The following is an 86,948-nucleotide window of genomic DNA, read 5'->3' on the forward strand; positions in this document are numbered from 1 at the left end:
CATGAGCTATGCCATCTTGGCCTTAATAATATTTTGGCGTCGAAGGAAGGCAAAGGGTTCGAATGGATGGAAGAGGGCATTTGCATGCTGCTGTCAAAGGAGCCGCTCGATGATGGTAAGGTCTCAAGGTCTATCATGAAAAACGGGTTCCTGACATATCGCGAGATAGCGAAATCGGTCGACAGTGATGAATATAGCGTGACAAAGAATGGATACATACAGTCTTACAGCCTGTGCAAATATATCGCGACAAAATTCGGGGTTAAAACGCTTATCGATATCTTTAAGCATCCGGGTCCTGACTTTGAGGATGCGTTTAAAGATAGTACAGGTGTCGATTTTTCGCGAACCTATAAAGAGTGGCAATACAATGTCATGGCGAGTTCTGCCAGGGATAGCAGAAGCGGCGTTAATTTCCAGCGTTCAATCGACCTGAATCTTTTAGGTGAATGGGATGAGATAATGGCCCGGTAAATTTTAAGTCCTAATAAGTCCTTGCATTAACTTGAAACCGGACGGATATGATGATAAAGATAGAATTCCCCCATAAGACCTACTCGGAAAATAAGATCAAGATAAAGCAGATCATAAAAAAATACGGTATGTCATGGGACGATAAAAAGAGCGGATGGGTCAATGAAGCCACCGGTGATGGCGTATACATAGATAAAAGCGTTATTGAGATGATACTGAACGACTCATTCTCGGATAAAATGCCTATGACCCTGTTTATCAGGTCGGATAACTCTGATTTTATTAAGGAAATGGAAGCAAAATGTAATGCGATCGGCGGAATATTCGTTCCGGATCAGTCCTCTTATGAAGCTCCTGAAAAACCAGTAGAGCAAGAAAGACATGTTGAAAGCTTGAATGATGACCTTAAAACATGTGATGTTTTTGTAAAGCTAAATATGCGGGATCATCGAGACTGTAACCATCCGGCATTTCTTGAAAAGGCATATACCGACCTTCAGGACATAAGCGGAAGGTGGGACCGGCGCAAAGAACAACTGGTGTGGGAATGTTCGCGTCTGGGCATGGATAGGTCTGTGATGAATGAACATTTACAGAGAGAAGAGATCATTTTTAGAAAGAATAACGCGTGCTGGATAACAGGAGAGTTCCCTTCCGATAAAAAATCCGCGAACATTGACGTGATAGTGACAGATGAGCAGGCTGAATAATCATCATCCGAAAATCGTTGTACATCACTTTTTTAGCTAAAAAAACGGCATATAGAAATATCTTCGTATTTTTAGAAACAAAACATTATTATACAGAATAATTTATATTTTAAACAAAAAAGTGCATCGGCACTATTTTTTAAGAAAACAAGCATGGAAAATAAATTAAAGAAAATGGTTATATATAAGTCAGTTTTATAGTAATAAAAAGGGGAGAAAGATATGAAAAGAAAAGCAACTAAGAAGACACAGACTAGAGAGAAGAAGAACTTCGGCCTTATAAGCGATAAGGGCGATGAGATAGGGACGTTCAGCGGTGCACAACCCAGGGATGCCGCTTTAAAGGCGGCAAACAGGGGATACACTAACATCGTTCTCAGAGAGAAGGGCACTAAAAAGCTTCACTATTTCACCGGCAAAAAAGAGCTGGTGCCGGTGCCCAAGAGCGCGCCTTCGTGGATAAAGGAATCCGCTAAAAAGAAAGGCGGTAAGATCAGCAAAGCCAATGTCTCTAAGGTCGGTATAGCGAACCTGGAGTACAGCGAACTGGCAAGGAACCCAAAGGAGCTTTTTAAGGTACCTAAGGTCAAGGCATCCAAGAAATGAACTAAAAATCACACAATTCTCAGATACTTTTTTCTTTTTCTCTAGTTTTTTTTGGCATACAGTTATAAACTACTGGGTAGATTTTGTTTCATTGAAGTATGTGACATAAAACAGGGCGCTCTATGCTTTATATATTGTCATGTCACTTTTTTGATAATTGATAGATCTATTGTTTTCAAAAGCCATTACATGATTTTCGTTTGTTCGGTTATAACTATGCTATTTCGTGATTAATTCGGCATAGATTGATTAATAAGTAATATATATGGCTTTATTAGTGATGTTTATGGCAAAAAAGGAATCGAAAGGAGAAATCAGTGTAAGAGAAGCGGGAAGACGTGGTGGCACAACTACCAAGGAAAGGCATGGACCAGAATTCTATAAGCAGATCGGCCACAAAGGCGGCCAAAAAGTCAAGGAGCTTATAGAAAGAGGCAAAGCTGCCGAGAAGTAAGTGCCATAACACAGGCTTGACCTATCAGCGCATATTACGCTGAATAAATGTAGGGGATGATTTTTTTCTTTTATTAAAATTTTTGTAAGTAGGGTCTTATAACTACAAATGACTAATTATTAAACGTAATATTTAATATAAAGAATAGATTTGGATAATTTCTTTGTATCGAATCACAAAGGTTAAGTACTAATACGAATATTATTGGTTTGTTCCATAGCATACTAAAAGCCTATTGAAAAATGGCTTAAACACGATGCGGCGGGAAATATCCAGCATGCCCGCCGCATAAGTGGTTTGAAAGGAACAAGACATGTTTTTATTATCATACGATCAAGCACATTGACCGGTCATTGAAAAGTGCAGGGAGGGTGAGTTGAACACCCACAAAACAGATCTGCAGTCTGCCGCATTAGCCGCTCTGCCATCCCTGCATGTGTAATATAAAGAATAAAGTACTGATATACTGCATTTTATTTATATTTGTCGATTGATATAAATTTTATTATTCGTTTAATAATACTACCTATTATCTCTGACAATATAATAGCTTACCATAATAACTTATTATATTTTATAAAATTCATCGCTATTTTAATGATAGCTGAGTGGAACGAAATATAATTACACATACATTTGGATTATAATTCATTAAATAGACAAATATAAAAACATTTATTATATATATAACCCTTTATTTTTATGGGGTGGTTTATTGAGCCTGAAGGATTTATTATTTTCATCCGATGAGAGACATAAGCTGGCTTTTCCGGCGATCATTCTCTTTAGCATAGTAATACTGATCGCACTGGCATTGATAGCTTTTAACGGTTTTAGTCAGTCGGATACGTTAAAAGATGCTATAAAGAGCAGTAAGATAATGGGTAAAATTGGGCTTGTAAAACAAAACAAGATAGCGGTCATATATATTGATGGCACTATGGTCTCTGATAAGTCATCCAGCGGCGGTGCAGCGTGTTACTCAAGCGATGTGGTGCGCAATCTGATTAAAGCTTCCGAGGACCCGGAAGTAAAGGCGATCGTTTTAAGGGTCAACTCACCCGGAGGGACACCTGTGGCTGCTGAAGAGATCATATTCCAGATGCAGAAAACAAAAAAGAAAAAGCCAATCGTAGTTTCGATGGGGGACATAGCCACTTCAGCGGCGTACTATGTATCATCGCAGGCTGACAAAATAGTGGCAAACCCGGACACTTTCACAGGAAGCATTGGCGTTATCTGGGTGTTCAAGAATAAAACAAAATACTATGATGAGGAAGGCATCAATTTCTACATAGCAAAATCCGGGGACTATAAAGATGTAGGCTCCGACTGGAGAGGATTGTCCGAAGAGGAAAAAAATTATGTCCAGGACATCATCGACGAAAGCTATGAACGGTTCGTATGTAATGTGGCCTACGGCAGGAATCTGTCAGTGGATGATATAAAAGCGATAGCGGACGGCAGGGTCATTACCGGATCCAAGGCCAAAAAAGTCGGACTTGTGGATGAGATCGGCGGCCTGTATGACGCTGTGTACCTTGCAAAAGAACTGGCTAAAGTGGACGGTAAGATAACAGTCCTTTTTATGAATGAGCCGGACTAAAACAGGCATATGGGAGAATTAACGCCGGTATCCCGGGATATCGGCTATATTCCCATATACGATTAATTTTTTATAATGTTGTCAAAAATCTTTATGTGCTGTTAAATAGCTTAAGATTAAATACTCTATATCCTATTTATGGTTGAGATAACATGACGATAGTTCCTGATTCAAGACTTATCATCGCCCTGGACGTCACAGACAGAGAAGAAGCGCTTCAGATCTCCAGGAAAATAGGCGGTCTCGTCGATGCGATAAAAGTAAATTACCCATTGATATTATCCTGCGGCCTCGGCATCGTGCCGGAGATCAAAAAATATGCGAATGTCATAGCAGACTTTAAAGTGGCTGATATCCCTAACACGAACCGGCTCATATGCGAGGAGACTTTCAAGGCCGGCGCCGATGCCATCATATGCCAGGGCTTTGTAGGGAACGATAGTGTTAAAGCGTGTGTCGATGTTGCGGCACAATTCGGCAAGGAAGTATATGTTGTGACCGAGATGAGCCATCCCGGCGCTATTGATTTTATACAAAAGCATGCTATGGATCTTGTGGACGTCGCGATAAAAAACGGGGCGTCAGGCATAATTGCGCCCGCGACCAGGCCTGAGAGGTTATCCGAGATAAAAAGGAGATCAAAGGACTTAAAGATACTTTCTCCGGGAGTCGGTGCACAGGGGGGCGATGCCCGTACCACTTTAGACGCAGGGGCCGATTTTATCATAGTGGGAAGAAGTATATATAATGCAAAAGACCCATATCAAGCAGCGATAGACCTGATAGGACAACTGCGCCGATGATGACAAAAATATCCTGATCAATGATGATCCCTATGAGTACTGAGGCTATGCAGTTTCATTAATACTGTCAGTACTTTGATCGTTATCGGCCGGATCAAATATTTTTTTTATTTTTCCATACCGTCGGATAGTCATCACGCATTAAGGTTAATAAAATACTTAAGATACAGATAACCCAGGAATATGATAATGCTGATAATCAACAAAAAAGCGTCCAGATATCCTCTATCCTTTTTGGACATCCGGTATTTAGGCTTATATAATTCCCCGCGGATAGTGAGACCGCTGTATGTTATCAATACAAGGGCAGTGGGCACATCGATCCACGAGTGAATGGCCTGGACCAATACCTGTTCAATAATACCGCTAGAGCCCAGATTGCTGACCATTAATTCAACGGTCACATAGATGACCAGTAACACGCCGGATATCTTTCTTACATAGTCAAGGCTGCGCCTGGCCATATTTATATTATCACCTATATACAATTAGTACCTTAAGGCTTTAAAACTTATTGGCTTAGATAATATGGGATAATATCAGTTTAATCAATTATTTGAAAAAACTTTTTTAAAAAGTCAAAGATTGCGTTTAATATTTTGATTAAATATATCGGCATTCTACGCCTATTATTACCGGGATGGATAACTTGAAAAAAAGCGTGAATTTCCTCATTATCTTATTATTGACGGGCTCGTTCATGCTAAGTTCATGCGCTCTTTCAGTTAATATGCAGATCATACAGGAAGAGAGATATCAAGGCATCATCGAACCGGCACCGGTTTATGCCGTAGAGACCCTGGACAATTCCAAAATAATATTTTTGGAGCATAATTTACTTGCCAATGGTACGGTGGTTAAAGGAGATGCATATTTCAGGACCGTCGATTTCCCGAATTACTGGTTCAACGAAAACACGAGACAGCTAAATGGAAACATAGACTTTCCGATCAACGATTCATTAACGCTTGTATTCGGGGATATACTGACACTGACTGGCAATTTTGGCGCCGGCACCGGAAACAAATTATACGGGATCTATTCATTGCCCGTTAAAGCAAATGAAGCGACAGTTTATTCGGTCGACCTGTTCGGAAGGATAACCCTCAGCATAAATAACAGGATGATAATTTTAGCTCCAGGGCAATCATATTCCTATACCCGGAACGAGACTTTAAAAGACAGGAACGCCACAATAGATATTTCCTATACGCACACTTATATAAACAAAGGCATACTGGATAAAAATAACATCAGGACGAGCATGGTCGCGATATGACCATATAAGATAATATTATGCTGCCTGCTGCGATTCAATTTTACCCGAGAAAGCGTTCCTGACTATCAGTATGGGCACATCAATGTTCTTGCGTATCTCGTCAACGGTCGGGGAAGGTTTACCTTCGAGCTTACCAAGGATCACGACCTTGACATTATGAGTCTCTATATAGCGTATTATGCCCGATGCAGCTTCTCTTGCGGCCTTAAACTCTACATGGACGTCTATGCCGCTTCCTTTGAACCATTCTTCGAACGTCTCGATCTCCTTTTTCTTTTGAAGGACCATCTCCTCCGGCAGGTCTTCCCAGAGAGGTACCAGAGTAGGTGTCTCGACGATGTTTAATATAGTGACGCTGCACTTGTATTCTTTTGCAAGGTTGGTGGCGATGTCGATAATATGTCTTTCATGCGGCATTAGTTTGAATGACATCAATATTGTCGGCTCACGCTCGTCTATCTTTGAAACCGCAAGCACTTCTTTTTCAGGTATCCTGTGAATTTCCTTATTCGCGAACCGCGTATTTATCACATATATCAGCATGCCGATCGCTATCCATGATACTCCGACGATCAGGGTGATCCTCTGTGGTAAAATAACGGCGCATAAAGAGAAAGCGCAGGCTACGAACCCTATCAAGCCGGTCAATGGCACCTTGTAATGTTTCTTACGGAAATTAATATCGAATACGAAAGGCACCCTGAACATGGAGTCAAAATCCGCGTTCTTTAAGGCGATAAATGACAGGTTGATCAAAATATATGCGATCAGGGCACCAAATGCATATATGCCCGATAATATTTCCACCTTGACGAATATCAGGGGTATGGCAAGTGCCGGGAAAATTATCACGGTGAACCAGGGGGTCTTATATTTCGGGTGAGTCCAGCTTAAGATCTTCGGAAGCAGGTTATGTTTGGATAAGGAATACATAACCCTTGACGCGCCTATGATACCGGTGTTTGCAGATACGACGCAGACCAGGAATCCGGTGATACCGGTGATGAGCACAAGTGTCTCGCCATATACAGGTATTTCTTTTGCGAACGCTACCAGAGCATTTTCTTTATTTTCCGAAAGTGTTTCCCATCCGACCGAGCCGACGGACAGTACTGAAAGCAATAAACAGAAAGTGACGACCAGTATTATAACGACCTTGATCGCTTTTGGAATGGTGTGGCTGGGACGCTTGGTCTCCTCCGCCGCCTGTGTGATGGATTCTATGCCTATGAAGGCGATAGAGCTAAGGCCGATGGCATATGCGAAATTTGTCCATGTGCTCTGCTGCTGGAACTCAAGGGCCTGGCTTATCAACCTGTCCGTATTGAACAATAGCATGTAAGCAAGGATGCTGATTACGATAATAAGAAATGTCGCGAACACCGTAAGGATATTATTCAAAAAAGCGCTTTCGGCGATGCCCAGCAGGTTTAGTATGATCAATAATACGATGACGCCGGCAGCGATGAAATATACGTACTGGATATCCAGATGCAATACCTGATTAAGATAGAATGAGCCTACGATAGTGAATAACGCTATATCCAGGATATAAGCCAGTATCAAACCCCATCCTGATACAAAACTCCAGAACTTGCCGAAGGCTTTTCTGGTAAAAGTCGACGCGCCGCCAGCCACAGGGAAAGCCGAGCCCAGTTCCGCGTATGCAAGTGCGGTGCATACATAAAGTATAGCCCCGATGAAGAACGCGACAGGAGTAAGGCCTGCTGCAAAAGCGGCTATTATACCGATCGCGATAAAGATATCCGCACCTACGTCTGCAAATCCCATCGCCAGAACGGAAAAAAAGGTCAGGTTCCTGCTCAATTTCATGATATTATTCACCTAATCGGATACGAACTCGCCCCTTACGATATTTAGCGCCTTATGCAGGTTTGATGTATCGTTCGATATGGATGCCGCGTCTTCGAGATTGATCGTCACTGCGAATCTCATGCCCTCCGGAGTCTGGCTATGCAGTATCTTCGCCCGCCTGTACCCGAAAATGTCCAGCTCTTCTGTGATACGGGAATATACTTTAGTAATATCCTGTTCCTCGACATTAACGGTAAAAGACTCCTGAAGTTTGATATAATCAGCTTTAGTATAATTGATCACCATAGATCTGACAATGATCTCATTCGGTATGCAGATTATAGAATTATCGTCGCGCCTTAGCATCGTGTAGAGGCTGCCGATCTTGAGGACCCTGCCTTTCTGGCCGATCACATCTATATAATCCCCTATCCCGAAGGCTTTGACGGTTAAAAGGCTTATTCTCGTAAAGAAATCTTTAATGAAATCCTTAGCGGTATAAAGTACGGTAATGGTTAATAGCGCCAGCATTACCAGTAGGAACATTGAATTGGTGATAATTATATAGACCAGTAGCGTAATGCCGACATATATTATAAGAACGGTGAATATCAACCGCATTGATTCTTTTGTGTCATCCGGGTATTCTACAAAAATATGTTTCACTACCCAGTCAGAGATCAATTTTGCAATTATCGATACTAAGATTATACCGATGATCAATACGATCTTATCGGTCTGGAAAGCCATGTCCCCGATCTCAAGCACGATAGTCACCAAGACATTATAAGTACATAACTTTTATGTTTTTGTCATTATAAGATATACGTATTGATTATTATTAAAAACATTTTTCTATAATCACGTCTGCATTTACCATGATGAAAAAACCTCGACGCTGTAAATTTTTACCGGTATCAAGGGAAGAGATGAACGCTCTGGGATGGGACGAGTGTGACATAGTGCTGATTAGCGGAGATGCATACGTAGACCATCCATCCTTCGGTGTCGCAATGATAGGCAGAGTGCTCGAGGATGCAGGATATAAGGTCGGCATTATCCCTCAGCCAGATATCAAAGATAAAAGCTCTTTTACCATACTCGGAGAGCCGCGATTTTGCTTTGGAGTATCATCGGGTAACGTCGATTCAATGGTCAGTAATTATACCGCAAACAGGCGTATCAGGTCGGAAGATGACTATAGCCCGGGAGGCAGAGGAGGAAAAAGGCCGGACCGCGCGGTAACAGTTTATTGTAACAAGATAAGGGAGACCTATAAGGAAAAGCCGATTATCATCGGCGGTATAGAGGCCAGCCTGAGACGTTTCGCCCATTATGATTACTGGGACGACCGGGTAAGGCAATCAATACTCGCTGACGCTCCGGCTAGCATGATAGCTTACGGGATGGCAGAAAAACCCATGATAGAGATCATGAAAGGGCTGGAAAAAGGCGATGACATAAGCGAGCTTACAAATATCCGGGGAACGGTCTATAAGACCAGGGAGATATCCAGACTTGAGGACTATGTGGAATTACCGGATTATAACGAAGTCTCAAAGAATAAGATATCCTTTGCTAACTCATTCAAAACTTACTCGGACGAACAGGACCCCATCCATGGAAAAACATTAGTACAGCGCCATCCGAAGACGATAATTGTCCAGAATACCCCTTCCTACCCCTTGACAACTGAGGAGATGGACAATATCTATGAACTGCCATATGCAAGAAAACAACACCCGTCATATAAAGAAGAGATCCCGGCTTTAAGGACAACCCTATTTTCTATAACCAGCCACAGGGGATGTTTCGGAGGCTGCTCTTTTTGCGCCATCGCAAATCACCAGGGGAGAATTATACAGAGCAGAAGTAAGGGTTCCATAATAAATGAAGCAAAACTGCTTACTAAAATGCCCGAATTCAAGGGAGTTATCACTGATGTCGGCGGACCTACGGCTGACATGTATATGATGGGATGCGCAAAACAGGCAACTCAGGGTACATGTAAAGACCGTATGTGCCTTTATCCGGAACCTTGCCCGAACCTGAAAAGAGATCATGAACATATAGTACAGCTCTTAAAAGCTGTAAAAAGCGTACCGGGAGTGAAAAAAGTCTTCATAGGCTCAGGGATAAGATACGACCTGGCTATGCTTGATGAAAGCTACCTATACGAGATATGCAAGAATAACATAAGCGGCCAGCTTAAGGTCGCGCCGGAACACGTCTCTAAAGAAGTCACGGATCTTATGTGCAAGCCTTCCATCGAGAGGTACAGGCAATTTGTGGAGAAGTATAGAGAGCTAAATAAAAAACTTGGAAAGGAGCAATATATAATACCATATTTCATATCGGGACACCCGGGAGCGACACTTGAGTGTGCCATTGAGCTGGCAGAGTATGTTCGCGATATGGGATATTATATAGAACAGGTACAGGATTTTACACCGACTCCGTCAACCCTTTCCGGATGTATGTATCATACCGAATATAATCCTTACACGGGGAAGAAAGTATACGTGCCAAAAAGCAAAGAAGAAAGAAGGATGCAGAGAGCGCTTTTACAATATAAGAACCCTGATAATTATGATCTGGTGAAAGAGGCGCTTATGAAGGCCGGCAGAAAAGACCTCATAGGCAATAGTGAAAAATGCCTTATCCCGAGGTCAAGGCCTCTCGGGTACAGGAGAAAATAGTTTAATTCTTTACCTTTGAATAATTATCCATCATCTTAAATATGCTGCTGCGGTTTTTCTTTATCAATAATATCCTGTATATGTATGGTTTTGCATTCTCGTAAGAAAAGGTATGGTAATTGCTATAGTATGCGGTCGTCAGTATCATAGAGACCATATAACTTTCTCTCGTTTGGTCATCCTCGTTTATCTTTTCTCCGGGCCTGATGCGCTGTATGGAACATGTCTGCGGCATCTTCGACTTCAGGTATTGTATGCTACCGAACATAGTGGATGGTGAGTTCTTACATATTCCGGGCTTTACAAAATTGATCGAGCATAGATTATCCTCGAGGAAACAGCACCCATCTTCACCCCTTTTAAGATATGGCATCGGAATATTGGTGTCTCCGCAGGGTACCTCTATACAATAATTACTGAAAAAGTCATCAGTGTCCATATTCAGGTAATCGCTTATCCGGTAAATATCATCAAGCGTCAAAGGTATCTGCTTGTTCGTCCTGCAGCAGTTACCGCATTGTCTGCATTCGAACTTTTCAGTGATATCCTGTTTTTTGATAATTTCCTGATACATAAGACGACCTTTTTAGATGCATAAGATGTATCGAATAACTAATCTTTGTTAAGATAGTTATGATAAATCGCTTGATTTTCTGCATTTATCACGAAACTAATACAATTTAAATAATTAAATTACTAAAATATTAGAGCAGTTATCTTAAGCAAGCAGTTATTGAAATATGCTGTCGATAATTTACACATTATGCTATTTACTCATAGGATGGGTGCGGCCGTACATCTCTTTGAGGTCATCCACACTATAATGAGTGTATATCTGAGTCGTGTTAAGGGATGTGTGGCCGAGCAGTTTTTGTATGGCGACGACATTGCCGCCGTTTTGTAGCATATGGGTTGCAAAGCTATGCCTGAGTTTATGAGGAGTTATCTTTTTATTGATGCCTGCTCGCGCAGCAAGCGATTTAATATCTCTCTGTATCGTCCTGGGAGTCAGGTCAAATAATTTTTCTTCCCCTTCCATTTTTGTACAATATTCCTGTAGATCCCCTACAAGGCTTTCAGGTATCAGGACTATACGTTCTTTTGCACCCTTGCCAAACACTTTTATTGTATATCTTTCAAAATCGATATCTTTCTTTTTTATGTTGACTAGCTCAGACACCCTCACACCCGTGGCATATAACATTTTTATTATTATTCTGTCCCTTGTTTCAATGGCTGTCGAGATAAGATCGTTTAGTTCGGATATAGTAAGATATACAGGAGCTTTTTTATCTATCTTTATATTATTGATGCCTTTTGTCGGATTAGCGTCGACATACTCGTTTTCCAGCAAAAAAGAGTAAAATGATTTTATGACGCTCAAAATATTGGAAACAGTAGTCCTTGAAAGGTTTTTCTCGAACATCAGGTAGTTCAAATACCTGATTATTTCCGGACGTTTAACTGTATTAAGAGGCCTTCCGATAAATTTCTTAAAATTGTTCAGGATCAGGTTATACTGCTTGATCGTACCAGGACTTGAAGATAATCTTTTTTCATCGATGAATAACTCTACCTGGTTCATATATCTTCCCTGCCTTATACCCATATTAATTAAAGTGATAACATATTTTAAAACTTGCCGGTTAACCAGTTGATATATTAAAGGATATGGTTATAGGCTAATAATATCCCATGTGAATTAACCAAATAATGCTTAATTCATAATGCTCCTGTTTAAGAGCTTATTTATGTCGTAAAATACCTATTTTGCGACATCATTATTTTTAACAGGTAAAACAGTAGGCATATCATTTTCAAGGATAATAATATTACATAATTATGAAAATAATTATCGAAAATTTACTTATTGAATAAAAAAATATATACAATATATTATACTAATTACCATAGTAAACGTAAGCCAATATACCTAGGGTAAACAGGCAATAAAAATATTAATAAAAATAATGATATTCTAAAAATATTATATGTAAATATTTAGATATGTATAATACATTATATACATATTATGTATTACTGTAATTTGTATATTAAGTATTATACATATTATATTAGACATTAATAAGCTTTTAATTACAATATAATAAAATAAATTATATCCTTGAAAAGTAGATGAGAGCTTTATCCTTTACCAGACAATATATTAGCCCAAGTTCAAGTTTATATACCAGAAAGTAAGATACTATTTGTATCATGGGGCTTTCAAAATGTTGACCGACGCGGAAATAAAACGAATGCAATTCTTATTACAATTAAGAGAGACTCATTTTACAGACGGCATCAGGAACATGGATTTCTCCGGCGCCGACCTGAATAAAGCGGATCTTCACGGCATGCAGCTCGTCAACGTTAACTTTGAAGGCGCCATACTTGACGGCGTAAACCTCTATGATTCCCAGCTCGTCAATTGTAATTTTAATAACACAAGCCTAAAACGTGCGATACTGAGGAAGTCAAGCATACTGGACTGTAGTTTTAAAAATTCTAAATTATCCCAATCAGATTTAAGTGATTCGGGGATATACAACTCCAGATTTATTGATACAGATATGCATTTTACGAAGCTCATAAATTCAAAGGTCGTTAATACTACATTTGAGAACTGCCTGTTCTCAAATTCCAATATATCAGGCATATGCATGACAGGCATAATAATGGACCGATGCGACCTTCAATATTCTATCATCGACAAATCATTCATCTGCGGATGCACATTAATGAACTCTAAATTTAATTATGCGTCACTGAACAGTGCCATAATATATGACAATAAGATCGAAAATTCTGATACAGAGAATGTTTTAATGCTTGATGCGAAAATTGACCAGAACTTCGCAAAATTAAATAATATAAGACAGATAGACGTTAAGATCATCACATAGACTAAGTTTTTTTAATGCGCCTGAAATTTTCTTATTATACCAATTAATTTTTAAAAAAAAATAAATCCTATCACAAAAAAAATATACGGCTACAAGATAACCGCATATATTATTTTACGATAGGGGAAGCAGACTGATCGAAAGGATTAGTCCTCATAGCCAGCGAGAACAGATAGGGGTAATTATTCTTCATATGCATCATATAATTAAGCCATTCTTTTACCAGTAATGTATATGCCCTTTTAATATCCCCTGCAAGATGTATATAGTCAGTATCCGGCAACCCTTTAAGGCTGGTTCTCGACTGCAGTTCCTCTGATAAATGGAAAACCGACCTTAAAAGCTCTGTAAATGTCTCATGCTCCAGCAATACAGGGTTTTCAAGCAGCCTTAACAGAAAATCCCTGTTTTGCAATAAAGTCTCATTTACCCTTTCTATGTCAATGTTTTTAATGTCGACATTATAGTCATATTTATTCAGTTTCTTCTTTACCCGGTTGAATTCCTCTTCTGTCCACTCATTTTTAATAATAAGTTCATTCTTGATCTTATCCAGGTTCGGGTCGTAATCGGAGAAATATACAAGCAGGTTAGTTCCAACTACACTATAGAACGCTCCAATGACCATGTTCAATTTTTCGAGCTTTTCACGCTTTTCACGTATTTCCAGTAACTGGTCGATTATCAATGTTACCAGAACAACTTCGAGCGGTATTAGTCCCAGATAGAACAAAACGTATTTAGAAAGGAAGTAGCTATCATGGAATATATATAAATGCAGGCCAAAGACTATTATGGTGAATATCAATAGTGCGGCTGCGATCCCTATTATCCAGTGGATTCGCTTCATTGTACAAAACCTCGGATCATTCAAATCATCTAATATATTATGGCTTAATTTAAAACCGTATCGATTAAGAGGTCTACGCTTTGAGAATAAAAGTATGCGGTATCCGGGACATTAATGATGCAATGACATCCATAAACGCGGGTGTCGACGCCATCGGATTCCTTGTGGGCATAACACATGAAGCAGAAGACCGGATTGAGATAATATCCGCAAAAAAGATCATTTCATCGTTGCCACCGTTCATAACATCTGTTGCCGTAACACATCTTCAGGACCCTTACGAGATCATAGACATCATGGAAGATACCGGCGCAAATGCAATACAGATACAGAATGATGTCACTCCGGAAACTATAGAGACCATAAAAGAACGGTCAACCGGTCAAAAGATAATTAAATGCATACATGTAACTGGGCCGGATTGTATTGAGAATGCGATGATATTTGACACTGTAGCCGATGCGTTGATACTTGATTCCAGGACGCCGGGAAGACTTGGCGGCACAGGTAATGTACATGACTGGAACATAAGCAAGGAGATAGTAAAGAAAGTAAAAAGCCCGGTAATACTTGCCGGCGGCTTAAATCCCGAAAATGTCAAAGAAGCGATAGAGAAAGTACATCCTTATGCAGTGGACGCAAATTCGGGACTTGAGAATAAAAACGGTTATAAGGACATCATTAAAGTGCGGGATTTTGTTAAAACCGCTAAATCTTTTTTATAAATGCAATAAACCAATATTATTCTTAATAACTACTAGAAAAATATATTTATCATGAATAATATTTATATATATTATTAGTATTTAGAAATTTGAAAACTAATATAAATAAAAAAATGAGTGTTAAAAAGGTGTATAAAACGTGATGGATCTTGAATATACATACGTTGAATGGTGTGATGAATTCGCAGGACATGTGATCGAAAGGATATATAATTGTATGGATTGCAATTATGTATTAAGACCTAGCGAACAGCGCCGCAATATAGTATCAAGGTCTATATTGTGTCCCAGATGCGGTAGCCCGAACCTGATGGTGACATTATGGGACCGCACGGAGAGTTGTGACTTTACGGCCTGGGAAAATGGCTGTTAGATCGCTATCATAGATTCAGAAAAATAAATTTTATGTTTTTCTTTTTTCCAACATTTTCAATTTTTCTTTTACCTCTAAGAAATCAGGATTAATCCTTTCTGCTTCTTTAAGCTCCTTTATCGCCTCATTTATCGATCCTTTCTCAGCAAGATGATTACCAAGGTTATAATGGGCTTCGTCAAAATCAGGTTCAAGTCTAATCGATTCCATAAATTCTTTGATCGCTTTATCTATCATGCCATTCTGCGAAAGAGCCAATCCGAGCTTGTTATGGTATTCTGCATTTTCAGGTTCAAGCGATATTGCTTTATTATATTCCATTATAGCATCTTCGAATTTTCTGCGCATATGAAATACAGTAGCTTTATTGTAATATGCTTCAGCATAATCCTGCCTTAGATTTATAGCGATATCAAACTCCTTAATTGCTTCTCGATAAAGACCTTTTTTACCCAGGGCGATACCGAGGCTATTATGCAATTCCGGCACATCAGGGTCTTTTTTTATAAGTTCAATATATTCTCTGATCGTCTCATCTATCTGGCTTATCATAAATTACTATACCCCAATAATATTATATTTTATTAATATATAAAAATTGCATTTAAATAAAGACATCTATTTTAGTGTAAAGCGGATCATATATTTATCAGGGCACTTGTTACCAAAAATCCTTTATAATATTTCCCTGCAATATTACAATTTTGTATATAGGTGTATTGAGAGATATTGATCATTATGGCGGGAAGTATAGATCACGATCATGAACATGGTCAAAGGGAACATTTTTTTAAAGATAAGGATAAAACTATTTTATTTTTAAACAATACAGAAAAAGAAGACATCAATAAGATCGGAGGTAAAGCGCTAAACCTTTCCATTTTGATAAAAGGAAAGTTTCCTGTGCCTGAAGGTTTTGCCATCACTGTTGACATTTATGAAAAATTTCTTTTCGAAAACGGATTAAAAGAAAAAATAATTAAACGCCTGGATAATTGTGATATAAGTAATGAGACAGAACTACAATCCTGTTCTGAAGAAATAATACAGTGGATAAACAATGGCCGCATACAGGAAGAAATTTTAAATGAAATCGAGAATACGATAAAGATCATCGACGACGATACCTTATGGGCGGTGCGCTCTTCTGCCGTGGCCGAGGATCTGCCTGAAGCATCATTTGCCGGCCAGCAGGACACATTTTTGAACGTGAGGAGAGAAGATGTGCCGGAATATGTTAAACGATGCTGGGCTTCGTTCTGGAACTTCAGGGCTATCGCATATCGGCATCAGGCGAATATACCACAGGTAGATTCCGGGATCGCTGTGGTTGTACAAAAGATGGTAGATGCAAAGATATCCGGCGTTATGTTCACCGCAGATCCCGTAAATCCCGTGAATGATAATATTATTATAGAATCTAGCTGGGGACTCGGTGAATCTATAGTTTCCGGCATAGTAAGCCCTGACAAATTTACCTGCGATAAAAAAACAGGCAATATCACAGGTAAAAAAGTCAACAAAAAAACTAAAGGCATATTTTTATCCATGGACGGCAAAGTCGTTGACATTGAAACGACAAGACAGATGTTACCGTCCCTGACAGAAAACGAGGCTAATAAGCTTGCGACGATAGGAATGGAAATAGAACGTTATTTCGGGTCCCCGCAAGACATCGAGTGGGCGATATCCGGGGAAGATATCCATATTTTACAATCAAGGCCTATCACGACTCTTGAAAAGAAAAATGAGACGTTATGGACAAGGGCATACGGTGATGAATACTGGGCGGATGTGACATCGCCTTTATTTTTCTCTCTGCTGGGCGAATATCTATCCAAATACGTTCTTGGCGAAGGAAATCAGATCATGGGATATCATGAGCTCAGAGATAAGCAGCTATTGAAACTTCACAAAGGGCATATCTACTTTAATTCCGAAGTGCTCGAGATAGTGTTCACATTTAATCCGAAGTTTTCAAGGACGAAAGAGCTGCTGAACTATTTCCCGGAAAAAGACCAGCCAAGGATACAAAATGCCCCTACGAAAATCTTCAGGAGGCTGCTGGCAGAGCTAAGGATCGCTATCCTTGACAGGGACGGTATGATAACAAAGACAAACGATGCCTACAACAAATGGGCTGAAAATTATATTTATGTGATGAAGAGATATGACGCCCTCGACCTGAAAGAGTTATCCGACGCAGAGCTTTATGACGAATATAAAAATATGGAAAACGCGTTCATAAAACATTTCCGGCTGATACGTTACGGGATGGTCACACACAGCATCGGCACCAACTTAATGATAAAAAGATGGCTTACGGACTGGCTCGATGATAAGTCCGGCCAGCTGTATTCCGGGCTTATATCAGGGCTCAAGGAGAACAAGACCATACAAACCAATATCGCGATCTGGAAGGTCTCAAGAGCGATAAGGGAATGCTGCGATGATATCGATCAACTGTTGAAAGAAGATCACAATAGCTTCATTGACAGGATTCATACCGATCCCACGATGAAAGAAGCGTCTTTAAAATATGACGAGTTCATCAGGGAATACGGCCACAGGTCCCATACAAGGGAAATCTATTTCCCGAGATGGGCGGATGACCAGTCCCTAATCGTCGACGTGCTTAAAGCATTATTATCATCTCAGGATCTTGACCTGGTAAAAATCGAAAAGGAAAAGATCCAGGAAAGGCTAAGTACGGAGAAAGACGTTCTTGATAAAGTTTCTAAGCTTAAGTTCGGCTTCTTTAAAAGGGCTATCTTTAAGATAGTGTTAAAATATGCCCAAACTTACCTCATATTCCGTGAAAACCAGAGATTCTACCTGGACCATATCCTGTTCAGAGAAAGAAGGCTGTTCATGGAATATGGGAGAAGGTACGCTGAAAAAGGGATCATCGACGATATTGAAGACATATTTTTCCTGTCGAAAGAGGAAATTTTCTCTATAGGGCGCGGAGAAAAATCCCCTGAAAAAGAAGTCATAAGATACAGAAGATCGGAATTTGAGAAATATAAGGATATATTGCCGCAAAAATTCCTGAAGGGTAAAACGGAATTTGACGATACCGTGATACATGATGAAAATATAATGAGGATCACAGGAACATCCGCAAGCCCGGGTATAGCAACAGGCATCGTGAGAGTCGTTGAATCGATTAAAGAATTGTCAGTTGTAAAAGAGAATGAGATCCTTGTTACGTCAAACACCGACCCGGGATGGACGCCGGTATTCTCAAAACTCGCAGGGCTTATCACTGAAACGGGCGGCATACTCTCACACGGCGCGGTCGTGTCGCGCGAATATGGCATACCTGCAGTGACAGCTGTAAAAAATGCTAGAAAGCTACTGAAAACCGGACAAAAGGTCACCATAGACGGAAACGACGGCATAATATACATAATGGAGAAATGATCATGCACACTGACATTATACACGAATACGGTGAACACACAGAATGGAACGAGAGCTTCTATTTCAGCTTTTACGATAAACAAAAAGACATATGCGGGTTCATGAGGATAGGGCTGAAACCCAACAAGAATGAAAAAAGTGTTTTCTGCTTTTTTATGATGCCCGATAATAACCTGGTAGGCATAAAAGACAATGGCACCTATGATACTAATGAACTATCGGTTAAAGGTTTAAGTTTTAAGATGGTCAAACCGGAAAGATCATGGAATATTACATATTCGGGGATGATGGGGAAGATCATAGGAAAAACCGCAGAGCCGGTAAAAGTATCGTTTTCATTTGATTATGAAACTTTAAATGACGTTTTCAATTATAGAGAGTGCGTAAGCGGCATTAAAGAGGAAATATCGCAATGCGTGGCATCCGAGCACCTGGAACAATTCGGAAGCATGAAGGGCAAGCTTGTCATAGGCAATAACGAATACATGATAAACGGGCTTGGAGAGAGGGACCATTCCTGGGGTATCCGTGACTGGAACGCGCCGAAGATGTGGATATGGCTGACTGCGCAATTTTCGGAGAACTGTGCTCTCAATGTTACAAAACTCGTTGTGGAGCAGGGAGAAGTTGATGCCGGTTTCATACACATTGACGGGACGAACATACCGCTGGACGCCGCAAAGATCGATACTATCTATAACGAAGACGGAAGCCCTAGGTCTTTTGCGATGGTGCTTACGGATAAAGAAGGCAAAACATATGATGTTAATGCGAATATCATTAAAAATGCCATGCTGCCATTTGTAAGCCAGGACGGTAAGAACATTTCAGTCATGCACGAGACCCTGGCAAAATATGAATTCAACGGCCTGGAAGGGTACGGCATAGCAGAGTACCTTGTCAGAAAATCCTGAGCTTTTTCCCCATATTTTTTTATTTTTCAGTTCGGATGATCTGACCAGAAAAATAAAATGACCGTATCATAGCCTTATAGGAGGCTTCACGGTCACTTTTTCTTTTTCATTGACGATACCGCCATTCTTTGCCAGGTAAGATATCACGAACGCTCCTACGATAGATAAGAAAGCTGTACCGATATATGGCAATCCGGTATATATGTTAAATGCAAATCCGCCTACAGGGGGACCGAGTATTCTCCCGAGGCTGCTAAAAGAGCCTAAAATGCCCATCACAGCACCCTGGTTTTCGCTATCGGTGCCCTTTGAGACCAGCGAGTTCAGGCAAGGGTTCGCCAGACCGCTTCCCACGACGATAAGGCAAGTGTACAGCACAAGCGTCTCAAGACCTGATGCGAAGATCAAGAAACCGAGTCCAACGGCAACAATGATCAGTCCTGCGATAATAGTCTTTTCCTCGCCGAATCTCAGGATCAATTTACCCACAAGCACACCCTGTACTATGATACCCATGATGCCTATGAACGTGAATACAATGGCCATGACGCCCGGACCTGTCATCGTTATGCTGCCGTTAAAGAAAGGAATATCCGATGATTCCTCTGAAAGCCCGAACTTATCCATCACAAAGAACGCGAACGTGCCGTCTATGCATGCCCCTGCGAAACTTATGAGCAGCATCAGCAGGAACAATGCGCCTAAAGGTGTTTTTAAAGCCGCGATCATTGATATTTTATCAACGCTTTTATTCCCGGGGTTAAATGAGCGTGATTCGGGAAGAAGGATAAACGTAAGTACCATCGTGAATATGGCCACGCCTGCCGCCCCGAAGAATGGCGCCGACAGGCCCCATATTGTCAATACGCCGGATATGGCCGGTCCGAAAATTATGCCGAATCCAGAAGCCGCCCCCATAAGACCCATCAAACCTCCCCTCTCGGAAGGTTTTGTGATGTCGGCGATAAATGCTAGCACCGAGGGCCATATGCCGGCAGACAGGGCCCCTCCTATCAGCTCGGATACGAATAACATCCATAACGCTGTAGATAACCCGGTTATAGTAAATGAAAAGCCAAACCCGAATAGACCTATCATCATCACGGGTTTTCTGCCGATCTTATCGGATACTCTTCCCCAGAACGGGGCGCATACGAATTGCATGACCGAGAATGTGGCCATAAGAAGGCCTAACTCAAATGCGGTAGCGCCGAGATTCCCGGCATAATAAGGCATTACCGGTATGATAATACCGAATCCTAATGTAAATATGAACATTGATAATGCAAGGATAATCACTTGCTGTGATCTTACTTCCATAATAAATCACTTGCTTTAAATAAAATTCCCCGATAAATACCTTTCGTAGTATAACGGATTATACTTGTTTTTTAATCCTTAAAACCGGATATAAGGCGGGACAGAGTATAGAAAAGATCATTGATAGGATTCTTTTTGTACGTTTGATATTGCATTCTGTGCCTTGATATATCCAGGGTATATCATCAATGCTTTTTTATATTCCTTGATGGCTTCTTCTATCCTGACCATGCGCTGATAGATATTACCCTTATAGTAATGCGCGCAGGGGTCGTCATCGTTCAGCTTTATCACTTTTTCGAAATGACCCGCGGCTTTATTCGACTTTTTGTCTTCAAGATAAATGATGCCTAACTCCCTGTGAGCTATTATAAGGTCAGGGTTAAGTGTAAGGGCTTTCTTAAATAGCCTTACTTTTTCTTTTGTATTATCCTTGAAAGTTCCGCAGATATAATAAGAGAAAGCATTGGAGGGATTTATCCTTATGGCGTTATTGATCTCTGTTTCCGCCCCGGAACGGTCACCTTTATGGTAAAGGTTGATCGCATAGGCTCTGCATACCTCGCAATAGCTTTTATCGATCTCGTATGCTTTTTGGCTGAAATGAGCTGACTTTTCTATGAACTCATGCCCATCGTCCTCGTTTTCTTTTTTCCACTGCCCGATCATAGCATAAGCTTCGCTTAATCCTGCAAGGACCAGCGGATTTTCAGGAGACCTCTCCAGTATCTTTTCATATATGCTTATAGCGCTCAAATATCCTTTTTCCGTGAAAAGCAAAAAGTGTTTTCTACCCTCGAGATAATCGACGATGTATTGCTGTTCGTTCAGATCCCTCATCCTCAGCCTGTAAGTGTCAGTATCGATCTCGTTATTGGTCAGCTTTGACTCCAGATGCCTTTTATTCATGTCAATATCTTCGCGCAGCAGCTGGATATCGCCTTCGAATCCCAGGTCGTATTGTATGTTCTCCACTTTTCCAATGACATTGCCTTCGATTATAATGCCTATGAAATACATTATGACGAACTGTAAAGTGATAGGGATCAGGTATGGTAATTTCCATATGCCGATAAATCTTAAAGCATAGTAGATCGAAACTCCGATCAGCATCATTGATCCGAAGTAGATAGCATTTCTGATCAGGAACTCCTTATCCTTTAACAGAAGGTCAAAAAACCTTACCTGCTGCAGAGCTATGGGATTAGATAATATCTTTATAGGCGACCTCATCCTTATGATGCTGAATATCCTGTTCCCTGAGAGGAAATGTATGAACGTGATGTTAAAGCGGGAGTTAATGTGCGCGTTATAGTAATCGTTTCTCCGTATGTTAAACATCGATATCAGCCTATTGATGGGCTTAAGGACGTACTTCGATATTGGCTGCCGGAACGGGGCGGCCATACCTCCGAATATGTTAGAGATTATGAATCTCTGGAGATCTATCATAAAAAATATTTTGTCGATAAATGCAAAAAATATGGAAATAAATGAGATCTCCAGGAAAGAAAGGCTCTTTTCAGGAATGAAATAGTCATCCTTTCCGTTCCCGCTTGCAATGTTCCCGGTCTTATCGGCGATAACGGTATCGCAGTTCTCATCTATATAGAACCCGTAGCCACCGTTAAAGCTCGCGTTGTTTTGAAAAAGTACGCTATTGTTCGAGCTATTTATGTATATTCCATTATCTCGGTTATTTATTGCCGTATTATAGAGGATCTGATTATCATGGCTAAATGATGTGACATAAATACCGTCTTTCAAGTTGAAAGTGACCGTGTTATTTTTAAGGATGTTCGTCTTTGAAAATTCCACTGCGATACCGATCGAATTATGATCGAACCGGTTATTCTCCAGGTAGTTCTTATCGCTTGAACCCGCTACCCAGATACCTTTGTTCTTATTATTGCTAGCCTCATTATTTAACAGGTAATTCTTATCCGAGGAATATAGATAAATTCCGTTGCCGTCGTTGTAATTGATAATGTTCCCGGATATCAGGTTATTATTTGAAGAATCGATAAACAAGCCTTCATCATTAAATATTACCTGGTTTTTTTCAACGATACAATGCTCACAGCCATCCAGAATAATGCCGAAATAACAATCGGTTATCTTATTGTTTTTTATTATGGAATCATCCGAATTGATCCATAGACCGTAGTATTTCTTATTTTTATATACCGGATCTCCGCAGTCATATAGCTCGGAATTGATCAATTGAAAACTGCTGCCTTCATCCACTAAAAAGATGTACGGGTATTCCGCATTGGATGAGGATATCATGGAATCATTGATATATAATCTCCCGCCATCCATGACCTCTATCCTGTACAGCCTGTCATGAGACGCATTTATTTCCAGCGTTACGTTATCTAACACCAGCCATTCTCCGCGTTCTATGATGAGGTCTTCATCGAGCTTTATGGTGATATCCTTGTAAGAGTCGTATTTCGTAATGTTCGCTGCCGATGCATTACATACCGGTGAGAAAAAGATGATGAGAGTTAGAAGAGATAATACACTGAAAAATGAGAATAAATATCTCTTCATTTTGATACCCCTATGATAGTATAATACTTCGATAACAATAATTATTCATTTGATTAAAACTTTTCTTATTCATAGATAAATGGTCTGTACTATAAACTTATTTTCAAAATACATATTAACATAAAAAAGTACTTTGTGTCCCTTTATCGCCGTTGTACGCTACCGTTAAAAACTGCATGTAACATCTATTATGGGATCGATGTTCTGCCGTTGTGCCTGTCGGATGGCAGGTAGGCACGTAACCTCACAGAAACACAGAACCACAAATTTTTTTTAGAATTTAAGGTCACGAAAACCCAAAGGTTCACTCACCAAACCACAAATGGCTCCAGTATCACCGTCAACGCACTAAAGTCTCTAATGCACGGCTTAATGCTCGAAGTGCTCTAATTCACCAACGCTAAAACAAGACCCGAACATTCTCCAAAAACACTAAAGTTTAACTGCACGGTTGACGCTTACACGACAAATATATCACTGCTATAGGTCAAGGAGAACACAAACCGGGATATTAGACTTTCGTGCTTTGGGGAATGTTCGTGTCTTGTTTTAGCGTTGGTGACTTAGAGCAGGTTGGTGCGTTGAGCCGAGCGTTAGAGGTGTTAGTGCGTTGACGGTGATACTTGAGCCCTTTGTGGTTTGGTGAGTAAATTCTTAGTGCTTTTTGTGCCCTTAAAAAATCATATAAAAAAATTTTGTGTTTCCGTGTTTCTGTGAGGTTACGTGCCTGCCTGCCATCCGACAGGCACAACCATAAAAACTTCATCTCAAAGACCAGTAAGTACGACACGTACTTTCATTCTTAAAACCTGAGCAAGACCCCGTTCATCAAAGATTTTGCGGTTAATAGTTCGTGTTCCTTAGTCGCATTTGTGCCTTAGTCGTGAAAAAAGAAATAATATTTTCAGGAATTAAGAAGACATAGCACTTTAGGCAAACGATTATTATTGGCATTGTGTTTAAACAAATAAGCTCAGAAAGCTTTTTCTACCTCCTCTATAACGGTCTTCAAAGTCTTGATCCTTGCATAATACTTATCGTTTGATTCGATTATGGTCCAGGGGGCGTAAGTTGTGCTGGTCCTTAACAGCATTTCATCGATAGCCACAGCATAATCATCCCACTTTGATCTGTTCCTCCAATCCTCGTCCGTTATCTTCCACTTTTTATGCACGTCCTGTTCCCGGAATTTAAACCTTTCGAACTGGACGTCCCTGTCTATATGAAGCCAGAATTTGATCAGGACAGATCCGAAATCCACAAGTGTCTCTTCCATCTCGTTTATCTCGCCGTATGCCCGCTTCCACTCTTCCTGGCTGCATAGCCCTTCCACCCTCTCGACAAGAACCCTTCCATACCAGCTTCTATCGAATATGGTGATATGGCCTGCCTTCGGGAATTCCTTCCAGAACCTCCAAAGATAGTGGTGAGACCGTTCGTAGTCGTCAGGCGAAGATATCGGTACTACTTCATAGCCTCTCGGGTCAAGGTTTTCTGTCAGTCTCTTAATATTCCCGCCTTTTCCCGATGCGTCCCATCCCTCGTATACTATGATGATAGGTATTTTCTTTATGAATGCCTCATATTGTATCTCTTTAATCCTGTCCTGATAGATCTTCAGCTTTTTCTTATACTCGTCAGCCGTCAGGGATCTTGACATGTCAACTTTTTCCAGTATCGAAGTGCTCATGTTTTTTATCCCGGGGATCTCAGACCGGATATCCTGCTTATCGTTCGTTCTTTCCGAGTCCAATTGTTCCAGCTTATTTTCTATGGCTTTGATCACTGTATCGAAGATCTTCACTCTCGCGAACCTTTTATCGTTCGCCTTGATTATCGTCCAGGGAGCATATTCCGTATCCGTGCTTTCGATAATCTTCTCGATCACTGGAACGTATTTATTGTAATTTTTATGAAGGTTCCAGTCCTCTTTCGATATTATCCATGATGTAAGGGAATTTTTCTCCAATTTATCGAATCTCTTTTTTTGCTCCTTTTTACTGATATGAAGGAACAGTTTTATGATGACATAGCCTTCGTTAGCCAGTTGTTTTTCAAAATAGTTCACCTTATCAAAACATTCGAAATTCTTGACAGATCTTAAAGGGTCTTTCTTTTTTAAGTCGATGTCGAGTTTTTCTGCAAGTGTGCGCCTGTACCAGCTTTTTTCAAAGACAGCTATCCTGCCCCCGGCAGGGGTCCTGGTCCAGAACCTCCAGAAAAAAGGCCTTAATGATTCCTCTTTATCAGGCTTTGATATTTGATAGACGTTAAATCCCCTGGGGTCCAGAGGCAATATGAGATCGTTGATCAGCTCACCTTTTCCGGAAGCGTCCCAGCCTTCAAAAACTATCATTATGGGCACTTTTTTATCCCTTGCCTGCCTTTGAAGCTCACCCAGCCTTATCTCCAGATCAGGGAATATACGATCATATTCTTTTTTATCCATTTTTTTAGTGAGGTCGATCTTTTCAAACATCGGAATACCTGTGTATCATGGTTTTGACTTAAATGCTGTTTTCGTTCGCCCGAGTATAAAATGTATATTTTATCGGGAAATGATATAATTATTGTATCCGTTTATTATTTTACTTATACTATGTAGTAACAATAGCTCTGAAAACAATAAAAAGCCTAAAAATATGCAAGGCAGGCATTTAGATGAAGATCGCGGTAATGAACGGAAGCCCTAAAGGGGATAATAGTATAACTCTGCAATATATCGGCTACATTAAAAACATGGTCAAGGGCCATGAATTTGAAGTCATTAACGTAGGCCACGATATAAAAAAGATAGAAAATGATACTACGCTGTTTTTATCCATCATGGAAAAAATACAAAATTCAGATGCGGTGATCTGGGCTTTTCCTGTATACCATCTTTCGGTTCCGTCACAGCTTAAAAGATTCATCGAGCTTATGTTTGAGCATTACAGAAACGGAGACCTAAAAGATAAATACACGACTTCAATAACGACTTCGGCTCATTTTTTTGATAATCTCGCCCATGAATATATGCATTCGATATGCGAAGATCTCGATATGAGATATGTGGCGGGATTCTCTGCGGACATGATGGACCTGTTGAAAAAAGAAGAAAGGGACAACATGATCAAGTTCGCAAAAAACTTTTTAGAGCATGCGGAGAACAGGCTGCCTGTAGAAAAAAGATATCAGCCGATATCATATGATACTAAAGAGTTCATGCCGGCAGAGACCTCAAAGATACCAGCGGCTAAAGATCATAAGATAGTTCTTGTGACCGATGCGGGGGAAAATGATACTAACCTGAACAGGATGATCGAAATTTTCTTAAAAAGCATTCCGTGTAACGTTGAAGTAGTCAATATCAATGACGCTGATATTAGGGGAGGATGCCTTGGCTGTATGAAATGTGCGTATGACGGCACATGTGTCTATAAAGACGATGTGACAGGCATCTATAAAAATATCATTTTTCCGGCTGACGCCATGATCTATGCGACCAAGACCCGTGACAGGTACTTTTCGTCAAGGCTTAAGATGTTCTTTGACAGGTCTTTTTTTAACGGGCACCGGCCAATGGCTCAAAATAAACAGATGGGCTATATCATATCAGGCCCGCTCAGGCAGCTGAATACATTAAGGCAAGATCTTGAGTCAAGGGCTATGGTAGGTAACACTAATCTGGCAGGTATAGTAACGGATGAATATGATGACTCCGTTTACCTGACCTCGTTGATCCAAAACTTTTCAGGACAGCTTATAAAGAGCCTTGATGAGCAGATGAATAAGCCGCCTATGTTCCCCGGAGTCGGCGGGCACAAGATATTCAGGGACCTTGTCTATTCTTTAAGCGGCATATTCAGAGAAGACGATAGATTCTATAAAACCAACGGGCTATATGATTTCCCACAAAAGGACATCCGCGGAAGGGCTTTTAATCTCGCATTGAGATGGTCGTTAAAAATACCATTCATAAAGAAAGAGTTATACAATAACATGAGCAGGTACATGATCGAGCGGCTTAAAAAAATAAGTTAACAAAAGATCTAAATTTTTATTGCTGAACCAGATAGCTATCAGTAAAACTCATTTTTTTAAAACAAAATTTATCCAATAAATATTTAACATTATTAATGAAAATCAATAGTGATACAATGATACCTTTAAACCGGATCTCATCGCTGGATATCGACATATCGAAAGAAATAGACAGGATAATCGGATCATGTGGAAAGCATTCGATACCTAAAGACCGTGCAGCTATTCAAAAAGTATCTCAAACATATGAAAACCTAAAAACACTGGGATTTTTCGACCTTGTTGCCAGGAAATTTAATAATAATGAACATCTGACAAGAAGATTATTCCGGTATTATGACATGTTCGAGGGTGACGCAGTATCCGGAAAAATATTTTTTATCGTCGAATTCACAAAAGAGGCAATGGAAGCCTTTTTAGACGACGGCCAGGTAGCGTTAAAATTAAGAGAATGGCTTGTATCCTCATATAAAGAGCTATTTGATCTGAAAAATAATGAAAAGGACCTAAATAATCTGGAGCTGTGGAATAAAACATTTAGCGGGAAAAATTCTCGCTTACCTTCGGGCGTTAAGGCGATACCGTTCTATAAAGAGGATCTTTGCGACGGGATACCTGCATTGATCATCGTGCTCGTAAAGGAAACTGAACATAGTAATGCTTGACATAACGAATATTTAATAAATAAATATAGTAAACTCTTGTGTTAGATCTTATCGGTGGTATTATCATGGAGTGGGAAAAGGTATCGGACGAAAAAAGCGAATTACTGGGATCAAGCATTAAGGATCTTGTCACCGAAAAAAAGAAAATGTTCGGATGTCCGGTATATTTTGTCAATAATAATATGTTCACGGGCGTGCATGGAAGTAACATATTCTTAAGGCTATCAGAGGAAGATAGGGAAAAGATACTATCAGAATTCGAAAGCGTCAGTATATTCGAGCCCGTGAAAGGGCGAAAGATGAAAGAATATGTCGTACTGTCGCCAGCAATATTTAATGATAATGATCTTTTTAAACAATGGCTTTCACGTTCGCATGAATATGTTTCAGGTATGCCGGAAAGATCGCCTAAGAAGAGTAAAAGTAAAAAACCTTAGATCGGCTATAATTACATTTTTTGTCCGGCGGCACAATTATGAACATAGGCCGGATAAAAAATGTTAAAATATTCTTTTATTCTTCCCTGTCCAGCTTCATTATTTTATATGCTATTGCACCTATCACGGCAAGGATCATTCCCGGCAGTAACGTGACAGGGAAACAACAGATCACATGCCCGATCATCGTCGATAGTATCGCATCAACTGAGACTATGTTAAACGACGAAAATAAGCTTAATGCCATATCCACGATTATCGCTACAGGCCTGTGAATGATCTCGGCCACGACAGCAGAAAATGCCCCTATGCCGGCCGCATCGCTTTTTGTATTGATATACTCTGCAGCAAATTTTACCGATAACATCCCGGAAATGAGAAATACTATCAGTGTGAGGCTCATGAACAACAGGTAAACTACACTGAGCAAAGCAGTGTTCCCCGCGGAAGGTTCGGGCATGCTCATAGTAATATTTTCATTGCTGGTGTAATTGTCCGCCCAGGAAATAGCATCATCATTAAAGTCAGTGCCGCCGACGACATTGACTATCAGGGAGTTTATAATGGTAAGGAAAATAAGCGCGGCCCCGCATATGATACCTGCTTTTATTGCCTTTACATATTTTTCTTCCGTGAGCATACCTCCGCGATGATAAAAATGAAACGATTAACTGGTTATTAATTATTAAATAATGTTCACTGTTTATAACATTTATCGATATGACCGATACAAAGGTAACCAGTGGTATATAAAAAGGCAGGGATTTATTAAATGAAAATTATCCGGAGATGATCAAATGTCGTCTTCTTCATCGATGCTCACGATGTCCAGCGATTCGTCATGAAAGGGCTTAATATCCGAATCTATCTCGTCAAGACTGACATCTTCCGCGGAGTGAACATCTACGTCCGTATTTAATATGTTCGCCTTTTGCTTTCTGGCAAAGCAGAAATAGTTGGCGAAGTCATTCATATCCCCTATGATGACTAATTCATTCTTATGTGCGGCAAGCGAAATGTAAGTGATTGCTATTCCTCCTATATCTAATATAATATATATTTTTTAATAGGACAAATAGTTTTAGTGTAATAAAAAAAATGATATAAAGAAAATAATTATAATTAATAATAATGTAGATAATGCCATAAAAACAAAATTGGTCATTGTGCGTCCCGGATAATATTGTATTAGCATTACAGGATGTCGTAGATGATAATCACACAAGAACTTGGGATCATAAATAATGATTAAAAATAAAATGCCCTAAAGATCACGAAGGGCAAAAAATGATACTGCCCATATCAGTATCATTCAGTATACTGGATCGGCTTTTCGTTTATCATGTCCCATCTGGAATCCATAATGGCAGAAATGACCTTACCTTTAGATACGATTATCCTTGCATTATGGTGTGTCAATGCCTGTGTCACAGGAACCCCTGTGCGGTCACCATATCCGCCATGCGCGGACGTGAATTCTGCTGCAATGGCATATGTATACGGCATACGCAACGTATCCCAATAATAAACGTTCAGCGTATCAGGTATCCCGTCGAATTTATATGTCTCGTCGTTCATGACGAAATTTTTTGCCACCAGCACAGCATGATCAGGCGTATATATCTCATGCGGCTTTTTATCGGTCATGATGATCCCTGCAAGCCCTGCGACCAGGATCATCGATATTATGCTCAGCGATACTACGAACTTATCCATTTTATATCTCTATAAAGCATCAGACATGATGAATAATAAGCATTACTTTAGGTACGAAAAAAATGGTAGCTAAAAAAGATCAAACACCGGTATCCAGCTGCCTTAATTTATTCGCGATATCCGTGGCCGGAATGACATCGCCCGTATCACTTAAGGTCTGCTTGTACCTTATTATACCCGTCTTATCGATGACGAATACTGTGATCGCCAGTTCATCCTTATCGGCATTATATACACGATATTCGTCTATTATCCTGTGCCGGGGATCGCTTATCATCTTGAATTTTATTCCAAGCCGGTCGGATATTTCTTTCAGAGATCTTTCATCATTCATGCTGATAGCGACTACCTCGCCATCCTGATAACTGATACGGTTATAATCCCGGTTAAGTTCTTCAAGTTCCTTCAGGCTTATCTCCGAGCCCTTGCCCTTATGAAATAACAGGACAAGGTTACCTCTTCCCGTATACCCCCGGGAGTTAAAGGCCATCCCGTTGATATCAGTAGCTTCGAACATCGGTGCTATGATACCTTCATGGACTTTTACCTTACTTATACCGACCATAAATATTCACCAGAACGGAATCTGATATGCCGGTTTAAAAGCATAATTCAGGAAAAAAACAAAAGTTGTCATATTCTCTGGCTTTCACTCGAGATCATTTAGTTTTTAAATATATCAAGCACCAGAGCATACACTCCGATAAGCGAATATGCGCAGGATACCGGCGGCATTATGATCTTCAAGGCATGGCCTGGCTTTTATCGCCGAGCCTTAAACCTTTGTCGACATTATCCATAGCTTCCGTGTCTTTGATCCCGAATAATGATATCACTCTGTTGCGGGCTTTTTGTTTCGCCTCCTCATCGACATATTTGGAGACCAGCATTAAAGTGCCCATAAGCACTGTGATATCATCCGTATATCCCATACCGATCAGTATATCGGGAACAGCGTCCATGGCAAATATGAAATATCCCAGTGCAGCTATTATAGCCAGCCGGGACTTTATCGGCATTTTTTCATTCTGAAGGGAATAATACAGCACAAGCCCGCTATAGACTGCTTTCATACCGGCTTTTTTACCGTATTTTTTTATCTTACCCTGGAATGAGCTGTCAGAATAATGCTTTTCATACTCGACCATTATTTTATTATCCTCCGAGACCCTTTTTAACGTTCAATATCTACCATAACCCATACTTTATCTTCATTATCGTTGCGATGCATACAGTACTTTTTAATGATCAATTAATTAGATTCGCTAATAGTATAAAAACTAATTATTTAACTTAAATATAAACGATGACACATATAATATTTTACTTATGATAGCAGGTATACTGAAAAGATTTTATCCGAATACTACCATCAATGTACCCGGATAACTTATGAACAATGTTGATGATTTCGACGAAGAACAGGCTGCTGTATCGGTTTTTTCCTACCTGATAAGGGGGCTTGCCGGTGAAAGCCGGAATATTAACGAAGAGAAGAGAAAAGTCATCAAAGCAGAGCTTATAGAAAAAATGGCGCCCATGAAAAGATTATACGCCATGTCTGATGAATTATTCCCGATATACGTCGATTTTTGCATTGCCAATAAAAAATTCCTGAAGATACCTGAAACAATAAAAGTGTTCGGGGATGCGATATCGGCTAATAAAGTATCCGCAGGGGAAGAGAAGGTAATGATGGAATGGGTAAAGTACATTATGAACAATACAAAGACGACAGGGAATATTAAAACAAAAAGACGATAAGAATAATTTCCAGCCTATTACATAAAATATATAAAACGGTACATGTTGATTCGGATCAACACTAATTAATCAGGTCTGTATTCTAAAAATAGATAAAAAGCATTTATTAAATATTAATGAACAAATTATATCCATATATAAAAATATTAATTTTATAAATATTTGTATAAAAAAATTACCCATTTATTCTAATTAAACCATATAAAAAGTTTTAATACAGCGGGATAGCATAATAGCTAAATCTGGGATAAACGGGAAATGTGAAAAAGTTGTCGCCGGTTTTTAATGAGGATATAAAAGATGAAGATAAAACAAAAGAGCAACTTATAGCGGAGCTTGTCGAATTACGAAGACTGACAGCGAAACAAAACGGATCCTGGAAGAAAAGCCGTCCGGCAGAAGAGATGTTGAACTGGGAAAACATTCTCCTCCATAACATGTCCGATGGCTTACCTGTTGCAATATATTTTGCAGATCATGTCAATGATAAAATATTATATTTTAATAATAATTTCCTAAAATTATGGAATATCGAGCATCTGGAAAAAAAATTAAGATCAGGCGAGCTTAAACATTCTGACATAGTATCAAATTTATTATTACGGGTAAAAGATAAAGTATCATTTGCAAGAACAATGGAATTGCTTCAAAACGAAAATTGTAGCCATATAGCAGAGGAAGAGACCCTGCTGACTGACGGCAGGGTTATAAGGCTATACTCATTTATGATGAGAGACGCAGGTAACAGGTATCTGGGAAGATCATATAGTTATAATGATGTGACCGCGCGAAAGATCGTACAAGATGCGGAGAAGAAAAACCTGAACTTCCTGCAAGTGCTCATGAACACTATCCCGTTACCGATCTTTTATAAAAACCGGGAAGGCATATATATTGGCTGTAATGAAGCCTTTGAAAAATACCTGGGATTTGACAGAGACAGTATTATTGGAAAAACAGTATTTGACCTCGCCCCGGAAAATTTAGCGAAGATATATAAAAATGCCGATGATTCGCTCTTTAATTCCGGAGGTATACAGGTATATGAATCCCGGGTGAAAAATGCAGACGGTTCGGAACATGATGTCATATTCAATAAAGCTACCTATTTAAATCCCGACGGTAGTATAGGCGGCATGGTAGGCACAATACTGGACATAACCGAACGCAAACGATCCGAAAATGATATACTTAAGATGCACAGGGAGCTTGAAACGAGAGTAGCAGAAAGAACGTCAGAGCTAAAGAGGATCAACGAAGCGTTGCAGACGGAAATAAAAGAACGTAATAAGGCAGAAGAGGAACTGGAAAAAAGCATTAAAAAATATAAAGAGCTGGCAGATCTCCTGCCGCAGATAGTGTTTGAAATAGACATTAACGGCAACATTACGTTTGTAAATAAAAGTGCTTTTGGACTAACGAAATATAATGAAGAAGATTTCAAAAAAGGCCTGAATGCTTTCCAGATAATATCCCTGGAAGACAGAGACAGGCTTAAAGAGAATATGTCAAATGCATTAAAAGGTAATAGCGAAGGCGGAGAATACAGGATAAGAAGGAAAGATGGCAGCACATATCCGGGTATGATACACGCAAGCGTCATTTATCAGGATGACAGGCCGGCCGGGCTGAGAGGTTTCATAATCGACATTACGGAACTTAAACAGGCTGAAAAGCGCATACAAGCATCACTGGCTGAAAAAGAAGTGCTTATAAAAGAGATACATCATAGAGTAAAGAATAATCTACAGATAATATCCAGCCTTCTGAGCCTTCAGTTCGATTATATCCGGGATGAAAAAGACCTGGAGATATTCAAGGAAAGCCAGGACAGAGTAAGGACGATGGCATTGATACATGAAAAAATGTATCAGTCGAAGGACCTGGCAAACGTCGATATTTCAGAATATATGGATAATCTGACATCATATTTATTCAGGTCTTATGGAGTTGACAGGAATATCATAGGCCTTGAAATCGAATCGGGCGAAGTATATATGAACGTTAACACTGCCGTTCCCTGCGGGCTGATCATCAATGAACTTGTGTCGAACAGCTTAAAGTATGCTTTCCCTAATGGCAGAAAAGGTAAGATATCAATAAAGTTAAAACCAAAAAACATTGACAGGATGGTATTGACAATAATGGACGACGGCATAGGCCTGCCGGAAGAGAAAAATATCGATAACAATAAATCACTGGGTTTACAGCTTGTTCATGCGCTGACTGAACAGATAAACGGGTCCATCAGGCTTTACAGAAATGACGGCACAAGGTTCGAGATAGAGTTCCCGCATTCAAAAATATGATTGGTGTAGATGTTAAATTTTTTTTATTCATGGACCTTTTGTTCGTTAATTATCTCACCATTCATTATTTCATAAATATAGGTGCATCCGGTATTTACACAATGTACCATTGAGATGCTAACATCGTTCCTGACATCGTTGAGACTACTTTTTTTTGCTGTCATGTATATCACCAGTTTTACTATATTCTTATTAAATAATGATGATAATTCTTGCTGATAATATATATTATTTTTCTTAGCGTATTGAAAGTTATTAAATTCAATTACATCGGTTTACTAAAAAAGAAATATTTACAGATGGCAATAAAAATATTCGATGCAAATAGTATAGAATTGGACGGTATTTGTAAAAAAAACGGGATATAATATAGTTATATTGTGTATGTAAAAAGATTTTAATATATTTATAATAAAAGGACGCTTAGACCGTTAGATATATAACGGGAGCATAATTGAGAAAACAATAATATAATTAATTATTTTTGAAGGTATAATGACTCTAAAAATATAATAATTTTTTAGTTCTTCGGCTTTTTTTAGGTGATGTTCTTTGTGTTGTCCCTTTCGGATGGCAGGTAAACACTAACCTCACGAAAACACGGAACCACATAAATTTTTTTTATATGATTTTTAAGTGCACGAAATCACTAACGCTAAAACAACCTCCGAACCTCCCCCAAAGCACGAAATTATAATGGCACAGTTTGTGTTGCGCCTTATTGATCAACATTATTTAAAGTATGCTCGAACGTGTTGAACGTCAACCGTGCTATTAAACTTTGGTGGTTCGGGGAGTTTCGGGATTTGTTTTAGCGTTAGTGAATTATAGAATTTAGTGTGTTGAGTTGAGCGTTTTGGCCGTTAGTGCGTTAACGGTGATACCAGGGCCTTAGTGACTTGGTGAGTGATTTTTGGTGATTTTGAGGTCTTAAAATCTGAAAAATTTTTGTGTTTCTGTGTTTTCGTGAGGTTAGTGTTTACCTGCCATCCGAAAGGAACAACATAAAAACATCACTCCAAAGATCTGAGATGAACCAAATTTTTAAATAAGCGCAAAATAAAACGTATTCGATCATTATTTTATTAAATTATATAAATAAGAAAAATATACTAAATAGAGTTAACTTTATGGGGGAACTGTATGCCATATCAAAGTCTTGAAGAATTACCTGACCGAGTAAAAGAGAATTTGCCCGTGCACGCGCAGGAGATCTATCAAAATGCATTTAACAGCGCATGGGATCAATACGCAGACCCTGAAAAACGCAGAGGAAAAGAATCTCGAGAGGAGGCTGCTCACAGGGTAGCATGGGCTGCAGTAGAAAAGAAGTATAAAAAGGATGAAAAAACAGGCGAATGGAGAATGAAATCGTAAATAATCATATTTTGAATGTTCATATACATAACAAATTAAAAATAGTATAATATATACAATATTATGCATATATTACAAAAAAACCAATAGATTTATTTATCATTAAATAATCACAAAATCTAAATGTCAAATCCAAAAATGGCCATTTATTCAAAGCTTTTAGACACTGCTTTAATATTTATCTTAATTCTTATAGGTATTAATATATATCTATATATCAGGTCATCACTGGACACTAAACTATTATATGGAACTATAAGTGTCCTGGGATTGTTTTTCTGTACGCTGCTTTCATTAAAATTGTATAGCCTTTTTGAGAATAGATACTCAAAACAAATAACAGTGGGGCTTACATGCTCACTTTTCCTGTGGACGATATATTATTTTTTTAATACCATTATCCTGTATTATTATGATTTAGACTGGTTATATTATTTTACAAAGATATTTTCAATACTCAGGTATATACCGCTAACATTTGTGATAACCTTACAACTGATGGAGCAAAAAAAGCACGTTGACAGGCATGTTTCAAAAATATTCTCCTCCATAGTAGTGATCTACTCCATCATACTGATCTTCTTTATTTCCAGGGCGGTGTTAGAGAATAACCCCCAGGTTTTTAATATCCTGATATTATCGGCCTATTTGTTTTTTGAGAATATCATCAATAACATTTTGTTAGTTCTTATCACGGTAAAAAGAAACGACAATATAAAACACCTTTATACGACGCTGATAATCAGCATAATCTTACTTTTCATAGGCGATAACGCGGAGATAATCGAAAAGATGATATCGCCAAACCTGCCGCAGATATTTACGGACTTTGGCGTCCTTCTCTACAGTTTTGGTTTCTTATTCCTTACAGTGGGGCTGATCCTGGCCGCCATAATCCATGTAAAAAGACGCGCAGACGATATGAATAAAAACTTAAACGACACGCTCCAGTTCATGGATGACCTGATAATGCAATCCCCGGACGGTGTATGTATTTTCGATGTCAGGGGCAATATTATCAAGACAAATGATAATTTTATTCAAATAATGAATATAAAAACTACCGAAGAGCTAAAAGACATTAATTTATTTAAAAGTCCCAAAGAATTTGACATGATACCACAGACATATATTGATAAGGTCAAAAACGGAGAGGCCGTATCCATACCCATGTCATATCTATCCGGCGCGGAAAATAACGGAAAGGACATTTATCTTTACATCAAGATCTTCCCGGCGAATAACTCCGAAGGCAGGATATCCGGATATATTCTAATAGCGGATGACGTCAGTGATATAAAAAGATGGGAGGATGAGAAAAAAGAGAGTGAAGAGAAATACCGCCGTATAATAGATACTTCTGAAGAAGGTATTTGTGTCATAGATGAAAATCTTAACACATTATTCGTAAATCAAAAGCTATCCGAGATCACAGGCTATACCGACACTGAGCTGATAGAGGGGAACCCATTGGACCTGGTAGATGGGCAGTACATGGATATTTTATTGACGAACCGGGACTTGAACAAAAAAGGTATAAAAAAGCAATTCGACCTCAAATGCGTTAAAAAAGACGGATCAATTTTCTGGGTGATAGTGTCATCAAGCCCCATACTGGACGATAATTCCGCATATAAGGGCTCGCTGTACATGATAACTGACATCACGGAGCGTAAAAAAGCAGAAGATGAGATCAAAAGGGCCCTGGATGAAAAAGATATTTTACTAAAAGAAGTCCACCATAGAGTGAAAAATAATCTTCAGATAATCTCGAGCCTCCTGAACTTACAGTCAGCCCAGATTAAAGATAAGCATGACCTGCAATTATTCAAGGACAGCCAGAACCGAATCAGGTCAATGGCATTGATTCATGAGAAGCTATACGGGAACGATACGTTTTCAACCCTGAATTTTCAAGATTATGTACGATCACTTACTACTTTTCTGTTTAACTCATACTCAAACAATAAAAACTTACGATTAAATTTCAATATAAACGAGATCAACCTAAATATCGATACGGCCATACCATGCGGTTTAATAATAAACGAGCTCGTCTCTAACTCGTTAAAATATGCTTTTCCCGATAACAGGGAGGGAGAGATAAGGATAGATGCCTACATTGAAAACGATATGTTCAATTTATGTGTTTCGGATAATGGTATAGGTCTTCCGGTGGATTTTGATCCGAATGGCTCGGAGACGCTCGGAATCCAGCTAGTTAATGCACTGGCAACGCAGTTAAATGGTAAAATGGAGATCAATGGCAATAACGGCACTGATTTCAGGTTAGTTTTTAATTATTCAAAGACATCGATGATCGAACCTAAAAAATAAATAACTTAGTACATTGTGTCATTCGTCGTTTATTTTTAATTATCGGGCAAAATATGGAATGATAGTTAACAGGAATACCCGATCCTGGCACGATGCATCTTAAAATCAAATGCTCAAAATACTTCCCAAAGAACTAAACGTTTCATTTAATAAAAGAAGCTTTGAGTTCTTTGAGATGACCTTTGAGCCTATGAGATGAAAATGCATCACATCCATGTATAACACAATATCGTAGCCATATACGGCAATTACCATTTAAATCAACGGATTAAAGTGATGCATCTCTAAGTGGTAATTAACATCATAAGTATATACATTGATTTAGAATATTACAAACAACTTTGCATCACAAAGTAATAAATACCTGAACCATCATAACATATTTTGAGGATAGCAATGTCAAATGATATTGACCTAAAACAATTAGAGAAAAAAGCTTACCTGTCTTATCACCAGGACGGCCTTATTGATATTTGCGCGGGACTTATACTGATAGGATTTGGCATAGCGATGGCCTATGATCTTGCCTGGATGATAGGCATATGGATTGTCACAGGTTTACCTGTTTATGCATCAATGAAAAAAGCGATAACTATCCCTCGTCTTGGATTTGTAAAATTTAAGCTGAAAAAAGAAGAGGAAGAAAAAAAGAAAAAAATGATATTGTTTAGCATCATGACCATCGTGGGTTCGTTGTTTTTTATATTCACCTTGATAATAATGAACGATATGCTGCCATCCTGGATAAATGATATGATCAAAGAATATTACCTGGTCATACTTGGAGCAACAGGAGCGTCTTTCTTCGCCATGGCAGCGTACATGTTTGAATTAAAACGTTTCTATCTTTACTCCTTGACAGTACTGGCAATATTCATAATACAACACATTATCGATATCGAGCCATACTGGGCGATGATAATATCGGGCTTTATCATTACGTTGACCGGATTATTTATAATGGTCAGGTTCATACAAAAATATCCAATCCAAAAAGATATAGAATTTAAAAGGGAGTCTTAGGTGGCCGCAGATAAAACCGATGAAATCGACGCGCAGCCAATAGAGAATATAGACAGGCTGATACATGAACCGGCGAGGCTTTTGATCATGTCATATCTTTATGTTGTGGAAAGTGCGGACTTCACATTCCTCATGCGACAGACAGGTTTGACATGGGGAAACCTTTCCTCGCATATGAGCAAACTGGAGGATGCCGGATATATAAAAGTGATAAAAGAGTTCGTGGATAAAAAACCTCACACGATGCTAACTCTCACAGATGCAGGAAGGGAAGCTTTTCGTGCGTACAGAAAAAGTATAAAGCAGGTACTCGACGAGCTTCCGGATTGATGCCTTAGTATTATTTGTTTTTTATTTCTTCTACGAAACCTTTTAATTTTTGTCCACAAAGATCTTCTTTGAGTTCTGCGTTTTTTAATCCCAGAAATGATAAGGCTTTTTTACCGCTGAGCACTTCAATTTCAGACATAGCCGAATCGGCTCCCACAGAGCCACACGTGCAAAAAATCGCGACCTTATTAAACCTATCCCTGTACTTATGGATAAAAGACCTTACAGGTGATGCCATTGTCCATGCCCACACCGGAGTGCCGATAATTATCATATCGTATGAAGCAGGATCCTTACTTAGATCGTTTATATCGATCAATTCTTTATCCCTGGCCTGGCGTCCCGATCTTAAGAATCCAATCGGACCCGACCGGTCTTCTTTGTCGGTGATCTCTTCGATATCACATCCGAGCATTGAAGATAGCTTATGTGCTACCATTCTTGTTTTTCCGGTCCTTGAGTAGTAAACGATCAGGGTTTTCACTTTAACACCAAACCGACTTATCATAAAGAATAAAATTTTTTCTATAAAAAGATATCCCGGTCTGGAAAAATACGCTTAATAGCACAGGAAAAATGCAATTATAAAATAATTAAATACAAACATATAATTTCAATATTACACCAAAACAAATAAAAATTGGATTATTACATAACCACGTATAATAAATTGTAAAATTTTTTGTGGGGGGTTAACATATTGAGGTAGACCCATGCCGGAAAATATGTCGACCCAAAAAAAGAAATATAAGTTCCTGAAAACGCTGAAGAACGAGATAATATATGGAGGGCATCTTAGCTCACTGGTTGCGCCTGCATTCATATTATCGGTATCGATCTTAATGAACAGGCCGGTGGATCTTACGATACTGGCTATAGCATACCTGATGCCCCTTATTGTTTATAGCTATGATTATTACGGGGAAATCGATAAAGATCGGACAACAAACCCTGAGCGAGTCGATTATATCGATAAAAAGATCAAAATATTCCCATACCTTATCTGCTTTTATATAGTGCTTCTTGTATCGCTGCTATTTGTTTACGGGAATTATGGATTGATGATCTGCGTATTTATTTTGACTTTAAGCGGAATAGTATATGGCCGCTTTTTTAAGGACCTTACAAAGAAAATAATCGGATTTAAGAACATATACACAGCGCTAATATGGGCATCGACGGGAACTTTTCTGTTATTGTTCTCAAACTCGGTCGAGTTCAGCGTCGCTTTCGTCCAGATATTTAACTTCATTTACTTTAAAGTGATAATAAACGTGATATTCTATGACCTGAAAGACCTTGAAAGCGATAAGGAGCATGGATTGAAAACATTGCCCGTGATGCTCGGAAATGACGGTACTTTAAAATTTTTACACGCATTGAACTTATTCGCATTCCTGCCCCTGGCTATAGGCGTGTATATCGAGATGATCCCGGTATATGCTCTTTCGCTGATCGTGCTTTACTTTTACGACTTATACTATCTGGTCAGGGCAAACTCAGCCAACAGTAAAAAGATCAGGACAGTATCATGCATTTTAGCTGATGCGGAATTTATACTCTGGCCGATACTGTTAGTGATCGGAAGAGTCGTCTGCAGTTCGGCGGGAATAATATAAGGAAAAGTTAACGGAGGTTATTTAATACATTTAATATAAACTAGGATATACAGGAGAAAGATATGGAACATATTAAAGAGTTGTTCAAGAAAGATAAGTTTGCAGAACATGCAGGCATAGAGATACTGGAGGTTTCCGGGGGAAGGTCCAGAGTAAAAATGGATATAAAAGATCACCACCTCAACGGGCTAAAAACAGTGCACGGAGGCGCAATATTCACTCTGGCTGACCTTGCGTTCGCTGTCGCTGCTAACACCCATGGTAATGTCGCGGTGGCCATCAATGCTAATATTTCCTATATGAAGGCAATATCGGAAGGTACGTTATATGCAGAGGCGGAAGAGATATCGATCAATCCAAAAATTGCCACATATACGGTCAATATTACAGACGATAATGGCGATATCATAGCAATATTCCAGGGTATGGCTTACAGAAAAAAGAATAAAGTAAATGGTAACTAAGTAAATTTTTTAATATGTTTAACGAATAGTCATTCTTTAAATCATTAATTATCCGGTCCAAGTAATTATAATCTTTTTGCATACGCATTTTATTAATATGGTTACAGTAGCTTATTCCAGAGTATTTTTTCTACCGGTCATTAAAAATAATTTTCACATAAGCTAAATACCAGCTCATACTGTACAAAACATTTCATATATGCTTAAAACGATTTTTTATTTTAGTACATTATATAATTATACCGGTCGAAAGGAACTGGATGGTGAAAAACATGAAAACGATTAAAGAGTCACAAAATGTTTGGGGCTTATTCTTCAGCAGTCTTGTCCAGGTCTCTGCGCCAAGGATATCGGGAAGGCTCGAAAAAGGACTAAGGGAGATCTCTGCGACTGAAGAGCTATCAAGGGAACATGCCATTCTTACAAGGTTGATCATAGCCATGGAAAATGTCCTGACAAGACTCTCGTCAGATATGAAAACCGATCTGACGCCTTTGAACCAGTCAGCGTTGATCATTAAAAATATCGTGATAGACCATCACATGAAATTCGAAGAAGAGAACATCTATCCCAAATTCAAATATGATAAGACCTTAATGGAGGTTGCGGATAAATTGCAGGCACAACATGATATGGCAAGGGAGACAACAAAAAGAATGCTGGAACTTACGAAGTCAAAAAAGATCGGGAATGAAAAAGAAAGGGACGAACTTATACAGTCCGGCATAATGATGTCAGACCTGATAAGAGTGCACATCGCCTGGGAAGAATCCGTATTATTTACTGCGCTGCAGGCTGCGTTACCGAAGAGTTCAATTGAAGAGCTCGACAGGAAGATGCTCGAGGACGAGGCAAAGTTTATCGGCGACGAGGGCCTAGAGAAGTTATTTGATGATCTATCACGAATAGAACGAGCTGCAGGCACTCATGATATATCGGCATTTCCGTTCAGATAAAAAATCATAAAAAAATAACAGGAGGATAATGGAAAGCAGTCATTGGCTACGCTGCTTTCCGGTTATATAATTTTAATTTTACCGCATCTAAGCAATATTTGCTCCTTTTAATATGGCCTTCTTATAGAACCATACATAGAGATATGCTCCGGATACAGTGCCAAGAAAACCGGTCCAGGGTGCCGTTATTACGATCGCGCCTAATACGGACAAGAATATACCTATTAAGAAAGTACCGACAAGTACGCCTATGTAACCGAGAGGCTCAGTCATGAACAGTTTGATGCCATTCAACGGGTTAAGTGCTTTTCCAAGATCGCCGGTAGCCGCATAAACGAGCCAGGACAGATAGAACAGCAATCCCAGTAAGCCCCCTATAAGCATTATCGGTAACAGGAATATTACTCCGGCTGCAAGCATTATATTGCTGTTAAAAATATCTCCAGCGATAAATAACGGGCATACCAGTACGTACAATAATCCGATAACAAGGGCATAGACTATAGCCAGGAGTATCACTACCAGGCCGTCTTTAAACAATCCGCCCCAGTCATCCCATGCAGGCATTTTGCCATTACCCTTGATCAGTTCCTTTCCGCATCTCGTTATATACCCTAAAAGGAAGGGTATACCGATGATGAAAGCTGATAAAATTGTGAATAAGCCGCCTATCAGGAAGGCTCCGAGATCTGAAACGCCATATTTTATTGAATTGACCATTGCGTCAATAAATCCTTCATTTTGTTCCATTCTAATTACCTCTTATTTTCGGTATTCAACATACCTATCATACATAGGTATATAGATTAACTATGTATATATAAAGCTTTTGCACATATGGTACATATGGTAGGGAAGATATAGCATTCTTTACCGGGCAAACACTAGAAAATTAAGTTAGAATAGAGCGCTATACATGCATTTTTAAATTCAAATATTATGAGATAAAAAAGCTAGCATAAATGTAAAATTTTTTATCAGTCCAGTACATTAATTCACGATACTGAGGGCTAAAACGATCATGATAATGGACAATGATATGATCATATATCTCAAAAAAATTAGCTTTAAAAGAGAAATGGTCAGTTTTTTATTTCAATCCAATTGTTACATACCTGATCGAATAATAATAAGTAATTCCATTATTCGTTAATTAAAAAAGTTACGAATATGTAAAAAGTTTAAATTTTATTTTGTATTTTTTGGGATAAGAAATCCGGTATTTTTCTTATATTCCAGATATTTTTGACCGTAACGGATCTCCAGATCCTTTTCCTCTGCGATACACATATAATAATAGATCGGGACCCATATGAATGAGAACACAAAGAGGAACGGGGAGTTCAATAAAAGTGATATGACCCATACGAACGGCAGTTCACCGAGTGCCTGCGGATGTCGGATCTTATCATATATCCCTCCGTACATCGTATGTTCCTTTTTCACGATCATGGACTCTTCTCCGGCATCCAGCACGCCCCTTAATAATATATATCCCGAAGGTATGGCCAGGATGACCGCCAGGACTGCGGAGAACCGCCAATCCCACGGGAAGGTCTGCGGGACAGGGATCGGTAACGGAAAAAAATAATAGACTACATAGCACAGGAAGCTGATAGTCATGAATATCCCGGATAACATCCGGTATTGAGTACATTTTTTATATGCATTCTTCCCGATCTTTTTTTCAAGCGCTGCAGGACCCACGCTTTTGATGTAAAAGTAAAAACTTAACAGGCATGTAGCTGTCATTATTATTACGTTTATCCATTCAATCAACTTATCTACCAGCTTGATGTTTATTTATTTTCATGATCCGGATGATAGCTTATTGATCATGCTTTTTTAAAAAAGTTGTATCTTATCATATAAAATAATTAATATGAATTCCTGTTATCCGGAACATATTTTTAAGCTCCGATATATGTCACTTACTGATAAGGATGGATCTTTCCAGTTTCCCCATCTCATTCCCATCGATGGTTATCTTTATCTCGAACCGATATTTTCCTTCTATCAAAGGCACATCAGGAATTAAAAATTGAGGCATGGAACCCGGCGGGAAGATCAATTCTTTCGTTTCACCGGGCTTGATCCTGAGACCCTTAATATAATCCGAGACTTTATAATCCCCCTCGTGCACCTTTATTTCACCGAACACGGTTTTTCTTTTTACCAGCACTTTAGCATTAGCGTCCTTTATATCTTTTTCACCGGTATTTTTAATCTTTATAAAAGCTGTTACGGCATCGCCTACACGATAATGGTCCTTGTTAGTCCCCCATTCAATGATATCCACATGGTGCCCTTTTACGGATGCCGGTAAAGGTAAAGACACTGACAGGAAAGAACGCCAGATATTAACGAAATTATTCTTCATCATCGTTATTTTAACTATTATATTGATGAAATTTATCGCTTAAAATATCTGACAAATATGTCAAAAATAATAAATTATCGTAGAATATGCATTTCCGGATAATACAGAAAACACTTTTGAACATACACCATAGTTTCCGGGACCGGGAATGACTATTAAGGAATTACCAACATCCTGGACAATCGGTTATGTAAATACACTTTAAAATAACATAATTATAGCCAAATATAACAAGCATTCAGTAATAAAATGCATAATTTATCCGCTCATACGCTTTTAATTTTAACATTCTATAAATAAATCTAATCAATTATTTGATTGGGGGATGAAATGAAAATATCAAAAATCGTATTAGTATTAGTCGTGTTTTCAATAACGGCTGCATTTGTGCTTCCGTCCAGCGCTTCGTTCTTTAGTCCCTATGGGGGATACGGGCTGGGATCGCCGGCAGGATGCGGATATGGTTATGGAAGTTGCGGTACTCCATGCGGATACGGCCTCGGAGGATTCCCGTCATCATCACCAGGATGCGGACTGGGCGGATTCCCGTATGGAGCAGGCTATGGTATGGGAGGATTCCCATTCGGTTCAATGTTCGGCCTCGGCAGTTCACTCTTTGGCAGCGGCCTCGGTCTTGGTGGATTCCCGTATGGAACAGGCTTAGGCTTAGGTGGCTACGGCCTTGGACAGTGCGGAACAGGCTTAGGCTTAGGTGGCTACGGCCCGGGACAGTGCGGAACAGGCTTAGGCTTAGGTGGCTACGGCCCGGGACAGATCGCAACACCATACGCATCGACAGCTGGCGTTTCACAGTAAGTTGATAAGCCAGTATATATAAAATGGTCAAGAGACTTACTTGGCCATTTTTATAATAATGTCAGTAAAAATACCTTTTAAAAAGAGGGATGATATGAAAGTATCAAAGATCATATCACTGTTAGCAGCATTAATTTTAGCCACGGCCTTAGTGCTTCCATCCTGTGCAGGGGTTTTCGGACAAGGATATTGCAGTTGCGGGACACCGTTCGCATATGCGCCGTTCAATATCCCGTTATGCGGGCTATGCCCTTCGCCGTATACGTACAATAATTTTGCCGCTTATGGATTTCCTTACGCAGGAAGTTTCGTACCCGGCACATTCGGGTTCGATCCGGGCGCATACCAATTCGGTTCATCATGGTGCCCGGGAATAAACCCGTCAGCATTCGGATATGGCGCGAATAATGCAATACCTCTGACTGCGACAGGTGCATGTCAATAAAAAAGATAAATATATGGCCAGGTATCTATCTTGGCCATTTTTAACCATATTAAATTAAATCAGATACTTATACAGTGCAAATACCACGACAAGATATCCGATCAATCTTGCTACGAATGTCAACATTTCAACATTCTCGAAGCCCAGAACCATTACCAGATACGATAAGCCTAAAAGGCCGAATGCAATAGCGATCAATAACGGTACTTCACTGCGTTTTTTATGGTATCCGAGATAGCCTATAATCAATATGAAAACACATAGAATAAGGTCCATCACAGTTAATGGATCAAGATTTAAATTAATGGCCATATTACACACCGTATTATTATATAAAATATTATTTATAATAATGTTATTACAATTAATTTTATAATCATCCCGGTCAAGAACTTTGTTAGAACGCAAAATACGCGGTCAATAACTTAAGAAAATTTTAAAATAAGAAAATATTGATCGATCTCAGATCAATTCAAAGCCATATCTACTGCGGAAACGGCATGTATCGTCATAGTATCGAAAACAGGCACGTTCACATCCTCTTGCTTTATGATAAGCGGTATTTCCGTACATCCCAGGATTACGCCTTCGGCGCCACTCGAGACAAGTTTCGCGATGACTTCTTTGAATCTGGCTTTTGAAGATCGCTTTATCACTCCCGCACATAATTCTTCAAAGATGATACGGTGGACTTCTTCACGGTCATTTTCGTCGGGAATGATAGCCTCAATGCCATAATTTTCCTGCAGCCTCTTTTTATAGAAGTCCTTTTCCATCGTGAATTTCGTACCGAGCAGGCCGACTTTCTTCAAGCCTTTTTCTTTTATGTTCTGCCCGGCTGCGTCGGCGATATGTATCAATGGTATATCGGCTTGATCGCGGACATCGTCGGCCATTATATGCATCGTGTTCGTACAGATAATGACAAAATCAGCGCCTGCGGTCTTTAACTTTCTTGCTGCCCCCACCATTTTTTCAGTCAATTCTTTCCAATCGCCCTCGCGCTGCAGTTTTGCGATCTCTTCAAAATCGACAGAGCACATAATACATTTCGCGGAATGTAAGCCGCCAAGCCTGTCCCTTACCGATTCATTGATGATCCTGTAATATTCTATGGATGATTCCCAGCTCATTCCGCCTATCAGCCCTATTGTTTTCATGTATGAAGCTCCTGTGTCATTATATATTAACAGATAATGAATGAAAATCTTATTCCCTGAAGTATTAAAATATTTTTTTATATTGCTCAGGCGATAACACCTAAAAGATATAAGATCTCAAGCGCATAAGTGGCCGGATAACAATACATCCGTTATGAGACCGTTTTCATGACCATCAGGCTATGACAGGGTGAACGTATAAAGAATAGCCCCCATCGCGGATAATAAGAAAGCGAATAAGATCGAGATGAGAAATTTGCTATCTGTTACCTTATAATACAGGTCCCGCTTAAAGGATAATATCGCTAAAGACATCGGCATGATCAAAAAGGATACCGCAAAAGTGATCAGTAAGGCGGCAAGAACATCGCCGCAAAATAAGCTATTAAAATTAAGGTAGATCATCGATAACGGGATTAGAGGAGATATAAGATAGAATGCCGGATTATCTTCGACGTTATAAATAAAGCTTCTAAAATTTATGCCGTGGGGAGAGCAAAAAGTCTGGTTTGGTATATGATATATCGATTCATCAAACTCTTCTTCATGCATATGATCTCACCGAATAGATGCCATAGGCCCATGATCTTGAATTATCCATGCTTTCGATTCTGCAGTTAAAACGACCGCTTAAAGCTTCTTTATAGACGATATTCCCTTAATAAGAAGCATATTATGCCGATAATGAAATAGTTGTTGGTCATAAAAAATGAATTAATATAATATGTTTTATTTGAAAAACAAACTTGATATTAGACGGAAAGATATATTATATTATTAGCCTATCATCAAATGCGGAGATGACAATGATGGATCCGATCTTAAAAAAATACGGCTGGAACAGCTTTTTTGAAGAGAGTTTTAAAGACTACCCCGACGGATATGAGGCAGGAAGGGTATCCATTGAGTACAAGAATGGTTTTAAAGTCCTGACCAAAGACGGCGAAGTGCGGGGGAAGGTCTCCGGGAAATTACGACAGACCGGAATACGGCCTTCAGTGGGGGACTGGGTTGTGATCTTAAGGGACGATAGCAGGACCGCATCGATCCATTCAATACTGCCCCGTAAAAGCAAGTTCTCCAGAAAAGATCCGGGAAGAGTCGCCGGCGAACAGGTAATAGTGACTAACGTAGATCATGTGTTCATAGTCACATCGCTTAACAGGGACTTTAACCTGAGAAGGCTGGAAAGATATGTGGCCATAGCGAAAGAAAGCGGGGCCGTCCCGGTAGTAATACTAAGTAAATCAGATATTTGCGATGACCCTGAAGAAAGAAGAAAAGAAGTCGAAGAGATAGCCCCCGGCATCAGCGTACACGTTATTAGCGCTATAAAGAATACGGGCATAAGCGAACTCATGGACTATTTCAGCGCAGGGAACACTGTTGCCCTATTGGGTTCATCCGGTGTCGGAAAATCAACCCTTATAAACATGATCATGGGCTATGAAAGGCAAAAAGTGAGCGGGATAAGAGAAGACGACGACAGGGGCAGACATACTACAACCGAGAGAGAACTGATTTTACTCGACGGAGGCGGGATCATCATCGATAATCCCGGCATGAGAGAGCTGCAATTATGGGAAGCCGGGGAAGGCCTGAAAGAAACTTTTAGCGACATCGAAGAGCTTTCCAGACTATGTAAGTTTTCTGATTGTAAACATGATACAGAGCCCGGATGTGCTATAAAGAAGGCCATAAAAGAAGGCACGCTCTCAGAGAAAAGGTATCAAAGTTACTTAAAGCTTCAGAGAGAGTTCTTAGCTGTCGAGATGAAAAAGAACATAGGATTAAAAAACATGGAAAAGAAAAAGTGGAAACAGATAAGTAAATATGCAAACCAGATAAGAAAAAATAAAGAGAAAGGCATATAGACATCGATAGAGGCCGGATCATGAATATACCTGAAAAATTATTGACTGAAAGGTTAATAATAAGAAAATTCCAGAATAAGGATCTTGAGCCTTTCAGGAAATTTATGAAGGATGAAAATGCAACAAAATACCTGCTTTTCAACCCGGAACAAAAAACAGAAAAAGGCATAAAGGAGCTATTTGACTGGACGATAAGCTCCTATGGTACATCGGACCAGGTCTTTTCTTTAGTCGTGGCGGATAAAAATACGGATGAGTATATCGGTTCCATAGGAGTGGCACCGGATCCGGAGAGTTCGGATCACCAGATATACTGGTCGATATTGCCGGAACATTGGAGAAAGGGATATGCTGCAGAAGCTACCGCGGAATTAATTTACTATCTTTTTGAGACCGGTATAAAAAGAATAGTAGCATATTCTCACCCGGAAAACATAGCTTCGACAAAAACCGCATTAAAGGCAGGAATGAAACATATGGGCAAGATCCGCGTAGAATGGGCGGAAAACGAAGCTGACCATTTTATAATTGAAAAAATTAAGAAATAAATAAGGATACCTGAAGTACCCGTATTTCGATCTATTTTATCTTTAACTGTGTGTACGCGTATATAGCTCCGCCTATCGCCGCAAATATTATAGTGAACAATATGCTGAATGGAGCACAGCAGCATGCAGATCCTACAGCGCTACCAAGTCCGAGCCCTAGACCTGTGCCCAGGCCTTCAGTTATGGTCGAAGTATATTCATATGTGGTACCCAGCAATATCGGCTCTATAAAGGCGATTATCATTTGCGCTATCGCACTCAGGATACCGGCCACCAGACCGGCCACTGCAGATAACGAAAGAGCGTCGTTAATTCCCGTAATGTAAGGCGCAGCATAGCGCGTCGCGAGAGCGCCCGTACCGGCCGCGATTACCATTAAGAATATCCAGATACAACATCCAAGTAACCCGATGATAGTAACTGCTTCTATCCACGATATTACGACGTTTATCACTAACATAAGCACATGGCTCAATGCGAGCAGTATACCGCCGATAACACCTGCCTTAACTGCCTGAGCGTATTTTGGTTCCATAAAACACCCCATTATAATTAGCGCATAGAATATAAAAAATCATTGATTAAGCCGGTAATGATAAGGACTACGAAGAACCGTATCCATCTATAAAAAAAATTATGACAAATATCATCTTCAAATCGCAGATAAAATTTTTATAGATAATAATAAATTTGGTTATTTAATTGTAAATACAATTATATAATAATTAATTCTATATTATTCTAATATTATGTAATTGGTGGAGATCCTGATGAGACCTTATCAAATAATATTAACCTTTTTGATATTAGCGGCAGGTATAACTCTAGCTTTAGGCTGTACAGAACAGGTAACTCCTACTCCCACACCTGTACCTGAGGTATCGCCTGAGCCGACCGTGATACCGGGCAAAGAAGTGACAGCAACACCGCTGGGAACTGAGATCCCTGCCAGACCTACAGTCACTGCTCCCACCGCAACCGCAATAGTAATACCGACACCAACACCCGCAGCGACCGTAATACCAACTCCCGCGCCTACAGTGACACCCGTCCCGACTCCGGTAATGTCACCTACGCCGACCCCTGAAGCGACGCCGACGCCAACTCCAACTCCAACTCCAACTCCTGCACCGACACCGACACCGACGCCAGTACCGACACCCCCGCCTTCACCTTCATATATGCAGGGGATAGATTCAGCATTACAACGAGGTCCTGTATTTATCCTGTTCGGAGCACCGTGGTGCCAGTATTGTAACGAAGAGAAACCGATAGTAAGCGAGCTATCTAAGGAATACCGGGGCATATCATTCCAGGAGGTAAACGTCGACGAAAGCAAGGACATAGCAAAAGCATTCGGTGTAAGCATGATACCCCAGATGAATATCATTGTGAAGAGAAATCCTGACGGTAGCTACGTATACGTAACACCCGGAGGAGGGACTACTACGGATAGAGGCGGTTCAAAGATTTTAGGCTTTAAGACCAAAGACCAGCTCAAACCATTACTGGACGCCGCCATGGGCGCCAGGTAAGGACTTTGATCCCATCCGGAAAATACCGTGAGAATATTACTTCTCGCGGTTTTATTTAAAATGATAATATAGGCATTATAAGGGGACTTTTAAATATTTTTATTTAAAAGTATTACTCCGATAATAAATTAAAAAGCAGTATGAATTTGACATGAACATTACTGCAGTAGTAAACTTTACAATGAGCCTCTTTTATCTCAATAATTATAGTATAGATCCATAAAGTCACTTTAAATTACTTTGGTTCTACTCTGCGAGGATATAATGAGAAGCCCTTCATGCCATTTCTATCCGTATTTTCTTTACGCCCTTTACATTTTTAAGAATAGTAGCATCCCCAATGACCTTACCCACAATATTCACCTCGCTTGCAGGAACGGGCTTCTCACCCTTGCTCATAGGTGTCGGGCCGAAAAATATGGCCATGGCCATACCCGGAGGCCAGTACCCGATGTCACCGATATTTACGTCCATGGTCGCCGTTTCGTCAAGAGGCATATTCACGGGGACTTCAAAATAAAACTCGTCGCCCCATTTACGCGGTATGACCTCAAGAGGCAATTTAATGGCGATCTGATTACCGCAGGCTGTATCAAATAATTCGGCCTCGAGCATCAGATCATTAATGATAATCCTTACCGGCGTCGCCATAAACTCTCCTTAATAGTCCTTCATGACTTTATAGACCGCTGAAAAATCTAACCTGTCAAGGTCTTTTGAGTATGTCATACCGTATAGTTCCTTGATCATGCTTCCGGTGAACAGAGGTCTTTTCATAGACTTAGCAAGATCCTGGAGATAATGAAGGTCTTTGTATATTAGCGACGATGAAAAATGCGTCGAAAAGTCTTCTTTGTTCAGCTTCTCCTTTTTACCATTGAGTATAGCGCAATTTCCGGCACCTGCAAGAAGGATGTCAATTACCTTACTCTTTTCAATTCCTGCGTTTTCACCGAATACCACTGCTTCCGCACAGGTTGCCATTATGGAGCCTAGGACAAGATTATTGATGAGCTTCATTTTAGTCGCCATGGACGGCTCTTCAAGGTAAAATATGGTCTTGCCGAACTTTTCGATTATAGGCTTTGCCTTTTCATATGCGCTTTTATCTCCGCTGACCAGTACTGTCAATGCCCCCTGTGAAGCTGGTACAACGCTCCCCAGCACAGGCGATTCAAGATAATGTGCATCATGTTTTCGAGCTTCTTCATAGAATCCCGCGACACGGTCAAAATGATTCGTTGATGTGTCGACAATGATCTTACCTGAACAATCGCCGCTTAACAGCCCGTTCTCCCCGGCAATCACCGAAGAGACTGCATCGCTATCAAAAAGGTTCAGGAACACAATATCGACTTCAGACATAAGTGCCTCAGGGCTTTCTGCAACAGGCACGCCCAGGTCGGCAGCTTTCTCCTTTGTCCTGTTCCATACTCTGAGCTCAATGCCTTCGCTTATGAGCCTTTTAGCGATCGTCTTGCCCAGGTAGCCCAGACCGATAAAACCGACTTTCATGAAATGTCTCCCTGTGATTTAATCATAGTTAGAAAATCAATTTTATTTTAAAAGACATAAGCATATCTATATGGAACCGGTTTATGGCACAATTATGACCGGGTTTTTAGCTAAAACAGGTTGGACTATCAAATATCTAACAAATCAGTCTGCCACAAAGGCAAACAAGGAACACAAAACGTTAACCACAAAGCGCACAAAGGCAAACAAGGAACACGAAAAAATTTTAAGTATATGATAACCTTCTAAAAAAAGTCCTTTGTGTACCTTGTTCGCCTTCGTGCGCTTAGTGGTTAACAAAAATAGTGTACCTTCGAGCACTTTGTGGCAAAATAGAAGATATAATAAACAAGGAATTAGCGGGACAATCTATTTAGTATTACCATATTTCTTAAAAACAATGTTTTTATTAGGTATATGACCACGGACTTAGAATCTCAGGATAACCGGACTAAGCAAATAAATTATTTCCTGAGATCATAAAGTCATCGGGTTTGATCTGATATCCTTATTTTATCTAGACGGTTTTTAAATACCCTTTTTTCTCAAGCCAGTTAGCCTGCGGGCCCGTGTATCTCCATACTACGTCAGCCTTTTCGTCCTGGAACTCCCAGGGTACGATAATAACGATGTCGCCTTCACGGATCCAGGTCCTCTTCTTCATCTTCCCCTGTATCCTGCACATTCTGGTCGTACCGTCAAGACACCTTACTGTGACACGGCTTGCTCCCAGCATATTCGTAACTGTGCCTAAAACTTCCCTTTCCTTTTTATTGGGCGTTCTTACTCTTACGATCTCGCCATCCTGGCCGGTTGTTGACTTTCCGCCCTTACGATTATTATTTGGTTTATACAGTTAATCACCTTCAAGCTTTTAGTAATACTTTTCCTTTCAACCCCTATACCTGGTAATTTCACGGGGGCATAACCATAATACAGAGGATATAGTAGCTTCAATCCAGTATTCAAATGATAGAAGCTTTATTAAACTCCATTTCAACTGTAATTACAGTCTTTATTTGTTAGCAGACGAGAACCTCAAAAGTAGTTGCATTGGTACGAAGTAATGAACGTGCTAGCAAATTACCCGGCCAATAATTCTTATTTGAAGATACCTCATTATCTTACCTGTGAAGATCCGCACACAAAATGTAATCTTCCGGTATTATAAAATGATCTGACTTATATAACTAGATTTACGGGCTAGTACATAGCTTTTGTGCATAGTATTATAGTAAAAAGGCTATAAAACCGGTAAAAATTAATAATTAATATAGATTTCACGGTTCTTTGTAGATACATTCTTTAGTATATTTATACCCTTTTATACAGTCCGACGATCCCGGCTTCGGCAAGTATGTGCCTTTTCATCAAACTCATCACGTTATTTTTAGTTACTCCCGAAGGCAGGTCTAACTTAGTGTCAAGCGCATAAATACGGAACCTGTACCGGTGAGGTTTTCCTTTCGGCGGGCACGGCCCCCCGTATCCTTGCATCCCGAGATCATTCTTTCCCTGTGAACCGCCTTTTTTTATTATCTCAAAAGCTGCCATACCTTCTTCAAGTTCCACCATATCAGCCGGAAGATTATAGACTACCCAGTGAGTAAATTCTTTACCGGGAGCGTCCGGATCGTCTACGATCAATGCATACGACACAGTACCGGCAGGAGCTCCGCTCCAGGAAAGCTGCGGCGATATGTCTTCCCCATCGCATGTATATTTAGCCGGGATCTTTCCGCCGTTCACGATAACTTTACTGTAGATAATAAAATCATTGGCTGTTTCTGGCATGAACTCCCTCCTGTGCAATACAGGTTTTTGGAGCGTTATTATACTATGTCGGTATTTAGTGATTTAGCCATAATTGCCTGAATTAACGGTTTTTAAGAGATAATTGAACAATAATAAGTTATTTTTATCTTACGAATATGTCATTAATATAGATCGGGACACTTAAAATAGGTATATCAAATCAAGACGCGGCTATATCATTATAAGCTAAAAGACGATAATCATTAGTTACAGGATGATCCATCGTGAACAGTTCGTCACAAAAGGCTATGGCGTTCATTGAAGTGTTATTTATCTTTTCTTTAGTCGTTATCATATATCGGGCGTTATTGACCACTTCACTTAATGTCTGGGAAAACCGGATATTCGACAGGAATTTTTTAGAATACCTGATCATAGCGGCCATACCTCTTGTATTCTTAATTATTAAAAGAAAGAAATTTTCTGAGTATGGAATCTCAACTGGTAATGTTAAGTATCAACTGGACATCGTGACAATATGCGCCATACCCATTATTGTGCTTTCCATCTCTCTTTTCATACTTGACTGGAAACATTGGGAAGGAGCTTTGATCGTATCCTCGATAGAGATAGTGCTATTGTATATAATTGCATGGTCTTTGAGAAAAAAACCCGCTGCAGGCAATGTCAACACATCGTGCATGTCCGTTTTTTTGATGTCAGGCATATTATTATCCGGATCGGCCTCGTTGATAGGAAACATAGCTCTGACTTTCATCTTTTTCTTCGTGTTCGTCGGCCCTGCTGAAGAGATCCTGTTCAGGGGATACATCCAGTCAAGGCTTAATGAGGTGTTTGGCCGACCGTATTGTTTTTTTGGTGTGAACTGGGGTATGGGATTGATAATCGCTTCACTGATATTCGGACTGTGGCATGTCTTAAATCCCTTCAACCCGTTCCTCGGAAAATTTGATCTTGCATGGCAATGGGGCCTGTGGACGTTCTTTGCCGGACTGATATTTGGCTTCATCCGTGAAAAGACCGGCAACATCACAGCTCCTGCCATACTTCATGGATTGCTGAATTTCCTTTGAAGTTAAAATAAGGCCTGCGGATCAACCTTTAATATTTTTTAGCCAGTTATATTCCATTTTTATCTCATCTTCATTTTTATAGATACCCATGACCTTGCCGATAGCTATCGCGAATTCGACGAATGCCTGTCCGGTGGCCGTTATCTTATTTCCGTCAATGACGACGTCTTCATTCACTAAATGTGATTTCTCGTATAATGGGAAGAAACGGGAATCGGGAGCTACGCCGGAACCTGAGCCGGTACACTTTTTACCGTCAAGAAGGCCGTATTTTGCCATAAGGAAAGAGCCTCCGCATATGCCTGCGATCCACTTATTCTTTTCATCAAGCGCCTTAATGAAATCTTTAAGGACAATATTATCGTACAGATGAGAAGGATCTCCTCCGGGTATGATAAAAATATCAATATCATCAGGAATAAGCTCGCCAATCGTTTTGTCCGGTAAATATTTTTGTTTTTCCTCGCTAATGTATATGCGATCCTCCAGAGCTGCAAAGATAAAGTTTACCGGCCGGCCCCATATGGATAAGACTATCTCAGACTCGCAAAAACCATCATAATAAAAAACGCAAACATTCATAAATCCCACTAACTTATTTATTATAGATATACATTTTTATTTTGTTAGAAATTTATTATTAAAAATAAATATCGTCAGGCGCTTATCAAAATCATTTATATTTATAATTAAAATCTATGATTTATCATACGTTTCATCCTGTTTAGCAGGACAGAAATTACAGATAGATCGTTCGACGTCTTTTTCTTTATCCCGGATAGGACAGTAATATTCCCCGTTTATTTTCTGTACGGTAAAACCGCCGGGAAAAGGCGTACCCACAGGATGGCCTGGCTCGTCCAGCACGAACATGTAAAAACAGCTAAGCAGATAATAATAAAGACTGTAAAAAGGATCGTTCATCGTTATCCTGTTTTCCGATCCCTTATCATATTCCAGTTCAAAGCTTATGACAGTACTACAATAATCCCTGAACATCTGCTTATCATTTATCTCTTCATCCCTATCGCTGAAAGCACCGTTATTGTATATGGCCAGTATATTGTAATACCTTCCAAAATATTGCTCTATAAAGTACGGGCGAATATTTTCCCCGTAAGGTGATGGTAAATTATTGATCTCCCTCTCCAAAAATGCGCTCATGACCTGAAGATCGTAAAGTGAAAATCTTTTTATCTCCTGCGCTAAAGTTCTTGCAAGTTCCGATTTTTTATCGATAGTTGCCAGCCTTGCAAATATACTTTTATGCTCGTTAAACGTTCCGGATACATCCTGTTCGTTAGCAAACATGGCGAAGGTGCCTCGTTAGCGATATATCATATGAGTTAGATTATCACACTTTTGTCATACTGTCCATCATTTTTAATACGATCTTTGCTTTATCGGCTGTAGACGGCCGATACCTATCAAATTTTGCCAATAGCCCTTCAGGTGTCTCATCTACCATTATCATGGAACGATGATCGGGGTCGATGAATTGCTGGCTGACTGAATGTTCGAGGAAATTGATGATGTTATCGTAATAATTATTTATGTTCAGTAAGCCGCAAGGTTTTTTGTGGAACCCGAGCTGGGCCCATGTCACGATCTCAAAAAACTCCTCAATCGTACCAAGCCCTCCGGGTAACGCTATGAAGCCATCGGATAGTTCCGACATCAAAGCTTTACGCTCATGCATCGTTTCAACGATTCGCAGGTCATTGAGCCCGAAAAAAGCCACTTCCTTATCGACCAATCCTTTTGGGATCACTCCGGTGACTTCGCCGCCTGATTCCAGTACGGCACTTGCCAGATAGCCCATCATACCGACTTTCGCTCCGCCGTATACAAGCCCGATGCCGTTATTTGCCAGCACAGTCCCGAGATGTCTGGCAGCTCTTACATACTCCGGTCTTGAACCGGGGCTCGAGCCGCAGAAAACACAGATGCGCTTCATTTTAATATCTCCGTGAATACTAGAGATAACGGCGATGATGAAATAGTTTTTCGAGATATACTATGATGACAGGGATAAGAATGATACAACAAAAAAATGATTTCAGTTAGCAGGCTAACAGAAGAACATTAAAATTTAACTCGTATTATCTCTTTTCTATTATCTTTGCGTCCGTCGCATGTTTTTTAACGTATTCGGAAACAGCATCGAAATTATCCCGTGTACAATACAACGCAAATGGATTTATCAGCATTTTACCTCTCAGGTAAATAACTCGACCGCGGTTATACAACTTGACAGAGCCTATTTCATTCCATTTCATATAGCCTGAATCCCGAGATGCTGCCAACATTCCTGCACCGGCTGCCGTGGGAGACCCTGATAATGAGCCAAGTATAGCAAGCCCGTGGCCAACTTTTTTAGAAGTTCGTCCTGACTCGTATCCCACACCCTTATCGTCAAAGTAAAACACCGTTTCTACCCCGCGGCCATATATGATCTTTAGGATTATCAAAGCGATGACAATAAGGAAAAATAAAAAGGCAGAGACTGATCCCAGTATCATGAATATCATTAAAAGGTCTTCTCCGCCCATAATAAATAGTAACAATATACCCAGAAATATGACAGGTATGCCGAAAGCAAGTAAAAGATCCCTCCAAAGGACCGAATTTTTTATAAGCGGAATATGATAGGTCCATGAGAATCCGGTGTTTTTATCAGTAGTTGAATCCCCATGTCTCGTCATAATATCATTATCCATATCCATGATTTCCCCCAATTTAAAGTATGCTAAGATTATAATGTCTAAGCCATTATGTATTATGGTCATGTTAGATATTCTTTTCATTACTTATCTTTAAAATTTAAAGGAATTACACATAAAATTTAAAAAGTTTTCCAAAATTAAAAGAAATAAAAAGAAAAGTAGACAGAAGCATTACGCTTCCGTATGTCTACTTCCACTCCTCGTCAGTCCTTACCCTGGCCACCATATCGACAGGGAGGACGAATATCTTACCGTCACCCATCTTTCCAGTACGTGCACTGGCACGGATGACCGAGATTATTGTATCGACGTCTTTATCGTCGATGACTATCTCGAGCATGATCTTCGGGAGTATATCAACCTCGACCTTCTTTCCCCTGTATAAAAGGGTGATGCCTTTCTGTTCACCCCTGCCGCTCATCTCAATGATGCTCATGGCATTGAACCCTTTTTCTTCAAGGGCTTTTTTAACGCTCTCCAGCTTCTCAGGCCGGATTATTGCTTTTACCATCTTCATGCTATCACCTTAATGATAAGCCCGTTCTCCATGCTGTGAGACATCGAGACCGACATATTCCTCTTCCTCCTTGACCCTGAGGCCGATCGTCATATCGATGACTTTCGCAAGGACGAATGAGACCACGAACGCGTATACCATAGCGGCGACTACTGCTATGATCTGTGCTATGAACTGGTCTACGTTACCGTAGATAAGCCCTGTGTAGCCGTTGATCGCTGCGACCGCAAAGATACCAGTCGCGATGGCACCCCATAAGCCGCCCATACCGTGAATAGCCCACGCATCAAGGCTTTCATCAAGACCTTTCTTTATCCTGAAGAGCATAGCCCAGTAACAGAGCAGTCCTGCCACTAATCCTATCACGATCGCTCCCATTGCATCGACATATCCTGCCGCAGGAGTGATCGCTACAAGACCGGCTATAGCGCCGCTCACTATACCCAGCGATGCGGGCCTTGAATCTTTCCAGCTCATAAGCATCCATGCGACCGCGCCCGCTGCCGCAGCTACGTTAGTGACTACAAATGCGTTAGCTGCAAGACCGTTAGCTGCAAGGGCGCTGCCTGCGTTGAAACCGAACCATCCGAACCATAGTATGCCCGCTCCGAGCAGTGCTATAGGAATGTTGCTCGGTTCCATGAGATCCCTTCCGAAGCCGACGCGCTTGCCTATCACGAACGCTATTGCTAGCGCCGAGAAACCCGAGCTTATGTGAACTACAGTTCCGCCAGCGAAGTCAAGCGCTCCAAGGGACGCCAGCCATCCGCCTCCCCATACCCAGTGGGCGAGCGGGTCATATACCAGCGTCGACCAGAGTATACCGAATATTATGAATGAAGAGAGCTTTACTCTCTCGGCGAACACCGATGTCAGTATAGCTAGAGTCAGCGCTGCGAATACAAGCTGGAATACCATGAATAATATCGGAGGTATAGTGGCGCCGTCAGGAGTCTCCAGGCTTACGCCGGCCAGACCAATATAGTCCAGTCCGCCTATAAAGCCCATAATGTCCGAGCCGAACGCAAGGCTGTACCCGAACAGTACCCACTGGAGGGTGATCACAGCCAGCGCTACGAACGCCATCGCTATCATCGAAATAATGTTCTTCTTTCTTACAAGTCCCCCGTAGAAGAATCCAACACCGGGAGTCATCAGCAAGACCATTGCTGTTGAGACTAGAATCCACGCAGTATCTCCTGTGTCCAAAGGCATGATATCACCTTATTTGCTGCCCCATTTTTATAGGAGCGATGTGTCGATAGTTTGTAATTTATGATCCATCGTGTTGATGCTCATCGAATGGGCCTTATGTAGGAAGCTATTTTCTTTAATATACAAACTATACTTTTCTACGGAAGTATTATTCCTACTTTTTCATATATAAAGCTAACTGTTCATAAATTTTATTATTACTTATGGATAAATACCTATTTTCGATGCTGGTACGAAAAATAAGTCTCTATTATCCGAATCTTATTTTTGATTCGGCTTTCTTGTTTGAAGATAGATGAAAATCGATATATTTTCATGACAGGTCAAAACAGTAAAATAAAATTTTATAATAATGTTTTAACAGGAGCTAAATGACATAAAAAAGATAAGGTATTCTTTATTAATCGATCATTTACTGTCAGTATCCGAAAAAGATAATATGCAGGTTATTCTGCTTTGATGACTCCGCAAACGACCCTGTCGCCACTGTTGCCGGAAGGATCGCTTATCTGGTCATCTGGCCCGGAGTGGATAACAATGGCGCTTCCATCCTGATCGAATAACGTTGTAGGGCCGGGTGAAAGTGTCGCCAGGTCGGTAGTAGTGTTCAGGTATCCTTTGCCATCCTTATTTACTCCCATATTGGGCAGGTCGCCGGCATGCGGGCCTTCAGGATTACTAAGACCGTGTTTTTTTCCAAGAGGGTTATAATGACCGCCTGCAGCTGCGAATGTCGGACTGCAACTGCCGACTTCGTGGATATGGATACCATGCAGTCCGGGGGATAGACCCTCAACATTAACTTCGACACGGACCAAACCACTTTCATCTTCAGTGAAGCGAGCTAAACCAACTTCTTTGCCATTTGTATCTTTCAAGACTGCAGACGCTTGCCTGACATCTTCATTTCGGGCATATGCGCTGGCTGAAAAGGCGATGACCAGTAATATCGTTAAAACGAAAATCGTTTTTTTCATCATATTCCCATTTAAAAATAGACTTTTTTGCTGTTAAAGTAGTTTGCCGGTATAATATTATGATTCCGTAATAATTTTAAAGATAATCATTGTCATGATCCGGATGAGCTATCTTTGATAGCTGTCCTTGCATCGTTTTAATTATCTATCATTTATAAAGTGTATCACAAATAACAGTCATTAATGATATTATTCTTTTTACGATATATTCCAAAGAAAAATCGTATTCACATAAACAAAGGAAAAACGGATGTTCAAAATTTTGCTTAAAATACAGGAGATGTGATCATGATCAAATATGATAAAATAAAGATCGACGGGCTCGACATTTTTTATCGCGAAGCAGGCATGCGGAATTTACCTGCCATACTATTGCTTCATGGTTTCCCTGCCTCGTCCCATATGTTCAGAAGGCTGATCCCTGCATTACAGGACCGATTTCACCTTATAGCGCCTGACTATCCGGGTTTCGGGAACAGTTCCATGCCAGCCGTGGACGAGTTCGAATACAGCTTTGACAATATTGCGAACATAGTCGGAAAGTTCATCGAAAAAATGGGCCTGGAGAAATTTGGCCTCTATCTAATGGACTATGGGGCTCCCGTAGGTTTTCGTATAGCTGTCAACGAGCCTGAACGTATAGAATCGCTTATTATACAGAACGGGAACGCTTACGAAGAAGGCCTTCGTGAGTTCTGGATACCCCTAAAAAAATACTGGAAAGACCCCACACCCGAAAATGAAATGGAATTAAGAAAATTTTTGACACTCGAATCGACTATATGGCAATATACAAATGGAGTACGGGACATAAGATCAATAAGCCCTGATAACTGGAACATGGATCAGTCATTCCTGGACCGCCCGGGAAATGACCTGATACAGCTTCGGCTATTCTACGATTATCGCACTAATCCTCCGGCGTATCCGGAGTGGCAGGACTATATGCGAAAGCACCAGCCGCCTGCGCTAATCGTGTGGGGAAAGAATGATCTGATATTCCCTGCGGAAGGGGCGTATCCTTTTAAAAATGATCTTGAAAATATTGATTTCAACCTGCTGGATACCGGACACTTTGCACTGGAAGAAGACTGCGAAGTAATAGCCGATAAGATAATACGGTTCTATGATACCAGAGTCGCCCCCACAATAGAGGCCCCGAAGGCGGAAGCGAGATAGTAAAACATTTTTTATTATCCTTTTAGACTGTGAAAATTATTTACACTCATTAATTTAACGATAAGGAACTAAAACATTTCTTTACAAATTTTTTTAATAGGGGTGATGTGACTGTATTGTATAATGTCCTCGATGAAGTTTTAGGATGATCGATAAGAATAAAGCGCTTAAGTCAATTTAATTTTATAAATAACAAATAGTTTGGTAAGAATTCGATTTGTTCCACCAATAGCAGACGATAAATTTATTAGCACAATTATTATAATAATATGTAATTAAAATACTTTCTGTATCAGATGTCACCTAGCTTACTTTCGGGAGAAGATTGCATCAACCGTCGGTTTTGCATTTCTTATCCGGGCGCCATCTTTCATTCTTACTACAGAGGGAAAACAAACATCAGAGGTGATCACATGCTAAAATCGAAACGAATATTGATAATAATGCCTTGCATATTGTTAGGAACAATTGTTTTGACATGCTTTGCGATGTCCGCCGCACTGGCACAAACGGAGGATAACGCGACGATAGTAGGGCTCGTCACGGTCGACGGCGCGGCCGTGAACGGTGTTTCTGTAACTTGCGGCCCCGGTTCCGCGACAACATCCAATTTTAACGGACAGGACGGCATATACGTCATCAACGGGCTGCCTTACGGGACCAGCATGCCGTTTTCGGCCAGCTATCAAGGCCATACGTATACAGATACCGTTGACCCGTTGAGTCCCGGACAACAAATTTACCAGATGCCTGCCGTAGATATTAATACAACGGTGGCTACCCCCACACCGACACCGACACCTACGCCCACACCTACGCCCACACCGACACCATCTACTAATGCCACCATAACACCAACACCTAACGCGACAGCAACACCAACTCCGGAACCCAATTCTACAGCGACACCGACACCGACACCCACAGCAACTCCGACACCTACGCCAACTGTGACGCCTGTACCTACAAGCGTACCTTCTCAGTCCGGATCCCCACCATCGACATACTACTATAATTATGATCCGTCACAGAATACCGACGTAAAAAAATCAATAGACACGGAGCCATCCCCAAGCCCCACGCCAATGCCGACATTAACGCCTACACCGATGCCGTCGCCGCCACCGGAGCCGTCGCCAAGTCCGTTACCATCTCCGACAATGACAAGCTCGCCCGGTTTTGAAGGCTTACTGGCACTAATTTGCCTGCTGGGAATAATTTACATGGTGATTAAGAAGGATCGCTAAAAACATCCTTCTCATATTTTTTATTTTACTATGATCACATAAATACAAAATAAGATCAAGCCATACATTTTAAGTGATCAAATTTGGATAGGCCGGATCTGAATAATATAAAATGTAAGATCATTGTTTTAAAAGAAACTATTGCCGGAACAGTTTATTCGATACTCGGATAATTCTTTAGATAACCGTTAATAAATACACATAAACAATATATAAATTATAATTTATAATAAAAATCGAAAAGCTACTTTACGGTGTTTAACGTCCATGGACCGGTCCTGCAATAATAATTAATACCGGACAAGTATGTCCTTGATATTTTGTAGATGCAAGGGATCGGCATTATAATACCGTCCATCATTTGAGGAGAATGAGGCAATGACAAATAAGATCCCTGCACGGATACATGTGCTGGCAAAACCAACAGGGGCAATATGTAATCTTAACTGCTCTTATTGCTTCTTCCTGGATAAAGAAAGTCTCTATCCTGACAGTGATTTTCGTATGAGCGATAAAGTCCTGGAGACTTATATACGCCAGCTTATAGAGTCCCATAAAACTAAAGAAGTGACAGTAGCATGGCAGGGCGGAGAGCCCACATTAATGGGCATCGATTTCTTTAAGCGGGCTATCGAATTCCAGGAGAAATTTAAAAAGCCGGGCATGATCTTTCATAATACCCTGCAGACCAACGGCACATTGCTGAACGATGAATGGTGCAGGTTCTTTCGTGATAACGACTACCTGATCGGCATAAGTATCGACGGCCCGAAAGAGTTACACGACATTTACCGTAAAGATAAAGCCGGCAGGCCTACTTTTGACAGGGTGATGCGCGGCTTAAGGCTGCTGCAAAAGCATAACGTGGAATACAATGTACTCACAGCGGTAAACAAGATTAACGCTGAACGGCCGCTTGACGTGTATAGATTTTTACGGGACGAGGCCTGTACGACATGGATGCAGTTCATCCCGGTCGTTGAGCGCATAAATGAAGAAGGAACACGCCTTTACCAGAGAGGGGACGTAGTTTCCGACCGTTCAGTCATGCCCGGACAGTTCGGCAATTTCCTGAACAGGATATTCGACGAATGGGTAAGGCATGACGTGGGCAGGATATTTGTCCAGACATTTGAAGCCTCAATAAGAAACTGGCTGAGATTGCCGTCATCCGGCATGTGTGTATTCGATCCCGTATGCGGTTATGGAATGGCTCTCGAGCATAACGGGGACCTCTATTCATGCGATCATTTTGTAGAGCCGGACTATCTGCTTGGCAATATCAATGAAACCCATTTAAGCGAAATGGCAGCTTCAGACAGACAGCGAAAGTTTGGCGATGACAAACTTAAGACATTACCAAAATATTGCCTGGATTGCGACGTACGCTTCGCATGTCATGGTGAATGCCCTAAAAACAGATTTCTTATAGCACCTTCCGGGGAGCCGGGCTTGAATTATCTTTGTGACGGATACAAGTCGTTTTTCCACCACATAGATCGCCCGGCGAATCTGATAGCAGGATTATTATTGAGAGGCTATCCGGCTGAAAATGTCATGAAGCTGATGGCCGAGGAAGACCGCAAGCATTTCAAAGCCGGCAGAAATGACCCCTGTCCCTGCGGAAGCGGTATAAAATTCAAAAAATGTCATGGACGCCCCTCTGTGGGTGTATCTCAAAGATATGACTGACTATAATAAAAATTCATGGGGATGATATTATAGCGACAAAAAAACCTAATATTTTGGTCATCTGGGGAGATGACATCGGCTACTGGAACATAAGCGCCTATAGTAAGGGCATGATGGGCTATCGTACGCCAAACATAGACCGCATAGCGAATGAAGGCATAATATTCACAGACTACTATGGCGAACAAAGCTGTACGGCTGGCAGAGCGGCTTTCATAACAGGCCAGAGCGTTTTCCGCACAGGATTAAGTAAAGTAGGAATGCCAGGGGCTGACCAGGGCATTCGGGCTGAAGACCCGACTATTGCGGAATTGTTGAAACCTCTCGGATACGCGACAGGCCAGTTCGGGAAAAACCATTTTGGCGACAGGGATGAGTTCCTGCCGACCAACCACGGCTTCGACGAGTTCTTCGGCAACCTCTATCACCTGAACGCGGAGGAAGAACCGGAACAAAGGGATTACCCCCCTGAAAAGGATTTCCCGGACTTCAAGAAAAAATTCGGCCCTCGCGGAGTGCTTCACTGTTATGCGGACGGCCGTATAGAAGATACTGGCCCGCTGACTAAAAAGCGGATGGAGACAGTGGACGAGGAGTTCCTTAAGGCCGCGAAGGATTTCATCGAACGCCAGCATAAAGCAGGAAAACCGTTTTTCGTATGGTTCAACACGACGCACATGCACTTCCGCACACATGCCAAACCAAAGAGTATCGGCCAGTCCGGAAGATGGCAGTCCGAATACCACGACGTTATGATAGACCATGATAAGCATGTGGGAGAAATGCTCGACCTGCTGGATAAGTTAGGTATAGCGAACGATACGATAGTCATGTACAGTACGGATAACGGGCCGCATATGAATACATGGCCTGACGCGGGAATGACACCTTTCCGCAACGAAAAGAACTCGAACTGGGAGGGGGCTTTCAGGGTTCCGTGCATGGCAAGATGGCCCGGAAAGATCAAGCCAGGCACCGTGTCAAACGATATCGTTAGCCATCTTGACTGGCTGCCGACTTTGCTTGCGGCAGCAGGGGAGCCGGAAATAAAAGAGAAACTTCTCAAAGGCCATAAGGCAGGTAATAAAAAATTCAAAGTACACCTTGACGGCTTCAACATGCTTCCATACCTGACAGGCAAGGAGAAAAAGAACCCACGCCAGGGATTCATATATTTCTCGGACGACGGAGATCTTGTAGCCCTGCGATATGATAACTGGAAAACAGTGTTCATGGAACAGCGAGCAGAGGGCACACTTCGTATATGGGCAGAACCTTTCGTACCGCTGCGTGTTCCGAAGATCTTTAACCTGCGAACGGACCCGTTCGAGAGGGCGGATATTACATCGAACACCTATTATGACTGGTTGCTGGATCACGCGTTCATGCTTGTGCCTGCGCAGGACATGGTCAGGAGGTTTATGGAAACATTTAAGGAATTCCCTCCGCGGCAGAAGGCTGCAAGCTTTACCATCGACAAGGGCCTCGAAATGATGAAGAAAGGCATTGGTGATTAAGATCGTTCAAGGCGGCTTCACTGCCGCCTGAATTATCTATTGCCATAAGATCAAAAATCCCGTATGGATCTAAATTAAAGGAATGATGAGTAAGCTGACCGTAAGGTAACGGCCCATAATATAAGAATCCAGGGATCAATATGATAGACGTTGAATATTATATCATTAACGGCGCGTTGTGGATAAAACAGATCGCCGAACTGATAAGTATCATTTTAATAGCTGCAGGTATCATTGTAGCTTCATATAAAATTTTACAAATTATCAGATCACCGAGCCTGAAAAGTTATAATCTTGCACGACTGGCTTTTTCAAGATATCTGGTGTTGGCCCTGGAGTTCATGCTCGCTGCGGATATACTGGTAACGGCGATCGAGCCGACCTGGGAAGATCTGGGTATGCTGGCTGCTATTGCGGCGATAAGGACGTTCCTTAACTTCTTTTTACAGCGCGAGATGAAAGAAGAAGAGATGGCGGTAGAAAAAAGTGCTTGACTTTCCAAGTTTTATCGCTTCAAAATATGCCGCTAAGAATATTTTAATTAATGATATTCATCTTTATGGATTAAAAATACAATCATATGAAAGAAAGATCAAATAAACAAAAAAGCATAAAGCCCATATTAAAAATAATAGAATAGGCATTTAAGCCTATCACTTTTTTGAGCTAATGCGTCTTTACTTCGTGATCTTCATGACCAGGAACGCATATATCACGCCTGCGATAACGGCGAAGATAGTGGCCATAACGATCGCGAAGAGCATGCTTATAATGCCGGCGAAAAAGCTGGCACCAGCGCCTGAAATGGAACTGGAATAAAGGCTGCCGCCCAGTGTTATCAATAACATTATGACAATGCCGTCTATAACGCCTGCAATAGCGCCGGATATACCGGATATTACTACAGCGTCAATAAGCTTTGTTACAAAGTTTGCACCTAAATAGAGCGCAAGCACTCCTACACCCATCATGGTTATTGGTACTATTAAGCAGCCGATGCACGGTATAAAATTAGATATCAATTGAATTACTGATAAGATCACTCCACCAATTACACCGGCCTTGATAGCCGATATATATTTTTCATCCATTATATCACCAGGAATGTAATCGCATTTTTAGTATAAAATCGTTATACAAATACTTTTAATAGAGGATACCGGAAAAGATCATCTTTTTGACTGATACCGATATTCATTTACCAGCAGATCGTTGCACGCTTGATAAGAAAGAATCACCAGTAAGGGATTCCTTGAAGGCTGATAAAAAATTATGCCTGGTTCGCTTAATTCCGCCATATAATCGGCTTTATTTTTTATCTTTTAATGTAACATTAGCAATTGTAGGGGGGAATCAAATGGATCTTAAAAAACTGATAATTCTTGGCGCGATAGTTGTGACTGTGCTGGTCATGACAGAGCCGGCTAATGCATATCTATGGCCTCCTGCCATAGGAAGTTGTGGTTTCGGCGGACTGTTCGGAGTCTATGGACCGAACGGATTATGGGGTCAGCCCATACCGGTCCCTGTACCCGTACCTGTACCTGTCGCGGCTCCGGTACCTGTGGCTGCTCCTATTCCGTATTGCGGAGGATTTGGCGGATGCGGACCTGTACCCTATGGCCCGGGATTCGGTGGATTCTGTTAGATGAAAAAGTAATATAAAAAGAATTTTAAGCGGGCATATTCCCGCTACTTTTTAATTACATATTTTTCTAAAAAAAATTATCCCGGATATATTTAAATATTTAGAAATTGAAGTTCTTAATAAATATTCGATTAATTAGCAATGCCTCAATTAAATATGGCTTAGCAATCAATGAGGGGGTATATAGTCTTGAAATCCGGGGTGCCATCATTAGCGGTAGTTATAATCTTATGTATTTTAATTGCTCAGACAGTAAATGCTGCAAGTCCAACTGTTAACGATCTGCTTGCTGAACCACACATTATTAAATCACCGCAACCAACTACGATAAGCTATACGCTGGATGACGTTGGAATATCACGGGTCATCCTGGAGATATATGACCAAAACAACGTCCTTGTAAGGAATATCGACCAGGGAGTAAAAAGCAGCGGGTCTTACAGTATAGTCTGGGACGGGTGCGATAATAATGGCAACTATCTGGAAGACGGCATTTATTCAGTAAGGGTCAATTCTACGGATATCTACTCGTTTTCTAAAAAATGGGGCCAGCCTTCTGATATAATATCTTCGTCCTATCCGTTAAGCGTTATTGTAAACGGTAGCGGAAATGTATTTGTGTCCGGTTTCAATATGTATATGGATAATAACGTTTACAAAACGAAATCATTCATTTACGTTTTTAACCCCGATGGAACATATCAGGAAAGCCTGATACTGGGTGAATCCACGAACTTTATGGAAAATTTACCCCTTGATATGGCTTTTAACTCTAGCGGTTATATGTTCGTGACAGAGCCGGTCGATGTGGTGGTATATTCTCCGGATCTCTCATACTACGGACGGTTTGGGGTCATGGGTAATGGCACCGGAGAATTCCTGTTGGCAATGGGTATCGACATAGATCAATCTAACGATCATATCTATGTCGCAGATTCTTATAATAATCGAATTCAGGTCTTCGACAGTGATTATAACTTTGTAGACACATGGGGGATGGGGGGAACTGAGCCCGGTAACTTCACCAGGCCCTTCGACCTGGCCATAAACTCTTCAGGCTATGTATATGTCGCAGATTATGGAAATAAGCGCGTACAGGTTTTCTCTTCGGATGGCTCGCTTGTGAGCGCATGGAGCAGCGACCCCGGAGGCGTATCAGGCATAGCGATAAATGACAGCGACTTTGTTTATGTCACTAATGATCTTAGCGATAATGTAAGCGTATTTGATAAAAATGGAAATTTCCTTTATACATGGGATATAACTAATGAGCCCTTACCCGGGTTTATTCCCCTGCGAATTCCCATCGATATAGGACTGAATGATGAAGTATATTATCCGCATATTTATGTCTCGGCGACCGATATGTCGATGTCAAATTTTATTTGCGTGACGGACTCCGAGGGGAATAGTCTGGACACAATTGATTTTATATCACAGCCCGGCGGTTTCTCAGGAGCTTCAGGTATCGCAGTTAATTCTAGCGGTTACATATATGTCGTAGATAAAGTCTGTATCCAGATATTTGATCCGGATGGGAACTTCGTCGGCTACGGCAGCAATCTTCCAAGATGCCCGAACAGTATCGCCATCAATAGTAGCGATCACGTTTATGTAACGGACTATATGCAGGGTACAGTGTTCGTATTTGATCCTGATAACAATTTTGTCAGATCATGGTCTTTGAACTTTGACATGAATTTTTTTGGCATTCCTTTAGGCATGACCATACCTGCTTATCTTTACGATATTGCTATTGATCAATACGAAAATGTTTACGTTACTAATATGCCGGCACTGCCAATGATGACCGGCAACTATAAGATCAAGATCTACGACCCGAATGGCAACCCGATCAATAGCTGGTGCGGCGGTGACATATTCAGTTCATTTTTCGATCTGCTGATCAATCCGCCAACAGATGAAGAAGAATTAAATGAATTTATGGAAAAATGGGGAGATCTCTGGAACATGGCGAACAATATGTTTGACTTCAGCCAGTTCACGGGTATCGCCATAAATTCCAGCGGATATGTGTATACCGTAGTAAAAACGAATAGTACCTATAGCAATATTTTAGTGATCAATCAATCAGGGGTAATCGTTAATGGGTGGGGCGGATATGGCAGCCAGGACGGGCAGATAAATACGCCCTATGGAATCGCCATAAACTCAAGCGATTATGTCTTTGTTGCTGATTCCGGTAATGATCGTTTCCAGATCTTTGACCCCGCGGGTAATTTTGTATACAGGCTGGGGGTAAATGGCAGCGGAGACGGAGAGTTCAAAGGCCCCACCGGCATAGAGATCAACGGCGATGATGACGTGCTTATAGCCGATACCGGTAATTACCGCGTGCAGGTATTCGAATACTTTATCAATGTCTTCGATGACGCCGCTGTTTACGTGGACAGCATCCCGCCGGTATCTTCGGTCGTTTTGTACGGCACGTCGGGCACCGGCGGGTGGTATACCTCGGACGTTACTGGGAGTATCATAGGGATCGATAATGTTTCCGGAGTCGATCATTCACAATATAGTTTTGACTGTAATGACTGGACTGACGGCTCAACGTTTACTGTCTCGAGCGAAGGGACCGGCAAGGTGTATTATCGTTCTGTCGATAACGGCGGTAATATTGAACTTGCGAAAAATGTTACGATAAGTATTGATAAAACGCTTCCCGTCGCGTATTGTTCGCTGGACGGCCTGCCCGGTAACAATGGCTGGTATATCTCAGAGGTAGCAGTGACACTCACTGCCAACGATGGCGTATCCGGGGTCGCGAAAATTGAGTATAACATCGACGGAGCCGGATGGACAGATTACGCATGTACGTTCAATATCAGCGAAGGGCAGCATATATTGACCTACAGGAGCGTGGACATAGCTGGAAATATAGGTGACTCTGAAAGCGAGACTATAAACGTTGACATGTCAGCACCTATAATTCAATGCAGCCTGAGCGGCTCTAAGGCTAACCAGGGCTGGTTTGAATCGGATGTCACGGTCACTCTTACGGCAAGTGACAGTATATCAGGGATAAACTATACTGAATACAGCATTGAGGGTGTTAACTGGAACATATACGTAAAACCGTTCAAAGTACCGCTTGACAGGCAGAAAACGATATTTTATCGTACAGTAGATAATGCAAGCAACCCTGCTGACGGCAGCCAGTTCATTTACTTCCCGCCGCAAAGCGTCCCTAACCTGTATTCCGTAACAACGCCGGTCACAACACCAACGGCGACAGCTATTCCTTCAGTATCAATTACGCCCACAACAGATCCGTCACCTACACCGGTCCCGGTAACACCGACACCGGAGCCGTCAATGGCCATAAGTGATGATCAATGGAACGATACGGGTCTTTTGTTAATATTACTTGCATTAGCCATTATATCGGGTGTAGCGGCCTATTTCCTGTGGATAAAACCCAGGCAATAAATAACAGATAGAGGTTCCTATCTGTTATTTTTTATTTTTTTTATCATGCCATATGGTAAAGATCCCCGGGGCTGTGTTTGAAGAAGTATATTATGGTTCCCATATGATCTCACCAGTCGTAGTATTCGAGTGTTGGCGTGTGTACATTGTCGGATATCAGCTGCTTTTCACCAGTACCGTCGGGTTTTATCAGGATAAGCCTGTGAGTGGCGCCTGCTGCTTTACCATCTATGATTATCAGGTCGATCTTCAAGTACAGGATATTCTTCCCGTCGCCTGAAAATACAGGAAGACCGGACATATGGCCAAGGTTCGTCAGTTTTTCAGTATTTCCTCCGAGATCGACCTTATAGACGTTCCAGGGCGTAAGTTCCTTCCAGTTTTCAATCAGGATATTTGTGTTCACTATATCCGTCCACGGCCTGCTGCCTTCGTAGCGGGTGAACACTATCTCTGAGCTATCCGGGCTCCAGCTCGGGTCGTGATCCGACTGGCTGCCGCTGGTAGTCGTTAATTTTCGTATGTTGCTGCCGTCGCTGTCCATTACATATATCTCTTCACGGGCACTCTGCAAGGTATCACGGGTTGACTTGAACGCTATTTTAGTTCCGTCAGGCGACCATTCCGGATCGTTGTCTTCATATGGGGAGTCCGTCAGCCGTTTTAATCCGGTACCATCAATATTGATAACATAAATATCAGCAGCTCCCGACGGATTACCCTGTGCATCACGGAAGGAACCGAATACAAGCTTCGTACAATCCGGAGACCAATCAGGATGGCCGTCTATGACACGGTTATCGGTCAGCCGCGTTTCTTCACCGGTCTCAAGGTCAAGCACGTATATGTCCCAGCTCAACAGGTCGTTGATATCCCCTGCATGGAAAGCCACTTTTTTACCGTCAGGGGATAATGCCGGATTGTTCTCATGACGGTCATTATTCGTCAGGCGAGTTATACCATTCCTGTCCTGCAGATACAATTCGCCTGAGGACGAATCGGCTTTTGACATGAACACTATCTTTTCGTTAGGCACGTCCTTCCATATGTCACCATTATTATCATTGACTGATGGCGTAGTTTCCTGGAAGCAACCCGTGACCGAAACGATTACCGCGATCATCATTATCATGCAAAGGTTCCCGGGATATCTAAACATGGCTTTCGATCACCTCATTTTTTACGCGCTACGTATACGTCGGCTTCGATCATGTTGCCGTCTTTATAGTAGTGATGTATGAAGTAAATATTCCCGGCTGCGTCAAGCGTCGGCTCGCCTGCGAAATTCGATACGATCTCTTCCGCCGGTCCCCACTCGCCGTTCTGCATCTTTACACTGCGGAACACGGCAGGGCCGGTATATCCAAGCCTGCTCTGCCCGGTGAACCAGAGTTCGTTGCCGTCAGCCGAGATGAACGGCTGGTCATCCATATACTGGCTGTTCACATTAGGGCCAAGGCTGACCGGCTGGCTCCATACTCCGTTGACCTTTTCGGACTTGTATATGTCCCTGTTGCCTTCCCATATGCTTCCTGTGTCGGTCCCGTTAGCCGACCAGCCGAAGTATATAGTATTACCGTCCGGTGTTACATGGAACTCGCCAATGTCATACTGCTTATTCAATTGCTCCCCGGCATTAGTCCAGTCGACCCATTTTCCATTTTCATTTCTTGCCGTATATACGTCGACCTGGCCATAGTTCCCCGTACGGACCGATGCGAACCACATGGTATCACCCTGAAGGCATATGCATCCGTCCATTGATAGATCACCGTTCAGGAAAAACCTCTCCGGCTCGGTCCAGGCCCCGTTGACCTTTTTCGACACATATACGCCTGTTACGCCATCGATGATCTGTTTCTCCACCGGGACTCTGACGTCAGGGGTGAAGAAGAAATAGAACGTATTTCCGTCAGAAGTTATGAAAGGAGAGTCCTCGGCACCTGCCGTATTGATAGGTCCTTCCAGGGGTACAGGCTTTTCCCATTTGTATGAATGAACGATGGGAGCGAAGTCATCAGTTTCCGGCCCCATCTTTACCACGTCTGCGGGTATCGTTTGAGCACGGGTCAGAGCTGGTTTCTCTTCCTGAGGGAAAAGACCGCAACATCCGCAGACTAATGTCGTGACTGCTATGATACAAATTATGATCAGAAAATATCTGGAAGGATTATGCATAATATACATGTTAACACCAGAATAAATAAACTTTTATCTACAAGAAAGAAAATAAGCAAAAATTTATTAATATTTACCCGTATAATTAAAAAAATAATTTTTAATTTATAAGGTGGTATTAATTGGCAAATTTACCTGGTATGATCGTTACATGGATCACTTTTCCCGGAGTAATTCTCCATGAAATTAGCCATAAAATATTTTGCGACCTGTTAGGCGTGCCTGTTTATAAAGTTAAATATTTTTCATTCGGAGACCCGGCCGGATACGTGGAACATGACTAATTTGTATTTTATAAGGAATCTTTCTTGATCACTACGGCACCATTCATCATCAATAGCCTGTTTTCATTATTAGTATTTATGATCGCGGCTTTTAACATTAACACTATCCTTAACGGGATCTTGATCTGGTTAGGGATATCATTTGCGATGCATTCATTTCCAAGCATAGGAGATGCAAAAAGTTTATGGGCATCGACTAAAACGGAATGGAGAGAAAATCTTCTCATACTGTTAGGTCTTCCGCTTGTCATCATCATTTTTATCGCAAATGTACTCAGGTTCTTCTGGATCGATCTCGTATACGCTGCTATTTTATGGGGAATAGCGGCCGGTCTTATTAATAAGATCCCATTCATATGATCTTAACTATCGTTTGAATCCAAAAAATAATAAAACCTAATTTTTTTAACATTTTAAAACAATAATTAAGATCATTTTTAGAGATCATTATCTAAAAATTGTTGACTTTAGGAAGTATAAAGATAAAAACAAATAAGAAAATATTACAAAAAACAACAATATACTAACATCATGTTTTCATTTTTTCTCTAAAATAAATTTTTTAGATTAATTGTTATTATACAATTAATAACACCGCCAATTGTTGTACAGATGATACCGGTAACCATCCGCATTACTGTATACAACCAGTTGTGCCATAGGATGGGCTGGTCATATGGGCGATATATTGTGAAGTTATAGTAAAGTTCGAAAATCAGGTATAATACAGGGTTCGATACCGCCCGGGAAATTGCTGAAACAGATATCAATTGTTATTGTGTCAGATATCGGTTGAGGCGAACCAGTCTGAACCCGCCCACATAAGCGCAATCATAATTGGTTTTGTAATAAATGTGACTATCAACAATATCATAAGTACCTCGTTAGGGCTCGCGAACAGGTGTGTGGTAAGGGAATATATTGGATCGGCCGCCCCGTTATTTTCGCCGTAATCACCAGGATCAAAGATTGCTTCCGGCCAACATATTGCCAGATATAACATATTTGTAATACAATGCACATAGTAATCTTTATTGTTCAATGGTGAAATTTGTGCAAGAGCCGGGCATTGAAAATATAAAAGGCCTTACGGAAGACGAAGCCGCTGAAAGGATAAAAACGGAGGGTTATAACGAATTACCTGCGAGTAAAAAGCGCACTATTATAGACATATCCCTTGAAGTTTTGAAAGAGCCGATGTTCTTACTTCTCATAGCCGGCGGGGCCATATACCTCATGATCGGGGATGTTGAAGAAGCTCTCATGCTGCTCGTGTTCGTTTTCGTGGTCATCGGGATAACCATTTATCAGGAGCAGAAGGTAGAGAGGGCCCTTGAAGCGCTAAAAAGCTTATCAAGCCCGCGTGCACTGGTCATCAGGAATGGAGTGGCCGCCAGAATACCCGGAAGAGAAGTGGTACGTGGGGATATTATCATGCTGTCGGAAGGGGACAGGGTGCCAGCCGATGCCGTCGTCCTTTCCTGCAGCAATTTACTTATCGACGAATCGCTGCTCACAGGAGAATCAGTGCCCGTAAGGAAAGTCCCCTGCGAAAAAGAATCGGTAATAGAAAGGCCTGGCGGTGATGACCTCCCATTTGTATATTCAAGCACTCTTGTAGTGCAGGGGCATGGTGTAGCTGAGGTAAATAAGATCGGGATAAACACAGAAATCGGTAAAATAGGTAAAGCCCTTCAGACATTAGAACCGGAGGAAACCCCTCTTCAAAAAGAGACTAAAAAGCTGGTCAAGATCTTCGCGGCCGCTGGAATGGCTTTGTGCGTCCTGGTCATCGTTATTTATTCCATTACCAGAGGAAACTGGCTTAACGGAGTGCTCACAGGGATCACTCTCGCAATGGCGCTTATCCCCGAAGAGATACCGGTCGTCTTAACGATCTTTCTGGCCCTTGGCGCATGGCGTATGTCGAAAAGAAGAGTGCTGACAAGGCAGCTCAGATCGATACAAACGCTTGGCTCTACGACAGTGCTATCTGTTGATAAGACCGGCACGCTCACGATGAACAGGATGTCGTTAAGAAAGCTTTACGCGCAGGGAAAATTTTTTACGATCGATGAAAATACAGCTTCGATGCCCGAACCCTTCCACGAGCTTATGGAATACTCAATACTGGCCAGCCAGCATGACCCGTTTGACCCTATGGAGAAAGCGATAAAGGACGTCGGAAATAAGATACTTATAAACACGGAACATTTGCATGATAGCTGGATCCTTGTCCAGGAGTATGCTCTATCAAAAAAACTCCTCGCGCTTTCACACGTATGGAGATCTCCGGAAGGCAATGAATATGTGATCGCGGCAAAGGGCGCTCCCGAAGCCATATATGACCTGTGCCACATGGATGATAAAAAAATATCTGAATTGAATTCCAGTGTACAGGAAATGGCAGGGGAAGGATTACGGGTCCTTGGCGTAGCACGAGCCGTCTTTAAAAAAAGCGACCTTCCGACGGATCAGCACGAATTTAATTTTGAATTTATAGGGCTCATAGGGTTCTACGACCCGCTACGTCCCGGGGTGGCAAATGCTGTTAAAGAATGCTATGAGGCCGGGTTACGGACCATTATGATCACAGGCGACTACCCTGTCACCGCGCAAAATATCGCAAAGCAGGCGGGGATATCGCCGTGCAATGAGATAATTACCGGCATTGAGCTTGAAAAGATGGGCGATGATGAGTTAAAAAGGCGTATAGGTAATGTGAACGTGTTTGCCCGCGTCGTTCCGGAACAGAAGCTGCGCATCGTGGAAGCTCTAAAAAAGAACGGAGAGGTCGTCGTAATGACCGGCGACGGCGTGAACGATGCGCCCGCGCTGAAAAACGCACATATCGGATTCGCCATGGGAAGCAGGGGGACCGAAGTCGCACGCGAAGCATCGTCATTCGTATTGCTGGACGATGATTTCTCTTCGATCGTGCAAGCGGTAAAAATGGGAAGGAGGATATTCGATAACTTAAAAAAGGCGATGTCGTATATTTTTGCCATACATGTACCCATTGCAGGAATGTCCCTGCTCCCCGTGCTCCTGGGATGGCCGATAATGCTTTTCCCCGCACATATTGCCTTTTTAGAGCTTATCATCGATCCGGTTTGTTCGATAGTATTTGAAGCGGAGCCTGAAGAGAAAGACGTGATGAAAAGACCTCCTAAAAAATTGAATGAGCCTATCTTTGATAAAAAGATGATATTTATAAGCATTTTACAGGGGCTGGTCATACTGGCAATAGTCGCAGCCGTTTACAGGGGAGCACCAATGCTTGGGGAGAGCGAGGAGCAAGCCCGGGCTCTTGCTTTTACGACACTTGTTATAGCGAACCTTAGCCTTGTATTCACAAACCGCTCATGGAGCAGGACGATACCGGAAATGATCAGGACACCGAATAAAGCACTTCTAGGAGTTTCGATCATAGCCCTGTTTTTCCTGGCTTTATCGCTATACGTACCGTTCCTGTCGTCCATATTTCAATTCGGTCAGCTACACTTGATCGACCTGGTCATCTGCGCAGCGGCCAGTATACTGGGCATATTATGGTTTGAGGGATTAAAGATCGTTAACAGACAGTCAAGGTAGATCAAATAGGAAAAATATTACCAACGAACTAAAGACACGTCGCACGAAGTATCGTATACAGTTAATTCATGGTTTTATTATATCTTCCCTATTACAATAAAGACCTCAAATGTACCGTGTTCGAGTTTATCGATCGATGCCATCAGAGCTATGTGAATTATATATGGGATCAATTAATCTGAAAAAGTACTTATTCGCACCCATCAGCCAGTTCACGACCTTTTATCTTATCTATCCTCCGAATTTATCTGTTGTAAGATTATTAAGCTTTTTAAGAAATTCAGACGATAGAGACTTATATATGAATGACATGCTAATCAGATAATAATATATAAAATTAGACCGTTGCTCGACACCGGCCTGAGGAAAATAGAAATGACAAAACAAGCACCAATAGAACCGCAAAAACTCGTGAAGCTTCTGGAAAAATTAGGCTATGTGAATAAGACCACGGACGGCTTACATGCCATATTCCAGAGAGAGGGGAACGTCAAGAGCATTATGATACAGCAGACAAGGGACCTGACCCCGGCGCTGTTGAAACAGGTGCTCATTAAGGTCTCGGACCAGACAGGCGTTTCCATTAACACCCTTAATGATATGTTGAAAGAGATGTGAATCGCAATATCATGATATCAAATTTATTTTCTTTTTAAGGCAGTATAGAACTTTAAAAAAATACGATAAACTGTACATTAATATTGTATAATAATGGATTATTTATATACCACTACAACTGTATTGAATTAACATAGAATTTTCCATAGCATAATGGCTTTTTTTAAGATTTCTTCACATGGCAGATGAGATACGTTTAACTTTTAATCTTATTTGATATAGCTCCATATATAACGCCACCAATGATAGAGCAGGCGATACCTGGCGCTATAATTATGACATTATACAACAAGTCAGGATATATGATCGGCTGACTACCATTAGCCGCCACTGAATTAAGTAGTCCGATAGTTAAGTAAGGTATCGAGATAGATAACGCTCCCGGGAACGCTGAGACATACATTAACTGTAACAGTGTTAGCTTATCTGTTGATGCGAGCCGGACCGAAACGGCTCCAATAAGCCCCATTAAAATAGGTGTTACTATATTTAGGACAATAAACAAGACTATAAGCACTTCATTGGGCTCATGAATGGGCGTAGGAGTGGGAGGATGCAAGGGGTCTGTCACAGCATCATTTCCGCCGTTAACGCCAGTATCAAAGACAGCTACAAGCCCATAAATAACTAGAAAATAAATTATGAGCAATGATATTCCGCCTAAGATACCCAGCATAACTGGTTTAATGTAAAAATATTTCACGCATCAGACCCCGGATCAATGTTTTTCTATTATTTATATGAATATTTACGATCATATACATTTAATTAAAGTTTCAGTTTTAATGATACTATTATAAAAGATTTCTATCATAAACCTACAACTAACTGATACTCATTTATTAATCCTACAATTGATGTACCCATTAATCAATTATTGTTATTAGCGTATCTAATAATATTATAATCAGTAAATATTCTATAAATGATCATATAATTGTATATTTTAGTATAATAAGTGCTTTTTATTTTTAAAAGAACATTCGTTCACCAACAGTGTTGATTTCTTTCAATTATGGATTATAATTAATATATTAAAAATTAGGATATTATTGTAAAAATATATAATAATATTTAAATTAATATATTTTCAATATTAACTGGTGATATTAGCATGAACCGGATATTAAAATTATTTTTAGTTTTTATGATCATTTTAACAGCCGCAGGATTGTTGATACCGACCTGTTATGCGAACGGATTCGCCACAGGAAAGCCAATATCCGTTAAGGGGATTGCCCAGCCATACCCAATAATCTCCGGTGTAACGGGACCACAACAATCCCCGATCTTAGGCCAACCGATAACCGCTACGGGAATGGCTCAACCCTCCCCGGGATTTACTAAGGTGATAGATAAACCACTTTCACCGGGCCTGGGCCCGCCGACATACATGGAACCGTCTAAATTTGTCCCGGGACTTATTGAGCCAATAAAAAAACCTCAACCGCCTGTTGATTTTGTACCGCCAAAACCCTGGCCGCCTGGTGGTCAGCCGGGATATCCACCACAATATTATCCGCCCGCAACACAATATGTTCCTGTTCCCTACCCGGTACCGGGAACATCCACTTCAACGATAATAGTGCCGCCGCCAACACAAAGCTATTCAGAGCCTACGGTTTTACTAAAGCCCGGAGGTCCCTGCGAATATGACGAAAACAGTCAATCATACCGCGACTCATATGGCAGGCAATGCTGGTATGACGGACGGAACTGGTGGGTCAGGTGAATTGATATTTAAACTATTGGAGGCTAATAGCCTCCTTATATTTTATGTTAACAATATTCGATATTGCGGAAGATCTTTTTTATCTCTAAAATAGTCAAAGCAGGTACATAAGATAAAAACAAGAATTAACCTTCTTGATACTCATGACCGTGATAGAGACGATCATAAAAATATGGATAAAATAGCTAAAACTTTTTTATAAAACCTTAAATGCAATTAATAATCGTTATAATTTACTTTTATTTTAACTCATGATTATTAATGATATAGCGCCACCTATATCTAGAATAAATAATGAAGACATTTGGGTAATTTTATTGACAGTCGAACAAAAGGTTGTTAGTGTGGTACAGGAAGCCCCAGTGAAGCCAGCCGTCCTTGGAAACCCGGCGCCGCTGGGCCTGATGGGTTTTGGCATGACCACTATATTGCTGTGCATGAAACTGGCAGGTCTCATACCGGCAGAGAGTTTAGGAATGATCGTCGCCATGGGCATCTTCTACGGCGGTATAGCCCAGGTTATTGCGGGGTGGCTGGAATACCATAAAGGAAACACGTTCGCAGGGACAGCTTTCACATCCTTCGGGCTATTCTGGATCCTCTTTATCGCTATCCAGCTGCTCCCGACACTGGGATTGGCGGCTGCCGTAGACGGGAAGTCTATGGGCGCGTTGATCGGCGTATGGGGACTGTTTATGGCCTATATGTTCATCGCCACACTGAATAAGCCCATGATCTTCCGGATCATCTTCGGCTCCGCAACTGTGCTCTTCTTCGTAATTGCGATCGGCGACTATACCGGTGAAGCGCTTATCAAGACCATCGGCGGGTACATTGGTATCTTCTGTGGCAGCTGCGCCTTTTATCTGGCCATGGCGGATATTCTTAACGAGACTTTTGGACGGAAGGTCCTGCCGATAGGGTAATTGAGGTTTGTGGAGTTGAAAGGAGTACAGGGAGAAAGATATAAAAAAGTCCCATGGAACTCCTTTTCCTATTTTTATAGTCTATTCAATAGCTAATGATGTTTTTTGACATTTTTTAATATTCATTGGCTTTCTAAAAAATTATACTCGTAAAACTTGATCAAAGCTATTACAACTATTATATTGATCATTATAGCTTTAATGATGTAAAAAGTATGATCCTGCCGTATCTTTATTTAGTTAAGTCGCTTGTAGAAAGCTACAATGGAAAAGTATGAGTGGAAGGCAATATGACCGGTGACCTCACCAAGGGCATAAAGTTCGTAGTAATGTTGCCAGTTTATTCTAAAAATATCGGTAGGGTAGCTTATAGGATCGCTACCCTCTCAAAGGTATTATACTCAACCGACCTTTTGTACAGGAGGTATCGGGTATTTCCCCTCCAGCACATCCGGCTTTGGCTGGTACATCCTGAGGATAAGGTAGAAATCCCCCTCGGGAGCCGGCAGCCAGTTCGATCCGGACCCGGACGGCGGATCATGCTGTATGTATATGTCCAGAGACCCGTCAGATTCGTATTTCAGACCGGATGTCCTATCCCCGATAGCGTATCGATCTTTGGCGTTGGGCACTAGCAGGTACGTCGTCGAATCATACATGGTCAATGACCAAAAGGCATCTGCCGAGGGCATATTATCCTTATCGAAGTGCACTATGTATTTGTTGGCACCGTTTAGCTGCTGACCATCAGAATCCACCTCTGATTTTGCATATATCGCTTCCTGAGGTAAAACAGCCCCAAGACCCCCATCAGCCACTGCAGCACGTAACAGATAATCATAGCCATATATGCCCATACCTGTCCCGGCCAAATATGTCCAACCGTTCACGCTTATACCCTTCATTGTCGCCCAGGTAGTCTTAGCGATCTGATCCCCATCCTTGACAGCGCGTGACAGGCCATCGGCCATTGCATGATCCAGGTCATTACCATAGGGTGTTTCATTCTTTCTGAGGCCGATCCTGTCGAATATGGCCATAAGAGCTTCTTCCCCCTTTGGAGGAGGGTTATTCTTTAAGGCGACGCGGAGCTCTTCGAAGAATTTTAACTTTTCCTGTGCTTCCGTGGACGGAAACATTTTATTGAAATCGGATAGTGTTTGATCCTTTACACTTGCCGCAGGCTTTCCGAACTGATCTAACGGTGTCAATGTGAATTGTTCCTGCAGTGCCCGGACCGCGGGAATGTCGGATTCGCCATTAACAAGTACCCTTCCTATGATCCACACCGTATTCGTAGGAGATCTGACAGGATTTAAGCCTTCGGGAAGGCTGCCGTTCCAGCCGGGGCCTATAATGGCAAAATTACCTTCTCCAGTGCCGGTGGTCCTGCGGCCTATGCTGTCAAGATTATTTGTATACGCGTCCATAAGCTGCATGACGTAATACCTTCCATCAGTGTCCGGGACATGTAGGATAATCGGCCCGTTGCCCAGCTCAAGCCATGCTATCGAATAAAGTGTATCCACGTTCGGTGTCACGACTTCCGTATCATTCGGTGTTGTCAAACGTCCCTTATGGCCGAACTGATTGATCGAAGCATGACCTGCGCCTGGCATCGTAACGAATAATTTTTCCGTCCGTTCCATAATGACTGGCGCCAGACCATAGATATATGCTTGGACGCCGATCGTGTATGCGTCTTTCTCACGCGCTGCATAGTCGCTACTTGTGTCGGTTTCGCGAGATATGCCACTTTTTTGTTCATCTACTGTCATGGCCATTGCAATGTTTAAAAAATGAATGAAGCCGATTACCATAAGGCTGATAAGGGCTTTAACAGGTTTAACTGGGGTAAAAAAGTATTTTATTACCCGTTCAGGTATTATCATTTCCAATCCACCTGATAAAAATATATAAGTAATTATATATAAAATCTATGAAAATTATGAACTATAGACAATTCAATTGCATATACGGATTGAATTATCTATTATCAAGATATGATTGATTTTCCAGTAGTTTAATTGTTATTTCATATTTCTATGAGTGTTAATTATACTACGCTGTTTATAATAACATAAATTGTAACTATTTATAAAATTTATACCTTTCAGAAACAATTTTAAAATTATATATACATATAAGTTATTAAATATTAATATTATATTCGAGGACTTCGATATGAATAAGTCAGTATTGTTAATAGGAATAATATTTATATTATCGTCTTTTTGTGGATGCGTAGAAGATGACTATTCTATAGATTATACAAATACACAAAAACCAACTATTAATCCGGCACCTACAATTTCAGGCGGTAATTTCCATAGATCTAACATGATAACAAATGGTTCCAAAGAAATTAATGAAGTTTTCGAATGTATAAATAAAGTAAATATGTTAAATGATAAAGAGTACTGTCTCTATTATTATTATCAAGATATTGATTTGTATACAAAAGAAGCATATAAGCTATGGCTCGATGGTTTAAAAGTGAGAACTGATGATTATATCTCATCAGCTTATGATACAATAGCTGCTTGTCAAAAATGTAAGTTTTACTATCCTACTGATTCAAAAGAATATAAACAATTTAACGAAGAAACTGAATATTTGAGATATACAATTAAAGAATATCAAAAGACTTATGATAGTAGCGAAAAAATTTATTATAAATATGTAGACGAAGATATTTCTTATAATCAAGCTATGAGTGATTTAGAGATAATAATAAAATTATTGCCGTTAGCAGCTTCTTTGTAAATAATTACCTCAAAATTATCTTTAAAAATAATTCTTATAGACATAGAATTAATACTATATATTTTATTATAAGTATTAAATGAACCGAAAATATAATCACAAAATTTATTATTAATTATTTACAGTTTAAATTTTATACATGTTTAAGAAAATAATAAATTCAATATTAATACTATGGTTTTCAATAACAATATTATTTATTTTAGTAAATATATTTTCAATAAAATTAGACTTTGTAATTCAATATATAATACTTTCATACTTTATATTTATCTTACCATTAATGTTCGTTGAATCATTCAGAACGATAAACAGTACTAATAATGGTAAACTAATAACTACTATGGAGAATATATTAATCAAAATAAAAAAAGCTTTTAAAATAAACAATAATCAAAAAGTTTTACTACTTATGTTTATTGTAATATCTTCTGTAATATCATTTTCAACGATGTATAATACAGAACATATTGATAACATTATAGGTAAATATTATAACAATAAATATACATTGGAATTATCAAATAATATTATTAATCAATCTGATACAGATAAAAATAATACTATTAAAATATTGGATTGGCAAAAACAAAATTTATTAAATATTTATGGCAAAAGTTTTTCCATATTATATACTAATTCCTATTTAATAATAAATTATCAGACATTATTAAAAGAATCGCCAAAAGAACCTTATCTAGACTATATTTTAAGAATACCATATAATATTAAAATAGATAATTTCATATTTTTTAGTAATGAAAATCCAAAGAATGCTTTGTTCTCAATTTATACTCGTTATCAGGGGACATCTAACTCTTCATTATGGGATTCGGGTAAATGGGCAATAATTACAAAATCTGGAGCTTGTGGAGAATATTCTTTCGTATTTACTGAATTAGCAAATATGAGTAATATTAAAGTTAGAAATATATGTCTTAATGGCGAAGATCATGCTTTTAATGAAGTCTTAATAGATGATGAATGGATAACCATTGATTCAACACAAGAAAATGCTTATGATCCTGAATTAGATATGGAGTCTTATCTTAAATTAGATATATCCTATGCCTATGCACTTTATCCAAATGGTACCATTGAAGATGTTACTTATAGGTATACAAATCTTTCCAATATTAATATATATGTTTATGATGGTAATGAAAATACTGTTAATAATTCAACGATTAAGATTTATAGTAATAATAAAAGACCCAATTTATTTACAAACTTATCTTTAGAAACGGGGCAATCAAATTGTATAAATTATAATATTGGAAGTGGTAATTATAATATTGAGGTATTCAATGAATCTTATTCAGGTAAACTATTAGATGTAACAATATTTGAAAATAAAGTAAATAATATTTATATAAATATTACTGATAAAATTGATGAAAGACAGAAATTTAATAAGAATGATGAACAAAATTATAATTTAATATTATTTATAAACTCATTGGCGATCATAGCTTTATCAGCATTACTTGTATATCTTTTATTGATAATTGATAATTTACTAAATAACATATATAACGAAGTTACTAGTATTTTTATAATTGGCATTTCTTTTGTATTGTTATTAATAATGATTATGGCCATAGATACATTATTTTATTTTTCTATTTCCTGTGTTTATATATTAATTAGTGCTTATGTCTTATATGATATAATTAAATAATAAACAAATATAATAAAAATTATTAGTTCTAAAAATTTTTTGAACATATAGATACCTTTTAGTATTCTAATTTTTCAAATATTGATTATATTTTACCAGAATCAACATTCTGACAAATCGACCAAATAAAAAGTACTTGATATTAATATAATATATTTTGATATGTTAGAATTAACTCCAAAATTGTTTTCCTTTTATAAATCACATAAAAATAAGGTGGGGTTGAAGGGATTTGAACCCCTGATCGACAGGTCTCTCCGATAAACTGGGATTTCAACCAGAAAGCACTGAAATCAGCGCTCCAACGGCTCCTCACAAACTCCCCGTCGGGAGTTTCAGGTGACCCGTTGCTCATCATATTTCTGGAAGGCCATTTCTGACCTTGCCACCGCTGGAGCCTGTCGCCATACCTGGCTTGGCCACAACCCCTCTTAGTTCGAGAGTACAGTATTACTCTCTAATCACTAATAAACGTTTTTAGATTTACGTTTTTTGTACGTTTTTAACGTGTTTAATGGCGGGCCCGGAGGGATTTGAACCCTCGACCCCCGGCTTAGAAGGCCGGTGCTATGTCCAGACTAAGCCACGAGCCCATCTGTCACGTTAATGCGTTTTGATAATGGCTATTCTCATATATATAGTCTTTGATTTTTAAAATCAGAATGTCCCGATGTATCGTATAATATAAGCTTATTTTTAGTTATCAAGAAAAGTCTTTTATTTCTGAATTAATGACGTATAAAGCGTTTTTTACCTTTTACATAAATAAAAGCATCGACTACCATCCCGTTTTCTACAATACGGGCCTTTACGCCTGCTCGCTCATATATCCCATATCTTACGCCTTCGTATTCATCAAGAGAATTGATCTCATTATCTGAAAGGCCCATCAATAGTACGCCTTCTATAGATACACCTGTTTCCATCCTGGCACTATAATAACCGATGTCCGTATCAAAAAATCGATGAAAGCCTTCTACTAAGGCTGGCTTCATTTCTGGTACTCTCCCGATAACCTCTTTAACGCATGCTTCTTCCATCAATGTCCCATATGAGAACAGGTTATATGACTTTTCCATGACAGGAGATAAAAAGTTACTATTAGTATTGAGTATTTCCATTGAAGATCATTAATAAAATAACAAGTCAGGTGATGTTTTTGTGGTTGCGCCTGTCTGATGGCAGGTAGACACCTAACCTCACTGAAACACAGAAACCAGTGTTCCCGTGCTTGTGTTTTTTGGGTTTGGTGTGTTGTTGGTTTTGGTTGTGGGGTAGAAAAGTGTTTTTATTGTTTTGAAGGTGGATTACATTCTTTTTTGGTATTTTATGAGAGAATGTAT

Annotated in this window: 85 protein-coding genes and 3 tRNA genes (1 of these 88 only partly in view); 44 read left to right on the forward strand and 44 right to left on the reverse strand. The window is 40.3% G+C overall.

The annotated features are described in order from the left end of the window. The 4 genes from CUJ83_RS12595 to CUJ83_RS12610 all read left to right on the forward strand — a co-directional run. Nucleotides 1–474, forward strand: the 3' portion of a protein-coding gene (locus CUJ83_RS12595) for a peptidase MA family metallohydrolase (RefSeq protein WP_230742675.1). Its footprint begins 342 nt before the window's first position; only the last 474 of its 816 coding nucleotides appear in the window; its start codon lies off the left edge, out of view; its stop codon occupies nt 472–474. Nucleotides 475–521: 47 nt separating this feature from the next. Further along, nucleotides 522–1,184: a hypothetical protein gene (locus tag CUJ83_RS12600; RefSeq protein WP_230742676.1), complete on the forward strand. Its 663-nt coding sequence runs from the start codon at nt 522–524 to the stop codon at nt 1,182–1,184. A gap of 222 nt (nt 1,185–1,406) precedes the next feature. Beyond that, the gene (locus CUJ83_RS12605) at nt 1,407–1,790 is read left to right on the forward strand and encodes a non-histone chromosomal MC1 family protein (RefSeq protein WP_230742677.1); all 384 of its coding nucleotides are present in this window, start codon (nt 1,407–1,409) and stop codon (nt 1,788–1,790) included. Nucleotides 1,791–2,076: 286 nt separating this feature from the next. After that, nucleotides 2,077–2,244: a KGG domain-containing protein gene (locus tag CUJ83_RS12610; RefSeq protein ID WP_230742678.1), complete on the forward strand. Its 168-nt coding sequence runs from the start codon at nt 2,077–2,079 to the stop codon at nt 2,242–2,244. Nucleotides 2,245–2,605: 361 nt separating this feature from the next. On the opposite strand, the gene CUJ83_RS12615 is transcribed toward CUJ83_RS12610, so the two are convergent. Next, nucleotides 2,606–2,678, reverse strand: a tRNA-Cys gene (locus CUJ83_RS12615). 281 nt (nt 2,679–2,959) lie between these two features. Here CUJ83_RS12615 and sppA point away from each other — a divergent pair. Next, nucleotides 2,960–3,850 (forward strand): signal peptide peptidase SppA, encoded by an 891-nt coding sequence (gene sppA / locus CUJ83_RS12620; protein WP_230742679.1) that lies wholly within the window; start codon nt 2,960–2,962, stop codon nt 3,848–3,850. Nucleotides 3,851–4,002: 152 nt separating this feature from the next. Continuing rightward, the gene (pyrF, locus tag CUJ83_RS12625) at nt 4,003–4,653 is read left to right on the forward strand and encodes an orotidine-5'-phosphate decarboxylase (RefSeq protein ID WP_230742680.1); all 651 of its coding nucleotides are present in this window, start codon (nt 4,003–4,005) and stop codon (nt 4,651–4,653) included. Between the two features lie 134 nt (nt 4,654–4,787). On the opposite strand, the gene CUJ83_RS12630 is transcribed toward pyrF, so the two are convergent. Continuing rightward, nucleotides 4,788–5,117 carry a hypothetical protein gene (locus tag CUJ83_RS12630; RefSeq protein ID WP_230742681.1) on the reverse strand — a complete coding sequence of 110 codons (330 nt, stop codon included), beginning with the start codon at nt 5,115–5,117 and terminating at the stop codon, nt 4,788–4,790. 176 nt (nt 5,118–5,293) lie between these two features. Between CUJ83_RS12630 and CUJ83_RS12635 the strand changes: the two genes are divergently transcribed. Beyond that, entirely contained in the window at nt 5,294–5,932 is a 639-nt protein-coding gene (locus tag CUJ83_RS12635; RefSeq protein ID WP_230742682.1) for a hypothetical protein, read from the forward strand. A 15-nt stretch (nt 5,933–5,947) separates the two neighbouring features. On the opposite strand, the gene CUJ83_RS12640 is transcribed toward CUJ83_RS12635, so the two are convergent. After that, the gene (locus CUJ83_RS12640) at nt 5,948–7,765 is read right to left on the reverse strand and encodes an amino acid permease (protein WP_230742683.1); all 1,818 of its coding nucleotides are present in this window, start codon (nt 7,763–7,765) and stop codon (nt 5,948–5,950) included. A 12-nt stretch (nt 7,766–7,777) separates the two neighbouring features. Further along, nucleotides 7,778–8,515 (reverse strand): mechanosensitive ion channel domain-containing protein, encoded by a 738-nt coding sequence (locus CUJ83_RS12645; protein ID WP_230742684.1) that lies wholly within the window; start codon nt 8,513–8,515, stop codon nt 7,778–7,780. Nucleotides 8,516–8,625: 110 nt separating this feature from the next. On the opposite strand from CUJ83_RS12645, the gene CUJ83_RS12650 reads away from it, so the two are divergent. Next, complete coding sequence (locus tag CUJ83_RS12650) at nt 8,626–10,446, forward strand: YgiQ family radical SAM protein (RefSeq protein ID WP_230742685.1); 1,821 nt, start codon at nt 8,626–8,628, stop codon at nt 10,444–10,446. Between the two features lies 1 nt (nt 10,447). Here CUJ83_RS12650 and CUJ83_RS12655 read toward each other — a convergent pair whose 3' ends face one another. Continuing rightward, nucleotides 10,448–11,020 carry a YkgJ family cysteine cluster protein gene (locus CUJ83_RS12655; protein ID WP_230742686.1) on the reverse strand — a complete coding sequence of 191 codons (573 nt, stop codon included), beginning with the start codon at nt 11,018–11,020 and terminating at the stop codon, nt 10,448–10,450. 192 nt (nt 11,021–11,212) lie between these two features. Continuing rightward, a complete protein-coding gene (xerA, locus tag CUJ83_RS12660) occupies nt 11,213–12,055 on the reverse strand; it encodes a site-specific tyrosine recombinase/integron integrase (protein ID WP_230742687.1) in 843 nt (280 codons plus the stop codon). Between the two features lie 622 nt (nt 12,056–12,677). On the opposite strand from xerA, the gene CUJ83_RS12665 reads away from it, so the two are divergent. Then, nucleotides 12,678–13,352 (forward strand): pentapeptide repeat-containing protein, encoded by a 675-nt coding sequence (locus CUJ83_RS12665; RefSeq protein WP_230742688.1) that lies wholly within the window; start codon nt 12,678–12,680, stop codon nt 13,350–13,352. Nucleotides 13,353–13,461: 109 nt separating this feature from the next. Here CUJ83_RS12665 and CUJ83_RS12670 read toward each other — a convergent pair whose 3' ends face one another. Continuing rightward, nucleotides 13,462–14,202 carry an MJ1433 family protein gene (locus tag CUJ83_RS12670; protein WP_230742689.1) on the reverse strand — a complete coding sequence of 247 codons (741 nt, stop codon included), beginning with the start codon at nt 14,200–14,202 and terminating at the stop codon, nt 13,462–13,464. Nucleotides 14,203–14,282: 80 nt separating this feature from the next. On the opposite strand from CUJ83_RS12670, the gene CUJ83_RS12675 reads away from it, so the two are divergent. Together CUJ83_RS12675 and CUJ83_RS12680 are read left to right on the forward strand one after the other, a co-directional pair. Beyond that, nucleotides 14,283–14,927: a phosphoribosylanthranilate isomerase gene (locus tag CUJ83_RS12675; RefSeq protein ID WP_230742690.1), complete on the forward strand. Its 645-nt coding sequence runs from the start codon at nt 14,283–14,285 to the stop codon at nt 14,925–14,927. 142 nt (nt 14,928–15,069) lie between these two features. Beyond that, nucleotides 15,070–15,300 carry a hypothetical protein gene (locus CUJ83_RS12680; RefSeq protein WP_230742691.1) on the forward strand — a complete coding sequence of 77 codons (231 nt, stop codon included), beginning with the start codon at nt 15,070–15,072 and terminating at the stop codon, nt 15,298–15,300. Between the two features lie 30 nt (nt 15,301–15,330). Here CUJ83_RS12680 and CUJ83_RS12685 read toward each other — a convergent pair whose 3' ends face one another. Then, a complete protein-coding gene (locus CUJ83_RS12685; protein ID WP_230742692.1) occupies nt 15,331–15,852 on the reverse strand; it encodes a tetratricopeptide repeat protein in 522 nt (173 codons plus the stop codon). Nucleotides 15,853–16,038: 186 nt separating this feature from the next. Between CUJ83_RS12685 and CUJ83_RS12690 the strand changes: the two genes are divergently transcribed. Together CUJ83_RS12690 and CUJ83_RS12695 are read left to right on the forward strand one after the other, a co-directional pair. Beyond that, nucleotides 16,039–18,726: a PEP/pyruvate-binding domain-containing protein gene (locus CUJ83_RS12690; protein WP_230742693.1), complete on the forward strand. Its 2,688-nt coding sequence runs from the start codon at nt 16,039–16,041 to the stop codon at nt 18,724–18,726. Between the two features lie 2 nt (nt 18,727–18,728). Next, complete coding sequence (locus tag CUJ83_RS12695; protein WP_230742694.1) at nt 18,729–19,640, forward strand: DUF7064 domain-containing protein; 912 nt, start codon at nt 18,729–18,731, stop codon at nt 19,638–19,640. A 66-nt stretch (nt 19,641–19,706) separates the two neighbouring features. Here the strand turns inward: CUJ83_RS12695 and CUJ83_RS12700 are convergent, their stop codons facing one another. The 3 genes from CUJ83_RS12700 to pap form a co-directional block, all read right to left on the reverse strand. Next, the gene (locus tag CUJ83_RS12700; RefSeq protein WP_230742695.1) at nt 19,707–20,960 is read right to left on the reverse strand and encodes an MFS transporter; all 1,254 of its coding nucleotides are present in this window, start codon (nt 20,958–20,960) and stop codon (nt 19,707–19,709) included. Between the two features lie 117 nt (nt 20,961–21,077). Next, nucleotides 21,078–23,516, reverse strand: coding sequence for a NosD domain-containing protein (locus CUJ83_RS12705; protein WP_230742696.1), 2,439 nt, complete (start codon nt 23,514–23,516; stop codon nt 21,078–21,080). Between the two features lie 973 nt (nt 23,517–24,489). Beyond that, on the reverse strand, nt 24,490–25,995 hold the full coding sequence (pap, locus tag CUJ83_RS12710) for a polyphosphate:AMP phosphotransferase (RefSeq protein ID WP_230742697.1): 1,506 nt from the start codon (nt 25,993–25,995) through the stop codon (nt 24,490–24,492). A 182-nt stretch (nt 25,996–26,177) separates the two neighbouring features. On the opposite strand from pap, the gene CUJ83_RS12715 reads away from it, so the two are divergent. From CUJ83_RS12715 to CUJ83_RS12725, 3 genes are all read left to right on the forward strand, one after another. Beyond that, on the forward strand, nt 26,178–27,539 hold the full coding sequence (locus CUJ83_RS12715; protein WP_230742698.1) for a flavodoxin family protein: 1,362 nt from the start codon (nt 26,178–26,180) through the stop codon (nt 27,537–27,539). 95 nt (nt 27,540–27,634) lie between these two features. Continuing rightward, complete coding sequence (locus CUJ83_RS12720; RefSeq protein ID WP_230742699.1) at nt 27,635–28,204, forward strand: hypothetical protein; 570 nt, start codon at nt 27,635–27,637, stop codon at nt 28,202–28,204. Between the two features lie 65 nt (nt 28,205–28,269). Next, nucleotides 28,270–28,641 carry a TfoX/Sxy family protein gene (locus CUJ83_RS12725; protein ID WP_230742700.1) on the forward strand — a complete coding sequence of 124 codons (372 nt, stop codon included), beginning with the start codon at nt 28,270–28,272 and terminating at the stop codon, nt 28,639–28,641. A 76-nt stretch (nt 28,642–28,717) separates the two neighbouring features. On the opposite strand, the gene CUJ83_RS12730 is transcribed toward CUJ83_RS12725, so the two are convergent. The 5 genes from CUJ83_RS12730 to CUJ83_RS12750 all read right to left on the reverse strand — a co-directional run bounded on the left by CUJ83_RS12730 (nt 28,718) and on the right by CUJ83_RS12750 (nt 31,505). Next, the gene (locus tag CUJ83_RS12730) at nt 28,718–29,281 is read right to left on the reverse strand and encodes a hypothetical protein (RefSeq protein WP_230742701.1); all 564 of its coding nucleotides are present in this window, start codon (nt 29,279–29,281) and stop codon (nt 28,718–28,720) included. A gap of 153 nt (nt 29,282–29,434) precedes the next feature. Continuing rightward, nucleotides 29,435–29,614 carry a hypothetical protein gene (locus CUJ83_RS12735; protein ID WP_230742702.1) on the reverse strand — a complete coding sequence of 60 codons (180 nt, stop codon included), beginning with the start codon at nt 29,612–29,614 and terminating at the stop codon, nt 29,435–29,437. A 335-nt stretch (nt 29,615–29,949) separates the two neighbouring features. Beyond that, entirely contained in the window at nt 29,950–30,357 is a 408-nt protein-coding gene (locus tag CUJ83_RS12740; RefSeq protein ID WP_230742703.1) for a hypothetical protein, read from the reverse strand. 79 nt (nt 30,358–30,436) lie between these two features. After that, entirely contained in the window at nt 30,437–30,922 is a 486-nt protein-coding gene (locus tag CUJ83_RS12745; protein WP_230742704.1) for a peroxiredoxin family protein, read from the reverse strand. A 178-nt stretch (nt 30,923–31,100) separates the two neighbouring features. Then, complete coding sequence (locus CUJ83_RS12750; protein ID WP_230742705.1) at nt 31,101–31,505, reverse strand: YkvA family protein; 405 nt, start codon at nt 31,503–31,505, stop codon at nt 31,101–31,103. Between the two features lie 244 nt (nt 31,506–31,749). Between CUJ83_RS12750 and CUJ83_RS12755 the strand changes: the two genes are divergently transcribed. The 6 genes from CUJ83_RS12755 (at nt 31,750) to CUJ83_RS12780 (ending at nt 39,497) form a co-directional block, all read left to right on the forward strand. Next, complete coding sequence (locus tag CUJ83_RS12755; RefSeq protein ID WP_230742706.1) at nt 31,750–32,121, forward strand: hypothetical protein; 372 nt, start codon at nt 31,750–31,752, stop codon at nt 32,119–32,121. A gap of 260 nt (nt 32,122–32,381) precedes the next feature. Next, nucleotides 32,382–34,430, forward strand: coding sequence for a PAS domain S-box protein (locus CUJ83_RS12760; protein WP_230742707.1), 2,049 nt, complete (start codon nt 32,382–32,384; stop codon nt 34,428–34,430). Nucleotides 34,431–35,573: 1,143 nt separating this feature from the next. Continuing rightward, complete coding sequence (locus CUJ83_RS12765) at nt 35,574–35,807, forward strand: ChaB family protein (protein WP_230742708.1); 234 nt, start codon at nt 35,574–35,576, stop codon at nt 35,805–35,807. Between the two features lie 480 nt (nt 35,808–36,287). Beyond that, the gene (locus tag CUJ83_RS12770) at nt 36,288–38,144 is read left to right on the forward strand and encodes a PAS domain-containing sensor histidine kinase (protein WP_230742709.1); all 1,857 of its coding nucleotides are present in this window, start codon (nt 36,288–36,290) and stop codon (nt 38,142–38,144) included. 396 nt (nt 38,145–38,540) lie between these two features. Further along, nucleotides 38,541–39,167 (forward strand): hypothetical protein, encoded by a 627-nt coding sequence (locus tag CUJ83_RS12775; protein WP_230742710.1) that lies wholly within the window; start codon nt 38,541–38,543, stop codon nt 39,165–39,167. Next, the gene (locus tag CUJ83_RS12780) at nt 39,168–39,497 is read left to right on the forward strand and encodes a winged helix-turn-helix domain-containing protein (protein ID WP_230742711.1); all 330 of its coding nucleotides are present in this window, start codon (nt 39,168–39,170) and stop codon (nt 39,495–39,497) included. A 10-nt stretch (nt 39,498–39,507) separates the two neighbouring features. On the opposite strand, the gene CUJ83_RS12785 is transcribed toward CUJ83_RS12780, so the two are convergent. Continuing rightward, a complete protein-coding gene (locus CUJ83_RS12785; RefSeq protein WP_230742712.1) occupies nt 39,508–39,981 on the reverse strand; it encodes a flavodoxin family protein in 474 nt (157 codons plus the stop codon). A 229-nt stretch (nt 39,982–40,210) separates the two neighbouring features. Between CUJ83_RS12785 and CUJ83_RS12790 the strand changes: the two genes are divergently transcribed. The 3 genes from CUJ83_RS12790 (at nt 40,211) to CUJ83_RS12800 (ending at nt 42,536) form a co-directional block, all read left to right on the forward strand. After that, a complete protein-coding gene (locus CUJ83_RS12790; RefSeq protein WP_230742713.1) occupies nt 40,211–41,116 on the forward strand; it encodes a UbiA family prenyltransferase in 906 nt (301 codons plus the stop codon). Nucleotides 41,117–41,178: 62 nt separating this feature from the next. After that, a complete protein-coding gene (locus CUJ83_RS12795; protein ID WP_230742714.1) occupies nt 41,179–41,580 on the forward strand; it encodes a PaaI family thioesterase in 402 nt (133 codons plus the stop codon). Nucleotides 41,581–41,852: 272 nt separating this feature from the next. Then, the gene (locus CUJ83_RS12800) at nt 41,853–42,536 is read left to right on the forward strand and encodes a hemerythrin domain-containing protein (protein WP_230742715.1); all 684 of its coding nucleotides are present in this window, start codon (nt 41,853–41,855) and stop codon (nt 42,534–42,536) included. A gap of 87 nt (nt 42,537–42,623) precedes the next feature. On the opposite strand, the gene CUJ83_RS12805 is transcribed toward CUJ83_RS12800, so the two are convergent. The 3 genes from CUJ83_RS12805 to CUJ83_RS12815 all read right to left on the reverse strand — a co-directional run bounded on the left by CUJ83_RS12805 (nt 42,624) and on the right by CUJ83_RS12815 (nt 44,919). Further along, nucleotides 42,624–43,286 (reverse strand): DUF4013 domain-containing protein, encoded by a 663-nt coding sequence (locus tag CUJ83_RS12805; RefSeq protein ID WP_230742716.1) that lies wholly within the window; start codon nt 43,284–43,286, stop codon nt 42,624–42,626. 438 nt (nt 43,287–43,724) lie between these two features. Further along, entirely contained in the window at nt 43,725–44,315 is a 591-nt protein-coding gene (locus CUJ83_RS12810) for a methyltransferase family protein (RefSeq protein ID WP_230742717.1), read from the reverse strand. Nucleotides 44,316–44,463: 148 nt separating this feature from the next. Continuing rightward, on the reverse strand, nt 44,464–44,919 hold the full coding sequence (locus tag CUJ83_RS12815; protein ID WP_230742718.1) for a hypothetical protein: 456 nt from the start codon (nt 44,917–44,919) through the stop codon (nt 44,464–44,466). A gap of 327 nt (nt 44,920–45,246) precedes the next feature. Here CUJ83_RS12815 and CUJ83_RS12820 point away from each other — a divergent pair, with 327 nt between their 5' ends. Both CUJ83_RS12820 and CUJ83_RS12825 read left to right on the forward strand, forming a co-directional pair. Next, entirely contained in the window at nt 45,247–45,732 is a 486-nt protein-coding gene (locus CUJ83_RS12820) for a hypothetical protein (protein ID WP_230742719.1), read from the forward strand. Between the two features lie 94 nt (nt 45,733–45,826). After that, nucleotides 45,827–46,177, forward strand: a complete 351-nt coding sequence (locus tag CUJ83_RS12825) for a hypothetical protein (RefSeq protein ID WP_230742720.1) — start codon at nt 45,827–45,829, stop codon at nt 46,175–46,177. 54 nt (nt 46,178–46,231) lie between these two features. On the opposite strand, the gene CUJ83_RS12830 is transcribed toward CUJ83_RS12825, so the two are convergent. The 3 genes from CUJ83_RS12830 to CUJ83_RS12840 all read right to left on the reverse strand — a co-directional run bounded on the left by CUJ83_RS12830 (nt 46,232) and on the right by CUJ83_RS12840 (nt 47,889). Then, nucleotides 46,232–46,489, reverse strand: a complete 258-nt coding sequence (locus CUJ83_RS12830) for a hypothetical protein (protein ID WP_230742721.1) — start codon at nt 46,487–46,489, stop codon at nt 46,232–46,234. A gap of 155 nt (nt 46,490–46,644) precedes the next feature. Next, nucleotides 46,645–47,337, reverse strand: a complete 693-nt coding sequence (locus tag CUJ83_RS12835) for an aspartate/glutamate racemase family protein (protein WP_230742722.1) — start codon at nt 47,335–47,337, stop codon at nt 46,645–46,647. Between the two features lie 180 nt (nt 47,338–47,517). Further along, a complete protein-coding gene (locus CUJ83_RS12840; RefSeq protein ID WP_230742723.1) occupies nt 47,518–47,889 on the reverse strand; it encodes a hypothetical protein in 372 nt (123 codons plus the stop codon). Between the two features lie 257 nt (nt 47,890–48,146). Between CUJ83_RS12840 and rsgA the strand changes: the two genes are divergently transcribed. Beyond that, nucleotides 48,147–49,211 carry a ribosome small subunit-dependent GTPase A gene (gene rsgA / locus CUJ83_RS12845; RefSeq protein WP_369424347.1) on the forward strand — a complete coding sequence of 355 codons (1,065 nt, stop codon included), beginning with the start codon at nt 48,147–48,149 and terminating at the stop codon, nt 49,209–49,211. A gap of 20 nt (nt 49,212–49,231) precedes the next feature. Then, nucleotides 49,232–49,759, forward strand: a complete 528-nt coding sequence (locus CUJ83_RS12850) for a GNAT family N-acetyltransferase (protein WP_230742725.1) — start codon at nt 49,232–49,234, stop codon at nt 49,757–49,759. A gap of 31 nt (nt 49,760–49,790) precedes the next feature. Here the strand turns inward: CUJ83_RS12850 and CUJ83_RS12855 are convergent, their stop codons facing one another. Then, entirely contained in the window at nt 49,791–50,294 is a 504-nt protein-coding gene (locus CUJ83_RS12855; RefSeq protein WP_230742726.1) for a hypothetical protein, read from the reverse strand. Nucleotides 50,295–50,529: 235 nt separating this feature from the next. Between CUJ83_RS12855 and CUJ83_RS12860 the strand changes: the two genes are divergently transcribed. Beyond that, nucleotides 50,530–51,294 carry a thioredoxin family protein gene (locus tag CUJ83_RS12860; protein ID WP_230742727.1) on the forward strand — a complete coding sequence of 255 codons (765 nt, stop codon included), beginning with the start codon at nt 50,530–50,532 and terminating at the stop codon, nt 51,292–51,294. Between the two features lie 276 nt (nt 51,295–51,570). On the opposite strand, the gene CUJ83_RS12865 is transcribed toward CUJ83_RS12860, so the two are convergent. From CUJ83_RS12865 to CUJ83_RS12880, 4 genes are all read right to left on the reverse strand, one after another. Then, entirely contained in the window at nt 51,571–51,945 is a 375-nt protein-coding gene (locus tag CUJ83_RS12865) for a cyclophilin-like fold protein (RefSeq protein ID WP_230742728.1), read from the reverse strand. Nucleotides 51,946–51,954: 9 nt separating this feature from the next. Beyond that, nucleotides 51,955–52,809, reverse strand: a complete 855-nt coding sequence (locus CUJ83_RS12870) for an NAD(P)-dependent oxidoreductase (RefSeq protein WP_230742729.1) — start codon at nt 52,807–52,809, stop codon at nt 51,955–51,957. Nucleotides 52,810–53,326: 517 nt separating this feature from the next. After that, nucleotides 53,327–53,665: a translation initiation factor eIF-1A gene (gene eif1A, locus CUJ83_RS12875; RefSeq protein ID WP_255668588.1), complete on the reverse strand. Its 339-nt coding sequence runs from the start codon at nt 53,663–53,665 to the stop codon at nt 53,327–53,329. A 458-nt stretch (nt 53,666–54,123) separates the two neighbouring features. Beyond that, nucleotides 54,124–54,603, reverse strand: a complete 480-nt coding sequence (locus tag CUJ83_RS12880; protein ID WP_230742730.1) for a YbhB/YbcL family Raf kinase inhibitor-like protein — start codon at nt 54,601–54,603, stop codon at nt 54,124–54,126. Nucleotides 54,604–54,848: 245 nt separating this feature from the next. Here CUJ83_RS12880 and CUJ83_RS15950 point away from each other — a divergent pair, with 245 nt between their 5' ends. Beyond that, complete coding sequence (locus CUJ83_RS15950; RefSeq protein WP_230742731.1) at nt 54,849–55,658, forward strand: CPBP family intramembrane glutamic endopeptidase; 810 nt, start codon at nt 54,849–54,851, stop codon at nt 55,656–55,658. A 21-nt stretch (nt 55,659–55,679) separates the two neighbouring features. Here the strand turns inward: CUJ83_RS15950 and CUJ83_RS12890 are convergent, their stop codons facing one another. The 7 genes from CUJ83_RS12890 to CUJ83_RS12920 form a co-directional block, all read right to left on the reverse strand. Continuing rightward, nucleotides 55,680–56,240, reverse strand: coding sequence for a DJ-1/PfpI family protein (locus CUJ83_RS12890; protein WP_230742732.1), 561 nt, complete (start codon nt 56,238–56,240; stop codon nt 55,680–55,682). Between the two features lie 114 nt (nt 56,241–56,354). Next, the gene (locus CUJ83_RS12895; RefSeq protein WP_230742733.1) at nt 56,355–56,969 is read right to left on the reverse strand and encodes a DUF2115 domain-containing protein; all 615 of its coding nucleotides are present in this window, start codon (nt 56,967–56,969) and stop codon (nt 56,355–56,357) included. 43 nt (nt 56,970–57,012) lie between these two features. Continuing rightward, the gene (locus tag CUJ83_RS12900) at nt 57,013–57,615 is read right to left on the reverse strand and encodes an LOG family protein (RefSeq protein WP_230742734.1); all 603 of its coding nucleotides are present in this window, start codon (nt 57,613–57,615) and stop codon (nt 57,013–57,015) included. Nucleotides 57,616–57,760: 145 nt separating this feature from the next. After that, complete coding sequence (locus CUJ83_RS12905) at nt 57,761–58,384, reverse strand: hypothetical protein (RefSeq protein ID WP_230742735.1); 624 nt, start codon at nt 58,382–58,384, stop codon at nt 57,761–57,763. Nucleotides 58,385–58,571: 187 nt separating this feature from the next. Further along, on the reverse strand, nt 58,572–58,901 hold the full coding sequence (locus CUJ83_RS12910) for a P-II family nitrogen regulator (RefSeq protein ID WP_230742736.1): 330 nt from the start codon (nt 58,899–58,901) through the stop codon (nt 58,572–58,574). A 9-nt stretch (nt 58,902–58,910) separates the two neighbouring features. After that, nucleotides 58,911–60,116, reverse strand: coding sequence for an ammonium transporter (locus CUJ83_RS12915; protein ID WP_230742737.1), 1,206 nt, complete (start codon nt 60,114–60,116; stop codon nt 58,911–58,913). Between the two features lie 446 nt (nt 60,117–60,562). Further along, on the reverse strand, nt 60,563–61,093 hold the full coding sequence (locus CUJ83_RS12920; protein WP_230742738.1) for a superoxide dismutase family protein: 531 nt from the start codon (nt 61,091–61,093) through the stop codon (nt 60,563–60,565). Nucleotides 61,094–61,381: 288 nt separating this feature from the next. Between CUJ83_RS12920 and CUJ83_RS12925 the strand changes: the two genes are divergently transcribed. The 5 genes from CUJ83_RS12925 to CUJ83_RS12945 all read left to right on the forward strand — a co-directional run bounded on the left by CUJ83_RS12925 (nt 61,382) and on the right by CUJ83_RS12945 (nt 67,222). Then, on the forward strand, nt 61,382–62,272 hold the full coding sequence (locus CUJ83_RS12925) for an alpha/beta fold hydrolase (RefSeq protein ID WP_230742739.1): 891 nt from the start codon (nt 61,382–61,384) through the stop codon (nt 62,270–62,272). A 413-nt stretch (nt 62,273–62,685) separates the two neighbouring features. Beyond that, nucleotides 62,686–63,519: a hypothetical protein gene (locus CUJ83_RS12930; protein WP_230742740.1), complete on the forward strand. Its 834-nt coding sequence runs from the start codon at nt 62,686–62,688 to the stop codon at nt 63,517–63,519. 378 nt (nt 63,520–63,897) lie between these two features. Next, entirely contained in the window at nt 63,898–65,211 is a 1,314-nt protein-coding gene (locus tag CUJ83_RS12935) for an anaerobic sulfatase maturase (RefSeq protein ID WP_230742741.1), read from the forward strand. 29 nt (nt 65,212–65,240) lie between these two features. Next, a complete protein-coding gene (locus CUJ83_RS12940) occupies nt 65,241–66,728 on the forward strand; it encodes an arylsulfatase (protein WP_369424349.1) in 1,488 nt (495 codons plus the stop codon). Nucleotides 66,729–66,868: 140 nt separating this feature from the next. Then, nucleotides 66,869–67,222 (forward strand): DUF1622 domain-containing protein, encoded by a 354-nt coding sequence (locus tag CUJ83_RS12945; protein ID WP_230742743.1) that lies wholly within the window; start codon nt 66,869–66,871, stop codon nt 67,220–67,222. 183 nt (nt 67,223–67,405) lie between these two features. Here the strand turns inward: CUJ83_RS12945 and CUJ83_RS12950 are convergent, their stop codons facing one another. Further along, the gene (locus CUJ83_RS12950) at nt 67,406–67,819 is read right to left on the reverse strand and encodes a hypothetical protein (RefSeq protein WP_230742744.1); all 414 of its coding nucleotides are present in this window, start codon (nt 67,817–67,819) and stop codon (nt 67,406–67,408) included. A gap of 266 nt (nt 67,820–68,085) precedes the next feature. Between CUJ83_RS12950 and CUJ83_RS12955 the strand changes: the two genes are divergently transcribed. Then, a complete protein-coding gene (locus CUJ83_RS12955; RefSeq protein WP_230742745.1) occupies nt 68,086–68,376 on the forward strand; it encodes a hypothetical protein in 291 nt (96 codons plus the stop codon). A gap of 189 nt (nt 68,377–68,565) precedes the next feature. Then, nucleotides 68,566–71,826, forward strand: a complete 3,261-nt coding sequence (locus CUJ83_RS12960) for an OmpL47-type beta-barrel domain-containing protein (RefSeq protein ID WP_230742746.1) — start codon at nt 68,566–68,568, stop codon at nt 71,824–71,826. Nucleotides 71,827–71,935: 109 nt separating this feature from the next. Here the strand turns inward: CUJ83_RS12960 and CUJ83_RS12965 are convergent, their stop codons facing one another. The 3 genes from CUJ83_RS12965 to CUJ83_RS12975 all read right to left on the reverse strand — a co-directional run bounded on the left by CUJ83_RS12965 (nt 71,936) and on the right by CUJ83_RS12975 (nt 74,644). Next, nucleotides 71,936–72,985 carry a DPP IV N-terminal domain-containing protein gene (locus CUJ83_RS12965; protein ID WP_230742747.1) on the reverse strand — a complete coding sequence of 350 codons (1,050 nt, stop codon included), beginning with the start codon at nt 72,983–72,985 and terminating at the stop codon, nt 71,936–71,938. A gap of 14 nt (nt 72,986–72,999) precedes the next feature. Next, on the reverse strand, nt 73,000–74,004 hold the full coding sequence (locus CUJ83_RS12970) for a TolB-like translocation protein (protein ID WP_230742748.1): 1,005 nt from the start codon (nt 74,002–74,004) through the stop codon (nt 73,000–73,002). 292 nt (nt 74,005–74,296) lie between these two features. Then, complete coding sequence (locus tag CUJ83_RS12975; RefSeq protein WP_230742749.1) at nt 74,297–74,644, reverse strand: hypothetical protein; 348 nt, start codon at nt 74,642–74,644, stop codon at nt 74,297–74,299. Between the two features lie 685 nt (nt 74,645–75,329). Between CUJ83_RS12975 and CUJ83_RS12980 the strand changes: the two genes are divergently transcribed. Next, nucleotides 75,330–77,882, forward strand: coding sequence for a cation-translocating P-type ATPase (locus CUJ83_RS12980; RefSeq protein ID WP_230742750.1), 2,553 nt, complete (start codon nt 75,330–75,332; stop codon nt 77,880–77,882). Nucleotides 77,883–78,257: 375 nt separating this feature from the next. Next, the gene (locus CUJ83_RS12985; RefSeq protein ID WP_230742751.1) at nt 78,258–78,500 is read left to right on the forward strand and encodes a type II toxin-antitoxin system HicA family toxin; all 243 of its coding nucleotides are present in this window, start codon (nt 78,258–78,260) and stop codon (nt 78,498–78,500) included. Nucleotides 78,501–78,696: 196 nt separating this feature from the next. Here CUJ83_RS12985 and CUJ83_RS12990 read toward each other — a convergent pair whose 3' ends face one another. Beyond that, nucleotides 78,697–79,203: a hypothetical protein gene (locus CUJ83_RS12990; RefSeq protein ID WP_230742752.1), complete on the reverse strand. Its 507-nt coding sequence runs from the start codon at nt 79,201–79,203 to the stop codon at nt 78,697–78,699. 444 nt (nt 79,204–79,647) lie between these two features. Here CUJ83_RS12990 and CUJ83_RS12995 point away from each other — a divergent pair, with 444 nt between their 5' ends. Together CUJ83_RS12995 and CUJ83_RS13000 are read left to right on the forward strand one after the other, a co-directional pair. Next, nucleotides 79,648–80,232, forward strand: coding sequence for a hypothetical protein (locus CUJ83_RS12995; RefSeq protein ID WP_230742753.1), 585 nt, complete (start codon nt 79,648–79,650; stop codon nt 80,230–80,232). Between the two features lie 362 nt (nt 80,233–80,594). After that, nucleotides 80,595–81,158, forward strand: coding sequence for an acetate uptake transporter (locus CUJ83_RS13000; RefSeq protein WP_439651972.1), 564 nt, complete (start codon nt 80,595–80,597; stop codon nt 81,156–81,158). A gap of 401 nt (nt 81,159–81,559) precedes the next feature. Here the strand turns inward: CUJ83_RS13000 and CUJ83_RS13005 are convergent, their stop codons facing one another. After that, entirely contained in the window at nt 81,560–82,942 is a 1,383-nt protein-coding gene (locus CUJ83_RS13005; protein ID WP_230742755.1) for a DUF1254 domain-containing protein, read from the reverse strand. A gap of 400 nt (nt 82,943–83,342) precedes the next feature. Here CUJ83_RS13005 and CUJ83_RS13010 point away from each other — a divergent pair, with 400 nt between their 5' ends. Next, nucleotides 83,343–83,924, forward strand: a complete 582-nt coding sequence (locus CUJ83_RS13010) for a hypothetical protein (protein WP_230742756.1) — start codon at nt 83,343–83,345, stop codon at nt 83,922–83,924. A gap of 139 nt (nt 83,925–84,063) precedes the next feature. After that, complete coding sequence (locus CUJ83_RS13015) at nt 84,064–85,605, forward strand: transglutaminase-like domain-containing protein (protein WP_230742757.1); 1,542 nt, start codon at nt 84,064–84,066, stop codon at nt 85,603–85,605. A gap of 217 nt (nt 85,606–85,822) precedes the next feature. Here CUJ83_RS13015 and CUJ83_RS13020 read toward each other — a convergent pair. From CUJ83_RS13020 to CUJ83_RS13030, 3 genes are all read right to left on the reverse strand, one after another. After that, nucleotides 85,823–86,034 (reverse strand) — tRNA-Trp (locus CUJ83_RS13020). An 86-nt stretch (nt 86,035–86,120) separates the two neighbouring features. Next, nucleotides 86,121–86,198 (reverse strand) — tRNA-Arg (locus CUJ83_RS13025). Nucleotides 86,199–86,333: 135 nt separating this feature from the next. Beyond that, on the reverse strand, nt 86,334–86,684 hold the full coding sequence (locus CUJ83_RS13030) for a gamma-glutamylcyclotransferase family protein (RefSeq protein WP_230742758.1): 351 nt from the start codon (nt 86,682–86,684) through the stop codon (nt 86,334–86,336). Nucleotides 86,685–86,948: the final 264 nt, after the last annotated feature.

Source organism: Methanooceanicella nereidis, assembly GCF_021023085.1.
Lineage (GTDB): Archaea > Halobacteriota > Methanocellia > Methanocellales > Methanocellaceae > Methanooceanicella > Methanooceanicella nereidis.

What these genes read in the sequence shown, in the direction of transcription:
- CUJ83_RS12600 (WP_230742676.1), top strand. Translation starts at nt 522, where the DNA reads ATGATGATAAAGATAGAATTCCCCCATAAGACCTACTCGGAAAATAAG.
- CUJ83_RS12605 (WP_230742677.1), top strand. Translation starts at nt 1,407, where the DNA reads ATGAAAAGAAAAGCAACTAAGAAGACACAGACTAGAGAGAAGAAGAAC.
- CUJ83_RS12610 (WP_230742678.1), top strand. Translation starts at nt 2,077, where the DNA reads ATGGCAAAAAAGGAATCGAAAGGAGAAATCAGTGTAAGAGAAGCGGGA.
- pyrF (WP_230742680.1), top strand. Translation starts at nt 4,003, where the DNA reads ATGACGATAGTTCCTGATTCAAGACTTATCATCGCCCTGGACGTCACA.
- CUJ83_RS12630 (WP_230742681.1), bottom strand. Translation starts at nt 5,117, where the DNA reads ATGGCCAGGCGCAGCCTTGACTATGTAAGAAAGATATCCGGCGTGTTA.
- CUJ83_RS12635 (WP_230742682.1), top strand. Translation starts at nt 5,294, where the DNA reads ATGGATAACTTGAAAAAAAGCGTGAATTTCCTCATTATCTTATTATTG.
- CUJ83_RS12640 (WP_230742683.1), bottom strand. Translation starts at nt 7,765, where the DNA reads ATGAAATTGAGCAGGAACCTGACCTTTTTTTCCGTTCTGGCGATGGGA.
- CUJ83_RS12650 (WP_230742685.1), top strand. Translation starts at nt 8,626, where the DNA reads ATGATGAAAAAACCTCGACGCTGTAAATTTTTACCGGTATCAAGGGAA.
- CUJ83_RS12655 (WP_230742686.1), bottom strand. Translation starts at nt 11,020, where the DNA reads ATGTATCAGGAAATTATCAAAAAACAGGATATCACTGAAAAGTTCGAA.
- xerA (WP_230742687.1), bottom strand. Translation starts at nt 12,055, where the DNA reads ATGGGTATAAGGCAGGGAAGATATATGAACCAGGTAGAGTTATTCATC.
- CUJ83_RS12665 (WP_230742688.1), top strand. Translation starts at nt 12,678, where the DNA reads ATGTTGACCGACGCGGAAATAAAACGAATGCAATTCTTATTACAATTA.
- CUJ83_RS12670 (WP_230742689.1), bottom strand. Translation starts at nt 14,202, where the DNA reads ATGAAGCGAATCCACTGGATAATAGGGATCGCAGCCGCACTATTGATA.
- CUJ83_RS12680 (WP_230742691.1), top strand. Translation starts at nt 15,070, where the DNA reads ATGGATCTTGAATATACATACGTTGAATGGTGTGATGAATTCGCAGGA.
- CUJ83_RS12685 (WP_230742692.1), bottom strand. Translation starts at nt 15,852, where the DNA reads ATGATAAGCCAGATAGATGAGACGATCAGAGAATATATTGAACTTATA.
- CUJ83_RS12690 (WP_230742693.1), top strand. Translation starts at nt 16,039, where the DNA reads ATGGCGGGAAGTATAGATCACGATCATGAACATGGTCAAAGGGAACAT.
- CUJ83_RS12695 (WP_230742694.1), top strand. Translation starts at nt 18,729, where the DNA reads ATGCACACTGACATTATACACGAATACGGTGAACACACAGAATGGAAC.
- CUJ83_RS12700 (WP_230742695.1), bottom strand. Translation starts at nt 20,960, where the DNA reads ATGGAAGTAAGATCACAGCAAGTGATTATCCTTGCATTATCAATGTTC.
- CUJ83_RS12705 (WP_230742696.1), bottom strand. Translation starts at nt 23,516, where the DNA reads ATGAAGAGATATTTATTCTCATTTTTCAGTGTATTATCTCTTCTAACT.
- pap (WP_230742697.1), bottom strand. Translation starts at nt 25,995, where the DNA reads ATGTTTGAAAAGATCGACCTCACTAAAAAAATGGATAAAAAAGAATAT.
- CUJ83_RS12715 (WP_230742698.1), top strand. Translation starts at nt 26,178, where the DNA reads ATGAAGATCGCGGTAATGAACGGAAGCCCTAAAGGGGATAATAGTATA.
- CUJ83_RS12720 (WP_230742699.1), top strand. Translation starts at nt 27,635, where the DNA reads ATGAAAATCAATAGTGATACAATGATACCTTTAAACCGGATCTCATCG.
- CUJ83_RS12725 (WP_230742700.1), top strand. Translation starts at nt 28,270, where the DNA reads ATGGAGTGGGAAAAGGTATCGGACGAAAAAAGCGAATTACTGGGATCA.
- CUJ83_RS12730 (WP_230742701.1), bottom strand. Translation starts at nt 29,281, where the DNA reads ATGCTCACGGAAGAAAAATATGTAAAGGCAATAAAAGCAGGTATCATA.
- CUJ83_RS12735 (WP_230742702.1), bottom strand. Translation starts at nt 29,614, where the DNA reads ATGAATGACTTCGCCAACTATTTCTGCTTTGCCAGAAAGCAAAAGGCG.
- CUJ83_RS12740 (WP_230742703.1), bottom strand. Translation starts at nt 30,357, where the DNA reads ATGGATAAGTTCGTAGTATCGCTGAGCATAATATCGATGATCCTGGTC.
- CUJ83_RS12745 (WP_230742704.1), bottom strand. Translation starts at nt 30,922, where the DNA reads ATGGTCGGTATAAGTAAGGTAAAAGTCCATGAAGGTATCATAGCACCG.
- CUJ83_RS12750 (WP_230742705.1), bottom strand. Translation starts at nt 31,505, where the DNA reads ATGGTCGAGTATGAAAAGCATTATTCTGACAGCTCATTCCAGGGTAAG.
- CUJ83_RS12755 (WP_230742706.1), top strand. Translation starts at nt 31,750, where the DNA reads ATGAACAATGTTGATGATTTCGACGAAGAACAGGCTGCTGTATCGGTT.
- CUJ83_RS12765 (WP_230742708.1), top strand. Translation starts at nt 35,574, where the DNA reads ATGCCATATCAAAGTCTTGAAGAATTACCTGACCGAGTAAAAGAGAAT.
- CUJ83_RS12775 (WP_230742710.1), top strand. Translation starts at nt 38,541, where the DNA reads ATGTCAAATGATATTGACCTAAAACAATTAGAGAAAAAAGCTTACCTG.
- CUJ83_RS12790 (WP_230742713.1), top strand. Translation starts at nt 40,211, where the DNA reads ATGCCGGAAAATATGTCGACCCAAAAAAAGAAATATAAGTTCCTGAAA.
- CUJ83_RS12795 (WP_230742714.1), top strand. Translation starts at nt 41,179, where the DNA reads ATGGAACATATTAAAGAGTTGTTCAAGAAAGATAAGTTTGCAGAACAT.
- CUJ83_RS12800 (WP_230742715.1), top strand. Translation starts at nt 41,853, where the DNA reads ATGAAAACGATTAAAGAGTCACAAAATGTTTGGGGCTTATTCTTCAGC.
- CUJ83_RS12805 (WP_230742716.1), bottom strand. Translation starts at nt 43,286, where the DNA reads ATGGAACAAAATGAAGGATTTATTGACGCAATGGTCAATTCAATAAAA.
- CUJ83_RS12815 (WP_230742718.1), bottom strand. Translation starts at nt 44,919, where the DNA reads ATGATGAAGAATAATTTCGTTAATATCTGGCGTTCTTTCCTGTCAGTG.
- CUJ83_RS12820 (WP_230742719.1), top strand. Translation starts at nt 45,247, where the DNA reads ATGAAAATATCAAAAATCGTATTAGTATTAGTCGTGTTTTCAATAACG.
- CUJ83_RS12825 (WP_230742720.1), top strand. Translation starts at nt 45,827, where the DNA reads ATGAAAGTATCAAAGATCATATCACTGTTAGCAGCATTAATTTTAGCC.
- CUJ83_RS12830 (WP_230742721.1), bottom strand. Translation starts at nt 46,489, where the DNA reads ATGGCCATTAATTTAAATCTTGATCCATTAACTGTGATGGACCTTATT.
- CUJ83_RS12835 (WP_230742722.1), bottom strand. Translation starts at nt 47,337, where the DNA reads ATGAAAACAATAGGGCTGATAGGCGGAATGAGCTGGGAATCATCCATA.
- CUJ83_RS12840 (WP_230742723.1), bottom strand. Translation starts at nt 47,889, where the DNA reads ATGCATGAAGAAGAGTTTGATGAATCGATATATCATATACCAAACCAG.
- rsgA (WP_369424347.1), top strand. Translation starts at nt 48,147, where the DNA reads ATGGATCCGATCTTAAAAAAATACGGCTGGAACAGCTTTTTTGAAGAG.
- CUJ83_RS12850 (WP_230742725.1), top strand. Translation starts at nt 49,232, where the DNA reads ATGAATATACCTGAAAAATTATTGACTGAAAGGTTAATAATAAGAAAA.
- CUJ83_RS12855 (WP_230742726.1), bottom strand. Translation starts at nt 50,294, where the DNA reads ATGGAACCAAAATACGCTCAGGCAGTTAAGGCAGGTGTTATCGGCGGT.
- CUJ83_RS12860 (WP_230742727.1), top strand. Translation starts at nt 50,530, where the DNA reads ATGAGACCTTATCAAATAATATTAACCTTTTTGATATTAGCGGCAGGT.
- CUJ83_RS12865 (WP_230742728.1), bottom strand. Translation starts at nt 51,945, where the DNA reads ATGGCGACGCCGGTAAGGATTATCATTAATGATCTGATGCTCGAGGCC.
- CUJ83_RS12870 (WP_230742729.1), bottom strand. Translation starts at nt 52,809, where the DNA reads ATGAAAGTCGGTTTTATCGGTCTGGGCTACCTGGGCAAGACGATCGCT.
- CUJ83_RS12880 (WP_230742730.1), bottom strand. Translation starts at nt 54,603, where the DNA reads ATGCCAGAAACAGCCAATGATTTTATTATCTACAGTAAAGTTATCGTG.
- CUJ83_RS12890 (WP_230742732.1), bottom strand. Translation starts at nt 56,240, where the DNA reads ATGAATGTTTGCGTTTTTTATTATGATGGTTTTTGCGAGTCTGAGATA.
- CUJ83_RS12895 (WP_230742733.1), bottom strand. Translation starts at nt 56,969, where the DNA reads ATGTTTGCTAACGAACAGGATGTATCCGGAACGTTTAACGAGCATAAA.
- CUJ83_RS12900 (WP_230742734.1), bottom strand. Translation starts at nt 57,615, where the DNA reads ATGAAGCGCATCTGTGTTTTCTGCGGCTCGAGCCCCGGTTCAAGACCG.
- CUJ83_RS12905 (WP_230742735.1), bottom strand. Translation starts at nt 58,384, where the DNA reads ATGGATATGGATAATGATATTATGACGAGACATGGGGATTCAACTACT.
- CUJ83_RS12910 (WP_230742736.1), bottom strand. Translation starts at nt 58,901, where the DNA reads ATGAAGATGGTAAAAGCAATAATCCGGCCTGAGAAGCTGGAGAGCGTT.
- CUJ83_RS12915 (WP_230742737.1), bottom strand. Translation starts at nt 60,116, where the DNA reads ATGCCTTTGGACACAGGAGATACTGCGTGGATTCTAGTCTCAACAGCA.
- CUJ83_RS12920 (WP_230742738.1), bottom strand. Translation starts at nt 61,093, where the DNA reads ATGAAAAAAACGATTTTCGTTTTAACGATATTACTGGTCATCGCCTTT.
- CUJ83_RS12925 (WP_230742739.1), top strand. Translation starts at nt 61,382, where the DNA reads ATGATCAAATATGATAAAATAAAGATCGACGGGCTCGACATTTTTTAT.
- CUJ83_RS12930 (WP_230742740.1), top strand. Translation starts at nt 62,686, where the DNA reads ATGCTAAAATCGAAACGAATATTGATAATAATGCCTTGCATATTGTTA.
- CUJ83_RS12935 (WP_230742741.1), top strand. Translation starts at nt 63,898, where the DNA reads ATGACAAATAAGATCCCTGCACGGATACATGTGCTGGCAAAACCAACA.
- CUJ83_RS12945 (WP_230742743.1), top strand. Translation starts at nt 66,869, where the DNA reads ATGATAGACGTTGAATATTATATCATTAACGGCGCGTTGTGGATAAAA.
- CUJ83_RS12950 (WP_230742744.1), bottom strand. Translation starts at nt 67,819, where the DNA reads ATGGATGAAAAATATATATCGGCTATCAAGGCCGGTGTAATTGGTGGA.
- CUJ83_RS12955 (WP_230742745.1), top strand. Translation starts at nt 68,086, where the DNA reads ATGGATCTTAAAAAACTGATAATTCTTGGCGCGATAGTTGTGACTGTG.
- CUJ83_RS12965 (WP_230742747.1), bottom strand. Translation starts at nt 72,985, where the DNA reads ATGTTTAGATATCCCGGGAACCTTTGCATGATAATGATGATCGCGGTA.
- CUJ83_RS12970 (WP_230742748.1), bottom strand. Translation starts at nt 74,004, where the DNA reads ATGCATAATCCTTCCAGATATTTTCTGATCATAATTTGTATCATAGCA.
- CUJ83_RS12975 (WP_230742749.1), bottom strand. Translation starts at nt 74,644, where the DNA reads ATGAATGGGATCTTATTAATAAGACCGGCCGCTATTCCCCATAAAATA.
- CUJ83_RS12980 (WP_230742750.1), top strand. Translation starts at nt 75,330, where the DNA reads ATGGTGAAATTTGTGCAAGAGCCGGGCATTGAAAATATAAAAGGCCTT.
- CUJ83_RS12985 (WP_230742751.1), top strand. Translation starts at nt 78,258, where the DNA reads ATGACAAAACAAGCACCAATAGAACCGCAAAAACTCGTGAAGCTTCTG.
- CUJ83_RS12995 (WP_230742753.1), top strand. Translation starts at nt 79,648, where the DNA reads ATGATCATTTTAACAGCCGCAGGATTGTTGATACCGACCTGTTATGCG.
- CUJ83_RS13005 (WP_230742755.1), bottom strand. Translation starts at nt 82,942, where the DNA reads ATGGCCATGACAGTAGATGAACAAAAAAGTGGCATATCTCGCGAAACC.
- CUJ83_RS13010 (WP_230742756.1), top strand. Translation starts at nt 83,343, where the DNA reads ATGAATAAGTCAGTATTGTTAATAGGAATAATATTTATATTATCGTCT.
- CUJ83_RS13015 (WP_230742757.1), top strand. Translation starts at nt 84,064, where the DNA reads ATGTTTAAGAAAATAATAAATTCAATATTAATACTATGGTTTTCAATA.
- CUJ83_RS13030 (WP_230742758.1), bottom strand. Translation starts at nt 86,684, where the DNA reads ATGGAAAAGTCATATAACCTGTTCTCATATGGGACATTGATGGAAGAA.